The organism is Kribbella sp. NPDC051952 (assembly GCF_040680855.1).
Classification (GTDB): Bacteria; Actinomycetota; Actinomycetes; order Propionibacteriales; family Kribbellaceae; genus Kribbella.
In genome coordinates this window covers 1-112246 of sequence record NZ_JBFAXQ010000007.1, presented here as the reverse complement: position 1 = coordinate 112246, position 112246 = coordinate 1, and the positions used below count along the sequence as shown (strand labels likewise).

At 66.8% G+C, this 112246-nt stretch carries 110 protein-coding genes, 1 tRNA gene and 1 pseudogene (1 of these 112 cut by a window edge); 59 read left to right on the top strand and 53 right to left on the bottom strand.

The features are described 5' to 3' along the window. The 5 genes from AB0L70_RS15625 to AB0L70_RS15605 form a co-directional block, all read left to right on the top strand. On the top strand, positions 1–189 hold the 3' portion of the coding sequence (locus AB0L70_RS15625; RefSeq protein WP_363684330.1) for a trehalose-6-phosphate synthase. Its footprint begins 1209 nt before the window's first position; only the last 189 of its 1398 coding nucleotides appear in the window; its start codon lies beyond the left edge, outside the window; it ends in the stop codon at positions 187–189. Further along, positions 176–1597, top strand: coding sequence for an FGGY family carbohydrate kinase (locus tag AB0L70_RS15620; RefSeq protein ID WP_363684328.1), 1422 nt, complete (start codon positions 176–178; stop codon positions 1595–1597). The genes AB0L70_RS15625 and AB0L70_RS15620 overlap by 14 nt, the downstream gene beginning before the upstream one ends. A 115-nt stretch (positions 1598–1712) precedes the next feature. Further along, the gene (locus AB0L70_RS15615) at positions 1713–3320 is read left to right on the top strand and encodes an alpha/beta fold hydrolase (RefSeq protein WP_363684326.1); all 1608 of its coding nucleotides are present in this window, start codon (positions 1713–1715) and stop codon (positions 3318–3320) included. A gap of 99 nt (positions 3321–3419) precedes the next feature. Further along, positions 3420–3839 (top strand): aspartate 1-decarboxylase, encoded by a 420-nt coding sequence (panD, locus tag AB0L70_RS15610; RefSeq protein WP_363684774.1) that lies wholly within the window; start codon positions 3420–3422, stop codon positions 3837–3839. Positions 3840–3857: 18 nt separating this feature from the next. Then, positions 3858–5294, top strand: coding sequence for an aminopeptidase P family protein (locus AB0L70_RS15605; protein ID WP_363684324.1), 1437 nt, complete (start codon positions 3858–3860; stop codon positions 5292–5294). Positions 5295–5411: 117 nt separating this feature from the next. On the opposite strand, the gene AB0L70_RS15600 is transcribed toward AB0L70_RS15605, so the two are convergent. The 4 genes from AB0L70_RS15600 to AB0L70_RS15585 form a co-directional block, all read right to left on the bottom strand. After that, a complete protein-coding gene (locus AB0L70_RS15600) occupies positions 5412–5975 on the bottom strand; it encodes a DUF1990 domain-containing protein (protein ID WP_363684322.1) in 564 nt (187 codons plus the stop codon). Continuing rightward, positions 5972–6775: a YndJ family protein gene (locus tag AB0L70_RS15595; protein ID WP_363684320.1), complete on the bottom strand. Its 804-nt coding sequence runs from the start codon at positions 6773–6775 to the stop codon at positions 5972–5974. The genes AB0L70_RS15600 and AB0L70_RS15595 overlap by 4 nt, the downstream gene beginning before the upstream one ends. Next, positions 6772–7797, bottom strand: coding sequence for an LCP family protein (locus tag AB0L70_RS15590; RefSeq protein WP_363684318.1), 1026 nt, complete (start codon positions 7795–7797; stop codon positions 6772–6774). The genes AB0L70_RS15595 and AB0L70_RS15590 overlap by 4 nt, the downstream gene beginning before the upstream one ends. An 84-nt stretch (positions 7798–7881) precedes the next feature. Next, positions 7882–8679, bottom strand: coding sequence for an AraC family transcriptional regulator (locus AB0L70_RS15585; RefSeq protein WP_363684316.1), 798 nt, complete (start codon positions 8677–8679; stop codon positions 7882–7884). A 72-nt stretch (positions 8680–8751) separates the two neighbouring features. On the opposite strand from AB0L70_RS15585, the gene AB0L70_RS15580 reads away from it, so the two are divergent. Next, complete coding sequence (locus AB0L70_RS15580; protein ID WP_363684314.1) at positions 8752–9537, top strand: phytanoyl-CoA dioxygenase family protein; 786 nt, start codon at positions 8752–8754, stop codon at positions 9535–9537. 141 nt (positions 9538–9678) lie between these two features. Then, positions 9679–10011, top strand: a complete 333-nt coding sequence (locus AB0L70_RS15575) for an HU family DNA-binding protein (protein ID WP_363684312.1) — start codon at positions 9679–9681, stop codon at positions 10009–10011. 6 nt (positions 10012–10017) lie between these two features. Here the strand turns inward: AB0L70_RS15575 and AB0L70_RS15570 are convergent, their stop codons facing one another. Both AB0L70_RS15570 and AB0L70_RS15565 read right to left on the bottom strand, forming a co-directional pair. After that, on the bottom strand, positions 10018–10191 hold the full coding sequence (locus AB0L70_RS15570) for a hypothetical protein (RefSeq protein WP_363684310.1): 174 nt from the start codon (positions 10189–10191) through the stop codon (positions 10018–10020). 36 nt (positions 10192–10227) lie between these two features. Next, positions 10228–11163: a superoxide dismutase gene (locus tag AB0L70_RS15565; RefSeq protein ID WP_363684308.1), complete on the bottom strand. Its 936-nt coding sequence runs from the start codon at positions 11161–11163 to the stop codon at positions 10228–10230. A gap of 138 nt (positions 11164–11301) precedes the next feature. Here AB0L70_RS15565 and AB0L70_RS15560 point away from each other — a divergent pair, with 138 nt between their 5' ends. The 6 genes from AB0L70_RS15560 (at position 11302) to AB0L70_RS15535 (ending at position 17218) form a co-directional block, all read left to right on the top strand. Beyond that, entirely contained in the window at positions 11302–13257 is a 1956-nt protein-coding gene (locus AB0L70_RS15560; RefSeq protein WP_363684306.1) for a M13-type metalloendopeptidase, read from the top strand. Positions 13258–13351: 94 nt separating this feature from the next. Next, complete coding sequence (locus tag AB0L70_RS15555) at positions 13352–14029, top strand: uracil-DNA glycosylase (protein ID WP_363684304.1); 678 nt, start codon at positions 13352–13354, stop codon at positions 14027–14029. A gap of 32 nt (positions 14030–14061) precedes the next feature. Then, a complete protein-coding gene (locus tag AB0L70_RS15550) occupies positions 14062–14463 on the top strand; it encodes a hypothetical protein (RefSeq protein WP_363684303.1) in 402 nt (133 codons plus the stop codon). A gap of 89 nt (positions 14464–14552) precedes the next feature. Continuing rightward, the gene (locus AB0L70_RS15545) at positions 14553–15260 is read left to right on the top strand and encodes a DUF969 domain-containing protein (RefSeq protein ID WP_363684301.1); all 708 of its coding nucleotides are present in this window, start codon (positions 14553–14555) and stop codon (positions 15258–15260) included. Continuing rightward, complete coding sequence (locus AB0L70_RS15540) at positions 15257–16228, top strand: DUF979 domain-containing protein (protein WP_363684299.1); 972 nt, start codon at positions 15257–15259, stop codon at positions 16226–16228. The genes AB0L70_RS15545 and AB0L70_RS15540 overlap by 4 nt, the downstream gene beginning before the upstream one ends. Positions 16229–16240: 12 nt before the next feature. Further along, entirely contained in the window at positions 16241–17218 is a 978-nt protein-coding gene (locus tag AB0L70_RS15535; RefSeq protein ID WP_363684297.1) for a DUF2891 family protein, read from the top strand. Here the strand turns inward: AB0L70_RS15535 and AB0L70_RS15530 are convergent. After that, entirely contained in the window at positions 17166–18953 is a 1788-nt protein-coding gene (locus AB0L70_RS15530) for an ABC transporter ATP-binding protein (RefSeq protein WP_363684295.1), read from the bottom strand. The two genes, AB0L70_RS15535 and AB0L70_RS15530, sit on opposite strands and share 53 nt — an antisense overlap. Next, positions 18950–20554: an ABC transporter ATP-binding protein gene (locus AB0L70_RS15525; RefSeq protein ID WP_363684293.1), complete on the bottom strand. Its 1605-nt coding sequence runs from the start codon at positions 20552–20554 to the stop codon at positions 18950–18952. Before AB0L70_RS15525 ends, AB0L70_RS15530 begins: the two co-directional genes overlap by 4 nt. Positions 20555–20786: 232 nt before the next feature. Between AB0L70_RS15525 and AB0L70_RS15520 the strand changes: the two genes are divergently transcribed. The 4 genes from AB0L70_RS15520 (at position 20787) to AB0L70_RS15505 (ending at position 24865) form a co-directional block, all read left to right on the top strand. Next, positions 20787–21974: an ROK family transcriptional regulator gene (locus AB0L70_RS15520; protein ID WP_363684291.1), complete on the top strand. Its 1188-nt coding sequence runs from the start codon at positions 20787–20789 to the stop codon at positions 21972–21974. A gap of 9 nt (positions 21975–21983) precedes the next feature. Then, positions 21984–23237, top strand: a complete 1254-nt coding sequence (locus tag AB0L70_RS15515; protein WP_363684289.1) for a 6-phospho-beta-glucosidase — start codon at positions 21984–21986, stop codon at positions 23235–23237. Further along, positions 23228–24232, top strand: a complete 1005-nt coding sequence (locus AB0L70_RS15510; RefSeq protein ID WP_363684287.1) for a BadF/BadG/BcrA/BcrD ATPase family protein — start codon at positions 23228–23230, stop codon at positions 24230–24232. The genes AB0L70_RS15515 and AB0L70_RS15510 overlap by 10 nt, the downstream gene beginning before the upstream one ends. A 105-nt stretch (positions 24233–24337) precedes the next feature. Further along, positions 24338–24865, top strand: a complete 528-nt coding sequence (locus tag AB0L70_RS15505; protein ID WP_363684285.1) for a hypothetical protein — start codon at positions 24338–24340, stop codon at positions 24863–24865. Positions 24866–24919: 54 nt separating this feature from the next. Here the strand turns inward: AB0L70_RS15505 and AB0L70_RS15500 are convergent, their stop codons facing one another. After that, positions 24920–25819, bottom strand: coding sequence for a hypothetical protein (locus AB0L70_RS15500; RefSeq protein ID WP_363684283.1), 900 nt, complete (start codon positions 25817–25819; stop codon positions 24920–24922). A gap of 231 nt (positions 25820–26050) precedes the next feature. Here AB0L70_RS15500 and AB0L70_RS15495 point away from each other — a divergent pair, with 231 nt between their 5' ends. Next, positions 26051–26506, top strand: coding sequence for a GNAT family N-acetyltransferase (locus tag AB0L70_RS15495; RefSeq protein WP_363684281.1), 456 nt, complete (start codon positions 26051–26053; stop codon positions 26504–26506). On the opposite strand, the gene AB0L70_RS15490 is transcribed toward AB0L70_RS15495, so the two are convergent. From AB0L70_RS15490 to AB0L70_RS15480, 3 genes are all read right to left on the bottom strand, one after another. Continuing rightward, positions 26499–27188: a neutral zinc metallopeptidase gene (locus AB0L70_RS15490; protein ID WP_363684280.1), complete on the bottom strand. Its 690-nt coding sequence runs from the start codon at positions 27186–27188 to the stop codon at positions 26499–26501. The genes AB0L70_RS15495 and AB0L70_RS15490 overlap by 8 nt on opposite strands. A 167-nt stretch (positions 27189–27355) precedes the next feature. Further along, entirely contained in the window at positions 27356–28264 is a 909-nt protein-coding gene (locus AB0L70_RS15485; protein WP_363684278.1) for a neutral zinc metallopeptidase, read from the bottom strand. Continuing rightward, positions 28264–28653: a hypothetical protein gene (locus AB0L70_RS15480; RefSeq protein WP_363684276.1), complete on the bottom strand. Its 390-nt coding sequence runs from the start codon at positions 28651–28653 to the stop codon at positions 28264–28266. Before AB0L70_RS15480 ends, AB0L70_RS15485 begins: the two co-directional genes overlap by 1 nt. A gap of 34 nt (positions 28654–28687) precedes the next feature. Between AB0L70_RS15480 and AB0L70_RS15475 the strand changes: the two genes are divergently transcribed. After that, complete coding sequence (locus AB0L70_RS15475) at positions 28688–28867, top strand: hypothetical protein (protein WP_363684274.1); 180 nt, start codon at positions 28688–28690, stop codon at positions 28865–28867. Here the strand turns inward: AB0L70_RS15475 and AB0L70_RS15470 are convergent. Then, positions 28860–30194 carry a neutral zinc metallopeptidase gene (locus tag AB0L70_RS15470; RefSeq protein WP_363684272.1) on the bottom strand — a complete coding sequence of 445 codons (1335 nt, stop codon included), beginning with the start codon at positions 30192–30194 and terminating at the stop codon, positions 28860–28862. The genes AB0L70_RS15475 and AB0L70_RS15470 overlap by 8 nt on opposite strands. An 18-nt stretch (positions 30195–30212) precedes the next feature. Continuing rightward, complete coding sequence (locus tag AB0L70_RS15465) at positions 30213–31451, bottom strand: neutral zinc metallopeptidase (RefSeq protein WP_363684270.1); 1239 nt, start codon at positions 31449–31451, stop codon at positions 30213–30215. 196 nt (positions 31452–31647) lie between these two features. Here AB0L70_RS15465 and AB0L70_RS15460 point away from each other — a divergent pair, with 196 nt between their 5' ends. The 3 genes from AB0L70_RS15460 to AB0L70_RS15450 all read left to right on the top strand — a co-directional run bounded on the left by AB0L70_RS15460 (position 31648) and on the right by AB0L70_RS15450 (position 33702). Next, positions 31648–32415: an SDR family oxidoreductase gene (locus tag AB0L70_RS15460; RefSeq protein ID WP_363684269.1), complete on the top strand. Its 768-nt coding sequence runs from the start codon at positions 31648–31650 to the stop codon at positions 32413–32415. An 84-nt stretch (positions 32416–32499) separates the two neighbouring features. After that, positions 32500–33234 (top strand): methyltransferase domain-containing protein, encoded by a 735-nt coding sequence (locus AB0L70_RS15455; protein ID WP_363684267.1) that lies wholly within the window; start codon positions 32500–32502, stop codon positions 33232–33234. 45 nt (positions 33235–33279) lie between these two features. Next, positions 33280–33702 (top strand): hypothetical protein, encoded by a 423-nt coding sequence (locus AB0L70_RS15450; RefSeq protein WP_363684266.1) that lies wholly within the window; start codon positions 33280–33282, stop codon positions 33700–33702. A 245-nt stretch (positions 33703–33947) separates the two neighbouring features. Here the strand turns inward: AB0L70_RS15450 and AB0L70_RS15445 are convergent, their stop codons facing one another. The 9 genes from AB0L70_RS15445 to AB0L70_RS15405 all read right to left on the bottom strand — a co-directional run bounded on the left by AB0L70_RS15445 (position 33948) and on the right by AB0L70_RS15405 (position 44202). Next, a complete protein-coding gene (locus AB0L70_RS15445; RefSeq protein WP_363684264.1) occupies positions 33948–34442 on the bottom strand; it encodes a class E sortase in 495 nt (164 codons plus the stop codon). Between the two features lie 244 nt (positions 34443–34686). Continuing rightward, positions 34687–35229, bottom strand: coding sequence for a molybdenum cofactor biosysynthesis protein (locus AB0L70_RS15440; RefSeq protein ID WP_363684262.1), 543 nt, complete (start codon positions 35227–35229; stop codon positions 34687–34689). A gap of 18 nt (positions 35230–35247) precedes the next feature. Further along, positions 35248–35964 (bottom strand): aminoglycoside 3'-phosphotransferase, encoded by a 717-nt coding sequence (locus AB0L70_RS15435; RefSeq protein WP_363684772.1) that lies wholly within the window; start codon positions 35962–35964, stop codon positions 35248–35250. Positions 35965–35978: 14 nt separating this feature from the next. Continuing rightward, on the bottom strand, positions 35979–36986 hold the full coding sequence (locus AB0L70_RS15430) for a LacI family DNA-binding transcriptional regulator (protein ID WP_363684260.1): 1008 nt from the start codon (positions 36984–36986) through the stop codon (positions 35979–35981). 28 nt (positions 36987–37014) lie between these two features. Next, positions 37015–37890 carry a carbohydrate ABC transporter permease gene (locus AB0L70_RS15425; protein WP_363684258.1) on the bottom strand — a complete coding sequence of 292 codons (876 nt, stop codon included), beginning with the start codon at positions 37888–37890 and terminating at the stop codon, positions 37015–37017. Beyond that, on the bottom strand, positions 37887–38843 hold the full coding sequence (locus AB0L70_RS15420; protein ID WP_363684256.1) for an ABC transporter permease subunit: 957 nt from the start codon (positions 38841–38843) through the stop codon (positions 37887–37889). Before AB0L70_RS15420 ends, AB0L70_RS15425 begins: the two co-directional genes overlap by 4 nt. Positions 38844–38846: 3 nt before the next feature. Beyond that, entirely contained in the window at positions 38847–40466 is a 1620-nt protein-coding gene (locus tag AB0L70_RS15415; protein ID WP_363684254.1) for a sugar ABC transporter substrate-binding protein, read from the bottom strand. A 166-nt stretch (positions 40467–40632) separates the two neighbouring features. Continuing rightward, on the bottom strand, positions 40633–41490 hold the full coding sequence (locus tag AB0L70_RS15410) for a hypothetical protein (protein ID WP_363684252.1): 858 nt from the start codon (positions 41488–41490) through the stop codon (positions 40633–40635). A gap of 159 nt (positions 41491–41649) precedes the next feature. Further along, entirely contained in the window at positions 41650–44202 is a 2553-nt protein-coding gene (locus tag AB0L70_RS15405) for a tetratricopeptide repeat protein (protein ID WP_363684250.1), read from the bottom strand. A 202-nt stretch (positions 44203–44404) separates the two neighbouring features. On the opposite strand from AB0L70_RS15405, the gene AB0L70_RS15400 reads away from it, so the two are divergent. Together AB0L70_RS15400 and AB0L70_RS15395 are read left to right on the top strand one after the other, a co-directional pair. Next, positions 44405–45127 (top strand): alpha/beta hydrolase, encoded by a 723-nt coding sequence (locus tag AB0L70_RS15400; RefSeq protein WP_363684248.1) that lies wholly within the window; start codon positions 44405–44407, stop codon positions 45125–45127. 59 nt (positions 45128–45186) lie between these two features. Further along, positions 45187–45783, top strand: a complete 597-nt coding sequence (locus AB0L70_RS15395; RefSeq protein WP_363684246.1) for a hypothetical protein — start codon at positions 45187–45189, stop codon at positions 45781–45783. A 16-nt stretch (positions 45784–45799) separates the two neighbouring features. Here AB0L70_RS15395 and AB0L70_RS15390 read toward each other — a convergent pair whose 3' ends face one another. Continuing rightward, entirely contained in the window at positions 45800–46546 is a 747-nt protein-coding gene (locus tag AB0L70_RS15390; protein ID WP_363684244.1) for an AraC family transcriptional regulator, read from the bottom strand. An 86-nt stretch (positions 46547–46632) separates the two neighbouring features. Here AB0L70_RS15390 and AB0L70_RS15385 point away from each other — a divergent pair, with 86 nt between their 5' ends. Beyond that, complete coding sequence (locus AB0L70_RS15385; RefSeq protein ID WP_363684242.1) at positions 46633–47400, top strand: phytanoyl-CoA dioxygenase family protein; 768 nt, start codon at positions 46633–46635, stop codon at positions 47398–47400. Here the strand turns inward: AB0L70_RS15385 and AB0L70_RS15380 are convergent. Further along, entirely contained in the window at positions 47384–48445 is a 1062-nt protein-coding gene (locus AB0L70_RS15380) for a LacI family DNA-binding transcriptional regulator (RefSeq protein WP_363684240.1), read from the bottom strand. The genes AB0L70_RS15385 and AB0L70_RS15380 overlap by 17 nt on opposite strands. A gap of 136 nt (positions 48446–48581) precedes the next feature. On the opposite strand from AB0L70_RS15380, the gene AB0L70_RS15375 reads away from it, so the two are divergent. From AB0L70_RS15375 to AB0L70_RS15350, 6 genes are all read left to right on the top strand, one after another. Beyond that, positions 48582–49886 carry an extracellular solute-binding protein gene (locus tag AB0L70_RS15375; RefSeq protein WP_363684238.1) on the top strand — a complete coding sequence of 435 codons (1305 nt, stop codon included), beginning with the start codon at positions 48582–48584 and terminating at the stop codon, positions 49884–49886. A 27-nt stretch (positions 49887–49913) separates the two neighbouring features. Next, positions 49914–50804: a sugar ABC transporter permease gene (locus tag AB0L70_RS15370; RefSeq protein WP_363684236.1), complete on the top strand. Its 891-nt coding sequence runs from the start codon at positions 49914–49916 to the stop codon at positions 50802–50804. Further along, positions 50804–51691, top strand: coding sequence for a carbohydrate ABC transporter permease (locus AB0L70_RS15365; RefSeq protein WP_363684234.1), 888 nt, complete (start codon positions 50804–50806; stop codon positions 51689–51691). Before AB0L70_RS15370 ends, AB0L70_RS15365 begins: the two co-directional genes overlap by 1 nt. An 80-nt stretch (positions 51692–51771) precedes the next feature. Continuing rightward, positions 51772–52776, top strand: a complete 1005-nt coding sequence (locus tag AB0L70_RS15360; RefSeq protein ID WP_363684232.1) for a zinc-binding dehydrogenase — start codon at positions 51772–51774, stop codon at positions 52774–52776. Further along, the gene (locus tag AB0L70_RS15355; RefSeq protein WP_363684230.1) at positions 52773–53567 is read left to right on the top strand and encodes a sugar phosphate isomerase/epimerase family protein; all 795 of its coding nucleotides are present in this window, start codon (positions 52773–52775) and stop codon (positions 53565–53567) included. The genes AB0L70_RS15360 and AB0L70_RS15355 overlap by 4 nt, the downstream gene beginning before the upstream one ends. A 174-nt stretch (positions 53568–53741) precedes the next feature. After that, positions 53742–56006 carry a hypothetical protein gene (locus AB0L70_RS15350; protein WP_363684228.1) on the top strand — a complete coding sequence of 755 codons (2265 nt, stop codon included), beginning with the start codon at positions 53742–53744 and terminating at the stop codon, positions 56004–56006. 224 nt (positions 56007–56230) lie between these two features. On the opposite strand, the gene AB0L70_RS15345 is transcribed toward AB0L70_RS15350, so the two are convergent. Next, positions 56231–57229, bottom strand: a complete 999-nt coding sequence (locus tag AB0L70_RS15345; protein ID WP_363684226.1) for a hypothetical protein — start codon at positions 57227–57229, stop codon at positions 56231–56233. A 291-nt stretch (positions 57230–57520) separates the two neighbouring features. Here AB0L70_RS15345 and AB0L70_RS15340 point away from each other — a divergent pair, with 291 nt between their 5' ends. The 3 genes from AB0L70_RS15340 to AB0L70_RS15330 all read left to right on the top strand — a co-directional run bounded on the left by AB0L70_RS15340 (position 57521) and on the right by AB0L70_RS15330 (position 61336). Continuing rightward, positions 57521–57952 carry a hypothetical protein gene (locus AB0L70_RS15340; protein WP_363684224.1) on the top strand — a complete coding sequence of 144 codons (432 nt, stop codon included), beginning with the start codon at positions 57521–57523 and terminating at the stop codon, positions 57950–57952. 385 nt (positions 57953–58337) lie between these two features. Beyond that, positions 58338–59825: a restriction endonuclease gene (locus AB0L70_RS15335; protein WP_363684222.1), complete on the top strand. Its 1488-nt coding sequence runs from the start codon at positions 58338–58340 to the stop codon at positions 59823–59825. A 731-nt stretch (positions 59826–60556) separates the two neighbouring features. After that, positions 60557–61336, top strand: a complete 780-nt coding sequence (locus AB0L70_RS15330; protein WP_363684220.1) for a hypothetical protein — start codon at positions 60557–60559, stop codon at positions 61334–61336. Between the two features lie 378 nt (positions 61337–61714). Here the strand turns inward: AB0L70_RS15330 and AB0L70_RS15325 are convergent. After that, positions 61715–61787, bottom strand: a tRNA-Thr gene (locus tag AB0L70_RS15325). 30 nt (positions 61788–61817) lie between these two features. On the opposite strand from AB0L70_RS15325, the gene AB0L70_RS15320 reads away from it, so the two are divergent. Continuing rightward, entirely contained in the window at positions 61818–63014 is a 1197-nt protein-coding gene (locus AB0L70_RS15320) for an MFS transporter (RefSeq protein ID WP_363684218.1), read from the top strand. Here AB0L70_RS15320 and AB0L70_RS15315 read toward each other — a convergent pair. Continuing rightward, the gene (locus tag AB0L70_RS15315; RefSeq protein WP_363684216.1) at positions 62944–64137 is read right to left on the bottom strand and encodes an MFS transporter; all 1194 of its coding nucleotides are present in this window, start codon (positions 64135–64137) and stop codon (positions 62944–62946) included. The genes AB0L70_RS15320 and AB0L70_RS15315 overlap by 71 nt on opposite strands. 59 nt (positions 64138–64196) lie before the next feature. Between AB0L70_RS15315 and AB0L70_RS15310 the strand changes: the two genes are divergently transcribed. Next, complete coding sequence (locus tag AB0L70_RS15310; protein ID WP_363684214.1) at positions 64197–65573, top strand: aminotransferase class V-fold PLP-dependent enzyme; 1377 nt, start codon at positions 64197–64199, stop codon at positions 65571–65573. On the opposite strand, the gene AB0L70_RS15305 is transcribed toward AB0L70_RS15310, so the two are convergent. Beyond that, positions 65563–66018 carry a winged helix-turn-helix domain-containing protein gene (locus AB0L70_RS15305; RefSeq protein WP_363684212.1) on the bottom strand — a complete coding sequence of 152 codons (456 nt, stop codon included), beginning with the start codon at positions 66016–66018 and terminating at the stop codon, positions 65563–65565. The genes AB0L70_RS15310 and AB0L70_RS15305 overlap by 11 nt on opposite strands. A 51-nt stretch (positions 66019–66069) precedes the next feature. Between AB0L70_RS15305 and def the strand changes: the two genes are divergently transcribed. Next, entirely contained in the window at positions 66070–66654 is a 585-nt protein-coding gene (gene def / locus AB0L70_RS15300; protein ID WP_363684210.1) for a peptide deformylase, read from the top strand. Here def and AB0L70_RS15295 read toward each other — a convergent pair. Then, positions 66619–67395 carry an endonuclease/exonuclease/phosphatase family protein gene (locus AB0L70_RS15295; protein ID WP_363684208.1) on the bottom strand — a complete coding sequence of 259 codons (777 nt, stop codon included), beginning with the start codon at positions 67393–67395 and terminating at the stop codon, positions 66619–66621. The genes def and AB0L70_RS15295 overlap by 36 nt on opposite strands. Before the next feature lie 123 nt (positions 67396–67518). Here AB0L70_RS15295 and AB0L70_RS15290 point away from each other — a divergent pair, with 123 nt between their 5' ends. Further along, the gene (locus tag AB0L70_RS15290) at positions 67519–67815 is read left to right on the top strand and encodes a DUF4287 domain-containing protein (RefSeq protein ID WP_363684206.1); all 297 of its coding nucleotides are present in this window, start codon (positions 67519–67521) and stop codon (positions 67813–67815) included. Positions 67816–67855: 40 nt separating this feature from the next. Here AB0L70_RS15290 and AB0L70_RS15285 read toward each other — a convergent pair whose 3' ends face one another. Both AB0L70_RS15285 and AB0L70_RS15280 read right to left on the bottom strand, forming a co-directional pair. Then, the gene (locus AB0L70_RS15285; RefSeq protein ID WP_363684204.1) at positions 67856–68818 is read right to left on the bottom strand and encodes a GNAT family N-acetyltransferase; all 963 of its coding nucleotides are present in this window, start codon (positions 68816–68818) and stop codon (positions 67856–67858) included. Between the two features lie 6 nt (positions 68819–68824). Continuing rightward, complete coding sequence (locus tag AB0L70_RS15280) at positions 68825–69223, bottom strand: hypothetical protein (protein WP_363684202.1); 399 nt, start codon at positions 69221–69223, stop codon at positions 68825–68827. Between the two features lie 312 nt (positions 69224–69535). Between AB0L70_RS15280 and AB0L70_RS15275 the strand changes: the two genes are divergently transcribed. From AB0L70_RS15275 to AB0L70_RS15265, 3 genes are all read left to right on the top strand, one after another. After that, positions 69536–70276, top strand: a complete 741-nt coding sequence (locus AB0L70_RS15275) for an RNA methyltransferase (RefSeq protein WP_363684200.1) — start codon at positions 69536–69538, stop codon at positions 70274–70276. A gap of 99 nt (positions 70277–70375) precedes the next feature. Further along, entirely contained in the window at positions 70376–70900 is a 525-nt protein-coding gene (locus tag AB0L70_RS15270) for a SigE family RNA polymerase sigma factor (RefSeq protein ID WP_363684198.1), read from the top strand. Position 70901: 1 nt separating this feature from the next. After that, positions 70902–71627: a hypothetical protein gene (locus AB0L70_RS15265; RefSeq protein WP_363684196.1), complete on the top strand. Its 726-nt coding sequence runs from the start codon at positions 70902–70904 to the stop codon at positions 71625–71627. Here the strand turns inward: AB0L70_RS15265 and AB0L70_RS15260 are convergent. Then, the gene (locus tag AB0L70_RS15260) at positions 71617–72213 is read right to left on the bottom strand and encodes a hypothetical protein (RefSeq protein ID WP_363684194.1); all 597 of its coding nucleotides are present in this window, start codon (positions 72211–72213) and stop codon (positions 71617–71619) included. The two genes, AB0L70_RS15265 and AB0L70_RS15260, sit on opposite strands and share 11 nt — an antisense overlap. 26 nt (positions 72214–72239) lie before the next feature. Continuing rightward, on the bottom strand, positions 72240–73130 hold the full coding sequence (locus tag AB0L70_RS15255) for a GIY-YIG nuclease family protein (protein WP_363684192.1): 891 nt from the start codon (positions 73128–73130) through the stop codon (positions 72240–72242). A 183-nt stretch (positions 73131–73313) separates the two neighbouring features. On the opposite strand from AB0L70_RS15255, the gene AB0L70_RS15250 reads away from it, so the two are divergent. The 3 genes from AB0L70_RS15250 (at position 73314) to AB0L70_RS15240 (ending at position 79418) form a co-directional block, all read left to right on the top strand. Beyond that, on the top strand, positions 73314–76349 hold the full coding sequence (locus AB0L70_RS15250; protein WP_363684190.1) for a ricin-type beta-trefoil lectin domain protein: 3036 nt from the start codon (positions 73314–73316) through the stop codon (positions 76347–76349). A gap of 307 nt (positions 76350–76656) precedes the next feature. Further along, positions 76657–77763 carry a serine hydrolase domain-containing protein gene (locus AB0L70_RS15245; RefSeq protein WP_363684188.1) on the top strand — a complete coding sequence of 369 codons (1107 nt, stop codon included), beginning with the start codon at positions 76657–76659 and terminating at the stop codon, positions 77761–77763. Positions 77764–78116: 353 nt separating this feature from the next. Continuing rightward, the gene (locus AB0L70_RS15240; RefSeq protein WP_363684186.1) at positions 78117–79418 is read left to right on the top strand and encodes an esterase-like activity of phytase family protein; all 1302 of its coding nucleotides are present in this window, start codon (positions 78117–78119) and stop codon (positions 79416–79418) included. A gap of 1 nt (position 79419) precedes the next feature. Here the strand turns inward: AB0L70_RS15240 and AB0L70_RS15235 are convergent, their stop codons facing one another. Further along, positions 79420–80055, bottom strand: coding sequence for a TetR/AcrR family transcriptional regulator C-terminal domain-containing protein (locus tag AB0L70_RS15235; protein ID WP_363684184.1), 636 nt, complete (start codon positions 80053–80055; stop codon positions 79420–79422). 88 nt (positions 80056–80143) lie between these two features. Here AB0L70_RS15235 and AB0L70_RS15230 point away from each other — a divergent pair, with 88 nt between their 5' ends. After that, positions 80144–81613: an FAD-dependent monooxygenase gene (locus AB0L70_RS15230; RefSeq protein WP_363684182.1), complete on the top strand. Its 1470-nt coding sequence runs from the start codon at positions 80144–80146 to the stop codon at positions 81611–81613. Positions 81614–81668: 55 nt separating this feature from the next. Beyond that, the gene (locus AB0L70_RS15225; protein ID WP_363684180.1) at positions 81669–82040 is read left to right on the top strand and encodes a nuclear transport factor 2 family protein; all 372 of its coding nucleotides are present in this window, start codon (positions 81669–81671) and stop codon (positions 82038–82040) included. 3 nt (positions 82041–82043) lie between these two features. Here the strand turns inward: AB0L70_RS15225 and AB0L70_RS15220 are convergent, their stop codons facing one another. Further along, a complete protein-coding gene (locus tag AB0L70_RS15220) occupies positions 82044–82976 on the bottom strand; it encodes an NAD(P)-dependent oxidoreductase (protein ID WP_363684178.1) in 933 nt (310 codons plus the stop codon). A gap of 158 nt (positions 82977–83134) precedes the next feature. Between AB0L70_RS15220 and AB0L70_RS15215 the strand changes: the two genes are divergently transcribed. Both AB0L70_RS15215 and AB0L70_RS15210 read left to right on the top strand, forming a co-directional pair. Further along, a complete protein-coding gene (locus tag AB0L70_RS15215; RefSeq protein ID WP_363684176.1) occupies positions 83135–84475 on the top strand; it encodes an FAD-binding oxidoreductase in 1341 nt (446 codons plus the stop codon). Next, positions 84472–85284 carry an SDR family NAD(P)-dependent oxidoreductase gene (locus tag AB0L70_RS15210; protein ID WP_363684174.1) on the top strand — a complete coding sequence of 271 codons (813 nt, stop codon included), beginning with the start codon at positions 84472–84474 and terminating at the stop codon, positions 85282–85284. The genes AB0L70_RS15215 and AB0L70_RS15210 overlap by 4 nt, the downstream gene beginning before the upstream one ends. On the opposite strand, the gene AB0L70_RS15205 is transcribed toward AB0L70_RS15210, so the two are convergent. Then, positions 85281–86123 carry an EamA family transporter gene (locus AB0L70_RS15205; RefSeq protein ID WP_363684172.1) on the bottom strand — a complete coding sequence of 281 codons (843 nt, stop codon included), beginning with the start codon at positions 86121–86123 and terminating at the stop codon, positions 85281–85283. The genes AB0L70_RS15210 and AB0L70_RS15205 overlap by 4 nt on opposite strands. 192 nt (positions 86124–86315) lie before the next feature. On the opposite strand from AB0L70_RS15205, the gene AB0L70_RS15200 reads away from it, so the two are divergent. Next, positions 86316–87080: an endonuclease/exonuclease/phosphatase family protein gene (locus tag AB0L70_RS15200; protein ID WP_363684170.1), complete on the top strand. Its 765-nt coding sequence runs from the start codon at positions 86316–86318 to the stop codon at positions 87078–87080. Here the strand turns inward: AB0L70_RS15200 and AB0L70_RS15195 are convergent. The 3 genes from AB0L70_RS15195 to AB0L70_RS15185 form a co-directional block, all read right to left on the bottom strand. Then, the gene (locus tag AB0L70_RS15195) at positions 87077–87613 is read right to left on the bottom strand and encodes a histidine phosphatase family protein (protein ID WP_363684168.1); all 537 of its coding nucleotides are present in this window, start codon (positions 87611–87613) and stop codon (positions 87077–87079) included. The genes AB0L70_RS15200 and AB0L70_RS15195 overlap by 4 nt on opposite strands. 177 nt (positions 87614–87790) lie before the next feature. After that, the gene (locus AB0L70_RS15190; protein ID WP_363684166.1) at positions 87791–88258 is read right to left on the bottom strand and encodes a GNAT family N-acetyltransferase; all 468 of its coding nucleotides are present in this window, start codon (positions 88256–88258) and stop codon (positions 87791–87793) included. Continuing rightward, a complete protein-coding gene (locus AB0L70_RS15185) occupies positions 88248–89627 on the bottom strand; it encodes an MFS transporter (protein WP_363684164.1) in 1380 nt (459 codons plus the stop codon). Before AB0L70_RS15185 ends, AB0L70_RS15190 begins: the two co-directional genes overlap by 11 nt. 119 nt (positions 89628–89746) lie before the next feature. Here AB0L70_RS15185 and AB0L70_RS15180 point away from each other — a divergent pair, with 119 nt between their 5' ends. Continuing rightward, positions 89747–90394 carry a TetR/AcrR family transcriptional regulator gene (locus AB0L70_RS15180; protein ID WP_363684162.1) on the top strand — a complete coding sequence of 216 codons (648 nt, stop codon included), beginning with the start codon at positions 89747–89749 and terminating at the stop codon, positions 90392–90394. Positions 90395–90472: 78 nt separating this feature from the next. Here AB0L70_RS15180 and AB0L70_RS15175 read toward each other — a convergent pair whose 3' ends face one another. From AB0L70_RS15175 to AB0L70_RS15155, 5 genes are all read right to left on the bottom strand, one after another. Beyond that, positions 90473–90835, bottom strand: coding sequence for a cupin domain-containing protein (locus tag AB0L70_RS15175; protein WP_363684160.1), 363 nt, complete (start codon positions 90833–90835; stop codon positions 90473–90475). 47 nt (positions 90836–90882) lie between these two features. Next, positions 90883–92016 (bottom strand): MFS transporter, encoded by a 1134-nt coding sequence (locus AB0L70_RS15170; protein ID WP_363684158.1) that lies wholly within the window; start codon positions 92014–92016, stop codon positions 90883–90885. A 20-nt stretch (positions 92017–92036) separates the two neighbouring features. Beyond that, positions 92037–92249: a hypothetical protein gene (locus AB0L70_RS15165; protein ID WP_363684156.1), complete on the bottom strand. Its 213-nt coding sequence runs from the start codon at positions 92247–92249 to the stop codon at positions 92037–92039. Positions 92250–92258: 9 nt separating this feature from the next. Next, a complete protein-coding gene (locus AB0L70_RS15160) occupies positions 92259–92903 on the bottom strand; it encodes an HD domain-containing protein (protein ID WP_363684154.1) in 645 nt (214 codons plus the stop codon). Between the two features lie 80 nt (positions 92904–92983). Then, positions 92984–93469 carry a gamma carbonic anhydrase family protein gene (locus AB0L70_RS15155; RefSeq protein WP_363684152.1) on the bottom strand — a complete coding sequence of 162 codons (486 nt, stop codon included), beginning with the start codon at positions 93467–93469 and terminating at the stop codon, positions 92984–92986. A 248-nt stretch (positions 93470–93717) separates the two neighbouring features. Between AB0L70_RS15155 and AB0L70_RS15150 the strand changes: the two genes are divergently transcribed. Together AB0L70_RS15150 and AB0L70_RS15145 are read left to right on the top strand one after the other, a co-directional pair. After that, positions 93718–94146, top strand: a complete 429-nt coding sequence (locus tag AB0L70_RS15150; protein ID WP_363684150.1) for an EVE domain-containing protein — start codon at positions 93718–93720, stop codon at positions 94144–94146. Between the two features lie 87 nt (positions 94147–94233). Then, positions 94234–95544: an MFS transporter gene (locus tag AB0L70_RS15145; protein ID WP_363684148.1), complete on the top strand. Its 1311-nt coding sequence runs from the start codon at positions 94234–94236 to the stop codon at positions 95542–95544. Here AB0L70_RS15145 and AB0L70_RS15140 read toward each other — a convergent pair. Next, positions 95507–96103 carry a TetR/AcrR family transcriptional regulator gene (locus AB0L70_RS15140; protein WP_363684146.1) on the bottom strand — a complete coding sequence of 199 codons (597 nt, stop codon included), beginning with the start codon at positions 96101–96103 and terminating at the stop codon, positions 95507–95509. The two genes, AB0L70_RS15145 and AB0L70_RS15140, sit on opposite strands and share 38 nt — an antisense overlap. A 107-nt stretch (positions 96104–96210) precedes the next feature. Here AB0L70_RS15140 and AB0L70_RS15135 point away from each other — a divergent pair, with 107 nt between their 5' ends. After that, positions 96211–96822, top strand: coding sequence for a VC0807 family protein (locus AB0L70_RS15135; protein WP_363684144.1), 612 nt, complete (start codon positions 96211–96213; stop codon positions 96820–96822). Positions 96823–96846: 24 nt separating this feature from the next. Here the strand turns inward: AB0L70_RS15135 and AB0L70_RS15130 are convergent, their stop codons facing one another. Beyond that, positions 96847–97149, bottom strand: coding sequence for a hypothetical protein (locus AB0L70_RS15130; protein ID WP_363684142.1), 303 nt, complete (start codon positions 97147–97149; stop codon positions 96847–96849). Between the two features lie 186 nt (positions 97150–97335). Between AB0L70_RS15130 and AB0L70_RS15125 the strand changes: the two genes are divergently transcribed. Further along, a complete protein-coding gene (locus tag AB0L70_RS15125; RefSeq protein WP_363684140.1) occupies positions 97336–97608 on the top strand; it encodes a hypothetical protein in 273 nt (90 codons plus the stop codon). A 41-nt stretch (positions 97609–97649) separates the two neighbouring features. Then, positions 97650–98939: a crosslink repair DNA glycosylase YcaQ family protein gene (locus AB0L70_RS15120; RefSeq protein ID WP_363684138.1), complete on the top strand. Its 1290-nt coding sequence runs from the start codon at positions 97650–97652 to the stop codon at positions 98937–98939. Here the strand turns inward: AB0L70_RS15120 and AB0L70_RS15115 are convergent. Genes AB0L70_RS15115 through AB0L70_RS15100 form a run of 4 tightly spaced genes read right to left on the bottom strand, consistent with a single transcriptional unit; the run spans position 98936 to position 105283 of the window. After that, positions 98936–100177, bottom strand: a complete 1242-nt coding sequence (locus AB0L70_RS15115; protein WP_363684136.1) for an MFS transporter — start codon at positions 100175–100177, stop codon at positions 98936–98938. The genes AB0L70_RS15120 and AB0L70_RS15115 overlap by 4 nt on opposite strands. Beyond that, the gene (locus AB0L70_RS15110; RefSeq protein WP_363684134.1) at positions 100174–101538 is read right to left on the bottom strand and encodes a GH1 family beta-glucosidase; all 1365 of its coding nucleotides are present in this window, start codon (positions 101536–101538) and stop codon (positions 100174–100176) included. The genes AB0L70_RS15115 and AB0L70_RS15110 overlap by 4 nt, the downstream gene beginning before the upstream one ends. Beyond that, positions 101528–102121, bottom strand: a complete 594-nt coding sequence (locus AB0L70_RS15105) for a heavy metal-binding domain-containing protein (RefSeq protein ID WP_363684132.1) — start codon at positions 102119–102121, stop codon at positions 101528–101530. The genes AB0L70_RS15110 and AB0L70_RS15105 overlap by 11 nt, the downstream gene beginning before the upstream one ends. Positions 102122–102136: 15 nt before the next feature. Next, the gene (locus AB0L70_RS15100; RefSeq protein WP_363684130.1) at positions 102137–105283 is read right to left on the bottom strand and encodes a penicillin acylase family protein; all 3147 of its coding nucleotides are present in this window, start codon (positions 105281–105283) and stop codon (positions 102137–102139) included. 210 nt (positions 105284–105493) lie between these two features. Here AB0L70_RS15100 and AB0L70_RS15095 point away from each other — a divergent pair, with 210 nt between their 5' ends. Further along, complete coding sequence (locus tag AB0L70_RS15095) at positions 105494–106492, top strand: aminotransferase class V-fold PLP-dependent enzyme (protein WP_363684128.1); 999 nt, start codon at positions 105494–105496, stop codon at positions 106490–106492. A 52-nt stretch (positions 106493–106544) separates the two neighbouring features. Here the strand turns inward: AB0L70_RS15095 and AB0L70_RS15090 are convergent, their stop codons facing one another. Further along, on the bottom strand, positions 106545–108512 hold the full coding sequence (locus tag AB0L70_RS15090) for a DEAD/DEAH box helicase (protein ID WP_363684126.1): 1968 nt from the start codon (positions 108510–108512) through the stop codon (positions 106545–106547). Between the two features lie 452 nt (positions 108513–108964). Between AB0L70_RS15090 and soxR the strand changes: the two genes are divergently transcribed. Continuing rightward, positions 108965–109489 (top strand): redox-sensitive transcriptional activator SoxR, encoded by a 525-nt coding sequence (gene soxR, locus AB0L70_RS15085; RefSeq protein WP_363684124.1) that lies wholly within the window; start codon positions 108965–108967, stop codon positions 109487–109489. 171 nt (positions 109490–109660) lie between these two features. Continuing rightward, positions 109661–110347: a snapalysin gene (snpA, locus tag AB0L70_RS15080; protein WP_363684122.1), complete on the top strand. Its 687-nt coding sequence runs from the start codon at positions 109661–109663 to the stop codon at positions 110345–110347. A 62-nt stretch (positions 110348–110409) separates the two neighbouring features. Here snpA and AB0L70_RS15075 read toward each other — a convergent pair whose 3' ends face one another. Beyond that, on the bottom strand, positions 110410–111429 hold the full coding sequence (locus AB0L70_RS15075) for a LacI family DNA-binding transcriptional regulator (protein ID WP_363684120.1): 1020 nt from the start codon (positions 111427–111429) through the stop codon (positions 110410–110412). A 224-nt stretch (positions 111430–111653) separates the two neighbouring features. On the opposite strand from AB0L70_RS15075, the pseudogene AB0L70_RS15070 reads away from it, so the two are divergent. Then, positions 111654–112151, top strand: a pseudogene (locus tag AB0L70_RS15070) (ATP-binding cassette domain-containing protein); the annotation flags it as partial. Positions 112152–112246 lie beyond the last annotated feature (95 nt).

The window sequence follows — 112246 nt, the reverse complement described above, 5'->3', positions numbered from 1 at the left end:
GAGTTCCGGCAGGCGTTCCTGGTGAACCCGCACGACATCAACGGGATGAAGGACACGATCGTCGACGCGATGAACACCGACGACCGTCAGCTCGGTCGCCGGATGAAGGCGATGCGCAAGCACCTCGCCGCGCACGACGTGAACGTGTGGGCGCGGTCGTTCCTCAAGGCACTGCATGACGAAGACTGATGTGCTCGCCCTGGACCTTGGCACGTCCTCGGCGCGCGCACTGGTGTTGTCCGCGGACGACGCCGCCCCCGTCGCCGGCGCCTTGGCCCGGCACAAGATCTCGCCGACCTACGGCAGTGCCGGATCGGCGACACTCGACCTGCACGAGTACGTCGAGGGCCTGCTCGGCTGCCTGGACGAGCTCCAGCAGAACGGTCACCTGGAGAACATCAGCGCGATCGTCCTTTCGTCCCAGTGGCACTCGATCGTTGCCCTAGACAACAAGGGCGACGCACAGACGCCGGTGATCACCTGGGCGGACACGCGGTCGGTCGACCTCGACCTGGGATCGTCGTTCGACGAACACGCCTTCCACGCCCGGACCGGCGCCTGGTTGCACCGGCTCTACTGGACCCGCCGGATCCCGTGGCTGATGTCGGCCGGTAATCCAGCCGGGTTCGCCGGACTGCCCGACCTCGTGCTCGAGCGACTCACCGGCGAGCGCGCCACCTCGGTGTCGATCGCCTCCGGGACCGGGACCCTCGACCTGGCCAGTGGTGAGTACGACGACGAGGCGCTGGAGATCGCCGGAGTCAAAGCCAGTCAGCTGCCGTCTATCGTCCCGACCGGGTGGACCGGGACGTTGTCCGCCGAGTACGGACGCCGCTGGCCCGGGCTGGTCGGCGTACCCGTCCATCCGCCGACGGGCGACGGAGCTGCGTCGAACGTCGGGACCGGCGGGTACGACTCCGGGACCGCAGCGGTGACGGTCGGGACGTCGGCCGCCGTACGGGTGGTGCACCCGATCGACGATGCACCGGAGCTGCCGTGGGAGCTGTGGCGCTACCGGGTCGACGACCAGCGGGCCGTGACCGGGATGGCATTCTCGGCCGCGGGCAACCTGCACGCGTGGCTGACCGGCGTACTGCGGCTGGACTCCGACGAACCGTCCGGCGTACCGATCGGGGACTCGCGGGTGATCGCGATCCCGTTCATGGCCGGGACGCGGCCGCCGGCGACCGTACCGAGCGGGTCCGGGGTGTACTTCGGTCTCTCCTTCGACGACACCGCCTCCGACCTCCTTGCCGCCTCCCTGCAAGGCGCATCCCTGGAGATCGACCGCGGGCTGCGCATGCTCGACGGGCTCTTCGGGCGGCAGTTGGAGGTGGTCCTGGGCGGCGGCGGAATCGATGCCTCCACCTGGTGGCGCCGCTGCCTCACCGCAACCTTCGCCCGACCGACCACGGTCTGCGCCGAAGCCGAGGTAGGCGCCCGCGGCGCAGCGGCCGTAGCCCTCGGCCTCTCCCCTTCACCAGGCGGCGAACACCTCACCCCGATCGACGAGGAGGCGAAGCGTGTCGCAGCCATGCGCCCCCGCTACGAGGCCCTCCGCGAGCTCGCTGTCCAGGCGTCGACCATGACGTCGTAGCCACCCGCTGAGGTTGCATCCGAAGCGACTATTCGAGGAAATTCGAAGGCCGGGTCAAAGACCGGTTCCGGAGGCCAGACTGCGGGCTGACGCCCACCTCTGGAGGATCTCGCCGATGACCTCTCGTCTCGCTCTCACCGCGATCGCCGTGACGGCTCTGGCCGCTCCCGCGGTCCCGGCTGCCGCCGCTCCCGCCACGACTCCAGCCACGACTCCAGCCACTGTGACGGCCACAGTGAGTGCCGCATCGTCACTCGCCTTCGGCGCCTGTCCGGCCGATATCGCCGGGTCGTACCCGGAGCTCACCTGCGCGACGCTGAAAGTGCCGCTGGACTATGCCCACCCGGTCGGCCGGTCCGTCTCGCTGCTGATCACCAAGCGTGCCGCCAACAACCCCGCCAAGCGCCTCGGTTCGCTACTGGTCAACCCAGGTGGCCCCGGCGGCGGTGGCGCGAGCTACGCCGGCAGCCTCACCAAGGCCGACGCCAACGGCGTACGACGGCTCGACCCCGCCGTCCTGGATTCGTACGACGTGATCGGGTTCGACCCGCGCGGGGTCTCGCACAGCGCGCCGATCAGCTGCGTGGATCCGGCGTACTTCGCGCCACCGCAGCCCGACCCCGACAACCCCGCCAACCGGGCCACCTTGTGGAAGAGCTGGAGCGGGTACGCCGACGGCTGCGCGGCCAAGTCCGGCTCGGTACTGCCGTTCCTCGGCACGACGAACGTGGCCCGCGACATGGACACCATCCGCGCGGCGCTCGGCGACCCGAAGCTGAACTACCTCGGCTTCTCCTACGGCACCTACCTCGGCGCGGTCTACGGGCAGCTGTTCCCGCAGAAGGTCGGGCGGATGATCCTGGACGGCAACATCGACCCGACCCCGCAGGACATGTGGTACCAGGCCGGCCTGACCCAGTCGGCAGCTTTGCAGAAACGGCTCGAGAGCTACTTCGGCTGGGTCGCGCAGTACGACTCGGTCTACCACCTGGGCAGCACGGTCGCGCAGGTCCGGGCTGCATGGAACAAGACACTCACCGACTTCCGCACTACGCCGCACGGTGTGGTCGGCGGCAGTGAGCTGCTCGGCACGGCGTACGCCGTGATGTTCTCCGAGACCTACTGGATCCCGTTCGCCGAGGCGATCAGCGCGTACGCCGTTGCTGGTGACGACACCGAACTTGTCGATTTCTCCACGCCGGACACGAGTGCAGGCACCGAGCACGCCAACGCGATCTTCAACGCTGTGATCTGCGTGGACTCGACCTGGTCGCGGGACCGGGCGACGTACGAGCGCGACGCCGCACGGGTCGCGCAGGTCTCGCAGTTCGCCTGGTACAACATCTGGACGAGCGGCAGCCCGTGCCAGAACTGGCCGATCAGCAGCCCTGGCCGGGTGAAGATCACCGGGGCGGGACTGCCCGGGGTCCTGATGTTCAACACGATCGGCGACCCGGCCACGCCGTACGAAGGCGCCTTGAAGATGCATCAGTCCCTGCCCACCTCGGTGCTGGTGACCGAGAAGGACTCCGGCAAGCACTGCGTCTTCGCGAACCCGCAGGCCGCGGCCAACCCGGCGGCCAACGCCATCGGTACCAAGTACCTGCTGACGGGCGAACTGCCTGCCGGTGACACGACCGTGCCGGGGCACGCGCTGCCGGTCCCGACGAAGACCGTCAAGGTCGCGGCTCTGCCCCTCGCTCAGACACGCGCCGCCGAATAGCCCCCAGGTCAGCCCCGCCGAGCCGTTCGGCGGGGCTGACCCACGGCAGGGTGACGGTTGCCACTGACACTGCCGGGCCGGACCTGGATGATGACCGCCATGTGGCGTGAGTTGATGAAGTCCAAGGTGCACCGGGCGACGGTGACGCAGGCCGATCTCGACTATGTGGGGTCGTGCACGCTCGACGCCGACCTGATGGACGCGGCCGATCTGCTGGCCGGCGAGAAGGTGGACATCGTCGACATCACGAACGGGAACCGGTTGTCGACGTACCTGATCGAAGGGCCGCGGGGATCCGGGGTGGTCGGGATCAACGGGGCCGCGGCGCACCTCATTCACCCTGGCGATCTGGTCATCCTGATCGCCTATGGGATGTTCGACACCGTTGAGGCGAAGGGCTTCGTTCCGAGCGTAGTCTTCGTGGACGAGCAGAATGCGATCACCCGCATCGGCTCGGACCCCGCCGAAGCGCTGCCGGACTCCGGCACGCTCCGCGGTGACCAACTGCACACGCGCTGAGACGAGGACTGGTCGAGGATGACGGACACGACCGAGAGCAGCACGCCGAAGACGGCCTCTCACGACAACGAGCCGAACCCGAAACTGCGGGCGTTCATGAACTCGGGGTGGGCCGACTCCGAGCGACAGGACGTGACGCTGAGCGATGTCGGGGTGTGGGCGGCGAAGCGGCGGGATGCCCTGTCGCAGGCGTTCCCCGGCGAGCGGCTGGTGATCCCGGCCGGCACCTACAAGGTCCGCTCGAACGACACCGACTACGTCTTCCGGCCGCACACCGACTACGTCTGGCTGGCCGGCGACCAGACCTCCGACGCGGTCCTCGTGCTCGAGCCGAACGGCACCAGCGGCCACGACTCGGTCCTCTACTTCCGCCCTCGCTCCGATCGCAGCGAGGGCGAGGAGTTCTGGCGCGACCGGATGTACGGCGAACTCTGGGCCGGTCGGCGTCCGTCGCTGACGGAGACGTCCAAGGAGTTCGGCATCGAGACGCGGCACGTCGACCAACTCGCCGACGCGCTGAAGGGCGACGTACCGACCCGGGTACGGCGCGACGAGGACGAGTCGATCGCCTCCCTGCTGAGCGGCGCTCGCACCGATGACCTGAAGGACAACGAGCTGGCCAGCACGCTGTCCGAGCTGCGCCTGGTCAAGGACGCGTTCGAGCTCGAGCAGCTCCGGGACGCGGTCGCGATCACCCACCGCGGCTTCTCCGATGTCCTCGCCGAGATGGACCAGGTCCGCAAGTACGGCGAGCGCTGGATCGAGGGCACGTTCTGGCGCCGGGCCCGGGCCGAGGGGAACGACGTCGGCTACAGCTCGATCGCCGCGGCCGGACCGCACGCGACCACGCTGCACTGGATCGAGAACGACGGCCCGGTCGTCGACGGCACGCTGATGCTGCTCGACATGGGCGTGGAGAACCGCCGGCTCTACACCGCCGACATCACTCGCACGCTGCCGGTGAGCGGCGAGTTCACCCCGCGCCAGCGCGACCTGTACCAGCTCGTCCTGGACGCGCAGAACGCCGGGATCGCCGCGCTCAAGCCTGGCGTGACGTTCCGGGCCGGGCACGACGCCGCGATGGAGGTCATCGTCCACGGCCTCGACGCGATGGAGCTGCTCCCGGTCACCGCCGAGGAGGCGCTCGACCCGGAGAGCATGCTCTACCAGCGCTACACCCTGCACGGCGTCAGCCACATGCTCGGCCTCGACGTCCACGACTGTGCGGCCGCCCGCGCCGAGATGTACCGCAAGGGCCCGCTTGAGACCGGCTACATCCTCACCGTCGAGCCCGGCCTCTACTTCCAGTCCGACGACCTCACCGTCCCCGAGGACCTCCGCGGCATCGGCATCCGGATCGAAGACGACATCCTGATCACCGACACCGGCGCCGAGAACCTCTCCGAAGCCATGCCCCGCACCGTAGACGCCATCCAGAACTGGATGGCCTCCTAAATCCAGCGTTTGCCCCCGGGTTGTCGCCCGCCGTTCGCGTGTCGCCCAACCCGGGGCCCTGTCACACCCTGTACAAAGGTGGCGGCCCCGCAAAGGTATGAGCTTGCGGGGCCTTTGCTATGTGGTTGCGAGGTGTTGCAGGGCTTTTGCGTAGCGGCGGGCGGTGTAGTGCTGGGCTTTGCGGCTGGCGGGTCCGCCGAGGCGGGTGTACCAGGTGGCGGCGCGGCTGTAGGCGAGGACGGTGAAGTAGATGCCGTCGGGCTCGCGGGAGACCACGAAGGACTCCTCACCGGCGGCCGGGTGACCTTCGAGGGTGCCGTACGCGAAGCCGATCCGGTCCGGCTCGTCGACGGTCCAGACGACGCGGCACGGGACCGGTAGGCCCAGAGAGCCCAGTGGCGACAGCGTGCGGAGGCGGCCGATCAGCACGCCGGCGCCGAGGCGGCCAAGCGTGTTGGTGCCGATCGCCGGGGGCGTGTCGGTCGCGGTCATCGGCAAGCCGGCAGCCCGGTGCATGCGCCAGTTCAGCAGCGCCTGACCGGCCCGGGCGAACACCTCACTCCCGGCGCCGATCCGGGTCCGGTACTCGAGTCGGTGGTAGCCCGGCGGCGTCTCGTCGTACCGGGTCGAGCCGATCGCGTCGTACCCGAACCGCAGCCCGGACAGATCCTCCAGCTTCATCGAACCCCTTCCAACAGTCGCCTCCAGGCCAGTACCCCGCACAACGCAAACCCCACCGCATTGGCCACCCCGTGCGTCCCCACCATCCACCCCAACGGCAGGTACGGCGTGTCCACGACATGCCCCAACGCCCAACTGAGCGCCAACAGCATCGTCACCACCAGCACCGACGCCGAGACCACCAGAAGAACCGCAGTGGTCCGGTCTGCCTGTTGTGACCGGCGCCAGAGGTTCCACCCGACCAGCCACATCCCTGCGGTCAGCACGGCGGCACCCGCCAGCTCAACAGGGTCACCGAGGAAGAAGCCGAGCAGTACGACGCCTGTGCCCAGCGGAACGCTGATCGCGGCCGCAGTGGTCACCGGAGTCGGCACGTCACCCACCAGGTAGGCGATCAGCGCAGCCGAGAAGCCGGCGAAGTGGAAGTGGGCGACGGTCAGCGAGAGGACCGTGAGGCTGAAGCCGAACAGTTCGTACGACGACCGCTCGGCAACCAGAGCGAGTCCGGCGATGGCCGGCGTACCGAGCGCGGTGTAGAGCGCGATCTCCCGCGGCCGGATCGTCTTGTGCCGCAGGAAGTGACGGGCCGCCAAGGTGATCAGGACCAGGGTGCCGACGAAGTAGACCGACGCCAACGTGATCGACACCGCACCACGCGGCAGCCAGAGCGACACCACGCCGGGCACAGCGAACGCGAACCACCAGCGGGTGCTGGTGGTTCGCGTTGGCAGCAGGGTGAGCCCGAGCGGTACGACGACCAGCATCCCCAGGCTGACCACCGCATGGACGAGGTGGATCAACTGCTCTTCAGACCGCTGGTGTTGTCCGCCCTGAGAGCGTCGAAGATCGCCTTCGCCTTCTTGGTGTCCCACTTCACCGCGACACCCCGGCCGCGACTCAGCTGGTAGCTGTCATCGGCGATCGGGACGGTCAGGGTGACGCCACTGCTGCCGGAGACCGCTCGCATCCCCCGGGCGAACCCGATGAAGTCGAACAGGCTCATCTCCTTGTCCACGGTCAGCGCGTCGACGCCCTTGGTGGCGACGTTGTAGTAGCGGATCGGGTTCAGGAACGTCGACGGCGAACTGGCCTTCTTCGCCACCGCGCCGACCATCGCGCGCTGCCGCTCCACCCGGCCGAAGTCGTTGTTGCCGTCGGCGTGCCGGGACCGCACGTACCCGAGCGCGTTCACGCCGTCGAGGTCCTGGCAGCCGGCCGGCAGGTCGATGTGCGCATCCTTGTCCTTCATTGCCTTGGGCAAGCACATGTTGATCCCGCCGATACTGTCGATGACCGAGGCGAAACCGCCGAAGCCGACCTCGACGTAGTGGTCGATCCGCAGGCCGGTGTTGTTCTCGATGGTCTGGATCAGCAGCGCCGGGCCCTTGTTGAAGGCGGCGTTGATCTTCTGCTTGCCCTCGGTGCCCGGGATGTCCACAGCACTGTCCCGCGGGATGCTGAGCAGCACCGTCGGGCCGGACGACGGCACGTGCATGATCATGATCGAGTCGGTCCGGGCCGGGCCCTTGTCCGAGCCGGTGTGCAACCGCGCCTTCTCGGCCCGGCTGAGGTCTTCACGAGCATCCGAGCCGACCATCAGGTACGTCGTACCCGAGGTCTCGGCCGGCCGTTGACCGGTCGGCATCGCCTCGATCTTGTCGATCCGGCTCCACGCGTACAGCGGGACCACGATCAGCATGAGGATGAACAGCAGGACGATCAGTCCGACAATCCTCAGGAACCAGTTCCGCCGCTTCTTGGGGCGGCGGACCGGCGGTCGCCGGGTGCCGGCCCGCGGGTCGATGGGCTGCGCTTCACTCATACCCACGACCGTATCGGTGACCGGTGCCTGTGCACGTCACCCCAGTGAATGGTTTTACACGTCGGAAAGTAGATACCGCCTCCTTCAGAAGGAGGAAATCGGGCCCGAGACCGAACCAAACCGCCCGAACGCGCGCGGCGAAACCCCAACCCGGGCAGTAAACAAGCGGGTGAAGTAGGCCGGATCGTCGTACCCGACCCGCCGGGCGACCGCTGCGACGGACAGGTCCTCCTCGGCCAGCAGACTCTTTGCAGTGTTGAGTCTTGTGGTCAAGACCAGTTCCTGCGGCGTCGAGCCGGTCGTACGGCGCACTGCCTCGCGCAACTCCTTCACCGTCAGCCCCAGCTCCGCCGCGTACTCCTGCACGCTCAGCGGAGTACACGCGAGCTCTGCCAGCTGCGCGGCCACGCTGTCCGGTTGGGAGGGCGCTGCCTGCGCGATGAGGTCGTACAGCGCAGCAACGGTCTGTACGGCGTTGCGCGTCGTACAGACCCGTAAGAGCCGAGCGAAAGCGCGATCCACCGGCCGTGGGTCGGCGTATCGCTGGACTGGTCGGTTGAGGTCGAGATGGCCCAGTGTGGTGAGCGCTGTGGTGGCGGGTCCGCTGAACAGCGTCCAGTACTGACGCCAGCGGGTAGTGGGGCGATAGCCGTGCAGAACGCCGGGGTAGAGCCATAGCATGGCCGGCGCTCGCACTTCGTGTAGTTGGCGATCTGGCCCGTGCAGTAGGTGGCCGCGGCCCTCCTTGAGCCAGACCAGGGCGTGGCATCCGAGCGCTCGCTCCGGCGCCGGACCGCTCTCCTGCTCACCGGCTCCCAGGCAGAAGAGTCCAAGTTCTCGCTCGGCCGCACCAGGGGTCAGGTAGATCGACCAGTTCGCCATGGTGACAAGAGTCCAATAAGTCGATCCCGCGTGTCCATTCCGCCGGCCACACTCGCCGGTTGGAATGGGAGGGTGCTTACCTCCAACGGATACGTGCTGGACGAACGGCGGCTCGGGGAGCTCATCCCTGTGCCTGCCGCTGAGCGTGAGGATCGGACTCGGCTGCGCGCTCGGCTACAGCGGGACGGGTACCTGTTCCTGACCGGCTTGCTGGATCCCGTGACGGTCCAGGGCTTCCGCGAGTACTACTTCGGGCTCACCGGCTCCGCTACCGACAGAGCGTCGTACCGGCAGGTGCTTTTCGGCCGGATCGTGCCGGGAGCGGAGTACGCCGCGTTCTGCACACAGCCGGCCCTCAAGGGGTGGTTCGAGTGGTTCCTCGGTGGGGATCCGTTCCTGCACAGGCGGAAGATCATCCGCCAGACCGCACCGGGCGAGAACGGCATCGGTACGGCGACGCAAGCGCACTACGACCTGCTGTACCTCAGAGGCGGCAGTGATCAGGTGCTGTCGGCCTGGATCCCACTCGGGGACTGTCCGGTCAGCCGAGGCGGTCTGACCTACCTGGACCGCAGCCACCACCGGGTGCTCGCGGAGGAGGCGGCAGGACGGCTCAAACGGCCGGCCGCGTCTCTGACCGCGGACCTGCCCGGACTGGCCGAGGAGTACGACGCCAACTGGCTGGTCACCGACTACGCGGCCGGGGATGTGGTCATCCACACCGCCCACACGATCCACGCGGCCCTCGACAACGTGTCGACCGAGATGCGGCTCTCGACCGACATCCGGTACCAGCGTGCGGACGACGCCATCGACGCGCGCTGGCAGTCGGACTGGCACGATCAGGACGGACTCTGATCGACGGTCGTCCGGGCGGCAAAGTTCCCGTCCCGCCGGGGTTGACCGGAATGCGGATGCTTCTCGCTAACGACAATCATTTCGGTTAAGGTGCCGCTCGGAAGGTTTTCGCCGAGTCCGAAACCGAGTCTGAGGAGAGCCGTGAACCGCAACGAGTTGGTCGCCGAGGTGGCGCAGAAGGCGGGCATCCCGCGGAACCAGGCCGAGAAGGTTCTCGACGCCCTGGGCGACGTCGTCACCGAAGCCGTGCACAAGGGCAACAAGGTCTCGCTGACCGGCCTGCTGAGCATCGAGCGGGTGCTGCGCGCACCGCGCACCGGCCGCAACCCGCAGACCGGCGAGCCGCTGTCGATCCCGGCCGGCTACTCCGTCCGCCTGTCCTGCGGCAGCCGGCTGAAGGCCGCCGCACGCGGCGACCTTCGCACGGTTGGCAGCACCGTTGGCAGCACGGTTGGCAGCACCGTCGGCAGCTAGCTCCCGCTAGTACTTGGCCGACTGGAACCGGATGTGGTCGCACTGACCGTCGTTGACGGAGTGCTTCACGATGGACGGTGATTGCGCCGGCTTCGGATCGGCGGCGGCTGCCGAGGTAGTGACGCCGCCGAGCAGGAGAACCGGCAGGCCGAGCACAGCGATGATGCGACGTTTGTTCATTTGTGCCTCCAATCCGAAGGTACGCCCGGAAACCGCTCAGCGCCTCACGGCGGTGACCCAGTACGGCGTGGTGGGTTCCGGCGGCGTGGTGAAGCGAGCGTTCGGCAGGTAGAGCCGGTTCCCGAACGCCGCCGCGGTTGTCGGTACGTCGAAGTCCGTACTGGTGATCGTCCGGACCACAGTGCCCTTGCTGCCCGACTTGTTCAGCGTGATGACCGCGATCTGGTTCAGGCGGTTCTGCACGACGTACAGGGTGCGGCCGATCAGCAGCAGTCCGTCGCCGGCCGTCATCAGCGCGTCGCCGATGTCGACCCGCTGGGTCACACCGGTTTGTGGGTCAACGCGGAACAGGAAGCCGGTCGCCGACTGCACGATGATCAGTCCGCGGCCGTCGGGGGTGAGCGAGATGCCGTTCGCGTTGTTGACGCCTGCGACGTGCTGGTAGTCACCGCTCAACGGGAGTGTCTGGGCGGTCGCGGGCAGGCTGCCGTGGCGGCCGAACGGGACCTTGTAGAGCACCGGCTGCTGCGAGTCGGTGAAGTAGGCCGCGTCCTTGCCGAGGATCACGTCGTTGACGAACGTCGGAGGCGAGGTGGTGAAGGTGTAGCTCTTCAGGACCTCGCCGGTGCGGGTGTCGATCACCCGGCCGTTGCCACCACCCGCACCGGCGACGAACAGCCGGCCGTAGCGGTCGATCTTCATGCCGAGCGAGCCGGTGCCCGGCCCTGGGCTGATCACCTTGCCGCGGCCCGACTTCAGGTCGGCGGCGTAGATGTCTCCGGTCGCGCGGGAGCCGAAGTACGCCGTACCTCGGGCGATCGCGATGCCCTCCGGCTGGAAGCCGTTCGGGAGCTCGATCCGGGTGGGGAACTTGGTCGTTGCCGGTGCGGCGGTTGCCGTTGTACTCACCAGGCCCAGCATCAGTGCGGGCACGCTGACCAGCGTGGCGAGCCGGCGGACGAGGTGTGACATGGGCGGGTCCTCCTGATCCGTGGTCGTTGACTCGGGTCTTGTCCAGGAGAACGGGACAGCCCTGTGGATAGTTCAAAACGGCGCCCGGCGACCGGGTATGTTCGCTGACAGCAACTCGACACGGGACAAGGGGCAGGGATGACAGCAGGAATCGACACTTCAAGTCTGTCCGCGACGGTGCGGCCGCAGGACGACCTGTACCGGTACGCGAACGGGCCGTGGCTGGCCGAGCACGAGATTCCGGCGGACAAGTCCATCCACGGCGCGTTCCACGAACTACGGGACGGCGCCGAGCAGGACAGCCGCGCGATCGTCGAGAAAGCCGTCGCCGCCGGGCACCCCGAGGGCTCCGAGCCACGCAAGATCGCCGATCTGTACAGCAGCTTCATGGACGAGGAGACGATCGAGCGTCTCGGCGTCGAGCCGATCGCCGACCAGTTGGCCCTGGTCGGAGGGATCACGGACGTCTCCGGCCTGGTCTCCGCGCTCGGTCAGCTCGAACTGCAGGGTGTCCCCGGTGTCTTCCACTACTGGGTCGACGCCGACGCGAAGAAGTCCGACGAGAACATCGTCTACCTGATGCAGGGCGGCCTGAGCCTGCCCGACGAGTCCTACTACCGCGAGGACAGCTTCGCCGACGTGCGGACGGCGTACGTCGCCCACGTCACGCGGATGCTCGAGCTGGCCGGCCTGCCGGATCCGGCCGGTGCCGCGGAGCGGATCATGGAGCTGGAGACTCGGGTCGCCGGCGCGCACTGGGACCGGGTGAAGAGCCGCGACGTCCAGCAGACCTACAACAAGCAGGACCGGGCCGGGCTGGAAGGGCTGACTCCGGGCCTGGATTGGACCGTCTGGCTGGAGGGTGCCGGCGTACCGGCGAGTGCGTTCGAGCAGGTCGTCGTCCGCGAGCCCGACTTCCTCACCGCGGCCGCGACCGCGTTCCAAGAGGTGGAGCTGGACCGGTGGAAGGAGTGGCTGAGCTGGCGGGTCGTGCACAGTGCTGCGCCGCTGCTGAGCCGGGCTTTCGTCGACGAGAACTTCAGCTTCTACGGCAAGACGCTGACCGGTGCGCCCGAGCTGCGCGAGCGGTGGAAGCGCGCGGTCGGGACGGTCGAGTCGGCGCTGGGCGAGGCGCTCGGCAAGCTGTACGTCGCCGAGCACTTCCCGCCCGCCGCCAAGGCCCGGATGGTCGATCTGGTGAACAACCTGGTCGAGGCCTACCGGCAGCGGATCGACGCGCTGGACTGGATGGGACCGGACACCCGGCAGCGGGCGCTCGAGAAGCTCGGCACCTTCGTGCCGAAGATCGGGTACCCGGACGAGTGGCGGGACTACGACGCGCTCGAGATCGACCCGACCGACCTGTTCGGCAACGTTCGCCGCTCCGTCGCGGTCGAGACGGCGCGGGACCTGGCCAAGCTGGGGCAGCCGGTCGACCGCAACGAGTGGAAGATGACGCCGCAGACGGTCAACGCGTACTACAACCCGCGGATGAACGAGATCGTCTTCCCCGCCGGCATCCTGCAGCCGCCGTTCTTCGACCTGGATGTCGACGACGCGGTCAACTATGGCGCCATCGGTGCCGTGATCGGGCATGAGATCGGCCACGGGTTCGACGACCAGGGCTCGCGGTACGACGGCGACGGCAACCTGAAGGACTGGTGGACCGACGAGGACCGGACAGCCTTCGAGCAGCGCACCGACAAGCTCGTCGCGCAGTACGACGCGCTCTCGCCGGCCGAGGTCCCGGATCAGCACGTGAACGGCAAGCTCACCCTCGGCGAGAACATCGGCGACCTGGGCGGCCTGTCGATCGCGTACGTCGCCTACCAGTTGGCCCTCGACGGCGCCGAGGCTCCGGTGATCGACGGCCTGACCGGTAGCGAGCGCTTCTTCATCGCCTGGGCCCGCGCCTGGTCCACCAAGACGCGCCCCGAGGAGGCCGCCCGCCGCCTGGCGATCGACCCGCACTCCCCGCCCGAGTTCCGCTGCTCCGCAGTGGCCAAGAACATCGACGCCTTCCACCAAACCTTCAACACCACCGACAAAGACGGCATGTGGCTCGCCCCGGAGGACCGCGTCCGGATCTGGTGAATCAGCTGAGTACGACGTACCTCCGCAGCCCGCGGAGGTGCGTCGTACGAGCCCCGGGTGCGCGGGTCGGCGGGGTGCTGCGAAACTGTGGCGGGTGAGCCCGAAGACGTTGACGGATCTGGTTGCCCAGGACTGGGCGGAAGCGCTGGCACCGGTCGAGGACACGGTGTCGAAGATGGGTGAGTTCCTGCGTGCGGAGATCGCGGCGGGGCGGGCTTATCTGCCGGCGGGTGAGAACGTGTTGCGGGCGTTCAGGAGTCCGCTCGAGCAAGTGAAGGTGCTCGTGGTCGGCCAGGATCCGTACCCGACACCGGGGCACCCGGTCGGGCTGAGCTTCTCGGTGGCGCCGGATGTCCGGCCGATCCCGCGGAGCCTGGCCAACATCTACCGCGAGCTGATGGCGGACGTCGGCGTACCCGCTCCTTCGAACGGCGACCTGACGCCGTGGGCCGAGCAGGGCGTGCTCATGCTGAACAGAGTCCTCACCGTGCAGCCCGGCAAGTCCGGAGCACACCGCGGCAAGGGCTGGGAGACCGTCACCGAGCAGGCGATCCACGCACTCGTGAACCGCGGCGGCCCACTGGTCGCGATCCTCTGGGGCCGCGACGCCCAGACCCTCAAGCCCATGCTCGGAAGTACGCCGTACGTCGAGAGCGCGCACCCGAGTCCGATGTCCGCGGACCGCGGCTTCTTCGGCTCCCGCCCGTTCAGCCGCGTCAACGCGCTCCTGGTCGAGCAAGGCGCAACCCCCGTCGATTGGCGCCTCCCCTAGTGTCCTGAGTCGACTAGGGCACTCTGAGGTGCATGACCCGATTCACGATCGATGCACCCACTCTTCTGCACCTGGTGGACGGTGACCTGACCGTCGATCCGGCCCACCAACTCGTCGCCCCCAGCTCGATCCGGTCGGAGGCCCTCGAGCGGATGCTGAGTGACGTCCGCGCCGGCAATCGGACCGAGAAGGACGCCCGCCAGAGGCACACCCAGATGACCGAGCTGAAGATCCGCGTGCTCGGGGACCGGATGTCGCGGTGGACCGCCTGGAAGATCGCCCGCGAAATGGACTGGGACACCCTCCGGGACGCCGAGTACCTGGCCGTCACCAAACTCCAGGCCGACGCGCTCGTCAGCGTCGACCCGGAGCTCGTCGCCAAGGCCGACGGCGTCGTACCCACTGCTCCCCTGGAGGATCTCCTTCAGGCGTGAAGGGAAATTTGTTCGAATGATCCATTGCAGGATCGTTCAACAATCTCCTATGGTGGCCGGAATATCGCATACCGTCCCCGGGAGGAACCATGTGGGTTCTGCTCGCCATCGCGGTGGTCGTCGTCGGGTTCGCACTCCGGCTGAACTCGATGCTGGTCGTCACCGCGGCCGGAATCGTGGCCGGCCTGATCGGCGGCCTGTCACCGGTCAAGATCCTGAACGCCTTCGGTGACGGCTTCGCGGGGAGCCGCTCCGTCACCGTCTTCATCGTCACGCTGCCCGTGATCGGGCTGATCGAGCGCTACGGCCTGCAGCATCAGGCCCGCAAGCTGATCGGGAAGCTGAAGGTCGTCACCACCGGCCGCCTGCTGGCCATCTACCTGCTGATCCGCCAAGGTACGGCGGCTCTCGGCCTGACCAGCATCGGTGGTCCGGCCCAGGCGGTCCGGCCGCTGATCCATCCGATGGCCGCCGGCGCCGCGGAGCGCAAGTACGGCAAGCTGCCGGAGAAACTGCAGGAGAAGATCAAGGGCTTCGCCGCCAGCGCCGACACGGTCGGGCTGTTCTTCGGTGAAGACATCTTCGTCGCGATCGGCTCGATCCTGCTGATCACCGGCTTCGTCGACACGACGTACGGCCTGCACCTCGAGGCGATCGACATCGCCGTCTGGGCCATCCCGACCGGTATCTGCGCGCTGCTCATCCACGGCGCCCGGCTGCTGCTGCTCGATCGCCAACTCGACAAGCTGGCCGAGCAGGCCGAGGCCGGCAGCGACAGCGAGGAGGTGGCCCGATGATCAAGGTCGAGTGGTTCTACTGGCTCTGCGGCGCCTTCTTCCTGCTGATCGCGCTGCAGGTGATCAACGACCGCAGCAACCCGAAGCGGATCGGCAGCGCCGCGTTCTGGGGCATCCTTGGCCTCTCGTTCGGCTACGGCACCTACGTGGTGAACAAGCAGGCGCCGTCCTGGCTGCTCGGTATCGCGGTGATCGGCCTGGCCGTCCTGGCCGGCGCCGGCTTCCCCGGGCGGGGCAAGGAGAACACCACGAGCCCCGAGGAGCGCGCGCGCTTCGCGGACCGGTTCGGCAACAAGCTCTTCCTGCCCGCACTGGTGATCCCGGTCGTGGCCGCGATCTTCGGCGCGTGGCTCGCCAAGGTGAAGCTCGGCGACGGGAAGCTCCTGCTCCAGTCCGGCTCGGCGACCATCATCGGTCTCGGCGTCGCATCTCTGCTCGCACTGGCTGTCGGGATGGCACTCCTCAAACCCCGCTCACCGGCGGTCCCGTTGCACGAAGGACGGCGACTGCTCGAGCACATCGGCTGGACGGCGATCCTGCCGCAGATGCTGGCCACGCTCGGCCTGCTGTTCAACGCGTCCGGCGTCGGCAAGGCCGTCGGCCGGGTCACCGATCATCTGATCCCGAAGGGGTCGCTGATCGCCGCGGTCGCGCTGTACTGCATCGGCATGGCGGTCTTCACGATCATCATGGGCAACGCGTTCGCCGCGTTCCCGGTGATGACGGCCGCGGTCGGCTGGCCGCTGCTGGTGCAGCAGTTCGACGGTACGCCGGCGGTCGTGTTCGCGATCGGCATGCTGGCCGGCTTCTGCGGCACCCTCTGTACGCCGATGGCCGCGAACTTCAACCTGGTCCCAGCAGCACTCCTGGAGATGAAGGACCAGTACGGACCGATCAAGGCCCAGATCCCGACCGCGATCCCGCTGCTGGGCTGCAACATCGCCCTGATGTACGTCTTCGCCTTCTAATCGAGGAGATTCATGAAGTACGCCGCTGCCTGGGCCGATATCGCGTGCAAGGTACTCGAGACGACGTACCCCTATGGGGCCTCGCACGCGTCGCACGATGCGAACGACGTGGACGTGACGCCGGATCGCCTGCATCCGACGTTCCACGGTTCGTACGACTGGCACTCCAGCGCGCACATGCAGTGGTCCCTGGTCCGGTTGCTCACCCTGGCACCGGACCAGGTCGGGCCTCGTCCGGCGGAGGTCCTCGACGGACGCCTGACCCCGGAGGCGATCGCGACGGAGGCGGCGTACCTGCGGGAGCGTCCGTCGTACGAGCGCCCGTACGGCTGGGCCTGGGCGGCGATGCTCGTCGCCGCCGCACCTAAGTTGCCCGAGGCAAAGAACTGGGCGGATGCGCTCCAACCGCTCGGCGACGTCATCGCCGACCTCGTCCTCGAGTGGCTGCCCCGCCAGGCCTACCCGGTCCGCCACGGCGTCCACCTCAACAGCGCCTTCGCCCTCGCACTCCTCAGCGAGGCGTACGACGACCTCGGCCGGCCGGACGTGGTCGACGCGATCAAGCGTCGCGCGATCGAGTGGTACGGCGACGACACGGGCTACGACACCCGGTTCGAACCGTCCGGCACCGATTTCCTGTCACCGGCCTTGTCGGAGGCGGAGCTGATGCGTCGCGTGCTCCCGGCCGACGAGTTCGCGACCTGGCTGACCGCGTTCCTGCCTGGCCTGGGCACCGACAACCACCAGCACCTGCTGGAGGTTCCCATCACCGACGACTCCGGCGACGGCCAGCTCGCCCACCTCTCCGGGCTGGCGCTCTCACGAGCCTGGCAGCTCCGCACGATCGCTCCAGCCCTGCCCGACGTCGCGGAGACGCTCAAAGCCGGTGCCGACCGTCAGGTTGACGCCGTACTGCCGACTGTGACCGACGGAGACTTCATGTCGACACATTGGCTGGTGTCGTTCGCCCTCCTGGCTGATCAGGCGTAGCCATCCCGGACCAGCTCCGCCAGAGCTGCGCATAACGCCCACCGGTCGCCAGCAACGACTCGTGCGTCCCCGACTCGACCACCCGCCCGTGGTCGAGTACGACGATCCGATCCGCCTGCTGTGCCTGCGTCAACCGGTGCGCGACGACCAGCGTCGTACGTCCCTCGGTCGCAGCGATGCTGGCCCGCTCCAGCTCACGTGCACCCGCACTGCCGGCCTCGGCGGTCGCCTCATCCAGTACGGCGATCGGCGGGTCGGCGAGCACCAGTCGAGCGAAAGCGACCTGCTGTGACTGCGCACCGGTCAGCTGATGACCGTTCTCCCCGACTACAGTCGCCGGGCCGTCCGGCAGCGCACGTACCCAGGCCAGCGCACCTACCCGCTCCAACGCACTCTCCACCTCCGCATCGGACGCGTCGGGCCGAGCCAGTCGTACGTCGTCCGCGAGCGGCCCGGAGAACACGTGGACCTCCTGACTCAGCAGAGCGACCTGCGCCCGGGTCCGGTCCTCACCGAGCGCACTGACATCCACTCCGCCCAGCCTGACCACACCACCGGTCGGAGCGAGCACACCGGCCGCGATCGCAGCCAGCGTGGTCTTTCCAGCCCCACTGGCGCCGACCAACGCAACCCGCTCGCCCGGCTCGAACCGCAGCGACACCCTAGTCAGCACCTCGGGACCGTCGTACGAATGACTGATCTCCTCCAGCTCCAGAGCGGAGTCCGCCGGACCGGGACCCGCAGCCGGCTCGGCGATCGGCTCGATCTCCAGTACGCCGGCCAACCGGGCAAGCCCCGCACCAGCGGTCTGGATCTGGTCGAACTCCATCAGTACGACGTTGACCGGGTTGAACAACCGGTGGAAGTACAACGCGGCGGCCGTCACCGCACCGACGCTCACCGAGTCCGCGCGGACCAGGAAGAAGCCGGTCACCAGGATCGAGGTCAGCCCGAGGAACTCGGCGTGGTTGATCCGCATCGAGAAGAAGCTGAACAGCTTGAACACGTGGATCGAGATGTCCCGCGCCCGGCCCGAGGTGACACTGATCTTCTCCAACTGCCGGTCTTCCAACCGGTAGGCCCGAACCGTCGCACTACCTCGCAGCGACGCGATGATCGCCTCGGACCGCTCGCCCAGTGCCACCCGCTCCTCGCGGTAGTAAGGCGCCGAACGCCGCAAGTACCACCGCAAGGCCGCTATATGTATCGGCAACGCGAGCAGCCCGGCCAGACCGAGCCGCCAGTCCAGCGCGAACATGCCGGCCACAGTCAGCAGGATGGTCAGCATCGCGCCGAGCACAGCCGGCCCGACCTCGGTCAGCGCAGCAGCGACCGAAGCGACGTCGTCACCCACTCGGGAGAGCAGGTCGCCCATCCGCACCTTCTCCAGCACCGGGGCCGGCAACTGCAGCACCCGGTCGAGCACCTTCTCCCGGATCCGCGCCAGCACGGTCTCACCGACGCGCGCGACCAGCGTCACCCCAAGAGCAGTCAGTACGCCGGACAGCACCGCAGCCAGCCCGATGAACAGCACGACCTTGACGACGGCCGAGTTGTCCGCACCGCCCGCGACGTCGTCCACGAGCACTCCGAGCGCCCACGGAGCGACCAGACCGGCCGCACTCGCGCCAGTGATGACCACGGCGGCGACCACCGACAACAGCGGCTGCCGGCGGATCTCTTGCCACAACACGGCCCACGTCGCGCGCGGACCGGCGATCGGTAGCAGGTTCATCGCAGTACCGCCTCCTGGTACACGGAGTCGGACTCGGCCAGCTCGGCGTGGATGCCCTCGGCAACCACCGACCCGTCCGCGATGACGACCACCCGGTCCATCTTGCCGAGCAACGCCGGGCTGCTGGTCAGGACGAGAGTCGTGAGCCCGGCACGCTCCTCGGCCAGTCCCTCCGCCAACAACTCCTCCGTCACCGCGTCAACCGCCGTACTCGGATCGTGCAGCACGAGCACCGGTGGCGCAGCGAGCAGCGCGCGGGCCAGACCGAGCCGTTGACGTTGCCCACCGGACAGGGACTGACCGCGGTCCGCCAACGGACGGTCGAGCTCTTCGATCAGGTCTGCCGCGCCTGCCGAGGTCATTACCCGGTCCAGCGATGGCGAGTCGACGAGCAGGTTGCTCCGCAGCGTCCCCTCGAACAAGTCCGTCTCGTGCCGCTCCAGCAGGACAGTTCGTCGTACGACGTCAATGTCGAGCTCGTCCATCGGCGTACCGCCAACCCGCAGTACTCCGGTGTGCTCGGGCGCGCGACCGGACACCACAGTCAGCAACGCGTCGGCGTCCCGCGGGTCGTAGCAGAGCACACCGACCGACTCATCCGGCCGAAGTGTCAGATCCACTGCGGACAGGGACTTGTAGGACACCCCGTCCAGCTCCAGCAGCGGCTTCGAGGGGTCCAGGGTTGTATCGGTGCCGCTGGCAATGAGTGGCGGAGCAGACAGCACAGCGGCCAATCGCTTGGCGGATGCGCGGGAGGTGGCGAAGATCTGGCTCGCGTACCCGAGTGTTCCGACCGGCTCCGCGACGAACTGCGCCAACCCGACCACGGTGATCAGTTCGCCGATCGTGATCCGCCCGTTCAACGCGAACCAGCCGGAGACGCCGGCCACAGCAGCAAGCAGCAGGCCACTCAGTGCGGTCGTCACACCGTCCTGCAGCCCAGCCGTCGAGGCCGCGCGCAGTGTTGCCCGCAGTGTGGTCTGGCTGGACCGCCGATACCGCGCCGCCGCGTTGTGCTGCGCCCCGATCCCCCGCAACGTCCGCAGTCCGCCAACCAGGTCAGTCGCCAGCGCGGTCGTCTGCGCAACCGCCTCCTGCTGGCTTGAGGTACGACGCGTCAGCAGCGGCGACAACGCCTGAATCCCCAACACCAGCAGCGGTACGCCGATCAGCACCCCAAGCCCGAGTGGTACGTCGACCAGCAGCAGCGACACCGAGGACACGATCAGGGCCGTGCATGCAGCACACCCGATCGAAACGCCCCGCATCACCAGTGCGGTCCGTTCTGCGTCGGAGGTTGCGATCGACAACAGCTCGCCGGACCGCAGCCCAGTGCGCTGACCGCGTGGCTCCAGCACCCGCTGTGCGACCTCGAGCCGGAGCAGGTGCGTCTCGTACTCGATCGCCCGCACCACCTGCCGCGCACCGGTCTTCCAAGCGTTCGACAGGACGGCGAACAGCACGATCATCATCAGCACACACCACAACAGCGGCTGCACCTTGCCCGTGGCCACAGCCCGGTCCACGAAGATGCCGATCGCCACCGGCACCGCCGCCTCGGTCGCCTGGTGCAGCGAGAGCACCAGCACCCCCGCGATCATCCGGCCCCGATGCCGTCGGACCGCCCGCCTCAACAGTTCCCCAGGTGACATAGTTAGGTGAGCCTAACTCACCTGGCAGCACCAGACCGGGGCGGTGGGGCGGGGAAGGTATCAGCATTGACACTCCGGTCAGTCCGCCGTACGGTCACGCGTTAATAGTAAACTTTCCTAACAGTTCATCGGCTCAGCGAGCCGAGCCCACGGATCGGGCGGCGGAAGGCAGGGTTAGCGGATGGCAACGACCCCCGGAACGCCGCGCCTGCTCCGCGCGATGAACGACCGCGCAGCCCTGGACCTGCTGCTCAGCAACGGCCCGCTCTCCCGGACGACGCTCGGCAACCTGACCGGTCTGTCGAAGCCGACCGCATCCCAGCTGCTCGCCCGGCTCGAGGCGGCCCACCTGGTCCGCCCGAGCGGCACGACTGCGGGCAGGCCGGGCCCGAACGCGCAGCTGTACGAGATCAACGGCGGCATCGCGTACGTCGCCGGCCTCGACGTCACGCCGGCCCGGATCCGCTCGGCCGTCGCGGACCTGACCGGCAAGGTGGTCGGCACGTACGAGCTGCCAACCCCGGGCCGCAGCGCCAAGGGCACGGTGGACCGGGTGCTCAAGGCGATCGAAGGAGCGACCGGCGAAGCGGGCCTGAACCTGGACCGGCTGCACCGTGTCTCGATCGGCACCCCGGGTGGTTTCGACCCGACCACCGGCCGGCTGCGGTACGCGACCCACCTTCCCGGCTGGCACGCCCCGCATCTGCTCGACGAGCTGGCCGCGGCGATCGGCGTACCCCTCGAGGTCGAGAACGACGTCAACCTGGCCGCGATCGCGGAGCAGCGGGTCGGTCATGCCCAGGACAGCGACAACTTCGTGCTGCTGTGGGGTGAGGAGGGCATCGGCGCCGCGATCGTGATCAACGGGACGCTGCTGCGTGGCGCGACCGGCGGTGCCGGCGAGGTCGCCTTCCTGCCCCTGCCCGGTACGCCGCTGGTCCGCAATGTCGGCCGGAACAACGCCGGCGGCTTCCAGGAGCTCGCCGGTGGCGAACCCGTGTTGCAGTTGGCCCGCGAGCACGGTCTGAAGGCCCGGACACCGGAGGCTGCGATCGCGGCCGCACTGCAGACCGAGGGCGCGGGTGACGCGGTGCTGACCGAGTTCGCGCATCGGCTGGCCGTCGGCCTGGCCGCGATTGTCGCAGTGATCGACCCCGAGCTGATCGTCCTGGCCGGCGGTGTGATCACCGCCGGCGGCGAGCGGCTGCTCGGTCTCGTCCAGGACGAGCTTGCCGATCTCGCCGTACCCAGGCCGCGGTTGCTGATGACGGCGCTCGGCACCGACCCGGTGCTCGCCGGTGCACTGCAGTCCGCCCTGAGCACCACCCGCGACGAAGTCTTCGACACCGCCGGACCACCCATCACCTAGGAGCACACGGTGAAACTCACAGTCGTTGGTGGCGGATCCACCTACACCCCTGAACTCGTGGATGGCTTCGCCCGACTGCGCGACACCTTGCCGGTCTCCGAGCTGGTCCTTGTCGATCCAGCAGCTGACCGGCTCGAGCTGGTCGGTGGTTTAGCTCGTCGCATCTTCGCGAAACAAGGGCATCCGGCGCGGGTGATCACCACCTCAGATGTCGACGCGGGCATCGACGGTGCGGACGCCGTACTGCTGCAACTGCGGGTAGGTGGGCAGGCCGCGCGCAACGAGGACGAGACGTGGCCACTGGAGTGCGGTTGTGTCGGCCAGGAGACGACCGGCGCGGGTGGGCTCGCCAAGGCACTGCGGACCGTGCCTGTGGTGCTGGACATTGCGGAGCGAGTACGGCGTACCAATCCGGACGCGTGGATCATCGACTTCACCAACCCGGTGGGCATTGTGACGCGGGCGCTGCTCTCGCACGGGCACAAGGCTGTGGGGCTGTGCAACGTGGCCATCGGGTTCCAGCGGCGGTTCGCGGCTTGGTTGGGCGTGACGCCACAGGAGGTGTCGCTGGACCACGTCGGACTCAATCACCTGACCTGGGAACGCGCAGTCCGGGTCAACGGCGAGGACATGTTGCCGAAGCTGCTCGCCGAGCATCTGGCTGAGCTGTCCGACGATCTGCACATCCCGGCCGACGTCGTGCAGCAGCTTGGCGTCGTACCGTCGTACTACTTGCGCTACTACTACGCACACGACGAGGTGGTGCAGGAGCTGCTGACCAAGCCCTCCCGGGCCGCGGAGGTCGCAGCGCTCGAGAAGCAGCTGCTGGAGATGTACGCCGATCCCCTGCTCGACGAGAAGCCCGCACTGCTGGAGCAACGCGGCGGGGCGTACTACTCCGAGGCGGCCGTGGCACTCGCGTCGTCACTACTGAAGAACACCGGCGACATCCAAGTGGTGAACACAGTCAACAACGGCACGTTCCCCTTCCTGCCCGATGATGCTGTCATTGAGGTGCCGGCGACAGTCGGCGCCGAGGGTGCGACGCCCGAGCCGGTGTCCGCACTGGAGACCTTGTACGCCGGTCTGGTCAGTCACGTGACGGCGTACGAGGACCTGGCTCTGGAGGCTGCGGTGAAGGGTGGATCGGAGCGGGTGTTCGAGGCCCTGCTGGCGCATCCGCTGGTCGGGCAGATCTCCCTCGCGCGGCAGCTGACCGACAAGCTGCTGGCGCACAACCGGGCGTATCTGCCATGGGCGTGACGGTTCCCGGCGGCGTACTCGCCTTCGATGCGGGGAACAGCAAGACGGACGTCGCCCTGGTGGCCGCGGACGGGACAGTGCTCGGCATGGCCCGCGGCGGTGGGTTCGAACCGCAAGTCGTTGGCGCCGACGCTGCTATCGCCGGCCTCGAGCCGCTGGTCGCGGCAGCTGCTGCGGAGGCCGGCCTGGCGCTGGGAGCCGGGCCGTTGGTACAGCAGATCTCCGCGTGCCTGGCGAATGCGGACATGCCGATCGAGGAAGAGCGGCTAGCCGCTGCGTTCGAAGCACGCGGGTGGGCGGAGTCGGTGTACGTCACCAATGACACGTTTGCGCTGCTGCGTTCAGGTGTGGACGAGCCGCGTGGTGTCGCGGTGGTGTGTGGGGCGGGAATCAACTGCTCGGGACTGCTGCCGGACGGGCGGACGGCCCGGTTCACGGCGCTGGGCAAGCTGACCGGCGATTGGGGTGGTGGCGCGCAGTTGGCCGAGGAGGCGTTCTATTCGGCATCCCGCGCCGAGGACGGCCGTGGTCCCGCAACCGCGTTGCTGACTGCGATTCCGGCGTACTTCGGTCTGCCGTCACTGACCGCGGTGATCGAGGCGTTCCACTTCGGCGAGCTCCCGGCCGACCGTCAACTCGAGGCCGGGCCGGTGTTGTTCCAGGTCGCGGCGGCCGGTGATGCCGTTGCCCTCGGCGTCATTCAGCAGCAGGCCGAGGAGATCGTCGCGATGGCGCTCAGTGCGTTGCGGCGGCTCGAGTTGCTGGACGAGCCGGTGACGGTCGTACTGGGTGGTGGCGTCCTCACGGCCGGTCATTCGGTGCTGGTCGATCGCGTCGTACAACTGCTGGCGTCTGCCGCCCCGAAGGCGGTGCCGCGGGTGGTCGACGTACCGCCGGTGGTCGGGGCCGCCCTGCTCGGCCTCGACCACACGGCCGCAGACCCCGCGGCCCAGGCCCAACTGCGTTCCGCTTTCGCCCCAACCCCGGCCGGCTGAGGAGGTCGGCAGGCTGAAGCCGGGTGGCCCGGTCCAGACCCCGTGCTGGACCGGGTCATCCTTTGTCCTTGCTCTGCGGCTTTGGTGTCGTGTAATCATGATTACATGAGTACACAGACTGAGCAGGAGAAGGTGCGCGGCTGGCTGACCGGCCGGCTGCCGGGTGACTGGTTCGAGGGCGAGCCGGAACTGACCATCGACCGGGACGAGATCCTGATCGTCGGCCGGATCGGTGCGCCGGAGCAGGCCGACGACGTGAGCGCGGCCGAGCGGTCCGCCGCCGAGGAGGGCCGGGTCAAGCAGTACCGCGAGGACACCCGCGAGCGCCGGATCGAGATCGCCCGCGAGCTCGAGCACGCCACCCGCCGCAAGGTCGCCTGGGGCGTCCGGTGCGGCGAGACCACGACGATCTTCACGTCCCTGTCCGCGCCGGTGATGACGCGTCTTCGCCAGCCCGAGCGCAAGGTCCTCGACACCCTCGTCGACGCCGGCGTGGCCCGCTCCCGCAGCGATGCCCTCGGCTGGTGCGTCAAGCTCGTCGCCCAGCACAGCGAGTCCTGGCTGTCCGACCTGCGCGAGGCCATGACCAAGGTCGAGGACGTCCGCCGGGCCGGCCCCGACACCCAGCAGTAGACAGGCGACGGGCGGCACCCGTTGTGGATGCCGCCCGCCTGGGATTGCTACCGACTACTGGCCGCCCTGCCAGTTGCCGTTCTGCGGCGGCGTGCCGTTGGACCAGCTGCCGTTCTGCGGAGCGGCGTGGGTCGCGTGGTGCGGCTGCTGCTCATAGCCCGGCTGCGACTCGTAACCACCTTGCTGCGGGGCTTCGTGACCGCCCTGCTGCGGCGCCTCGTATCCACCCTGGCCTTCGTATCCACCCTGGCTCGGGTAGGTCGCCGTACCGTTCGAACCCATCGAAGCGGCCGGCTTGTTGATGTTGTCGCGGCTGAACAGGTTCGTGAGCGCCTTTCCGGCCATCTCGCGGCCCCCGAGGCCGAAAGCGAGGCCGAGTGCGAGCGCGCCGCCCGCCAGCACGATCAGCAGGGTGTTGCCGGTCAGCTGGACGGCGATCCCGAGCTGGGTCAGCGCGGCGAAGGCGGCGTACACGAGGACCGCGTACTTGCCGACCTTGGCGAGCGTCTCGTTACCGGTCGCGCCCCGGATGATCGCGGCCAGGAAGTTCGCGAACAGCGCCGCCAGGCAGATGATCACGATCGCGGCGAAGATCCGCGGGATGTAACCGAGCATGTCGCTCATGAAGTTCGAGATCTCCGGGACCCCGAGTGCCGAGGCGAACATCGTGAAGCTGATCAGGAACACGAACCAGAACACGACCTTGCCGAGCATCGCTGAAGCGGTCAGCCCCGTGCCGGACCGCTGCAGCACACCGGAGACGCCGGCTCGTTCCATCCACTGGTCGAACCCAACCCGGCCGAGCAGCTTGCCGACCAGCTTCCCGAGCACCTTGGCGACGAAGTAGCCGACCACCAGGATGACGAGGCCACCGAGCAGGTTGGGTATGAACGACAACAACTTGCTGAAGGCATCTTCGAACGGCTGGGTGAAGTCGATCGCTAACGCGGACATGGGTCTTCCTTCCGACTGGCCCGCATCCGCTGCCGCGCACACCGCACACGACCCCGGCACGGGCGGATGCAGTGGTGCCAGTATTACCCGTACCCGTGGTTGCACAGGGCAAACAGTCGTCACCGGCGTGTAACTCTCGGAAAGGTCATTGCATAAGGCAATTACCGTTCGACGGCTACGGTCGTTACCCCCGAACGCTGAACCGTTTCAGGCGTTTGAGATCCTGCTGTCATGACCGACCTGGTGATCCGCCGCGCCACCGCCGCCGATGTCGCCCCGATCGTCGCGATGATCGCCGACGACCAACTCGGCGCCACCCGCGAGTCCCTCGACGACCTCACGCCGTACCTGCGGGCGTTCGAGCTCATCGACGCCGACCCGAACCAGCTCTTGGTAGTTGCTGAACGCAACGATGAGGTGATCGGCACGCTCCAGCTGACGATCATCCCCGGCCTGTCCCGCCGCGGCTCGTCCCGTGGCCTGATCGAAGCCGTCCGCGTCGCCGCCCCGGCCCGCGGCTCCGGCCTCGGTACGACGCTGATCGAATGGGCGATCGAGGAATCCCGCACCCGCGGCTGCACGCTGGTCCAACTCACCTCGGACAAGTCCCGCACCGACGCCCACCGCTTCTACGACCGCCTCGGCTTCACCAACTCCCACGAGGGCTTCAAACTCAAACTCAACTGACCTCGCCCGCCGAAGCCGCCCAGGTGCCACAACCGCCGGGACCTTTGGTGAACCCTTGCCGCAACCAGCGATCGAAGTTGACCATGTCCTTCTCGGAACGGTCATAGCCAATGTGCCCGTAGTGCGCAAGCCGTTCACCGCGGATGCGAAGGGTCCTCCGATTGGCGCCGAAGAAGGCCGTGGCGAAGCAATGCGCCTGCATTTCGCTCCGATTCTGGTCCACTTGCCGCGCGGCATCGTTGGCAGCAGCGCTGTAGCGGTCGTCGTAGCTGTCCGAGATACCGGTCAGGAACTGGACGTGGTGGCCGTACTCGTGCGCGATCAGGTATTGCACCGATGCCCCGATGCCCTCCTGGGACGCCCCGGGGACCGCGTAGGACGGCCAGTTGAAATAGATCCCCAGGTCGGTATCGCAGTAGAAGGCACCAACGTCCTCGTCCATCACTCCGCACACCGATTCGGTGCCGGTCGGGGCCGGGTGCACCGCGGCCGGCGGCCGGAACTCGAACCCGGCGCGTTCGATCACCGGCGCCCACGCCTTGTTCAAACACTGCGTGAAGGCGGTCGCATACCGAACCATCGCCTTCCCGGTGGCCAGCCGAGCAGTAGGCAACGAACACCCATCAGCCGCCACCCTCCCGGCGTCGTACAGCGGGTTGTACAGCAGGTGCCGATCAATCACCTGTGCACTGACCCCGATCGGAGTCTTCACCGGAACCGGCGACTGGGTCCGTGTCGCGGTTGGCGTGGGCGTGGGATCACTTGCGGCGGGTGTCGTGGGTCCCCCACAAGCTCCACCGAGCAACACGACCAGTACGCCGATCAGCGGCCAGCCAACCTTCTTCGACCTCAACTGACCCAGCCGGGCGCGGCGGTGAAGGTGTTGCACGAAGACGGATCCGCGGACCGGAAGCCCCGGTGGTTCCAGTAGCTGTAGCTCGTGCGGGAGCCGTGATCGCGGGGACCCGTCGGGGCGTTGTCGTCGCCGGTCGTGGTGACGATCTGCTCCCATTCGTTGAGCCTCCAGTTCGTGAACGCCAGGGCGTTCCGGTGGGCGGCGACAAAGGCTGCGCCGAGGCAACTCGCCTGTAACTCCAACCGGCGCTCGTGTTCCAGCTGCGCCCACGACGGCGTGTCCAGGTCGTAGTTGTCCATGATCCCGGTCAGCAGCTGCAGGTGATGGCCGTACTCGTGGGCGAGGTCGGTCTGTAGTTGCACGGTCCGCCAACTCGCAGCATTCTCCACGCAGTAGCTGTCCCAGTCGATGCAGATCGTCTCGAATTCCGAGTTGTAGAACGCCGTACTCGGCGGTTCGGTACACACTCCGGTGTCATTGGCAACGATCTTCGCGGGCCTGAAGGCGGACCCGGAGCGGGTGATCAGCGGCGCCCAGGCCCGGTTCATGCAAGCCACGAGAGCCTTCCCGTAGCTCGTCAACGCCGCATCGCTCTTGGCAACGTCCGCCGGCAACGCACACGCCGCCGCCCGAACCTTGCCAACGCCATACAGCTTGTTCCGCACCAGCACCGGATCCTTGATCACCGGAGCCCGCCGCGTCGGCGACGGCGTCGCAGGCCGAGGCTTCTTCGTAGCCGGCGGCGCCGGCGCAACCGTCGCAGTAACCACCGGCTTGGAGATCGACCGCGGCGTAGACACAGAGCTCGGTCGCTCCCGCGCCGGACGAGCCCCAGAACAACCCCCACCGACCAGAGCGATCAGTACGACGACAACCACAAAGCCGATGCTGTCGCGACGCATCAGCTGACTCGTTTACTCGGGGCGGTGAAGGTGTTACAGACGGACGGGTTTGTGGTGTTGAAGGCTTGGATGGTCCAGTACGCGTGGTTCTTGCGCGAGCCGTGGTCGCGGACTTTGCCGTACTCGTCGCCGACGTGGTGAACGATATCCTGCCAGATCGCCAGCCGCGCCCCGGTCAGACGGAAGGCGCGCTTGTTGGCGCCCAGGAACGCGGCGCCGAGGCAGCTCGCCTGCAACTCCTTGCGACGCTGGATCTCAAGTTGCCCACTCACGGTCCGGCCTTGTGGGAGATACCCCTTGCTGGTCAGGTCCGGGCGCGGCAACGCACACCGCACCGGCGGCACCTTCCCGGCGGCGTACAACTTGTTCTTCACCACCTGCGCCCCCATGTCGATCGACCCCGGATCGAAGGGTGTCGTCTTGGTGGGAGCAGGCGAAGGCGTTGGTGACGAAGGTGGGGACGGGGTTGGACCGGCTGCAGACGTAGTCACCGAGGACGCCACCGCCGCCGGCCGCACCCCCTGCCCACAACCAGCCAAAACCCCAACCAGTACGACGACAACCGCGATCCCCACGGTCTTCGTCGTACGCACGGTCAACTGACCTTGGTAGCGGAGGCTGTGAAGGTGTTGCAGGAGGCGGGGCTGGTGGACTGGAAGGCTGGGCCGGCCCAGAGCCACTGGCTCTTCTTGGAGCCGTGGTCGCGGATCTTCTTCGGGTTGTAGTCATCCCCCGAGTGCTGGGTTTCCCATTCCCACTTGTCCAGCTTCGCGCCGGACAGGCCGAGTGCCTGCTTGTTCGCGCCCAGGAACGCGGCGCCGAAACAGGTCGCCTGGAGCTCCCGGCGGCGGGACCACTCCAGCTTCATCGAGTTCGACTTCGTCCATCCCTGCCGCGACCACGAGGCGGTGATCATCTCTGTCATCTGCTGCACGTGGTGCCCGTACTCGTGCGCGAAGGTGTCGATCATCCACACTCGCGCGCCGAGCGGATCGTCCTTGTACCACTCGAGGTCGCTCTTCCAGCTGATGTTGATGCTTTCGGTGTCGCTGCAGTAGTACGCCACGTCGGACTCACCGGTGCAGGTGTCCGGCGACGCCCCCTGGTTGGACTGCAGCACCACCTTCGGCGGCCGGAAGGTGTATCCCGCCTTCGTCACCAGCGGCTCCCAGGCCTTGTTCAGGCACGGCAACAGAGCGCGGTAGTAGGTGAGGATCGCGGACTGCGAGTTCGGCTTGATCGACGGTTCGGTGCAGTGGACAGCAGGCAGCTTGCCGACCGTGTAGATCTTGTTCTGCTGGAGGCGGACCGTGTCCGGGACGCCCTGCTTCGTGATGGTGACGGTCGGGTCCGGCGGGACCGGGAGGGGGGCCTCGGACTTTTTGATCGATGGGCGGGACATGGGGTTGTCTACGGGGTTGCCGTAGGAGTCGATGAGTTTGAAGCCGGCGATGGTGGCGCCGGTGAGGATGATGAGGACCAGGGCGGAGAGGCCGGCGATGACCGCGCGGGAGTAGTGCCGTGGCGGCTTGACCGGTGGCGCATCGGTGGTGAACTGGGCGCCGGTCCGGGACGGATTCGAGTGCCAGCCGACCGGCCGCGATCCACCGGTACGACGGGTGCCGGTCAGCGGTGTCAGTGGGGCGCCGGCCAACGGGGCCGCAGGCGGACCGCTGTACTCGCCGGTGGCGTTGGGATCGGTCGGCAGCGGCCGCGCGACGCGCCGTAGGCCCGGATCCGGCCCGGAGATGTCGCGAGCCTTGCCGAGGCCGACGGCCTGCTTGCGGCTCCCGGTGAGCGGGCGGGCCGCGGCCGCGTCGCTGTCGGTCAGCACGTCGCCGGTGCCGCCCGGCAGGAAGTGCCCGGGTTCCGGCCGCGTACCACCGCCGCCGTCTGCGCCGGCACTGTCCGAGGGGTTGTCCTCAGGCATCGGTCGTCCTCTTCTCCGTCAACTGACCTTGGCGGGTGCCGCCACGAAAGTGTTGCAGGTGGCCGGATCGAGGCTGCTGAAGCCCTGGTTCATCCACGACGTGAGGCTCTTCGAGGAGCCGTGGTCCTTGACCTTGTCCTCCGCGTACTCGTCACCGCCGTGCTGGATCTGCGCGGTCCACTGCTTCAGCAGCTCACCCCGCAGCGGGAAGCTGCTCCTGGCCGCACCGAAGAAGACGGCCGAGAAACAGTTCGCCTGCAACGCCGCCCGCCGGTCCTGTTCCAGCTCGCCGGCCTTGTTGGCCGCTGTGTCGCGCAGGTTGTCGGAGGCCTCGAAGATCCCGGTCAGGTTCTGCAGATGAGCGCCGTACACGAACCCCAGCGACTGCGCCATGTCGATGCGGGCCGCGGCCTTGTTCTTCGGGTACTGGTCCATCAGGTCCTGCCAAGGCATGGTGACGCTGCCGCCCTGTTCGTCCTGGCAGTACGACGCCGCCTTCTTCTGGAAGCCGCACGCGGTCTCGTCGCCCTCGTCGAAGATGATCAGCCGCGGCGACCGGAACTCGAACCCGGCCTTCTCGACCAGCGGCTTCCACGCGTTGTCCATGCACGCGATCAGGGCCTGGTAGTACGACTGGACGTTCTCCCGCGAGGTCGGCTTGTACGCCGGTTCGACGCACTTGACCGTGGAGAGCTTGCCGGCCGAGTAGAACGGGTTCTTCCCGACCACGTCGGCGTCCGGGGTCGGCTTGCCGGCCGCCTTGGTGGGCGTGTCCTCACCGTTGCGGACAGACGGCGTACCCATCGGGTTGGCAAAGATGTCGCCGGACGACGAGAGCACCTTCGCGGCGAACGCGACGCCGCCACCGAGGACGACGAGCGCCCCGACGACGATCAGGGCGACCAGCGCCTTCGACCGCTTCTTGGGGATGAACGGGATCGGCTCCGGATGGAAGACAGCCCGGTACGCCGCGGCCGCCGGGTCGTCGGGTGGCGGCGGACCGAGGCGCGAGCCGGACAGGCCGGCACGCTTCGAGTCGATCCGGGAGCCCGCCAGCTGTGGTGGCGTGACCGGCGCTTCGCCGCCCAACCGCGGCGTCGGCGCAGCCAGCGGCGCGGAGCCGCCCTCCCCGGTGTACCTCGGCATCGGTGCCTGCTGCGGCGTGACCGCGGCCGGTCCCTTGTCCTGCGTGGCGCCCTGCTCACCCTCCCCACCTGGCAGAAAATGGCCAGGCTTGGGTGCTGGCGTGTCCGCCATGATTCCCCGCTTCTCCCCAGTACCGGACTCCGCCGGTCCCACCCACTGACTATCGGGATGCCCCCTATCCCGAACCAACGGGATGCTAAGCCTTCCGGCACCCCCACCGGAACCGGTTTGCAGCTATTGACATCGTTTCGCTACCCGCTCCCGGCGGGAAGTCACTCCGAGTAACCCCGATTCAGAGGAGTCGCGCATGAACGTCCTGGACAGCTTTGCCCTTAAGGGCAAGCGAGCCCTGATCACCGGCGGGAACCGGGGCCTCGGCCGCGCGTTCGCCCTGGCCCTCGCCGAGGCGGGCGCCGACGTCGCGATCGCCGGCCGCGACACCGACCGGAACGCCACCGTTGTCACCGAGATCGAGGCCCGCGGCCGACGGGGTCTCGCGGTCCAGGCCGACATCACCGATCCGGACGCCGTACGTCGTCTGGTCGCCGACGTCACCACCGAGCTGGGCGGGATCGACATCCTGGTGAACAATGCCGGAATCGCGATCCACCGGCCGTCACTCGACGTACCGCCGGAGGAGTGGCAGCAGGTGCTCGACCTCAACCTGACCGCGCTGTGGAACTGCAGTACGGCGGTCGCCCGCGGGATGATCGACTCCGGCGGCGGGGTGATCGTCAACGTCGGCAGCATGTCTGCGCAGATCGTGAACCGACCGCAGTGGCAGGCGTCGTACAACGCCTCCAAGGCCGCCGTACATCACCTCACCCGCAGCCTTGCCGCCGAGTGGGCGCCGCACAACATCCGCGTCAACGCGATTGCTCCCGGCTATGTGAAAACGGATATGGCACCTGTCGACGAGCCGCAGTTCCAGCAGCACTGGATCCTCGACGCTCCCCAGCAGCGCTACGCCACCCCGGAGGAGATCGCACCCTCGGTCCTCTATCTGGCAAGCCCGGCCTCCAGCTTCACCACTGGCTCGGTGCTGCTGGTCGATGGCGGCTACTCGGTCTACTAAGCGGATCATCGGGTCGAGATCGGTCCTGCCTCAACCGCGGAAAATGCCGCGCGCAGGTGGTTTTCGCGTGGCTAGGGTGTCTTGATGGAGCTGAAGCGCGACGGATATCCGCGGTCCAACGGGTACGACGCCGACTGGGTGCTGGCCGGCGACATGGGGCCGCATCCCCTGTGGTTGTTGGAGGATCTCGCGCAGGACCTCGAGCTGCGGCCGGGGATGCGGGTGCTGGACCTGGGGTCGGGCAAGGGAACCACGTCGGCGTTCCTGGCCAAGGAGTACGGCGTACAGGTGTGGGCGGCGGACCTGTGGATCGATCCGACGGAGGCCACTTCGCACATCGCGGCGCAGGGTGCCGACGGCGTGGTGACCGTGAAGGCGGAGGCGCATACGTTGCCGTTCGCCCGCGAGTTCTTCGACGCGATCGTGTGCATCGATGCCTACGAGTACTTCGGGACCGCGGACAACTACCTCTCCTACATCACCGGGTTTCTCAAGCTAGGTGGGCAGTTCGGCGTCGCCACGCCCGCGCTGCGCAAGGAGGTCCGCGACCTCGGGTCCATCCCCGACCACATCAAGAAGGTGGTCGGTTGGGAGGCGCTGGCCTGGCACACCGCGGACTGGTGGCGGTTCCAGTGGGAGATCACCGAGCTCGTCGACGTCACCGCGGCGCGGTTGCAGGAGTCCGGCTGGGAGGACTGGCTGATGTGGTCGCGGGCCGTCTCCGAGTACGCCGGGACCCGCGACGGCTCGCTCGACATGCTCGAGGCCGACCAGGGCGAGTACCTGACCTTCGCGATGCTCGCTGCGCGTAAGCGCTGAGACCCGCCTGTCGCCCGCGGGCCTGGCGTAGGGGATGCTGGGGACATGAGCTGGGCTGTTTACGCGGTGCGAGGGCCAGGAGGCGTACGCCGCCTCGACGACATGCCGGACGACTACCAGCCCCCATCGGTCGGTTCGACGGCCGACGTGGTGGCCGTGGTCCGCGAGGTGGTACCGGACGTGGACACGAGCAAGCCGTCCTGGCTGGCGTTGCGAAGTCCGGAGTACGACGTCGAGATGACGATCGGCAAGGGCGTCGAGGTCCGTGACATCACGTTCTACCTGAACGACGGCCCGCGCTCGATCCCCGTCGTAATGGAGATCAGCCGCCGGCTCGGCGTCACGCCGTACGACACCGAGTCCGGCAACTTCCTCACCGAGGAGTCCCGCCCACCGGTCCCCCCACCGATGGAGCCCGACGAAATCAAAATGAACAAACCCAAGTGGTGGAAACTCGGCCGCAAGTAGTTCCGGCCCTCCAGAGCTGGCGCCACTCGATTCCGTGGGATGGCGCTGTGTCGATCCCGGTTGCCTGGGTTTGTGACTGGGGTGTGGACCTGTGACACTCACTAACCCGGCCGCCGGGTCGTCGCGGGGCTAGTTCTGAGCGTGCGCGGCCGGCTTGGTCCGTACTTGGTGAGTGGCACAGATCCGGCCCCCCGAACTCTCCCCGAGCCGCCCTGGGGTGAGACCCGGCGCGTGCGGCGGGCGGGTTACGCGCGGCGGGTTGCGACTAGCGTGGCTATTTTGTTGATTCGGTGTTCTGGGTTGCCCAGGTCGTCGTGCCAGAAGTTGCCGGCGGCGTGGTCTTCCGGGGTGGCGCAGGTGGAGATGGTGAGCATGGGCTTGGTCGGGCGTACGCCGGGCTGCCCGGGGACGGCTGCGTTCTGTTGGGCCTTCTCGGCCGGTTTGCGGAACGAGATCGTCATCGTCCGACCGATCACGTAGTCGTAGACCGTCCCACCGGCCGTGAACAGCACGTGGTCACCGTTCACCAACCCAGGCACCCGCTCGAGCGGCCGACCGTGGCTCACCCGGTGCCCGGTGATGATGAAGTTCCCGATCTCCCCCGGCCCCACTCCACCGGCCGGACCCCGCGGACTAGCCGCAACGCCGCGGTTCTGGATCACAGTCCCCGGCCGATCGTCCGCCGTACCCGGGTAAGCCACCACCCGCAATCCCCGCACCCCGATCGCCGGAATAGACATCGTCACGACCCCGGAAACTGTCGGCTTGCGGGTCGGAGTCGGGGTCTTGGATGGACTGGTGGGCGACGTGGACGGGCTGCTTGGCGGTGCGGAGGTTTTTGTAGGCGTGGGTGTGGGTGACGCGCCGCCGGTGGGCGCCGTGTCACTGCACCCAACCAACCCAGCCGCCACCACGCACAGCCCCGCCACCAGCCTCACCCCTCCGACGGTATGCCGCCGGAGCGAAAACCGCCCGAAAATCGGGTCAATCCAGCAACGCGAGAGTGGCCGGTCCCACCCGAAGGGTGCCGGAAGTCAGCGGGGTAGAACGGATCCCGCCATGCCGGCGGAGTGCCTGATGGGCGCCAGGAGCCAGGACCACGTTCATCCAGGCGCAGGGGCTCGCAGCCCGCTTGGCCTGGAACGTGATCGGCCCACTGCCGGTATCGAGCGTGAACCGACGCCCCGGCACGCGAACGCCCGCAGAAGTGCGATGAGCGGCGAGCGTGTCGATCGGGAAGCCACGAAGTACGACGTTCCGCCGCATCAGCAGCGGATCAGGCACCGCCGGCAACTCCAGATCGCGAGCCAATTGATCCAAAGACGCCGCATCCACGAACGTGACGGCGGCGTTCCGGTGGACCGTCTGCCCGAAGTACCGATCCCCCACGATCCCCAGCTCGGCCTTGATCTCGATCTCCGCCCGCCCGACAGGCTCAGGATCCGGCCGCGGCCCGTCATCCGGCCGCCCATCGAAGGCGTGCACCCGCGAGACCACCAGCCCGACAACCTCGACCGGAATGCCCATCGAACCAGGGTACGGCGATCATCCCCAAGTCAGCGGATCCAGCAGCCGGAAGAACTCCAACCGCCGACGATCCAGGTCCACGAGACCATAACCCTCGAAGAGCGGCGCCGGGTCAGCCGACCACTCGTCGTGCATCTGGATCACCGTCAACGCGAGATCCGAGTACCGATCCGCAACCCCAAGCCGCCCAAGATCGATCAGACCGGTCACGTCCAAAGTCTCCGGATCGAAGAACACGTTCGGCAAACAAGCATCCCCGTGACACACCACGGGCTCCAGCACGCTCTCCACATAGGGGCGCTCAGCAACTACCCGGGCCAGCAACTCCGAAGGGTCCAGCAACCGCCACTCGTCGGTCAGAAAGGCCGGGTTCACCGCACCCCGCCGTACGACGTCCTCCGCCTGCGCGATCACCGACGCCAGCGGCCGCTCGAACGGGCATTCCGGCAACGAATGCAGGTCCTTCAGCGCCCGCCCCAGTCGATCGGCCGCAACCGTACGAGAGGCGGGCGGGAGCGCATCCCCAGGCACACCAGGCACCGCGCTCGTCATCAGACAAGCACCGTCCGCCGACTCCACCCAGTCGATTACGGTCGCCCCAGGAAACCCCGTACTGGCGAGCCACTCCGCCCGATCCCGCTCCTCGCGCAGCGCGACCGCATCGCCAACACCACAGCGTTTCGCGAACACGTCCCCGCGCCGGAACACCGACATACCGGACTCCCCGCCCGTCACCGGTTCCCAGCCTTTCAACCAGCGACCACCTTCGACGAGTCGCGGACGAGGAGCTGCCACGGGAAGTCGAAGATCTCCCCCGGCGCGCCCTCACGATCGGTCAACCGGCTGACGATGATCTGCGCCAGCTCCTCGTTGAAACCGACCGGTCCGACGGTCGACAACGACGGATCCAGGTGCTCGCCCTCAGGTGTGTTCCCGACACCGACCACAGCCAGATCCCGGGGTACGTCGATCCGCAGCCGGTGGGCCGCCCGGACAGCGGCGATCGCTGCGAAGTCCGTCGTACAGTAGATCGCGGTTGGGCGATCGGGCTTGCTCAGCAACGTCATCGCGGCCCGGTACGCGCCTTCGGGGTGGCGTTCGAAGACCTCGATGTCCTCGTCCCGGATCGTCTTGCCGGCGGCGCGGACCGTGTTCAGATACGCGTCGAACCGAGCGAACCCGGTGGTCCGCGAGGTGAGCGCGCCGACCCGGTCGTGGTGCTCGAGCAGGTGCTCGACGGCGAGGTGGCATCGCGGCTCGGCCCCGGACCGGATCACGTCGAACCCCCGCGGCTCGAGTGTCTCGCTGAACGCCACGATCTGCACGCCCTGTGCGGCAAAGGCTTCGAGCTCGGCGATCTGAGCCGGATCCGTACTGACGCTGTCGATGAAGATCACGTCTGGCGTCCGATTGGACAGCACCGTCCGCCAGTCGCCGTCGGCAACGATCAGCGCGGTCTTCCCGAGCGGGCTGACCGCGTCGCTCACCGTCTCCGCGACCGCCTGCGACCACGGATCGGCGAGCACGCTCAACGACAGCAGGACCAGATCGGACTTGCCGGTCCGGATTGCGCGCGCGGCATCGTTGCGGCGGTACCCCAGCCGCGACGCCGCTTCCCGGACCCGGTCCGCGGTGGAGTCCTTGATGGTGTGGCTGCGATGCCGCCCCGACAACACGTACGACACGGTCGCAACCGAGACGCCCGCCTCCTTGGCGACCATCCTCAGCGTGGGACGGTCCTGCGTCTGCCCGGTCATAGTGAGATTCTCTCAGATCAGGTAGCGCCTAGCCCTTGACCGCTCCGGTGATGACACCCTTGGTGAAGTGTCGTTGCAAGAATGGGTACACCAGGGCGATCGGGACGAGGGCGACCACCACGACGGCCATCTGCAGGGACTGAGGTTGTGGTAGCGGTTCCACCCCGAGTTGGTCCGCCGACAACGACTTGCCCTGCAGGACGTACGTCCGGAGGATCACCTGGACCGGCCACTTCGACGTGTCGTTCAGGTACAGCAGCGCGTTGAAGAACGCATTCCAGAACCCAACGGCGTAGAAAAGACCGACCACCGCGATCACAGCCTTGGACAACGGCATCACGATCCGCCGCAGGATGGTGAAGTCGCTCGCGCCGTCGATCCGCGCGCTCTCCAGCAACTCGCCCGGCACGTTCATGAAGAAGGTGCGCAGGACAACGAAGTTGAACGCACCCAGCGCGCCCGGCAGGATCAGCGACCACAGACTGTCGAGCAGGCCGAGCTGCTTCACCACCAGGAACATCGGGATGATCCCCGGTGCGAACAGCAGCGTGAACAGCACCATCAACAACACCGGCCGCCCGAACAGCACCGGCCGCGAGGTGGCATAGGCCAACCCGATCGTGACCGCCAGCGCGATCGCCGTACCGACGAGCGTCACGAACACGCTGACCAGGATCGCCCGGCCCATCAACCCGCCGCTGAACAACGTCTGGTACGCCTTCACGGTCGGATGCGACGGCCACAACACATACCCACCCGCGTCGATGATGTCGCGATCGCTGGCCAGCGACGTCGAGATCACCACCAGGATCGGTACGACGATCACGAGCGCGAAGCCGCCGAGTACCAATGCCTTGATCGCCTGATAGCCAGGAGAAGGACGTTCTTTCCAGATAGGTCTCATGCGCCACGCCTTTGGAAGATCCCCGGCTCACCGAGCCGATGTGCCAACGAGTTCGCACCCCACAACAGCAACGCCCCGACCACGCCCTTGGCCAAGCCGGCCGCAGCCCCGCTACTCCAGTCGCCACCGACCACACCCGCGTAGTACGTGAAGGTGTCGAGTACTTCGGCCGCCCCGGGCCCGACCGAGTCCCGCTGCAGGATGAACTGCTCGAAGCCGACGCTCAGGATGTCGCCGATCCGCAGGATCAGCAGCAACACGATGACCGTCCGCAGCGAGGGCAACGTGATGTGCCAGAGCCGCCGCCAACGACCGGCACCGTCCGCCGCAGCCGCTTCGTACAGCGAGACATCCACCGTCGTCAGCGCGGCCAGGAAGATGATCATCGCCCAGCCGGCGTCCTTCCAGACCAGCTGCGCGACCACGAGCAGCGGGAACGTGTCCGGGTTCGTCATGAACGGGATCGGATCCAGCCCGGCCTGCCGGAGCAGGTTGTTGATGAACCCGGCACCGCCGAGCGACTGCTGGAACAGCGTGACCACCAGCACCCAGGACAGGAAGTGCGGCAGGTACGCGATGGTCTGGAACCACCGCCGGATCCGGTTGCTGACCAGCGAATCGACGATCAGCGCCAGCCCGATCGGCACCGGGAAGAACAGCAGCAGCTGTACGGCGGCCAGCAGCAACGTGTTCCGCAACGCGTCCCAGAAGTCCGGGTTGTCGTACAGGTTGACGAAGTTCTGCAGGCCGTTCCACTCGCTGTGCATGATGCCGAGATAGGGCTGGAAGTCCTGGAACGCGACCACGTTGCCCAGCACCGGCAGGTAGAAGAACACCAGCAGGAACACGACGCCCGGGATCATCAGCAGCACCATCTGCCAGTCCCGGCGCCATTTCACCGCAAACGGCAGGCCTGCCTTGACCTGCGCCCTCGACGACGCTCGCTTCAGCATCGCTCAGGACACCGGCACGCCGGCGGGCAGCACGGCCGCGAACTCGTCCCGCATCTTGTCACCGCCGCCGGACTTCCAGCGCTTGAGGGCCGCGTCGTACGCGTCCATCTTCTGCCGGCCGGTGACGATGTCGACGATCGTGTCCCGGAAGGCCGCGGTCAGCTTCGGACCGAGCTTGCTCGACGTGTCGGAGTACGTGCCCGCGGTCGGGTTGCGCATCGCGTACTGCAGCAGCTTCTGCTCGGTGGCGTAGATCTTGCGAGTGTCGTCCGGGTACGCCGGGTTGAAGATCACGCTCTCCGGTGCGTTCATGATCTGCAGCGCGCTGACCAGGCCCGGCGCCTGTTGCGTACCGGCCTTGGTGAGCACCGGGTTCTTCTGCCCGTCGAGCTGGTACTGCTGCCCCTCGACGCCGAAGTTCTTGATCAGGTACTCCTTGGTGCCGAACGGCGCCGACAGGTAGTCCATCAGTGCAAGGAGCTCGCGGATCCGGCCCTCGTCGGTCTTCTTGAACGGCGTGAATCCGACCGTGCCGTAGCCCATGTCGTAGACCGGCTTCGCCTTGCCGTCATGGCCGAACGGGATCATCGTCTCGACGAACAGCGTCGGGTCGAGCGCACGGAAGTCGGAGGTGGCCCGCGGACCGACCGTGACCTGCGCGGCGATCTGACCGTTCACGGTCTTCGGCGTCGCGTCGGCCAGGTTGAGGTCCGGGTAGAACACCTTGGCCGCCCAGAGCTTGGCGGCGTACTCGACGGCGGCCTTGTAGTTGTCCGTCTCGTACAGGTAGGTGAGCGAGCGGTCCTGGTTCACCCGCCAGCCGTTCGGGGCACCGAACCATTCGCCGAACATGTGCAGCATGTTGATGATGGCCGGCTCGAGCGCGTAGTTGGTGCCGTTGGTCAGCTCCTTGCACTTGGCAAAGAACTCGTCGGCGGTCGAGCACTGCAGGCCGCCGACCTTCTGCCAGGTCTTCGGGTTGCCCATCATCACCTGGCCGAACGGCGTGGACGGGATCGGAGCGCCCCAGATCTTGCCGTTCACCACCGCGGTCCGCCACGAGGCCGGCTTCAGCGCGGCCAGGTTCGGATACTCCAGTACGGCGTCGCCGGACAGGTACTTGGTCAGGTCCTGGAACTTGGCCTCGAGCATCGGGCCGATGTTCGGGATGCCCTGGTTCGGCGGCAGCCACATCAGGTCCGGCAGCGAGTCGCTGGCCAGCAGCGTCGCGAACTTCTCCGGGTAGCCCGGGTCGGTGCCGATGGTCAGCTTCAGCTCCGCACCGAGGGCGGAGTTCAGCGACTGCCACATCGGGTTGCTGCCCATCGGCGGCGGGGGCGTCGCGAACGTTTCGGTCAGCGCGGTCACCGCGTTCTTCAGCGGCGGCTGCTTCACGCTGGCGATCGCGTCCGAAGGGAATTTGAAGAACCCGGGCTCCAGCCCCGATTCCGCTCCCGCCAGGTCCGGCCGCAAACCTTCGAAGGGCTTGTACGTCGGCAACGTCAGGTCACTCGACGCCTTCGCGCCACCGTTCGCCGTACCACCGTCACCGCAGGCCGCCAGCGTGGGCCCGGCGAGCACCGCGGCACCGGTCACCTGCAGGAATCGCCGCCGATTGATCATAGCTGCTCCAAGTCATGAACAAGTGCTCACTAACACTCACTTAAACGTTAACCCGGACCGTAAACCCGTCCCGCCCCTCGATGCAAGGCATGGACGTGAAAAACCGGCGGCCGCGGGCTCCCAGGGAACCCGCGGCCGCCGGCCGGTTGACTACTTCAGTACGTCGTCAGCACCGCACGACCAGGCTGGTCAGCGCCGTGCAGTTGCGGATCGCCTTGTCGTTCGCCGCGACCGGGTCAGCCGGCGAACTCGCGGTCCGGGTAGCCGTGGCCTGGAACAGGCCGAGCGTCAGCAGCGTGGCATCGCCCACGAACGTCTTCGTCGTAGTTGCGCCACTCGCCAGCGATGCGACATCACAGTTCATGGTGCGGCTCGTCCCCACCCGCACACAGTTCCCACCTGCGACAGGCACCAGCCGCGACGGGACAGTTCCAACCACGCGTACGTCGGTCGCGTCGGTCGGGCCGTTGTTCTTGATCGTGACCGTGTAGGTGACCCGCGAGATGACGCCGGGCCGCACTGTCGCGCCCAGCGTGACCGCGACATCGGTCGCCTGCGGCGCCGCGGTGATGTCGAGAGTCGGACCGTCGAACGTCTCGAACGCGTAGTTCTCACCGATGAACTGGTGCTGCAGCGTGATCGTCTGCGTCGCCGCGTCCGCCTTCACGCGGAAGGTGAAGACCACCGTCGCCGACCCACCAGGTGCGATCTCGCCGACACCACCCCGGACGCTGCCGCCCAACGTGTCACACGCGAACGCCCCCGGGCACGACACCAGGTCCACCAGACCCGGCAGCGAGGTCTCCTTGGCGTACAAGCCGGCCTTGCCACCGGTGATCGCGAAATCGCGGTCGTTGTAGACGGTCTGCGTCACCGTGAAGGTTTCGCCGGCCGTGACGGTTGTCGTACCGACCTCGATCGTGCTGGTCGGTGGCACCGCGTTGGCGGCCAGGCCCACCGCGACTACCGTCGCGCCGGCAATCCCCGTTGCCAGCGCAGCACGAAGTAACTTCCAGGCATGCATAGCAAGCCCCCCATTTTCCCCTTTTGATCCCCAGTTCTGCCCCCACAGACCGCCGACGGCGGTGAAAAGCAGTATGGATGGACTCCCCGCCCCGCACAACCGCCCGACCGGTCATTTGTGTCGCATCACCGCGAATCGGAGCTATCCTGGCGCGTTCGGCTACTCCGGCAGGTCCAGTCGCCCGAGGAGATCTTCGACCCGGACGGCGCGGCCGGCCAAGCGGTGCTTCTCCCACTCGCCACGGGTCATCGAGTCGCCCACCAGGGCGAGCGCTTCCTCGAGTTCGTCCGCCAGGTAGTAGCTGGGCAGGTCGAGACGCTCACCCATCGCCTCCTCCGCCCCGAACAACTGGGCTGCGCTGACGGGATCGCCCCGGCGAAGCAGGATGTTCATCAGCGTGTTCGAGAACGCCATCGTGAGGCCCGGGCTGCCGAGTGCGAGCACGGTCGGGACCAGTTCACGGCCCAGTTCACTGGCCTCGTCGACCCGGCCGGCCAGCGCCAGCAGGTAGGCGAGGTTCTGTCCCTGGACGGCGACTTCGTGCGCGTCACCGAGCGATTCGGTGATCGCGAGTGCCTCGCGGAGCAACTCCTCGGCCCGATCCAGCCGGCCGAGTTCCTCCTCGACACCGCCGAGGTGGCCGAGGACCCGGGCCAGCCGCCAGTCGTCATCGAGGAACCGGTGGCGCTCCACGGCCTCGGTCAGGGTCCGCTCCGCCGTCTCGAGGTCGCCCTGCCGGCCTTGGACCGAACCGAGCACAGTCATCCCGAACGCAATCGCAGCTGGATCGCCCAACTCCCGGCCCATCTCGAGACTGCGGGTCGCGACTTCCTCGGCCCGGTCCGTTTCGCCCTGTATGAGCAGGACATTGGCCAAGCCACGCAGACATGCGGCCAGGTCCGGCGAGGACGTGGATCCGGCCGTAGCCACGACGTACTCGTGCCAGCGGCGGCTCTCCGCGATATACCCGCCGAGCACCCAGACCCAGCCGAGGGCCGAACAGAGGCGGAGCCCGGTCGGCAGGTCGTGCTCGACGGCCCAGCCGAGGGCGGCGCGGAAGTTGTCCAGGTCGGTCTCGGCACGTTCGAGCAATGGATCGTTGGTGTGGCTTTTCAGGACCTCGAGGTGTTCGGCCAGCTCCGCGTAGTACGACGCATGATTGCCATGGACAACATTTACCTCGTTGGTGGCCGCCAGCTCGTCACCGGCGTACTGCTGGATGGTCTGCAAGAGCTGGATCCGCGTACCTTCAGGCGTTGCGGCGAGCGCGATCAGGTTCGCGTCGTGGAGCTCGGCCACGGCATCGAGCGGATCTGTGCCGGTGGCAACGGCTTCGACAGCGGCCAGATCGGCGCCACCGGAGAAAACCGCCAGCCGGCGGAACGTACGCCGGTGTTCGTCGCTCAGCAGGTGGTACGACCAGGCGATGGTCTCGCGCAACGTGCGTTGCCGCTGCGGCGTCACCTTGCTCGCCGACGCGAGATCGAGCGCGGAGTCGACCCGGGCCAGTAGTTCCTTGACACTGAGCACCCGGATCCGGGACGCGCAGAGCTCGATCGCGAGCGGCAGGCCGTCGAGCCGACGGCAGAGGGCAACGACCTCGGCCACGTTCTCCGGGCCGAGGACGAACCCGGGCTGCACCGCGCGGGCGCGCTCGACGAACAGTTGCACGGCCGCGGACTGCTCGGCCTGGCCGTCGTCGTCCGGCAGTCCGAGCGGCATGACCGGGTGCCGGTATTCGCCGACCAGGCCGAGCCCGCGTCGCGAGGTCACGACGATCTTCACGTGCGCGGCGCCTTCGAGGATCTCGGCAACGACCTTGTCCGCGTCCGGGATCTGCTCGAGGTTGTCGAGGACAAGCAGCAAAGTGCGGGAGGCCAGGTACGCCGTGATCCGCCGACGCTCCCGCGGTGGCATGTCGAGGACCTCGGCGATCGACGACCACATCACCTCCTCGGACGTCACGGACGCGAGCGGGACGAAGTACACCCCGCCCGGGAAGCTGGTGGTCACCTGGCCGGCCACCTCGATCGCGAGCCGCGTCTTGCCCGAGCCGCCAGGGCCGGTGAGGGTGATCAGGCGGACGTCGTTGATGAGTTCGGTGATTCGGCTCAGGTCGGGGCCTCGGCCGAGAAGTTGGGTGGCCGGCACCGGCAGGCTGGTCGCCGTACCGAGGGTTCTGGGTGGCGGGAAGTCGGCTTGCAGGCCGTCGACCTCGAGTTGGAAGAGGCGTTCGGGTTCGGGGATGTCCTTCAGGTGATGCGTGCCGAGGTCGCGGACGGTGACGCCATCGGGCAGGTAGGTGAGGTCCTTTGTCACCGCGGAGAGGACGACTTGGCCGCCATGCGCCGCGCCCGCGATCCGGGCCGCCAGGTGGACGTCCATCCCCCAGTAGTCGTTGTCGTAGACACCCGGCGTACCGGTGTGGATACCCATCCGCACCCGGATCCGCTCGCCACCGGGCCAGCAATGATCGTCGAGCCCACGCTGCCCCTGGACCGCAGCCGCGACCGCGTCATCGGCGGTGGGGAACACGACGAAGAAGCTGTCGCCCTCGGTCCCCTGTTCGGCTCCGCCGTGCGCCGTCCACGCCGCGCGCAGGATCCGCCGGTGACCGTCCAGCGCATCCAGATACCGGTCCCCGAGCCGCCGCAGCAACACCGTCGAGCCCTCGATATCCGAGAACAGCATCGACACCATTCCCCCACCCATACCGTCAGTCTCAGCTGTGAGGTGGGCCGCCGTAAATAACTTGGCGGTCCGCCGATCCGGATGGCACGATGCTCGGGTCCGTGACACCACGCGAGGAGGTGAGCCCCATGAACCCAAGGGTGCTCTCGTCCCCGGTCATGGTTGGGCGACTGACGTAACTGTCGCCGAGAGCGCCAAGACTCCTTCTGAAAAGGCGACTCTCATGCAATTCAGCGCAGAAACCTCAGCGAACGGCGTCATCGAGCGCGAGTTCTCCGTCGGCGACGTACCCGGTGTCCTCTGGTCACCGACGTCCGGCTCCGCACCTCTGATCCTGATGGGTCACCCCGGCGGGCTGCACAAGAAAACGCCGGCACTTGTTGCCCGCGCCCACCACTTCGTGTCCAACGGCTTCGCCGTCGCGTCGATCGACTCCCCCGGCCACGGCGACCGCCCGCGGTCGGAGCAGGACGAGGCTTGGGTCGCGTCCATGCTGGCCGCTCGTGCGGCCGGACAGTCGATCGTGCCGATCGTCACCGAGTACAACATGTCGTTGTCGGAACGCGCCGTACCCGAATGGCAGGCGACCATCGACGCCCTCGAGAAGCTCCCGGACGTCGGTCCGATCGGCTACTGCGGCATGACCCTGGCCACCGCGATCGGCATCCCGCTCACGGCCGTCGACTCCCGCATCACGGCTGCGGTCTTCGGCGGCGTGCTCGTGTACGACGCGTTGTTCGAAGCGGCCCGCCAGGTCACCGTCCCGCTCCAGTTCATCCTCCCGCTGCACGACGACGAACTGCCCCGAGACCCCGGCCTGGCCCTCTTCGAAGCCTTCGCCTCTCCCGCGAAGACCCTGCACGCCACCCCCGGAAACCACTTCAAGGTCCCCTGGTCCGAAACCGAGGACTCGACCCACTTCTTCATCCGACACCTCAACCTTTGACCGGTTCGGTGAGTCTGAGTTAGTACGCCGTCAAGGTGGCGGCTCAAGGGGGTACGGAGATGAAGCGACTCGGAATTCTGGCCGGCGCGGCGAGTGGTGTTGCCGCGATGGGGCTGGTGATTGGTGGCGCGTTGCCGAGTAACGCGGCGCCACTGAAGACGGTTGCCGCTAGCAACACCCAGTCGGTGACCTACGTGAAGCGGTACTTCAATCATTCCAACCTGGGCTATCAGGCGACCGCCGTACTCCCGAAGACCTGGCGCCTCGTCGTCCTCGGCCAGGACCAGGCCCGGTTCACCGACCCCACCGCCAACCGGATGATCCGGTTCGACACCACCTACAACTACAAGATCAGCACCGCGACCGCCCTCAAGAACAAGATCGCCGCCCTGAAGGGGACCCGCGGCCTTCACATCGTCGGTACGTCGACGGTCACGATGCGCTCCACCACCGGCCAGGGCCCGCTGACCGCCAGCACCCTGGTCTACACCTACAAGAGCGGCAACACGACCCGGTGGGTAGCCACCCGCTACGTGGGTCTTTGGGGCACCAAGTCGGCGCTCACCGAGATCTCCACCGCCGGCGCACTCTCCGACAGCAAGCTCCTCGGCGCCGTCATCAACAACGCGACGGTCTCGCTGACGCTTGCAGGCTGATTAGCCAACCGGCTCCTCAATCCGTGGTGCGCAAAGCACCCGGTGGGGAGCCGGTTGCGGCTTTCACATGGCGGCTGAGGTGGCTGACCGAGTCGTACCCGGTCAGCTCGGCTATCGCCTGCAGCGGGAGGGTGGAGTTGCGGATATAGCCCAGCGCATGCCGCAGTTTGATGCTTTGCAAGACTGCGCGCGGGCTCGTCCCCCGCAACCGTGCGAACAGCGCCCGCAGGCCGGACGGCGAGATCCCCAGCTCGGCCGCAACCTCACCGATCCGAACCCCCGCAGCGAACCGATCCTCGAAGATTCGCTCAGCCTGCGCGACCAACTGCTCGCCTGCGGTCACCGGCGCTGCCGACGCCGTACGACGAAGCAGCAGATCCAACTCACCCAGCAGCAACGCCGTGAGCCGGTCGCTGTCATCACCGGGCTGCGCACTCTCCCGGACGATCGCGTCGAACACCCGCCCGAGACTGCGCTCCCCGTCGTCGAAACACACCCGCGGCCAAGGCCAACCGGTCGCGGCATCGACTTGCAGGAAGCGATTGGCGTACCCGGTCCGGCTGCGCTCGGCATGCCACGTCCGCGGCGGCGTGAGCAGGACGGTCCCCGGCGTAGCGGCGTACGTCTCATCTCCGACCGGGCACGTGATCCGCCCGCGCACGTAGTAGACCAGCTCCCACGATGTGTGCGCATGCGACGGGAAGTCCTTGCCCGGCCCAGCCGTGTGTACGCCGGCGCCGAGCAGTCGAGGCGATTCGTGCATAAGTCCTGTCGCCTCCTGCATTGTTCTCAAGGCACGGTGGCTCGATGCTGGCATCGATTCGTGCATCTGTGAAGGAGTCTCTCGATATGGACATGGCGACCGCACTTCGCGACCTCGGCGTCACCGACGACGTACTGACGCAGGCCGAGAAGGACCAGCTCGACCGCGACGGATTCCTCCCGCTCGAGGGAATCCTGACCCTGGAAGAGGTGTCCAGCCTCAACAAACGACTCGCAGAACTCACCGCCGCCGAAGGCGACCGGGCCGGCCTCGAGGTCCACCAGGAGCAAGGCACCGACCGCCTGGCCGACCTGGTCAACAAGGACCCGAGGTTCGAGGTCTGCTTCAGCCACCCACGCGTCCTGGCCGCGATGAATCACGTACTCGGCGAGTTCAAGCTCTCGTCCCTCAACAGCCGCGCCGCCCACCCCGGCAAGGGTCACCAGGCCCTGCATGCCGACTCCGGCCACCCGGTCACCCCCGGCGCTTACGAAGTCTGCAACTCGATCTGGCTCCTGGACGACTTCACTCCGGAGAATGGCGCCACCCGAGTAGTCCCCGGATCCCACCGCCGCGGCACCCTCCCCGCCGACGAAATGTCCGATCCGGCCGACGCCCATCCCGACCAGATTCAACTCGAAGGCAAGGCCGGTACGGTCGTCATCTTCAACAGCCACCTCTGGCACGGCGGCACCGAGAACCGCACCACCAACCCCCGGCGAGCGCTCCACTCCTATTTCGCCCAGCGCCACCTGCCCCAGCAACTCGACCAGCAGACCTACATCCGAGTTGCCACCTACAACCGCCTGACGCCCGCCCAGCGCTTCGTCCTCGACGTCACCGGGACGGACTGATCGGCCGGCTCGATTCGCGGATGACCAGTTGGTGCGGGACGGTGTAGATGCGGGCCGGGTCGCGATTGCCGTCGATCCTGCTGATCAGGGCCTCGAACGTCTTGTCCGCCAGGAGATCGAGGTCGGTGGCGACACTGCTGAGGCTCGGGGACAGATAGCGGCCGTCGATGATGTTGTCCCAGCCGATCACCGCCACGTCGTCGGGGACCCGGACCTGATGCTCGATCAGGGTCCGGATCGCCCCGATGGCGAGCAGATCGCTGGCGCAGACCAGGGCGTCGATCTCGTCGATCCGGGGCAGCAGCCGCTCGGCCATCGCCGTACCGGCCTCCCGGCTGTAGCGGTCACAGCGAAGCAACCACTCGTCGCGACTCTCGAGACCCAGCTCCTTCACCGCGGCGCAGAAACCCTGGAATCGCAACTGCCCGACGCTCGACGGCCGATTCGGATTGCCCCCGACGTACGCGATCCGTTGCCGTCCGCTCTCGGCCAGATGCCGTACGACGTCCCGCGCCGACTGCTCGTTGTCGATCGCGACGTAGTCCGCCGTACCTTCGCTGAGGTGTTCGCCGAGCAGCACCATCGGGGTGAACCGGCTCAGCTCCGTCACCCGCTGGGGATCCACGGCCAGCGGGCTGTAGATGACTCCGTCGATGCTGTGACCGGGATACCCACCCGCGGCGCGGAGTTCGTGGTCGTCGCTGCGGCCGGTCTCGTCGGTGAAGACGGCGTACCCATGCCGTTCGCCGGCCATGATCAGGGCGTGTGCCAACGCACCCAAGTACGGTTCGTCGATCCGTGGAACGGCCAGGGCGACGATGTTGCTGCGACCACTCTGCAACTGCCGGCCGACCAAGGACGGGGTGTAGCCGAGCTCGGCGATGGCGGCCTTGACCCGGGCCCGGGTCTCGTCCTTCACGTAGCGCCGCTCGTGGACCACGTTGGTGACGGTCTTCAGCGACACTCCGGCCAGTTCCGCGACGTCCTTCAGCCGGGCGGGACGCGTCGGGCGGCTGTCCGCACCGGCGTCAACCTCAGGCGCCATCGTTCTCCCTTCGCAACCCAACAACCGTAGGACGACATCTTGACAGAGGCCATGACCGCGGTCAGCATCGTTCTAACGTTAGAACTTCTAACGTTAGAACTGTAACCGACGCAGTGCCCTGACAAGGGAGTAGCTCGTGAAGAGGAACGCATTCGTCGCCTCGGTCGTGCTGACCACCGGAGCGCTGCTCGCCACCGCGGCGTGCACCGGCGGCGCCCCGGGCACCGGATCCGGGGACGTCAAGCAGGACAGCAACACCCAGCAGGAGATCCGCTACATGATCGGGCAGCCGGAGGATCCGGCCGACCTCGAGCTGATCAAATCCGACCTGAAGACCTTCGAGTCGAAGAACCCGGGCATCACGGTCAAGCTCGACGTGATCCCGAGCGAGAACGTCCGGACCGTGTTGCAGACCCAACTGCGCTCTGGTGAGGGTCCGGACGTCTTCGGGTACGACACCGGACCGGGCTTCGCCGGCGCCCTGGCCAAGGCCGGGCTGGTCTACGACCTGACCAAGGCGTACGCCGACAAGAAGTGGCCGATCTACGACTTCGCCAAGAAGCGGGTCACCTTCGACGGCAAGCTCGTCGGCGTACCGAGCCAGATCGAGGAGGTCGGCCTCTTCTACAACAAGACCCTGTTCGCGAAGTACGGGATCGCGCAGCCGACGAACCTCACCGAACTGACCGCGGCGGCCGAGAAGATCAAGCAGAACAACATCCTCCCGATCGCCGTCAGTGACAAGGAAGGCTGGCAGGGCGGCCACCTGCTCAGCATGTCGCTGTCCAGCGCCGTCGGTTCGAAGGGCATGGACGACCTGCTCAACGGCCGTACGTCGTGGAACAGTCAGCCGGTCACGGACGCATTGGCAGTCTGGAAGCAGTGGAACGACAAGGGTCTGCTGACTCCGTCGCCCACCGCGGTGAGCTACGACAACGCGAACGCGCTGTTCTACTCCGGCAAGGCCGCGATGACCCCGACCGGCAGCTGGCTGGCCCTCGACATCGAGCGGAACGCGAAGTTCGACGTCGGCTTCATCCCGTTCCCGGCGCAGGACGGCCCGGGCATCTTCAGTGGTGGTCTGGGGTCAGGCACCTTCGTCTCCGCGTCGACCAAGAAGGCGGACGCGTCGATCAAGTTCCTCGACTACCAGCTCACCGCCGACCACGGTCGCTGGGCCGCGGAGAAGCTGCAGGACATTCCGGCGTACCCGATCGACACGACCGGCATGAAGGCGTCGCCCTTGTTCAAGCAGGTGCTGGACGACTCCGCGAAGATTGCCGACGGCACCGGTGACTTCGGCTACAACATCGACGTCCTGACCACCGACGTCTTCAACAACGCCATGTGGAAGGGAATCCAGGGCATCCTGAGTGGCCAGGCCGAGCCCGCGAAGGTGGCCGGCCAGCTGCAGACGGCGTACGAGAAGTCGGCGAAGTAGATGGGGGCCGCCAGCAACGTTCCTGCGGTGACCCGCCGGGCGCAAGCGCGACTGGGCATCCTGCTCGCGCTTCCGGTGGCCATCATCACGGCAGTGTTCTTCGTGTTCCCGATGCTCAACGCCCTGTACTACTCGGTCGTCGACTTCGACGGTCTCGACCCGACTCCGCCGTTCGTCGGGCTGAGCAACTTCACCGAGATGTTCACCGACTCCGCGACGTGGCATGCCCTGGGCAACAATGCGATCTGGATCCTGATCGGTACGGCGGCTCCGATGATCATCGGACTGTTGACCGCCGTACTGATCTGGTCCGGTCGCCGGGGCTCATCGGCGTACCGGCTGTTGTTCTTCCTGCCCTTCATGCTGCCTGGCGTTGCCATCGGCATCGTTTGGGGCTGGATCTACGACCCCGTCAACGGCTGGATCAACCGGGTGCTCGACGCGGTCGGGCTCGACTCCTTGAGCCGCGGCTGGCTCGGGGATCCGAACACCGCCATCTTCGCCGTACTGGCGACTGCGATCTGGGCGACGTGTGGATTCGTCACGATGATCATCCTGTCCGCGCTGCGCAACGTCGACGTGGAACTCGTCGACGCCGCGCGGATCGATGGCGCGAACGCGCTCCGACGGCTGTGGCACATCCTGTTGCCGCAGATCATGCCGGTGTTCCTGATGGTGCTGACCCTCACGCTCGTCGGCGGGTTCAGCGTGTTCGACATCATCTTCATCATGACCGGCGGTGGGCCGGCGGACGCTACTGAGGTGCTCGGGACCTACGCGTACTCGAGTGCGTTCCAGCTCAACCGGATCAGTTACGGCACCGTGCTGGCGCTGCTGATCACTGTGCTGGCGGTGCCGTTCACGGTGATGCTGAACCGGCTTCAGCGCCGGCTTTCGCTCCAAGGGCTGGGGGCCTGATGACCGATCTGTCCGTCACCGTCGCTCGCCGCACCTCACAGGTCGAGGCCCAGCAGCCCGACTTGCGCCGGTCTGCGGGGCACGCCGTCCGGCACCTGGTCCTCGTGGTGATGGCTGTGCTGACGTTGTTCCCCGTACTGCTGATCGTCTCCACGGCACTGAAGACGCCTTCGGATGTCCGCAGCGATCCGTTCGGACTGTTCTCCTCGTTCTCGTTCGAGAACATCTGGTCCGCGTGGACGGATGGGCGGTTCAGCGGCTACCTGCTGGACAGCCTGTTGCTGACCGTGCCCAGCACGGTCGTGGTGATCGTGATCTCCACCATGGCCGGATACGCGTTCGCGCGGTTGCCTTTCCCGGGACGGACGGCGATCTTCTACGTCGTCGTACTCGGGCTGCTGGTGCCCTTCTTCACCTACATGATTCCGCTGTACTTCCAGCTCCGCTCGATGGGGCTGCTGGACACCCTGGTCGGGGCCAATCTGGTGATGATCTCGACCAACCTGTCGTTCGGAACGTTCTTCATGCGGGCGTTCTTCTCCGATCTGCCCGAGGAACTCGAGCAGGCGGCGCGGATCGACGGCGCCTCGGAGACCCGGATCTTCGCGCAGGTGATGACGCCGCTGGTGAGCTCGGGTGCGGCCGCGCTGGCGGTCTTCACGTTCCTGAACAACTGGAACAACTTCCTGATCCCGCTGCTCTACCTGCCCAGCGGGAAGTACCGGCCGCTCACGGCCGGGCTCTACAACTTCACCGGCGGCCGCTCGATGGACATCGGACCGCTTGCCGCCGGCACCTTGATCACGATCATCCCGGTGATCGCGATCTTCGTCGTACTGCAACGGCAAGTCACGCAAGGGTTCATGTCCGGCGCCGTCAAGGGCTGATCCGCACTTCTGCCTTTCGAATTCGAAGGAGAGCTATGCCATCTCTGGTCAGATTCAACTCACCTCGTGTCGCTGAGGTCGTGGCTGACGTCGAGCACACTCCGGCGCCGGACGAGGTCCTGATCCGCACGCTGTACTCCGGGATTTCCGCGGGCACCGAACTGACGGCGTACCGCGGCAGCAATCCCTATATGAACAAGCGCTGGGACGACGAGTCCCGACTCTTCGTCGACGGCGACACCTCGATCAGCTATCCCGTTGATGGGTGGGGGTATGAGGAGGTCGGCGAGATCGCTTTAGTGGGTAGTGAGGCGGTTGGTGTGCAGGTCGGCGATGTGGTCTGGGGTACCTGGGGGCACCGCAGTCACACTTTGAAGAAGGCCTCGTGGGCCTCGCAGCGGATCCTGGACCCCGCTGTCGATCCGCGGGTCGGCATCTTCAGCCAGATCGGTGCGATCGCGCTGAACCTGGTGCTCGACGCCGACATCCACATCGGGGAGACGGTGGCAGTCTTCGGCCTCGGCGTACCCGGTCAGTTGGCGGCCCAGCTCGCCCGGCTGAACGGCGGCCGAGTGATTGCCGTCGACAACCTCCCGGCTCGCCGTCAACTGGCACTGGATCTCGGCGCCGACATCGCGCTCGACCCCGCCGACGGTGGGGTTGCCGAGCGGATCCGCGATCTCACCGATGGCCGCGGCGCCGATGTCTGTTTGGAGGTGTCGGGCAACTATCGCGCCTTGCACGAGGCCGTACGCGCGGTCGCGTACAGCTCACGGGTCTGCGTCGCCGGCTTCATGCAAGGCGATGGAGTCGGGCTGCGGCTGGGCGAGGAGTTTCACCACAATCGCGTGGCTTTGGTCTGCTCGCAGATCTCCGGTGTCGCGCCGGCCACGCAGCACCGCTGGAACTACGACCGGCTGGCTCGCACGGCGATCCAGTTGGCGGGTGCGAAGAGGCTGCACGTCACCGAGTTGATCACCCACACTGTCCCGATGTCTGAAGCCGCGGAGGCCTTCAAGATGCTCGACGAACGTCCCGAAGAAGCCCTGCAGGTCGTGCTCAGCTTCGAGGGGGAAGGCGCATGACCTTCCGACTTGCAGCTGCCGAGATGACTCTGCCCGGGGACACGCTGGAGGAGAAGTTCACCTTCGTCCGCAAGGTGGGCTTCGACGGTATCGAGCTGTCTGCCCGCGGCGACGGCATCTTCGGCACCCGTGTCGACGAACTACGCCGCGCGCGCGATGCCGGCGTACAGATGCCGACGGCCGTCGTCCACATGGACCACTTCATCGGCGACTTCGACGCCGACCGCCGACGAGACGCGATCGAGCAACTCAAGATCTTCCTGACCACCATCGCGGCCGCCGGCGGCACCGGCATCGTCTCCCCCCACGCCTTCGGCCTCTTCTCCCGCCGGTTGCCTCCCTTTGTGCCACCGCGATCGGTCGAAGACTCCCGCGCCGCACTGGTCGAGGCCCTCCGAGAGGTAGGCGAACACGCTGAGTCGGTAGGCACCCACGTCTACCTAGAACCCCTGAACCGCTTCGAAGACTTCGTAATCAACCAACTCGCCGACGCCGTCTCGGTCGTCGACGAAGTCAACTCCCCCGGCATCATGATCACCGCCGACACCTTCCACATGTCCATAGAAGAAGCCAACGTAGCCGACTCAATCCGCGCCGCCGCCGCCCGAATCGGCCACGTCCAACTAGGCGACACCAACCGCCTAGAACCAGGAGCCGGCCACTACAACTGGCCCGAAACCTTGGACGCCTTGGAGTCCATCGGCTACCAAGGCTGGCTAGCCATGGAATGCGGCCTAAGCACCTCCGTAGACGAAGTCCTCCCCAAGGTCGCCGAGCTGCTCTCCCGCTGAGGGTTGGACTGGAGGCGGGCGCACCATCAGCGATGATGGTGCGCCACGCCTACCTAGGGACAGTCCTTGCCGCTCAGCTCTCGCCGCCGGTCCGTGATCGACTCCCTCATCGCCGCATCCCACCGCCGTACAACGCTAGACACCGGCCGCCTCGACGCCACGTCCCTACGAACCGTGCTCGTCGACCGAGCCTCGGACCTGGGCCAGTTCGGCCTGCGGATCAGCGACGCCCACATCACCGGCCAACTCGACCTGAGCGCCTGCCAGGTCGACGTCCCGATCCACTTCGAGAACTGCGACTTCACCGAGCCGATTCTGTTGGAGGGCGCCGACCTCCATTCCCTCTTCGTCGTCGGCACGCCCGATGGATCGTCGTCAACGGTGCCCGGCATCCTCGGCAACGGCGTACGCATCCGCCGAGACCTCGTCCTGTCCCACACCCTGATCACCGGCGCGCACCAAACCGTTTCCTCCATCCGCAGCACATCCGCGGTGTGGTTGACCGAAGGCGAGATCGGCGGTCGCCTGATCGCCGTCGGCACAACCATCGACACCACCGGCGACCGCGCGATCCAAGCGGACCGGTGCAGGGTCACCGGTGAGATCCGGCTCATCCACGGTTTCCGCGCCAACGCCGAGATCAGACTCATCGGCGCCCAACTAGGTGGATCCTTGGACCTGGCCGGCTGCCAACTGGTACCACGCAACGGACGAGCCATGGACCTGGCCGAGGCCACCATCGGAGGCGGCCTCTTCATCAACGACGGCCCGCACCATGACCCACTGATCGAAGGTCGCCTGGAGCTTGGACGCGCGTCGATCAACGGCCGCCTCCTCATCCAGCGAGCAACCTTGAAGGCCCCCGCAGCCGGCGTCGGCCGCCACCACTACAACGCCAAGGATCCCGCCCAACGACTCGCAATCGTCGCCCAGGGAGCCACCATCGCCGGCGAACTGATCATCGACGAGCACACGACGGTCGAAGGCGGCACCACCCTCGCAGGCGCAACCATCGACGGCGGCATCGTCCTCGACGGCACCACCATCCACAACGGGTACGACGTCGCCCTGGACCTCACCCACGCGCGTATCGGCGCGATGCTCTCGGCAACGAACGCCGACATCGAGGGAACCGTTGATCTCGACGGAGCTGAGATAGCAGGTCCACTCGATCTGCGGACGGCACAACTCAGCAAGCCCGTTGCCCGGTACTGCCTGACCGCCGTGCGTGCCGTCGTACACGGCGATGTCCTGCTGAGAGACGCGAAGATTGGCGGCACCTACCCAGCGGCGACTCCGGGCGAGAGCGGCGGCCTCGGCTTCAGGGGCGCAGAACTTCGCGGCATGCTCGACGCCGAGGGAGCCCGGGTCACCAGCCCCGGCTACGCCGCACTCAATCTCCACCACACCCAAATCACGGGCAACCTGCGCCTGTGCAATGGCTTCCATGCGGTTGGATCCGTGCTGCTGAACCGGGCCACGATCGAAGGCCGGCTGCGATGCGACGACGGCCGCTTCGAATGGCGCAGCCGAGAGGCCAGCGATCCCCGACCGGGTGAGCTTCGCGAACGCGCAGCCGCCTTCGAATGCATCTCAGCCAACATCCGCGGCGGCGTCGGACTCGGCTGGACGATCGTCGAGGGCGTAGTCGACTTCACCGACACCCACACGTCATTCCTCGCTGACCGACCGGAACAGGACTGGCCCGCCCGCCGCAGCTACCTGACCGGCTTCAGCTACGAACGCTATTCGGCAATATCTCTGCAAGACGCGGGCGAATGGAACTGGAAAGCCCGAGCCCGATGGCTCCGCAACTGCGACCCAGCCCCTACTGGCAGCCCAGGTACTGCCGAGCCAGGTGACCCAGGTCCTTGGGAGCAAGCCGCCCGAACCCTCAAAAGCCACGGTGACCCGTCCGGCTCCCAAAAGTTACTCATGGAATACCTACGCACAAAGCGGAACCGCCGAGCCGGCCGCTTCCGCTACCGCGCGGTCCGCGTCCTGGACAGAATCTTCAACGACTGGTTCCGAGGCTACGGCTACCAACCCCTCCGAGCCCTGATCCCCCTAGCAGTCCTGGTCATCGCGATCGCGGCCCCTCTACTCCCCGCCACCTCCAACCAAGCCATGCGCACCGCCGACCCCTCCGGCGTCGTCTACACCCCCCAAGGCCCCTTAGCCCTCGTGGAGGCCGGCCACAACCCACCTGACCCCTGTGGCAAAGGAAAGGTCCGCTGCTTCAACCCCTGGCTCTACGCCATAGACACAGTCATCCCAGTAGTAGACCTAAACCAACGCTCCACCTGGTCCCCCACCACAGACACCACCACCGGCCAGTTCCTCCAAGCCGCCACCAACACAGCCACCCTCCTAGGCTGGGCCCTCTCCAGCCTCCTAGTCCTAGGCCTAGCCCAATCCACAACCCGCCCCCAGGACTAACCCACATCGAACAGGGCACCAATCGCACGGCTGCGGAGATCGATCATCTCCACCATCACAGACCAGAACTAAGGCGGAGCGGTACAGGTGGTCTGGGCGGCAGTCAGACTGCGCTTCCGCTCGCAACGACAGCGCACTTTCGCAAGGCAGGTGGAGTACAGCGTGCGTCGCCTTAGAGGCTGACCGCCCGAGTCGAACGGCTACGTACGCAGCAATCGAGCACCTCAAGTGATAGGTGTGAAATCGCCAAGTATGGAGACCTCATAGATCTTCACTGGTGCTACGTCGCGCACGTGCTTCGTCAGCAGATCACGGACCTTCAGCATCTGGTCGTGCTTTGCCTTGCTGGCACCCGCCTGGAGGACGACCACCGGAATCACGGTCATTGGCTCGGTCAAGTTGACTGTGAACCCTGGTGAGTGCCCCAATTCCTGACGCTGGTGAAGCATGCCCTCGATGATCTGCCTTGGTGTGACGCCGTCGGTTGCCGTGGTTGGGTCGGTGTCGATCCAATGCTGCAGAACGCGGGCATACATCGTGGCTTGCGCCGGCACCCATGCGATGGTGGCCGCGCCAAGTGGTTTGACCTCGATGGCGAGCAGCCTGCCGCTTGAGTCGAGTGCGAGGAGATCACACTCGGTTCCGAACTTCTTAGGTCCAGCAGGCACGTTGACGAGGGTGGCTGCCGCCCGGGTGCTGGCGAGCAGCGGCTGCATGCACTCGGTGAGCACCGCCTGCTTGTACGCGTTGTCCTTGAAGGAGGGAGTGACCTCGCGGTCGAGGATCGCCCAGTCGTCGGTGGTCTTCTTGCTGATGACGGCTTGGACAGCGCCTTCGGCCATCGCGTGCGCACGAACGGCAGGCGGGATAACGCGCTCGAGATAGCGCTCGATCTCAAGCCACTCGGTTCGAACCTCGGCGAGATCCATAGGCTCCCGCCACGCAGATTTGAAGCCGTATCGAGCATTGTGCGACCAAGTCGGATGAACCTTGAACTTCAACTTTTCCTGGACTTGGTGCACATCGAGCACCGAAGTGAGGCCGGCATAGAGCGACGCCCACTGGGCCCGCGTCTTCGGGTTCTTGCGCATTTGCAAGTCGAGCGGCAGCGCTGCCTGCTGGGCGATCACTCGCAGGCGACTCAGCACATTGTCGTTCCGGAACAGTGAGAGGAACGACTCACTGACCCGACGGTCGTAACGAATAGCGAACGGCGTGGCCATCGATCCTCCCAACAATTGAGGGCGCGACCTGGCCAGCCCGGACTGACCGATGGTGCACATACGTGGCCCGAGTTCACAACGAGGAGTCTGATCGCACAAGGGGTCGCAGCTCACTGACGCCAATCTGACGAGGCAACTCCGGCACCAGTTCATTGAGCGCCTTTACGCCTCCGCGAACACGGTCAGACAACGGGTGATCGATCGTAGCCTTCGTGTCTGATGAGGACTTCTTATCCCGGCAGCGTTACCGAGTCGACGCTGCCGATCGATCATTCGGAGCACACTTGTCATGTGGACAGAGACGACCTGACAGTCCGGCTGTGGGAAGCAACCAGCTCTCGGCGGGCCGACCGCCGATCCTACGAGTGGAAGGTGACACTCGGTTTATGGGCAGGTCTCCTGGCTGTCGCGAAGCTCGCGCTCGACAGCACGGCTCTGCCTTTGGTTGCTCAGCGTTGGGCCGTCGTCGTGGTTGCCTGCCTGCTTCTCGTGATTGTTGCAGTGGGGCATTGGCTGTACGAGTTCAAGTTCGTCGTGCCTGCGAATGCCCACGATCTCGAGGAGGCTCTAACGCTTGAGGGATCCCTGCGTGAGACCGCTCATCTCCCATCGGCCGAAGCGGACGAGAGGACGTGGCGCCGAGCGCCTGCCTTGTTTCAGGTGGGTGTTACTGTCCTTCTTACGGTGGTAGCCGCCGGCTCGATCATTATCGGGAGCCGGTAAGGCTGCCTTGCCTGAATTCACTAAGCGCGGGCAATGCCTCGCCGGTGGCCAGCTCGCGTCGGGACGCTTTCGCGTGGTCGACGGGTCGTTGCCGCTCACTCTGGCAGTAAATATTTCGGTGCCTCCAAAGCCCGCATCGCTCGGGTCCTGACAGCACCTCTACCCAGTTCACGAGTACTAACGGGTATGGGAACATGTCGCGGTGAGCTGAGTCGCCGCACGTTATGGTCGAGGACGGCCGTGCGGCACATGATGGGCTGCGCAAGGCGGGGCAGCACGGCTCATCACAGGGGTGCTTCTATCCCTGCGCATACAGCAGGCCTTTCTCGACGAGTAGATTGCAGACGCTTACGGCTTCTGTCCTGGACTTGAGGAGGGCCCCTAGGTGGCTGTTTGGGTGGTTCGCGCCGGCGAGGATCTGATCTCGTTGCCGGTGTTCGAGAAAGAGGCCGTTGTCGGGATCGGCTGGCACGAGTTGTCAGAGTCGCCGGTCGGGCTGACCCGAACCCAACTAGCGACGCTGATGGCCGACACCTACGCGGATGCGTCGCCCGGCAGATTGAACAACTACGTCGGCCAAGTGTGGAACTTCATCAACACTATGGCCCTCGGCGACTTGGTGATCGTTCCGCTGGAACGCTCAAGAATGTTCCGTGTAGGACAGGTGGTAGGCAAGGCGCAGTCGCGCGTCAACTTGGCAACGCTCTGCGCGGTCCGCGACGTCGAATGGCTCCACGATTCGGTCACGTCCACGTCCTTTGCCGAGGACTTCCGCAATGCTCTCGGGGCAATTATGACCGTGTTTCGTCCGCGGCCTATTGCAGCCGAGCGGCGACTAAGAGAGGTCTTGGAGTCCGGCCACGACCCCGGCCCCGACAGTGGCGGTGAGGACCGTTCAGGCGCCTGGGTGTTCCAAGCCAATCCCAAGCGCTACGACCTCCTCACGTCGATAGAGCACGGCAGGGAAGAGACCTGGGCAGTTAACCAACACCGCCAGAGTGTCCAGCCGGGCGATCGGGTGTGGTTTCGACTAACGGGGCAGCACGCAGGCGTCTACGCAGTTGGACGGGTCACCTCGCTGCCCCGTGAAGAGTCGAGCGCGTTCGGAGACTGGATCGTTGACGTCGACATCGAATCCAAGATCGAGCCACCCTTGCTTCGGCCAGAGTCCGACGCCGACCTCCTTCTCAGCTCGGTCACCGCGTTGAGCGGGTTGATGGGAACAAACCTCTCTCTGACTGCCGAAGTTGACGCTCGACTCGAAGAACTGACAGCGATCCGTCTCATACCTGTTGTCGGAGTCGACCCCGAGGCTCGACTGCTCGAACGCAAGATCAACCTGGACATCGTCCGCCTCACCGAACAGGTCGAGCGTGACCTCTTGCACGAACTGCAATCCCTGAGCCCCCTCGAGTTCGAGGAGATCTGCGCTGTCTATCTACAGGTCCTCGGTTGTGACGATGCCTTGGTCGTCGGCGCTGCTACTGCCGGCACGCTCGGCGATGGAGGCATTGACGTTATCGGAACACTCGATCGTCCCGGACTTCCTGCCATCCGACTGTCAGTGCAGGCGAAACGCGTTAGTGGTGGTGTGGGCCCCAGCGTCGTCACGCAATTGCGGGGAAGCCTCGGCCCGGGCGCGTATGGGATGGTGATCACCACAGGCCACTTCACCAAGTCCGCGCAAGAGGAGGCCAGCCGACCGGACAGACCGCCGGTTCGCCTCGTCGACGGACCAGAGCTCGCCACCGTCCTGGCCACCAACGGAATCGGCGTCAAGTCCAGCACAATCGCCCTCCCGCGCCTGGACATCGCGAGCCTCCGCGGACAGCTCAGTCCGGGGGACGCCGATCCACCCACATCGAGCTTGTGAGACGTTAACTGTGGCGCCGGATGCACAGATCTGCGCTGGCCAGCATCTCGTCACCGCCGAGGACCTACATGACCCGACTCGGATGTGAGAACGCGAGAGCGGGTCGTGGCAGATATGGAACGAATCGTCGACGACCGTGGAGCAGGGTGGTGCTTGCGGATCGCCTGAACGGCAACTCTCGCACCCGGCCATCATGGGTGACCACCCCTTCCGCCGCGTCGAAGATCAGACGTCCAGACAAACCTGAATCGGTCCTGCGAGCGGCGGCGACCTCGCCGAGTGTCTACTCATCGCGATCGGTCCCCAACACACCCGGGCGTTCTCCATCAAAGATGCCGAGGACACCCACCAGGGGTGTATTAGTCGATACCTATGAGCGCACCAGGCTCCCCTTCTAACTGACGAGCGGTCTGAGTGTCTTCCTGGAATTTGGCGCACCGGTTGGTCGGCACCGTGACACACGCTGGTCGTGTCTCCGCCTCTGCGCTGCCCTTGTGAGTGCTTGACCATCCGCCACCCAGGCGTAGTAATCCGTCACCGCTTCAGTTGTCGGGCATCGCCCTCGATACACCTCCGATCCGCCTCACGTCCGAGTCAGTCAGCACGGGTTCACACGCCGATGTCAGTCAGTCTCGGGTCTCATTTCATATAGGGTGCCGAGGTTGTGCGAGCCAGTCATCTGGCCTGATCGACGGAACGAGGCGTCGATAACGCTCCGGGGAGGTATTGAAATGCGGTTCGGAATTGGCGGCGGTGTCGGGCCGGTCGGCGGTGGGGTCAGCGTAAAGGGCTCCGAACTCGGCGGCGGCTGCGGTTGCTTCGTGGTGGCGCTCGTAGCAGCACTGTCGTTGGTCTGGCCGTACAGTCTCGGCGCCTGGCTGGCAGTGAAGGCAGGTGCGGGAAATCCGTCGACCGCTAGGGGAGTCACTGGTTGGGTCTTTGAGGGCATCTGGCTCGTGACATTGGCTGTGTTCGCGATCAGCTGGACCATCCGTCGCCGCGCTAGAGTTAGGTCCCAGCGTCGGGAAGCCATTGTTGACGCATTGGATCAGTTCAAGCGACTTCTCGAAGACATTCAGCAACACCCATCCGGACGCACGACAGCCGCTTTGCCCGCCGGAGAGAGAATTTTGGCGGAATTCTCCGATGTAAAGTTGATTGAACCTCGAGTTAGGGAGCGTGGCGGTCCGAAGGTTCCGACGGTAGTGGATGAAGGTGATCTGCGGATCACATCGCGCGCCGTCCGATACCGGAGCCACGTAAGAACGGCTGAGTGGCGCATCGACAAGCTGATCGAGATAGGCCGGTCGGAGTACGTGGTACTTCCGGTATCCAATCGAAAAACCGTCAGTGGCGTGCTGGCGCCGGACCACCTCGGGCCTGCCGTGATTGCATCGATCGAGTGGGCCAGACAACTTAGCCTTGGCGCAAATAGTCTGTCCGGGATCCTACGCGAGCTACAACAGGCAGTTCAGGCCATGGAGCAGCAAATCAACAACAGACCGGACTAGTGTTCAATGCCCAGCCGCACCGACTCGGCTTCGCCGACGACGCCCATGCCTCTACCGCACGCTTCCGTGGCGCGAGCCCGGAGGTCCTTCGTGCGCGGTCATTGTTTGCCGAGGGCGTCGGCAGCAGGAGATCGGTAATGCGCGGCAGCGCATGGCGCGTGCGACAGCCTGCAGGAGGTCGGTGGGTGGATGCGACGGTGGCAGGCTCGACGAGGGAGAGGCTGCTGAAACACGCGTGGGGTAACTCAGTCGTTGGGACGCCAGCTGGCCCGCCGAGGGCGCCAGCCTGGGAGGGCGGTGTGCGACGCCGCCGGAGGCGGCCGAAAGGCTGTCGCCGCGGAGCGGTGTCGTTTTCGGTTGTCGCTCGAGCGGAAAGAGAGCCGGTGAGGGGACTCGAACCCCTAACCCCCGCTTTACAAGAGCGGTGCGCTGCCAGTTGCGCCACACCGGCTGGTGTTGTGCCGGTCCATACTAAGGGATCGTGTGGGGTACGCCGGGGTTCCGGGGGTTGTGGGTTGCTCGGTCGGTGTCTTTTTTGGGGGACTCGATCGGGCTGGTTGCGCTGCTCTTGTACGTCGAGGGCGCCACGGGGGCCGCACTCGCGGTGGCACTGCTGCTGCTGGCGGGCGACTTCACGCCGGGGCTGTTCGGGGCGTTCGCAGGCGCGATCGGGGACCGGTTCGACCTGAAGAAGGTCATGGTCACCTGTGACGTGTTGCAGGGAGCCATGGTGGTGGTGATGGCGGTCACCCTGCCACCGCTGCCGATCCTGCTGGTGTTGGTCGCCGTACGGAGTTTGCTGGCTCAGGTGTTTCAGGCGAGCTCACGGAGCGCGGTGCCGGCGCTGGTCAAGGATGCGGATCTGGAGCGGGCCAACTCCGCGATCGGGGCGGGGACGAACGGGCTGGAGGCGATCGGGCCGGTGGTGGCGGCCGGGTTGTTCCTGATTACCGATGTTCGCGGGATTCTGCTGATCGACGCGGTGACGTTCTTCGCCTCGGCGGCCATCCTGAGCCGGCTGCCGAAGATGCCGAGGCCCCAACCATCCGGCCTGAGCCTGATCAAGGATGCGCGGGAGGGGCTCGGGTACATCTGGCGGACGAAGGCGATCCGGGTGATCGGGCTGGGGTTCTTCGGGGTGGTCGCGTGTAGCGGGGTCGACGACGTCGCGATGGTGTTCCTCGGCAAGGACGAGCTCCACGGCAGCGACTCGGCCGCCGCGATCCTGTACGCCGGAGTCGGCATCGGACTCGTGGTCGGGTTCACACTGCTGTCGAGGTACGCAACAAGATTCCGGATGCCCGTCCTCATGCTGATCGGGTTCGCGGTCGGCAGCGCCGGCAACCTCTTCACCGGACTGGCCTGGGCGATCTGGGCTGCCCTCGCGCTGCAGATCATCCGCGGTCTCGGCATCGCGGGTATCGACGTGGGGATCAACACCCACCTGCAGCGCGTCGTGCCGCCGCATCTCCTGGGCCGCGTCTTCGGCAACCTGTACGGCGCGATCGGCCTGGCAGCCGGAATTTCGTACGTGTTCGGCGGACTGTTGCTTCAGCACACCAATGCGCGCGTGACGTTCGTTGCCGCAGGCATCGGTGGGCTCGTGGTCACGGCTGCGACTGCGCTCGCAGTTCGGCGATCGGCTGCCGAAGAGCCCGAGCCCCAGGCACAGCAATAACGGCGATCACGGCCATCACCAGAAAGGCCGCCAACGGGTGGTCGACGAGCAGGCCGACCACGACGGCAACCACGAGACCGCCGAGGTTCCCGGCCATCCAGATCAGACCGGCGGCGGTGCCGTCGGCTTCTCCGGTACGGCGTTCCACGAGCTCGAGGACGATCGGGAGAGCGGGGAGGAGAAGCAGCCCGATCAGCGTGATTGCAACGAACCCCGTCACGACGCCCGGCGCCAGGGCGAGCAAGACGCAGGCAGCCGCGGTCGACGCCAGACTGACCACGAGCAACGAAGATTCGGCTCGTCGTCGTACGACGAGGATCGGGATGATCGCGCTGCCGAGTACGCCGGCGATCACGTTGACGAGCAGGATCACACTCGCGGTTCCACCAGACACCCCGGCGGGCTCCAACAACGCCTGGGCAAAGGTGCTCATGGCAACGAAGACGCCGAACGGGAAGATGGCGAGAAAGCAGAGCCGGCGGATCAGCGAGTCACTCCATGCGACCTTCAGGGCACTGCGATCCGGACGCAACGGCGGCACCTCAAAAGAGCCCTGATTGCGCAAGGCAATGATCAGGACGAGAGCCGCGAGTACGCAGAACCCAGCAGTCACCCACAGCATCGTCGGCAACGACTCAGATGTGGTGAAGACAGCGGACAGGAGGAACGCGATCACCATCCCGGCAAAGATGCTGGCGGTACCCACCGCGATACCGGTCGGACGGTCGCGAGCCGGCAGGTAGCGGCCGGTGATGCCGGTGACGGCGTTCAGCACCAGCGGTTGGGCGATCGAGGCAACGATCTGACCGGCGAGCAACCAGCCGAAATCGTCCCCGACCAGCCGTAGCAACGCGCCCAAAGCAGTCAACACAGCCCCGGCGATCAGCCCGGCCCGGAACCAGCGATCCAGGATCAGACCGCACGGGATCGCGAGTACGACGTACAGCAGCGGGAAGACCTGGGCCAACCAGCCGATCGCGCTCTCGGAGACGCCGTACCGGTCCGCCGCGACCGTGGTGACGCCGGCGAAGTTGAGCCAGACGAGCTGGGTCGCCGCCCCGACGAGGGAATAACCGACGATCGCCGTCCAGCGACTCCCGGTCACCGGGCCCGTCATCCGCATGGGCGAACTGTAATGCCGTCACACGCCGTATCACACGCACCGAGCGTAGAAAGGTAACCATGGTGGATTGGGAAGGACCGCTCACGGAAGCGTTCGAGCGGGCGACGACATACCTGAACGGGCTCCCCGAGCGCCCGGTTGGACCGCGCGCGACCGCTGCCGAGCTCCGCGAGGCCCTCGGTGGCGCGCTGCCCATCAACCCGACCAACCCTCGTGACGTGGTCGCGCACCTCGCGAAGGGCGTCGAGGACGGGCTGTTGCCGAGCGGCAGCGGGCGATTCTTCGGGTTCGTGTTCGGCGGCGCCACGCCCGCGGCACTCGCCGCGGACATGCTCGCCACGGTCTGGGATCAGAACGCGGGCCTGTACGCCGCCTCCCCGGCAGCAGCCGTGGTCGAGGAAGTCGCGGCTGACTGGCTGGTCGAGCTGTTCGGCCTGCCGTCGCAGACGTCGGTGGGGTTCGTCACGGGCGCTCAGATGGCGAACTTCACTGCGCTGGCGGCGGCTCGGCATGAGGTATTGCGCAGGGTCGGCTGGGACGTGGAGCGGGACGGTCTGATCGGTGCGCCGCCGATTCGTGTACTCGCGGGAGCCGAGCGGCACGACACGATCGACCGGGCGCTGCGGTTCCTCGGTCTCGGTACGAGCTGCATCGTCCCGATCGCCGTCGACGACCAAGGCCGGATGCGGGCCGACGCCCTGACCGAAGCACTGAACAAGGACAACCAAGGACCGACCATCGTCTGCGCCCAAGCGGGCAACGTGAATACCGGCGCCTTCGACCCGATTGGCGAGATCTGCGACCTCGCCCACGCGGCCGGCGCCTGGGTTCACGTCGACGGCGCCTTCGGCCTCTGGGCGACCGTGAGCCCGACGCTGAAGCCGCTGACAGCCGGCATCGACGGGGCCGACTCGTGGGCGACGGACGCGCACAAGTGGCTGAACGTCCCGTACGACTCCGGCCTCGTCCTCTGCGCCCACCCCGAGCCCCACCGCGCCGCCATGTCGATCAAAGCGGCGTACCTGATCCACGACGAGAACGGCGAGCGCGATGCGCTCGACTTCAACCCCGAGTTCTCCCGGCGGGCGCGCGGATTCGCCGTGTACGCCGGAATTCGTGCGCTCGGGCGCTCCGGGATCACCGAGATCGTGGACCGTTGTTGCGCGATGGCCCGCCGATTCGCGGACACCCTGGCCGCGAACGACGTCGAGGTGCTGAACGACGTCGTACTGAATCAGGTGCTCGTCCGCTTCGGCGACGACGCTCACACGCGGCAGGTGGTCACTCAAGTCCAGCATGAGGGGACGTGCTGGATGTCGGGCACCACCTGGCAGGGCAAGGCCGCCATGCGCATCTCGGTGAGCAACTGGACGACCAACGAGTCCGACATCGACCGCTCAGCCGCCGCCGTCCTACGGTGCACAACTACCGCATAGGAAAGGCCCGAATGATCACCGCGGTGTCCGTGGCATCGGGCGCCGGAGTGAACGAGCGGATCACCTGGTTGAGCCGAGCCCGCAGGTCCACGAGCTGCCCCTCGCTCAGCGCAACCACCTCGCTGAACGCGAAGTCCTCCACGGTGTCCGACGCCTTCCGCGTCTCCAGCCAACTCGCGTAAGCGACGTCCTCCAGCTCCCGATTGAGCGTCGAGTCCACCCGCGCCGACACCCGCCGCCATGGCTTGACACGACCGACGGACGGCGCCGGCTCGATCAGCCCGAGCGCCTCGAGTCGCCGCAGGTGGAACGAGCACGCCCCACTGCTCTCCCCCAACTCACCCGCCGCGATCGTCGAGGTCGTCGTACCGTCCCGATCGATCAACCCGAGCAGCGCATCCCGCAGCGGGTGCCCGAACACGGTCGTACGACGTCCTGACTTCACGACACCAGGCTACTTTGCAAAGCCAGCGCTTTGCAAAGTAGGCTCATCAACATGGCTAGTCGTGGCACACCGCGCCGGATCACGGAGTACGGCGAGGAGATCCTGCATCGGCCGTGTCAGCCGGTCACCGAGTTCGGCGCCGACCGGTGGGCGGCCCTGCTCGACGACATGTTCGCGACGCTCTGGGTCGCGAACGGCTGCGGTCTGGCCGCGAACCAGGTCGACGTCGACGCACAACTCTTCGTCTACGACCTGACCGACGAAGACGGCATCCGCCACGTCGGCCACGCGTTCAACCCGACGATCACCACCGCCGCGGCCTTCTTCGGCGACCAGGACGGATCCGAGGGCTGCCTCTCCGTCCCCGGCGCGTACGCCCCGCTCGCCCGCCCGGCGCGAGTCACGCTCCACGCCCAAGACCTGGACGGTCGCCACTTCACGGTCGACGCCAGCGACTACCTCGCCCGCTGCCTTGTCCACGAGACCCAGCACCTCCAGGGCCAGGTGTACGTCGACCACCTGACTCCCGCCGCCCGCGATCAAGCACTGGCCACCTCCGCCCGCGAACGCGCCACCGTCATGAAGCGGCGTGCAGCGAGATCAGCGGTCGTGCCAGCGGAGATCGCAGACCACTGACCGGTGGTCAGAGGGATACGTGCCGTCCACGGGCTCGCCTGCCAACATCGCGGATTCGACGTTGACCAACTGGTCCTCGTGGCCGGGCCGGAAGAAGATGTGGTCGATGCGCTGATCAACCAACTCGGGGCCGGCCTCCAAGGGCGCCGACGGGTGGGTGGACGGCAGGGTGACCGCGTCCGACGCACCACCACCTGCGGGCCATGCGTCGATCAACAGGTCGCGCAAGGGCCTGAGCACGGCGCTATCGGCCGCAGCGTTGAGATCTCCGACAGCCAGCGAGGGACACGGCCCGTCGGTCGCCGGATCGGTGGCAAGGTCCGCGAGTAGCGCTGCTTGGGCCTGGCGGTCGTCGCTGTAGGTGGTCGCGTGTTCGAGGCAGGCCACCTGGATCGGCAGCGGGCCGGCGGGATGCGCGACGGCGGCACTGAGGATCACCGGATCCCATGCGCGGTGACGGGCCGGCATGACCACGGCCTCCTGACGAAGGATCGGCCACCGGCTGAGCAAAGCCACACCGAGCTCGACCTCAAGATCAGGCGAGACCGGGTACGACGGGGACGCGAAGGCGGCGTGGAATCCGAGAGACTTGGCCAGCTCGTCGGCCTGCGTCGTACCGTCGGCGCCCCAGACCTCCTGCAGCGCGACCACATCGGGCGTGAACCGTTCGATGGTCGCGAGGATCCCCGGCTGCCGCTCGCGCCAGCGGGGGCCGAACCGCCACCAGATGTTCCATGTCATCACCCGGACTTGATGATCCACGCCCTGTCGGTGCCCGTCGCGATATTCCTCAAACGGCCGTGTCGATTTCGGCCCCGGTCGCTCGACGCTGTGGTGTAAGGCAACCAACCAGGAGGTCGAGAGATGTCGTTCCAGGCGTATTTGGACAAGGTTGAGGAGAAGACCGGCCTGACTCCGCGGGAGCTGGTCGAGCTGGGCAAGGCGAAGGGGTACGACGCCGCCGACGTGAAGTCGAGCGTGATCTGTGACTGGCTGAAGGCGGACTACGACCTCGGCCGCGGCCACGCGATGTCGATCGTCCACGTGCTCAAGAACGGGCCGCAGATCAGTGACAAGCACGTCGGCACCAACGGCACCCACAGCGACCCGAGCAACCTGCTCTGGCTCGACGGCAAGGCCACCAACCCGCTCAACGCGTAGAGGCAGAGGTATGCAACGCGTAGAGGGGAAGGCGGACTCCTCAACGCGTTGCCGGGATTGTGCGTCGCCAGCCTTCGAGGACCAGGGTGGGGCGCATGCCGACGGACAGGTAGAGGTGCAGCGCCGGGGTCGGGTTGTTGGTGTCGACATGGAGGATCGTGCCGGCCCGACCCGCCGCTGCGTCGAGGGCGAAGGTGTCGCGGAGCAGGTACGTCGCCAGACCTCGCCCACGAGCAGCCTCGATCACGCCGAGCCCGCCGACATGGCCGCAATTCTCGGTCGCGAGATCCCGATCGCTGCAGTCGCGAAACGCGACGACCTTCCCGTCGATTTCGAGCAGAGTGAACTGGTCCCACGAGAAATCGGGATGCGACTCGCGAACCTTGAGCCATTCCTCGTGCGGGCGAGCGGTAAATCCGAATTGCCCGGTAAAACACTCGATGATGACATCGTGAGCGAGTTGCCGGGTCAGGTCGTCGTACGCACCGCGCCGTACGACGACACCAGCGGGCACCTCGGGGGTAGCGACTGGTCCGGTGTGATCGATTCGCATCCGGTTGAACGTCGTACCGGTTGAGAAGTCATGCTCGGACAACAGCGCACGTAGTGGCTCGTCGGCGCGGTAGACGTAGGTGTCGACAGTGGCGTGGGCGTGTCCACCTTCGCGTCGCATCTCCTCGGCGCGCTGCATGGACCGGTCGAACAGCCAGCCGGCAACCACCAGGTCTTGTGACACCACCTCGATCTCGATCTCCTCGAGACTGGCTTTGCCGAAGGTTGTCGCGTAGCCGACCGGCACGTCCTCCCGGTCGACTACCAGCCAGCCGTCGGTCTGGGGCTCGAAGGCGGGGTCAGCGATGCCTTCGGTGATGTCGGTCAGGGTGCAGTCTGCGAACCCGATCACAGCGGTGTTGTACGCCGAGATCAGGCCGAAGATTGCTCCGGAATCGGCAAGCACAGGAGGTCGGACCGTGTACTCGGTCGGCAGTACGGCGGTAGTCATCGTGCCTCACCACCGATGGGCGATGTCGACGACGACACGGCTGCCGGAGCCCGGGCCGTCGAGAGTGAACACGCGGAACGGCAGCCGGGCCCGGACGCCGATCCCTATCCAGGCTTCGGTTTCCCTGCTACCGACGTACTCGATCTGGCGCAGGGTCCGGTATCCGGTGACGTTCGGGATGTCGGAGTCCTCTGGCTGGTAAGCCCAGTGCCCGTCGTCGTCGAACTCGCGGGCGCCGAGCATGATCTCCAGCTTCGCGCCCCCGCGGAGCGGGACGACATGGCCGGCGCCGGGGCGGAAGATATTCGAAACGTAGCGCGCGGTGTAGGTGGTGGGTCCGCCCGTGAGGTCGAAGACGACGCGGTCGAAACAGGCGTGCCGACCGGCGCGCATCGAGGCCAGCATGGAGTTGCTCACCTTATTGTTTGCCTCCGGCAAGGAACCCCAGGCGGTCTGGCAGCCGGTGGCGGCCGAGGCGGATGCAGGTACGGCGACAACTGGAGCTGCCGCCACTGCGAGTACAGCGATTGCGGTTCGGAAAAACTTCATTATTGGTCCCCCCTTTGAGACACCTGTTCGATGCATCGCGAGAGGTCGAAGTTGACATTTTGCCGAGGCAATCTTTAGGTGCCCGGAATTCGACACCGCGTGACCGCATTCAATTGCTTGATCCCGGCTGTTTCCGGACCGGGACAGCGTTCGGCGTACCGTAGGCGGGTGGAATCGAGGAAGTCGCCGCGGGACAAGTGGATCACTGTGTACGGGCGCAAGCCGGTACTCGAGGCGTTGCACGACCCGGCGTTGTCGGTGGCGAAGGTGGTGCTGGCCGACAACGCGACCGGGTCGTCGATGCAGGAGATCCTGCGCGCGGCGGAGAAGTTCGGTACGCCGGTCGAGCGGGCCACCGCCAGTCGGGTGAAGTGGCTGGCCGGGAACGGCAAGCACGACCAGGGTGTGGTCGCGGACGTCAATGCGCCGCGGATGACGCCGCTGGAGGAGTTCGTCCGCGAGCGTGGCAAGCGGCCGACGAACGTGTTCCTGCTCGACGGCGTCACCAACCCGGGCAACGTCGGCATGATCCTGCGCACCGCGACCGGCGCCGGGTTCGACGGCGTGATCCTCCCCCGCGCCGGTACGCCGCACGTCGGGCCGCTCGTGATCAAGGCGTCGGCCGGGATCGCGTTCCAGGCGCCGATCGTGAACACCTCGACCGCGAAGACGGCGGTCGACCTGCTCCGGACCGCCGGGTACCACGTGTACGGGCTCTCGGCCCGCTCCAACGACTCCCTGTTCAAGGCCGACCTCGCGCCGCGGGCGGTCTACGTCCTCGGCGGCGAGACCAACGGCATCACCGTCTCCACCGACTCCGACCTGCAGATCCCCCTGCACGCCGGGGTCGAATCACTCAACGTCGCCGTCGCCGCGGCCGTCGTAGCCTTCGAGGTCACGAACCGCTGAGCCAACCGCTGGGCCGGCCACTGGGCCAACCGCCGACTCCCGTGCAACCGATCCCGCCGCCGACGCGTTAATAGGCCAGCGCGAAGGGGGAGGTGGGCCGTGAAGAGTGAGACGGAGAGCGACTACGTCGATTTCGTGACCCATCACGCGAACGGGATGTTCCGTACGTCGTACCTGTTGTGCGGCGACCGGAGACGGGCCGAGGATGCGACGCAGGAGGCGCTGCTCCGGCTGTACCGGATCTGGCCGAAGCTGCAACGCAAGGACAGCATCGTCGCGTACGCGCGCAAGGTCGTGGTCTCCACCACCCTCGACGGGCTCCGCCGCCGATCCAGTACGGAGCTTGTCGGCGGCGACACGTACTTCACGGCGGAGGCCGACCCGACCGATCACGTCAGCCGGCTCGAACGCCGCCTGATCATCACCGAGGCCCTCGCCGGACTCCCCGAGCGGCAGCGGGCTTGCGTCGTACTGCGGTATTTCGATGAGCTCTCGGTCGACGAAACGGCCGAGGTGCTCGGTTGCCGTCCGGGCACGGTGAAGAGCCAGACACTGCGTGCACTGGAGAAACTCCGCCTCCATCCCGCCCTCGCCGATCTCGATCTCGCCGGACTGGGAGGCTGACATGACTGAGCAGCTCAAAGAGTTGATGACCGACGCGGCCGACGACCTGGCGCCGTACTCCCCCGACCTGGACGCCTTGCTGCGCGACGGTCGCCGGCAGGTCCGCAATCGCCGGCTGCTGACCTCCATCTCGACCGCCGCGGCGGTGCTCGCGATCACCTGCGCGACGACCTTCGCCGTGAACACCTGGCACCGGTCAACGCCACAGCCGGCGGCCGAGGTCCCGACTGCGCCTGCGAGCCTGCCCGACGTCGGGCCGGGTGGCAGCACCGAATACTGCACAACCCCGGATGGACAGGTCGCCGCCCCGTGGAGCTGGCCGGTCGTCGTCTACAGCCAGGACACCTTCGGCATGTCGATCGTGCATCGGTCGCCTGCCGATCCCAAGGTCATCGCGTACTGCACGTCCGAGTGGGGCAACGGCGCCCAGCTGTCCGTCGTACCAGGAGGCGCGCTCAACGGACTCGTGCTGCGCAAGAGCGCCGCGGTCGGCCGCGGCGCGCTGCCCGGGTCGAGTGTGACGACCGTGTTCGGGACCGTGCCGGCCGCGAGGCCGCCGAAGGTCATCGTGGAGACCAGCGACGGTCACCTGAGCTTTGCGAAGGTCAAGGACGGTCAGTTCGTCTATCGCCACGTCGAGCACAGTCCCTGGCCGGGGCCGAACCCGAAGGTGATCGTCAGGTTCCAGTACCCGGGCCAACCGGCGTACGTCGTCGCTAGCCGGTGATCTTCGCGGCCAGGGCTTCCACGTCAGCGCGCGTGTAGTTGCCGGAGATCTGGATCTGGCCCGCCGTGATCGGCTCATTGACGGTCGGCGCGATCGCCACCTCGTCGCCGACGACGATCGCCAGCTGGTTGGCCGGCGGCTGCTTCTTGGCCAGGTCGGTGGTGAGCTGACTGAAGAGCCGTTTGCCTTCGTCGTCGAGCGTCAGCCGCACGTACCAGTACGGCGGCGTCCCCTTGCTGTCCATGTCGGCTTTGACCTCGGACACGTGGCTGCCGTCGAGCTCCACCTTCCCCACGGTGTAGCGCATGCCCTTGGTGTCGCAGAACGTGCCGGCCGGTGCCGGTGACGGACAGGTGCCGGTGGTCGCCGTGAGTACGCGCCGGAACTGGACCGCCTCCGGATTCGACGGCTTGGTGGCAACCGCGTCCGGCTTCTTGTCGTCATCGCGCCGCAGGATCACGACCGCGCCGACGACCGCCACTGCGACCAGCACAAGCACGAGTACGCCGAGCAGCACCACCGGACCGCGCTTCTGCTTCTGCGGACCCGACGGTGGTTGGTACTGCGGAAACGGAGGCTGTGCCATGACACCGATCCTATTGACCAACCAAGTCAGGCGAGCAGACGCGCCGCGAGTTCAGCGTTGCGTTGGGCAAACAACTGCCACAACGGCGGTGTCGCGGCGACCCGCGCCCGGGCCGTCGCCTCCGACGTCGCTCGCTGCGTCCAGGTGCACATCCGCCCTGCCCGGACCTGAAAATGCACGAGTACGCCGTCCGCCCACCCGTACACGTCCGCGTCCCGAGGGTCGAGCCAGGCGACCTTCTGCTCGGCGACGATCCACTCGAGCGCGGCGAGCTCGTCCTGCACCTTCGCCGCGAACTCGAACCGGAGTTCGCCGGCCGCCCGGTCCCGGCGCCGTACCAACTCGTCCCGCAGCGCGGTGACGGCGTCCGGATCGCGTTCTAGTACGGCGATCGCCGTACGGGTCAGCGTGTCACGGTCGCCCGGCCCGATCCCGAACAGCTGGCCGAACTCGCGCGCCGACGCATCACCCTCGACCGTGTATTGCAAGGGCAGCACGCGATGTAGACCCGAGATCGCCTGCCGGATCCGCAGCCCGCCGAGGTACGGGCCGAAGTGGGCAGCGGTCCCCGTCACCAGGTGCTCGAACCGCAGGCCTGGCTTGGATCCGTTGTCCAGCCGGATGTAGCCGACCACCTCCGCGCCGCCCTCGGTCCGGTTCCACCGGGGCTTGGAGTGCTCGAGCAGATTCCGTTCCAGGAAAGCGGCCTCGTGCTCGGAGTCGCACCAAACCCCTTCTACGCGGGCGATCCGCCGTACCATCCGGGCCAGCCGCGGACGGTCGCCGAGGTGGGTCCAGTACGACTGCACGCGCCGGCGCAGATTGCGGGCTCGGCCGATATACAAAACCTTCCCCGCCTCGTCCCGGAATCGGTACACGCCGGGGCCCAGTGGCAGCCGTCGTACCTGCGCCTTCATAGGCCCAGTGTGCACGCAGAGCAAGGGCGAACTGACACCGCGTCGACCATTCGGTTGAGTGTTTGAAACGAATGCGAAACGGGGGTTGCGCGGACGTTCACGGCATGGTCATGCTGACGAGCACTTCGAGTACTCGCAGGGGATGTGAGGCCGAGTACCGAAGTTGTGGCCGTGGGGGGCTTCATGAGGTTTTCCGCCAAGTGGATGCGTTGTGTCCTGTCCGCGTTGTGCGTGCTGCTACTGACACCGCTCGTGGCGCTCGAGCCTGCCCAGGCTGTTGTCACGCCGGGTGGGGTTACACCGAGTGGCTTCAGCGAACAGACCGTGTTCAGTGGGCTGACCACGCCCACCAACGTGGCGTTCTCGCCGGACGGCCGGGTGTTCGTCGCCGAGAAGAGCGGCCTGATCAAGGTGTTCGACTCCTTCGACGATCCGACGCCTGCTGTGTACGCCGATCTTCGCACCGAGGTCTACAACTACTGGGATCGTGGCCTCCTCGGTCTCACTCTGAACCCCAACTTCCCTGCGGATCCACGCATTTACGTGCTGTACACGCACGACGGCCTCATCGGCGCACCGACGCCGAAGTGGGGAACTCCCAACACCACGGACGATCCCTGCCCCTCGCCGCCCGGTCCGACCAGCGACGGCTGCCAGGCCAGCGCGCGTGTCTCCGTCATCAACGGGAACGGCGCCGAACAGGTGCTTGTCGAGGACTGGTGCCAGGTCTTCCCGAGTCACTCGGTCGGCTCGATCGAGTTCGGACCGGACGGGATGTTGTACGCCGGTGTGGGTGACGGCGGCAGCTTCAATTACATCGACTACGGGCAGGACGGCTATCCCGCCGAAGACGGGACGCCCGACAACCCTTGTGGCGATGGGCCTGCTCCGGTTGGTGCGACGCTGACACCGCCGACTGCCGAAGGCGGGTCGCTGCGGGCCCAGGACGTTCGTACGCCTGGCGATCCGACCGGTCTGGACGGTTCGATCATCCGCATCGACCCCGACACCGGCCTGGCCGCGCCGGGCAACCCGGCGCTGAGCAGCTCCGACCTGAACACGCGCCGGATAGTCGCGCACGGTCTGCGCAATCCGATGCGGTTCGACTTCCGGCCGGGAACGAACGAGCTCTGGATCGGCGATGTCGGCTGGCAGGTCTACGAGGAGATCGACCGAGTCGTCAATCCGACCGCGGCCGTCACGAACTTCGGTTGGCCCTGCTACGAAGGCCCGAGCCGACAGCCCGGATGGGACTCCACCAACGTCAACATCTGCGAGAACCTGTACGCCGCCGGTCCGTCGGCCGTGGCATCGCCGTACTGGTCCTACAAGCACACCGACCACGTCGTCGCGAACGAGACCTGCCCCGCCGGCGGCTCCGCGCTGTCCGGAATGTCCTTCTACGAAGGCGGAAACTACCCGGCCGAGTACGACGGTGCCCTCTTCTTCTCCGACTACAGCCGCCAGTGCGTGTGGGCGATGCTGCCGGGAAGCGACGGTCTGCCGGATCCGGCCAAGACTGTGCAGTTCGCCTCGGGCTACGGAACGACCCGGCTACTGACCGGGCCGGGCGGCGACCTGTTCGCGGTCGACTATGACAACGGCCGGATCCTGCGGTACGTGTACGACGCGACGAACAACCCGCCGACCGCGGTAATCCACGCCGACCCGGCCAGCGGTCCGACTCCCTTGGCCGTGACGTTCAACGGGACCGCGTCCAACGACGCCGACGGCGATCCGCTGACGTATGCGTGGGATCTCGACGGGGACGGTGTGTACGACGACTCCACCGCGGCGACTGTGCAGCACATGTACACCTCCAGCGGCTCGGTGACTGCGCGGTTGAAAGTGTCGGACGGTCATATGACCGGGGCGACTACGACGCAGATCAATGTCGCGAATACGGCACCGACTGCGTTGATCACAGCGCCGGGTCCGGCGAAGAAGTGGAAGGTCGGCGACACGATCAGCTTCTCGGGCTCGGCGACCGATCCGGAGCAGGGGACGTTGCCCGGGTCGGCGCTGTCGTGGGCGCTGATCATGCATCACTGTCCGAGCGACTGTCATTCGCACACGATCACCACGCTGACTGGTGCGAGTGGGACGTTCACTGCGCCTGATCATGAGTATCCGTCGTACCTTGAGCTTCGGTTGACCGCTACGGATTCCAGTGGGCTGACGGATGTGAAAAGTGTGCGGCTGGATCCGACCACCGTTGGGCTCACGTTCGCTACGCAACCGGCCGGGTTCCAGCTGACGTATTTCGCGAAGACGGTGAAGACTCCGTCGACCGGTACGGCGATTGTTGGGTCGAGTGGATCGGTGTCTGCAGAGCAGGTGCAGGCTTCGGCGAACCAGCTGTATCGGTTTGCGTCCTGGTCGGATGGTGGGGCTCGGGCCCACAATTTTGTTGCGCCGGGGGCGCCGGCTGGTTATACGGCGACGTACGTACCTAAGCGGAACCTTGCGCGGGGGCGGCCTGCGGTGGCGTCGAGCGTGTACCTGGCTGGGCGGGAGGCATCCAAGGCCGTTGATGGGTCTATGGCGACTGCGTGGTCCAGCGCGCGTCGGGATCCGCAGTGGTTCCAGGTGGATCTTGGGTCGGTGCAGGTGGTCAACCGGGTGCTGCTGAACTGGTTGTCCACGGCGTACGGGAAGGCTTATCAGATCCAGGTCTCGGGGAGCGGGCGGACGTGGAAGACGGTTTCGTCTACTGCTGCTGGGGATGGTGGGACCGACGTACTGACGTTCACTCCGAACTTCGCGCGGTATGTGCGGATCAACGCGACTGCTCGGGGTGTGGCGGGGAGTTACTACTCGCTGTGGGAGTTCGGGGTCTTCCAGGACACGGGGGCGGTGACTGGGATTGCTGGGAAGTGCGTTGATGTCTACCAGGCGGCCAGTGCTGATGGGACGCCGACGACGCTGTACACGTGCAAGGGTGCGACCAATCAGCAGTGGACGTCTCCGGATGACGGGACGGTGCGGTCGTTGGGTAAGTGCCTGGATGCACGGGGCACGGTGATCAAGACGGCGGCCGTGTTGTGGACGTGCGACGGGAGCGCTGGGCAGAAGTGGTTGCCACGAGCGGACGGGACGTTGCTGAACGCCCGCTCTGGGTTGTGCCTGGACGCGTCGGGCGGTCTGAGCGCCAACGGCACCAAGCTAATCCTCTACACCTGCAACAACGGCCCCAACCAAAAGTGGGTCCTGCCCTAAAAGGACGCCGCACCAGACACCGTGCTCCGTGAGGTGAAGGGTGGAGACGAGCACTCGGAGCGGCGACAGATCTTTGCGCCCACCGTGATCACGAGCGGGGTGCGCGGCGGACCAACTGTGGTTAGCGGGACAAGGACGCCGCACCGGGGAGCGCACCCGACAACTGACGACAGCTGGGCAATTGATCGGCGAGTGAGCAGAGCCAGGAACTGTTCGACGTCGGCCAGGTGGAGCCCGCGGCGTGTTGTGTAGGTGGGGTTGGGTAATTCGGTCGTGGGGGGTGTGGGTTGGGAACTACGCTCGGCGCATGAACAACGGCTGGGTGGATGAGGGATTTGGCGGGGTTGCCGATGTGTTTGCGGAGAACTTCTCGGTGTTCCCGGAGTTGGGTGCGGCGGTGACTGTGTTCGTCGACGATCGGAAGGTTGTCGAGTTGTGGGATGGTGAGGCTGCTCCCGGGCGGGAGTGGGAGAGTTCAACCGTCGTACCGGTTTTCTCTTGTGCTAAAGGGCTTGTGAGTCTGGTTGTGCAGTTGCTGGTGCAGGACGGTCTCCTGGATCTGGACGCGCCGATCGGGTCGTACTGGCCGGAGTTTGTTGCTGAGGGCAAAGACGCGATCACTTCGCGGATGGTGTTGGGGCATCGGGCCGGGATTCCGGTGCTCGACAAGACGTTGTCGTTCGAGGAGATCGCGGCGTGGACGCCGGTGATCTCGGCGATCGAGGAACAGAAACCGCTGTGGGAACCGGGTACGTCGTACGAGTATCACGGGCATGTGTTCGGCTTCGTCCTGGGCGAGGTGATCCGGCGGATCACTGGGCAGTTGCCGGGGGCATACTTCCGTTCGCGCGTCGGCGATCCGTTGGAGTTGCGGGCGTGGATCGGGCTACCTTCCGATGAGGTCGGCTCGTTGGCTCGGCTGGTTGAGGCCGAGGGGCGACCGGCGATGCCGGGTCCCGAGCACCTGCTGACGCGGATCGTGACGATGAACGGCGCGCTGGTGTTCCCGGGTCTCGACGTACCGCATGGTTGGAACGATCCGGAGTTGCTCGGGATCGAGCTGCCTGGGGCTGGGGCGGTTGCTTCGGCGACCGGGTTGGCTGGGGTTTATGCGGCGGCCCTGCGGATGCTGTCCACGGAGACCATCGGCGACATGGTGCGGGAAGTGTCGGCCGGCCAGGGGTTCCTCGGGTTTGATGCGGGCGCTCGGTGGGGATCCGGCGTACTGCTGGACTCGGGATTCCGGCCGATGCTGGGCACACGGAGCTTCGGGAACGACGGAGCCGGCGGGCAGTTCGCGTTCGGGGACGACGAGCACGGCGTCGCCTTCGCGTACGTCGCCAACCGCATGGTCGGCCACGGCGACGCACGAGCAACCCGCCTCGTAACCGCCGTACGCGACAGCCTCAACTGACCTGCAAGCGGGCCCACCTCGCCGAAGCCGGCTGACGGCTGACGGCTGACGGCTGACGGCTGACGGCTGACGGCTGACGGCGCAGGTGACCGCCTCCCCAGGTGAAGATCGCTCGAAGGGATATCCCCTGCTCTTATCCCTTCTCCCGTCGTGTGCAAGGGGGAGAAGGGACAAGACCAAGGGATATCCCTCCGTACGGCGGCGGACTCGGGCGCCACCCGCCAGCCGGAGGAGCAGGCGGTGGGGGTCACCGGCGTACGGAACTGCTTGGGCTCGCGTTCATCGAGGTGACAGGTGGCGTTCACCCCCTCCGGCGAATGTCGCGGTGACAACCGGTGGAGGGGAGCTCGTTCATGTCTCGTAGCAAGTGGTTGGTGGCTGCAGCTGTGGTTGCGTTACTTGGGGGCGTGGCTGCGCCGGCGCAAGCTGGACACCCGGATGGCCCCCGGGTTGTCGGTACGGCGACCTTGCCGGACATCTCGTTGGCCAAGTTCTCGAACGGGTTGCTGCCGCGATCCGTTGCCAACGATCGTGGCGTTGACCTCGGTGGGATCGGCAGCGACATCTACCCGGCCGAGCGGACGGGTGAGTTCTGGACCGTCACCGATCGCGGTCCCAACGGGCAGATCAAGATCGACGGCGTGAACCGTCGCACGTTCCCCGTCCCCGGCTTCGACCCGGCGATCGTCAAGATCAAGGTGGACGGCAAGAAGCTGAAGGTGCTCCAGGCGATCCCGATCACCACCCGCCACGGCAAGCCGGTGACCGGCCTGTCCAACCAGGCGAGTCGCGACGAGATTCCCTACACGTACGACGCCTCCACGCAGCTGCCCCTGAACCCGAACGGCCTCGACACCGAAGGCATCGTCCGCGCCCACGACGGCACGTTCTGGCTGGTTGATGAGTACAGCCCGTCGCTGGTGCATGTGTCGAGCCGCGGGAAGGTCCTGGCTCGGTACGTACCCAAGGGGCTGTCGCTGACCGGTGCGGACTACCCGGTGATCGAGGCGCTGCCGTCGATCTTCCTTACCCGCAAGGGCAACCGCGGCTTCGAGGGGCTGGCCCAGCTACCGGGCGGCGACTTGGTCCTGGCGCTGCAGAGCCCGTTGCTCAACCCGAGCAAGAAGATCGGCGAGGCGTCACTGAACACCCGCCTGCTCCGCTTCTCACCGCGCCGCGGCAAGGTCTCCGCCGAGTACGCCTACCAGTTCGACCCGGTCGGCGTCGTCGACCCGGGTGAGGACGACGTGACCGAGCTCAAGATCTCCTCGGTTGTTGCTGCTGGCCCCGAAACGCTCCTGGTCCAGGAACGCACGGACAACGCGGCACGGTTGCAGCGCGTCGTACTGCGTGCTTCCGACAACATTCTCGGGACGAAATGGGACGCTGCGGCAACCACTCCGTCGTACGAATCGTTGGCCGACCCGACGGCTTCCGGCGTACCGGTGCTGCGGAAGAAGCTCTTCATCAACTTCAACAAGGTTGCCGGCGCACCCAAGAAGATGGAGGGTGTCGCACTCCTCCCCCACGACACGCTTGCCGTCATCAACGACAACGACTTCGGCATGACGGACGGCCCAGCAGCCTTCGATGCCGACGGCAACCTCGTCGACAGCAACATCGAAACCACCTTGGTGACCATCCGCCTGCGGTGAATCAGCGAAGGTAGTGCGCTTGAAGGCCTGCAAGGATCACTTGCAGGCCTTCTTCGAATCCCCTGTCCGAGCGGGAGTCGAAGAGGTGCGGGGCGGCCTCGGCGGCCAGCGGGAACCGCTCGGTGTCGAAGGCCAGTTCGTCGGTTTCGTAGGGGTTGTCGTCGGTGTAGGCGGTGCCCGTGCGCGCCTGTTCCTCGATGGTGAAGCCGATGACGTAGTGGTACAGCGCGGGGAAGCCGCGGGCGGCGTCGCGGACCGAGAAGCCGGCGTCGACCATGGTCGACAGGGTCAGCTCGATGGATCTGGGCAGCTCGGATTCGGACACATAGGTACCGGCGAAGACCCGGGCGCCATCGCGGTACGACAGCATCATCTGGCGCATGCTGCGCACCCGCTCGGCGATCCAGTCCGTCCAGTCGGCGCCCTTCCGCGGCCCTTCGAGGCTGTCGTTGAGCTCGTGGAACATGATCGCGGCCATCGCGTCGAGCAGTTCCTGCTTGTTCTTCAAATGCCAGTACAGCGCCGCCACCTGGACGCCGAGCTCCTTCGCGAGCAGGCGCATGGTCAGCCCGTCGAGGCCGACCTCGTTCAGCAGGCCGAGGGCGGTCCGCGCGATCACGTCGCGATTGAGCTTCATCCGGTCTCCTTGAGCATCGTCCTTGACAGCTTAACATCGTTCAGGTCATCCTGAACATCGTTCATTGAACGTTGTTAAGGAGAATCTGATGAAAAGCACAAGTGTTCTGATTGCCGGCGCCGGCCCGACCGGCCTGATGCTGGCGTGTGAGCTCCGGCTGGCCGGTGTCGACGTACGCGTCCTCGACCGTCTCGACGAGCGCGGCGACGAATCGCGGGCCGGTGGTATGCACCCGCGCAGCCTCGAAGTACTCGATCAGCGCGGCATGCTCGCGCCGTTCCAGGCCCAGGGTCGCCCGATGCAGGCCGGGCATTTCTCCGGCATCCCGCTGGACTTCAGCCAGTTCGCTACCCGGTTCCCATACACGCTGGCGCTCCTCCAGGCGAGGGTCGAGCGACTGCTCGAGGCGCACCTGGTCGAGTTGGGCGGACACGTGCAGTGGTCGTCGGAGATCACCGGGATCGAGCAGGACGATGACGGCATCGTCGTACGCATCAATGGTTCTCAGGAGCTGCGCGCCGACTACCTGGTCGGCTGCGACGGCGGCCGCAGCACGGTACGCAAGCTCACCGGCATCGACTTTCCCGGTACGCAGGCAACCCTCACCGCGCTGCTCGGCGACGTCGAACTGAGCGAGCCGCCGGCCGGGACGATCTTCCAGCAGCGGACCGGGCAGGGCGACTTCTCGGTGTTTTCCTTCGAGCCGGGCTGGTACCGGGTGATGGTCCAGGACTACGGCCAGATCCTCGATCGGCAGGCGACGGTCACCCTCGAGGACGTGCGTACGGCGATGATCCGCGTGGCCGGAACCGACTTCGGCATGCACAGCCCGCGCTGGGTCTCCCACTTCGGCGACGCGGCCCGACTCGCTGATAGATACCGCAGCGGTCGGGTCCTGCTCGCCGGGGACGCCGCGCACATTCACTTCCCGGCCGGCGGGCAGGGCATGAACACCGGGCTGCAGGACGCCGTCAACCTGGGTTGGAAACTCGCACTCGTCGTCAGCGGTCACGCGCCGGAAACCCTTTTGGATACTTACGAATCCGAACGCCGACCGGTCGCCGATCGCGTACTGCGCAACACGCGAGCGCAGGCCTTGCTCGGTCGCCCGGGTCCGCACGCGGACGCCCTCCGCGAGTCGGTCACCGCGTTGATCGAGACCGAGGCCGGCAACGCGACCCTTGGCACGATGATCGCCGCGCTCGATCTCAAGTACCCGATCGGCGACGAGCACCCGCTCCTCGGCCGGCGCGTACCCGACCTCGACCTGAAGACCGCCGACGGCACTGTCCGCCTCTACGAACTCCTACATCGCGGCCGCCCGATCCTCCTCGACTTCAACGGCACCCTCAGCTCAGCCCTCGAAGGCTGGACCGACCGCGTCGACCACATCGAGGCAATCAACCCCACCGACCGCTGGTCAATCCCAGCAGTAGGCGACATGCCCGCCTCCGCAGCCCTCCTGATCCGCCCCGACGGCCACGTAGCCTGGCTCCCCGACTCCAACACCGACCTACCCACCGCACTAACCACCTGGTTCGGCCCGCCGCAGCCGTGAAGTCGCGTCGGAGGCGTGCCCTGTCTTCGACCTACGCTCGAGGCAGGGAGGCCAGATGAGGGTTGAGGATGAGGTGCGGGCTGTTGCCGCGGCCTGGGATGGGGTGTTGGTGGGAAACGATGCCGAGCAGGTTGGCAGGTACATGACTGAGGACTGGGTGTACGTCGGACCGTCCGGTGCGGCGACCAAGTCCGACATTGTCGGGTCGATCGCGTCCGGTCAGCTCGCACATCACACCATGAAGGCCGTCAGCCCAGCTCGGGTCGCCCGCGTCGGCGACACCGTCGTACTGACGGCACGCAAGACCAGCACAGGCACCTGGGACGGTACGCCGTACGCCGCGGACGAATGGATCACGCAGGTCTACGTCCGCGTCGACGGCGACTGGCGCTGCGCGTTCAGCCAGAAGACTGACGCGGCAGGGTGACGCTCAGGCCAGCTCAGCCTTGAAGCCCTCCCGCCACGACGGATATTGCAGCTCCCACCCGAGCTCCCGCTTGGCCCGCGCGTTCGAGAAACCACGCCCCTCAGTCATCACCGTCACCGCGACGACACCAGCCAACGGCCTCGCCAGCCAGACAGGCACCCGCATCGGCCGCTTCGCCCCAGCCGCCGCAGCGAGGTAGGGCAGCCACTCGGACGCCGGCGCCGGCTCGTCGTCGCCGATCGCGAACACGCCTTGAGCCTGCTGCTCCACCGCCAGGACAGTCGCACTCGCCGCATCAACCAGATGCACCCACGAGCACCGCCCAGCACCGCTCCCAACCACCGGGAACTGCCGCTTGCGCACAGGCTCGACCAGGTCGTCCATCGCGCCCGGCCCGTAGAACCATCCGTACCGCAGCACCGCCCCACCGGCCTTGACGACCGCATCCTCGACGTGACGGATCGCAGCCATCCCAGGCTCAGCCGGCGTACCTGTCATCGGGTCAATCGGATCCGCCTCCGCCTTCACCCAACCACCCGTCCGCAGACCGTTCCAAGCGCCATAGCTCTGCGCAACAAAGTTCGTCACGCCGGCCGCGGCCGCAGCGGCGAGCAGATGGTCGGTCCCCTCGGTCCGCAGCCGATTGGTCCCGGCGAACCACCGATCCATGTGCTTCATATCGGCCTTGCCCGCGTGCCCGACCGCGATCGCGGTCATCTGATGCACGATCGCCTCCGGCTCCGCCTTGGCCACCGCCGCCTCGACCGAACCCGCGTCGAGACCGTCCATGACGACCGCCTCGGCGCCCAGCTTCTCCAGCAGGCCCAGCTTGGCCGAACTTGTCGTGGTCGCCGTCACCTGATGTCCACGCGCCACCAACTGCGGCACCAACTGCCGACCGAGAGCCCCGCTCCCACCAGCCACAAACACTCGCATATCCATCACCTTCCGCTATCAGCGTCACCCTCCAGACACGCCGCGCCACGATCGTGTGACATCGGTCGGTATGGCGCAGATCACGGCGCCCCGGTTGTCACAAGAATCCCGCGGCCGGCATCTCGTGTTCGTTCACCGTGACAACACGAAGGAAGATCATGAGTTCAGCGCTTGAAACCCTCCGCCACGACTTCGGCGGCGACATCATCGAGCCGGGCGATGCGGCGTACGAAGCAGCCAGCCGCACGGTGCTGGTCGGCGGCACTCCGGCCCAGGTACTGCGTCCCACGAATCTCCACGACGTGCAAGCAGCGGTCAGATTCGCTGCCGCCGCAGGGATTCCGCTGGCCGTACGCGGCGGCGGCCACAGCTTCGCCGGCCTCGGTACGAACGACGACGGCGTGGTGATCGACCTCAGTCTGCTCGCCGACATTCAGATTGTTGACAAAGAACAGCACCTCGTCCGGATCGGCGGCGGTGCCACCTGGGGTCAGGTCGCGACCGCGCTCGCCCCGCACGGCCTCGCGATCTCGTCCGGCGACACCAAGAGCGTCGGTGTCGGCGGGCTGACGCTGAGCGGCGGCATCGGGTGGAAGGTCCGCAAGTACGGTCTGGCACTGGACCAACTGGTCGCCGCCGAGGTGGTGCTTGCTGACGGCAACGTCGTACGCGCGTCTGCCGACGAGAACCCGGAGCTGTTCTGGGCGATTCGCGGTGGCGGCGGCAACGTGGGGATCGTGACCGCGTTCGAGTTCGCGGCCCACCAGACGCGCGACGTGTACTTCGGCAAGATCGCGTTCCCGGCGACGGAGGCGTCCGCCGTACTGCAGGGCTGGGCGGACTACGTACGCACGGCGCCCGAAGAGCTCACCACGATCGCCAACTTCGCGAACCCGTTCGCCGGTGGACCTAACGCGCCGATCGAGATCCACCTCACGTTCGACGGCGACGACGCCGAACTGGCCGCCGCGGCGATCGACCCGATCCGTGCGCTCGGGACCGTGATCGCCGACGATGTCGCTCTGCAGCCTTATGCGGTGACGCTCGTGGACGGCATGATCCCACCGCCCGGCATTCAGCTCGTCACGCGAAGTGCCTTTGTCGACAAGGAATCCGTGGCCGAGGTGATTCGCATCCTCGCCGAGGTCGGCACTTCGGAGGGCACACCGATCATGGCCGTACGCAGCGTCGGTGGTGCCGTTGCACGGGTCGCCGACGACGCGACGGCGTACGCGCATCGTCAAGCGGAGTTGATGTTCGCGACCACCATCATCGGTCCGCCGCCGGCGATCGAGGCGGCTCGCCCCGGTCTGGATGCGGTCTGGGCGAGGCTCGCGCCGCACGTCAACGGTGCGTACTCCAACTTCCTCGCCACCGCGACGGATGAGGACGTCGCGGCGGTCTACCCGATGCCGACGTACGAGCGGCTTGCTGCGATCAAGCGCCAGTACGACCCGAGCAACCTCTTCGTCGGCAACCACAACGTGAGGCCGGCATGAGCAAGGTCTGGTTCATCACCGGTTCGTCGCGCGGCCTCGGTCGGAGTTTCGTCGAGGCCGCGCTGGCCGCGGGTGACAGGGTCGCCGCGACGGCGCGAAACCCCTCGGACGTTGAGGACCTGGTGGGGCAGTACGGCGACGCCGTACTGCCACTTGCGTTGGACGTGAGCGACAAGGCGGCGGTCTTCGGTTCTGTGCAGCAGGCAGCCGCGTACTTCGGTCGCCTCGACGTCATCGTGAACAACGCGGGATACGGGCTGTCCGGGGCTGTCGAGGAGTTGGAGGAGCAGCAGCTGCGAGACCAGCTGGAGACCAACTTCTTCGGACCCTTGTGGGTGGTCCAGGCGGCAATACCGATCCTGCGCGAGCAGGGCGGCGGGCGGATCATCCAGATCTCGTCGGTCGCCGGGCTCACCGGACTCCCACTCGGCGGTGCGTACTGCGCCTCCAAGTGGGCCCTCGAAGGCCTGAGCGAATCCCTGGCCCAGGAGGTCGCCCCCTTCGGCATCAAGGTCACCGTGGTCGCCCCCGGCGGCTACGCCACCCCCGGCGCATCCGGCGCCGCCCACGCACCCGGCGATCCCTTGTACGACGACCTCCGCGAAGCCTTCGCCGCCTACGCCAAGACCCTCGACTACGGCAACCCGGCCGCCGCAGCCCAAGCCCTCCTCAAACTAGCCACCACCGAAGACCCACCCCTACGCCTCTTCTTCGGCGCCCAAGGCTTGCCCATAATCCAACAGGCCTACGAGGACCGCCTGAAGACTTGGTCCACCTGGCAACCCCTAGCCGAAGAGGCCCACGGCTAAGCGGGTTCGTGGTGGAGGGCGACGGCCGTGACGATGGTGGTTACTGCGGCTAGTTCGGGGAGGGTGGGGAATTGGTGTAGGACCAGGGCGCCGATCAAGGTTGCGGTGGCGGGGAGTAGGGCGAGCATGAGGGCGAAGGTGGAGCGTTTGAGGCGGGCCATCGCTAGTTGGTCGGCGACGTACGGGATGACTGAGGAGCAGATCCCGACGCCTACGGCCGCGGCCAGCAGCGTCGGGTTGGTGAAGGCTGGCTTTGCTTGTAGAACTCCGACTGGTAGGGCGATCACGGTGGCGATGCCCATCGCGAGGGCGAGGCCGTCGATGCGGCGGAGCTCGTCGACTCGCGAGACGCGGTGGCCCAGTACGACGTACGCCGCGAACAGGAGCGCGTTGAGCGCCGTACAGATCAGCCCGATCCGGTCATGGGACAGGCGGACGTCGGTGAGGATGTAGACGCCGACGACCGCGAGGACGAGTGCGAGCAGGTTGCGGAGGCTGCGTACGGCGATCGCGGCCAGCACGATGATCGGCGCGAACTCGGTCGCAGCGACCGTGCCGAGCGGGACCCGGTCGATCGCCAGGTAGAAGCTGCAGTTCATCACCGCGAGTACGACGCCCCACCCGACCAGCAGCCGGCGGGTCGACGAGTCGAGCGAGCGCCATGCCCGGAACGGTCGCCGCCAGAGCCAGAAGATCGTGCCCGCGGCGGCGATACGCAGCCACGCCACTCCGAGCGGATCGATCCGGGCGAACAGCAGCACCGCGAAGGCCGGTCCCAGATAGTGAAAGATCGCGCTGACGACGAAATAGGCCTGCGGCGGAACGACATTCCTTCGCACCCACACCACGGTAGGGATCAGCATGCCGTGCGACCATGGCGTTCCGTCAAGCCGCGACCGCGACCTTCCTTTGGAGTGGCGATCAATCCGCCCGTGCGTTTACCGAGCCGAAGGTGACCCTGTTGGGTGGAGATACTTCGGCGCATGCGTCGTTCATTGATTTGGGTTGCTCTTGCTGGTTGTGTGTTGCTGGTGACGTCTCCGCTGACTGCGCAAGCGCGCGTACAGGCTCGCGTGGTCAAGACGCTGACGTTCAACATCCACCACGCGGCCGGGGTCGACGGGAAGCTTGATCTCGAGCGGGTCGCCAAGACGATCGAGACGTCGGGCGCCACAGTGGTTGGTCTACAAGAGGTCGACCGCTTCTTCGATGCCCGCAGCAACTGGGTAGACCAACCGGCATGGCTGGCGGCGCGGTTGAAGATGAACTACGTGTTCGCCGCCAACCTCGATTGGGATCCGCTGGAGCCGGGGCAGCCGCGCCGGCAGTACGGGACGCTCGTGTTGTCGAAGTACCCGATCGTCGACTCGCGGAACACGCTGCTGCCGAAGTACCCGGACCGTGAGCAGCGCGGGCTGCTCGAGGCCCTGATCGACGTCGACGGTACGCCGTTGCGCTTTGCGGACACGCACTTGACCACCGGCAACGACGGCGAGCGGCTCGAACAGGTCAACGCCATCGTCGCGCTGCTGAAGGACGCGCCGGAGCCGACCATGGTCGTCGGCGACATGAACGCGATCCCGACGTCGACCGAGATCAAGACCCTCACGACCCACTGGACCGACACCTGGCCCCAGAAGGGCCTCGGCCTAGGCCTGACCAGCCCGGTCCCGCTCCCCCTCCGCCGCATCGACTACATCCTCCACACCCCACAACTAACCCCCACCGCCGCCTCAGTCCCCCCAAGCCTCGCCTCCGACCACCTCCCAGTAGCCGCCACCCTCAACCTCGGCTAAAGCACCTCGAACACCCGGACGCCACAGAAGTCCGTACGAACGTGCCCGGTGAGTGCTCGAATCACGCCGCTGTGACAGACGGCGATGAACGGTTCGGTGTGTCCGGCCGCCTGCCTTTGCAGTGCGGCGAGCGCGCGACGTCGTACGGAGGAATTGGGCTCCCAGAGACGCGTCTCTCCGGGAGGCCATTCACCTCCACACTCCTCGAAGTCGTTGCTGAGGGCTTGCACATCAGCAAGCCCTCGCCACGACAACGATGAATCCGGCAACCATTCCCGAAGATCAAACTCAACCGCCGTCAACGGCAGCTGTGTCTCGGCAGCGATCAAGCTAGCCGTCTGCAACGCCCGAGTCATCGGCGACGCCACAATCCGCACCGCTCCGGCGTTCCGAAGCTCCCGCCCAACACCCTTAGCCTGCTCAATCCCAGCCTCAGTCAACGAGGCCAGGTCCCGCACGGCACCCCGCCACCCCTCAGCGTCAATCTGACGACCATCAGGTTCACCATGACGAACGAGGTAGATACGCGGCATGAGCGCATTGATACCCCACAACCGGGAGTCGTGAACCGCTCCTAGCCAGACAGTCGATCGGCTAGCTGCATCACCCGGCTCCTACCTGTCCACAGCACCTGGCGCCGACACCACCATCCATGACTGCGATCTGCGCACACCGCCGAAGGCGGTCGATGGGCTGTCGCCGGGAGCGGGTTAGTTGGTTAGGTGGGGTTCGTAGGCTTTGGGGGACCAGGTGGCGGCGGTTTTGGTTACCAGGTTGGCGCCCAGGCGGGCGTAGAAGCGGTAGCCGGCTTCGTTTTCCAGGCGTAGGCCCCACGTGATGATCAGGCGATCCGGGAGCGCGAGACGGGCCAACCCGAGCATCAGCTCTCGGCCGACGCCGGCGTCGCGGAAGGGTTCGCGGACATACAGGTCGTCGAGGGCCAGTTGGTCGCCGCCGACCCAGAGGTACGGGCGGCGGAGCGACGACACATAGCCCGCGACCTCCCCGTCCACGGACGCGATCAGGACGATCACATCGTCTCGGCTCAGGAAGTCTTGCCAGTGCGCGACCGTCGCCGTCACATAGGCACGCTGCCCCTGGTACGCCGCCAACTCACCCAGCATCGTCAACACAGTCTCAGCATCGGCCGCACCAGCGCGCCGGATCTCAGTGGGCATGAACCGCTCCTGTCGAAGACTTGAAAGCAGGTACGACGACAACTGCCAGCGCGGCCGCGACAGCCGCAGTGATCGCCGCAAACGTGAATCCACGCGTGAACCCAGTGCTCACGGTCCCGGACAGACTCGCCGCCGCAACACTGGACACCACCGCGACCCCCAACGATGCACCGAACTCATGGAACGTACTGAGCAGCCCAGAAGCAAGCCCGGCCTCCCGATAATCGATCTGCGCAAACGTCGTGGTCGACGCAGCAACGAACGCAGCCCCGATCCCGATGGTCCCAACCGTCGTACCCGTGACGATCGCGATAGCCCCGTCCCAGATCGCCGGCACAGCCATCCCGACAGCCGCGATCAAGAACCCGACCAGAGCGACAAGACGAGCACCGACGTGACCCACCAGCCGACCCGCAACCTGCGCCCCGATGATCGCCGCGATCGCGACCGGGAGGAACAACAGTCCGGTGCGGAGAGCGCCGTACTGCTGGAAGTGTTGCAGGTAGAACGAACCGAGGAAGAAGATCGCGATCATCAGCGCGGTCGCGACCAGGATCAGAAAGGTGCCTGCGGCAACCGGTCGCCGGGTCAGGATCCGCAGGTCCATCAGCGGCGAGCGGACGGTCCGTTGCACCCAGGCAAACACGCCATACAGTACGACGGCACCCGCCAGCGTCCCGAGCGTTGCCAAGGACAACCATCCGCGATCTCCGGCGTTGATCAACGCGTAGATCGCCGTACCCGTGCCGGCCGTGACCAGCAACGCACCCGGCACGTCGATCCGCCCGTCCCGCGTGGCCGGTAGGTCGACCGGCAACATCCGCCACAGGACCGCGAACACGACCAGCCCGATCGGCACGTTCACGTAGAACACCCATTGCCAGCCAGGTCCCGCGGTCAGCAGACCACCGAGCAGTACGCCGATGGCCGAGCCGCCACCGCCCATCGCGGACCAGATGCCGAGCGCCTTGTTCCGCTCTTCACCGTCGAAGGTCTTCGTCACCACCGACAACGCCGCCGGTGACAGCAGCGCGGCACCGATGCCTTGGGCAACACGGCCGCCGAGGAGTAGTTCGGGACCGTTGGCCAGGCCGGTCGCGAGCGAGGCGAGCGTGAACACGATCAGGCCGGTCAGTACGACGCGGCGCGAACCGAAGAGGTCCGCGGCGCGACCGCCGAGCAGCATCAGGCCGCCGAACATCAGGGTGTACGCACTCACCACCCAGGTCAGGGTCTCGCGCCGGAGCCCGAGATCGGTCTCGATGTGCGGCAGCGCGATCGCCACCACGGTCACATCCAGGATCAGCATGAACTGCGCGACGGCGAGCAGCCCGAGCAGTCGCCACCGCCGCGGGTCAGGTTCTTCCATGGCTTCCTCACAGAGTCTAAGTCGAACACCGTTGTTCGGGTTATTTCAGGTACAGTAACTCGAACAACGGTGTTCGACAAGAGGAATTCGTACAGCGGTGTTCGAGATAGGGAGGGTGGATGCCAGCCACCACCAAGCCGACGACCACGCCCACGAGCACGCCGAAGTCCAAGACGGCCCCCAAAGCAGCCGCCAAACGCGCGGACGCGCAGCGCAACATCGTGGCGATCCTGGAGGCGGCGACCGAGTGCCTGACCCTCGATCCGGCCGCGAGTACGAGCGAGATCGCGAAGGCGGCCGGGGTCGGGCGAGTCACGCTGTACGGGCATTTTCCGTCTCGGGCTGAGCTGATCGACGCGGTGTTCGTGCACGCGATCGAGGGCGGTGAAGGCGCGCTCGGGCAGGTCGATCTGACCGGTGATCCTCGGGATGCGCTGGCTCGGCTGATCGAGTCCAGCTGGCATTTGGTCGACCGGTACAGCTCACTCCTGATCGCCGCGCAGGACTCGCTGCCGCCCGGCCGGGTGCGCGAGCTACACGCCGACCCGATGGCACGGGTAGAGCGGTTGCTCGAGCGCGGCCGCAAGGAGGGCGTGTTCCGGACGGATCTGCCCACGTCGTGGCTGGTCAGCGCGATGCACAACGTGATGCACGGCGCCGCCGGCGAGATCCACGGCGGCCGCCTCACCCCCGACAACGCCGCCGGCTACATCACCCTGACCCTGATCGCCGCCTTCACCCCACCCGGCAAGCCCGTCCCCAGCTGAAAGCTGTACACCTGCCCGACGGGATCACGTGGACTCCGCCGGACGCACCGGGCCTGATTGCCTACGGCGCTGGGCTGACTACTCCAGCCAGATGGTTTCGAAGGTCGGGTTGGCGTGGATGTGAACAGCTTCGTAGCCGCCCGGGCCGGTGCGGAACTTGTGCGGCGTGTCCGCCGGGACGACCAGGATCTGGCCGGCCTTGCCGACGATCTCCTCGGTGTCCACGGTGAACGTCGCCGAACCACGCCGGATGATGAAAGTCTCGGCGTACGGATGCTTGTGCAGCCGCGGCCCGACGCCTTCCTGCGTGGTGGACTCGAGGATCAGCGAGACACCGGCGCCGCCGGGGAGCTCGGTGTAGTTCTCGGTCCAGTCCTCGCCGTCGTCCCGCCCGTCGGCGCGGCTGATCACCGCGGCGCCGCTCTTCGCGATCTCGCTCATGAAGGCCTCCCTCAATCTGCTCCAAACTAGCCTCGCAGAGGGTCCTTTCAAACATCTTTCGGTCGCTCGCCGATCCGCCCGGCCACCGGTGCGAGGACAGCGACGACGACAGCCAGTACGGCGACGCCGCCCAGCGCGGCCGGCAGCGACCAGACGGACGAGGCCGCGCCGACGGCGGCCGGGCCGAGCAGGAAGCCGAGATACGCGATCGTGGTCACGGTGGAGATCGCGCCCGCTCGCTGTGCCGGCCCGGCCCAGGCCCCGGCCATCCCGATGATCGTGGGCGCGCAGACCGACGTACCGAGGCCGGCGGCGGCGATGCCGATCAATGCAAGCCAAACGTTGCCGGCCGTGGCGGCGCCGAGCGAACCCAATGCGGCGAGGAGCGCTCCGGAGACCAGCAGGTGGACCGGCTTCAGTCGCGTGAGCAGCGCGTTGCCGGCGATCCGGCCGGTGGCTGCTGCCGCTGCGAAGACTGCGGGCGCGCTCGACGCCAGCCCGGGCGCAGCGTGCAGGGACGTGTCGAGATGTACGGCGCTCCAGCTCTGCCAGGCGTTCTCCACCAGGTAGGCGAGCGCGCAGAGTCCTCCGAAGACGAGCAGGACCGGCTCGAGCCGGCGCTTCGCCGTCGGCTCGCTGTTCGCGAACCCGCTGCGCTTGGAGCCGGGAGCGAGGACGAACGCGGCGAGGGCAACGATCAGTACGCCGACTCCGCCGAGGACCGGTAGCGCGCCCACACCGGCGGCGCGGAGTCCCGCCGTACTGAGGCTGGCGACGACGACCGCGATGGAAAAGAGGCCGTGGGCAAGGTTCATCAGCGGGCGGCCGGATTCGGCTTCTGTGTGGGATCCGGTTGCGTTGATGGCGACGTCGGTTGCGCCGGAGGTTGCCCCGAGCAAGAAAAGCGCGGCGCTCAGGGTGACGGCGGAGTTTGCAAGCGCGGGCAGTACGCCGGACAGCCCGAACAGGCCCACAACGATCGGCAGGACGATGCCGCCGTACCGGTCGATCAGGTAGCCGGTGAATCGCATCGAGACCAGCGCGCCGAGGCCGATCATCAGGAGGGCGATCCCGAGTTCGCCGTCGTCTACGCCCGACTCGGTGCGGACCGCGGGCAGGATCGCGCCCCACGCGCCCCAGAACAATCCGAACGCACCGAACCCCACAACTGTCCTGAGCACCCGCCGAACCCTATGTGGTGTCAGGTCCGCCGACTGTTGGCCCTCAAAGCTCCGACAACGACGACGGCGATCACGAGCAGCGCGACACCACACCATCCGAGCACCGGTCGGTCGTTCGCGAGACCGATGATCGCCATCGCGAGACCGCCGACGAAGAGTGCGGCGGCAGCCAGCACCGGAAGCACAACGGCCAGGACCATGACCCACGCGGGTGCCAATCCACGCCTCATCATGCGACCACTTTAAGTCGCGCTGCGGTCCAAGGGGTTGTGGTTGAGGGGTAGGCGCATGCCTAGCCGCCAGAGGATGGCAGCGCGGGAGTTGGGGCGCTCGCTGGCTTCGCGACGCATCGCGGTGGCGAAGCAGGTCGGGAAATCGGTCCGTGGATATCTGGTGACGACCTCGCGGATCGTCTGGCGCGGGAGATCGACGGCTCGAGTACCCGCGACGTCGAGATGCGCGCCCGCATGCAGCAGGCCGGCCTCGGGTTGGGCGCTCGATCGGATGTCCATGTGGAGCGCGATCGCTTCGGCGACGGTCTCGGCGTACGACGAATCTGCGCCGAGCGAGACGAGTGTCGTACGGGCGACGTCGGCACCGTGGACCGCGAAGCATCCGGCCGACGCGTCCGGGCGGAAGCGGTCGGTTAGTGCGATGTCGTGCATAAGAGCGGAGATGTAGAGGAGCTCCGAGTCAGCTAGGATGCCGTCGCGGGCGGCGAACAGTTCACCCCACAACCACGTGCGGAGGCAGTGGCCGAGCAAGGGATCGCTGTACGACGAGGTGGCCAGCTCGAGCACGTCACGGGCGAGGGCGGTGTCCGGCGGCTCGCGATCCGTCAACAGCCCCGACGCCCGTGGACCGTCCGTCAAGCGAGCCCGAATCATCCCGGGCAACCCAGTCAACTGAGCGACGACAGCCTGCCGAGCGAAGGTGAGCTTCGCTGGAAAGTCGAGCTCCCCCGGCCTCATCCGACCTGTTCGACTGTGGCGGCGTGGCGTTGGGCCAGGTGGTGGTAGACGGCGGCGTTGTGGTCGACGAAGAGTTTTGCGGTTCCTTCCAGCGGGACGATCTTCTTCGCCGGGCTACCCATGGCGACCGACTCCGGCGGAATCACCGCGCCCGGAGTGACGGTCGACCCAGCCGCGACCAGCGCCCGCTTCCCGACGACCGCGCCGTCGAGCACGATCGCGCCGTTCCCGACCAGCGCCTGCTCACCGATCGTGCAGTCGTGGACGAGGCACTGGTGCCCGACGGTTGCGTTCGGCCCGATCTCACAACCGTTGCTGCCGACATGGATCACGGTGTTGTCCTGGATGTTGGCACCGGCCCGGATCGTGATCGTGCCCAGGTCAGCTCGGATGACCGCCCCGTACCAGATCGACACCCCCGCCTCGACGACCACGTCCCCCACCAACGTCGCCGTAGGCGCAACCCAAGCCTCCGGATGCACCGAAGGACTCTTCCCCTCAAACGAAAACAACGGCATACGCCAAACCCTATGTGGACCTGTGGCACTCACCAACCCAGCCATCAGGTCGTCGCGGGTCCAGGCCTGAGCGTGCACGGGCGGACCGGCCCCTGGTTGGTGAGTGCCACAGATCCGGCCCCCCGAATCACTCCAAGGTGAGTCGACCGGCTAGTTCCGGCCGCGTCAAATAGGACAGATGGTGTCGTATATAGGCGGCGAAACTGATCATCATGGAGATTCGGCGGGCGTGGTTGGGTGTTGTTTCGGCTGAGCATGCGCAGCGCGGGGTTGAGGGTGGGTTCATCCAGCTCAACCACGGCAAGCGGCCGGGGGTGGCTCGGCTTCGGGAAGGGGATGAGTTCGCGATCTACTCGCCGACCGATCGGTATCGGGAGAAGACGCCGCTGCGGGCGTTCACCGCGCTCGGGATCGTTGCGGACGCCGAGCCGTACCTGGCCGAGCCGATGGACATGGGTACGCACGGCACCGTCCGGCCGTGGCGTCGCCGGGTCGAGTTCTTCCCGGTCGATCCGGTCCCGGTGCGAGACCTCGACCTGCTGCTGACCCAGGCGCCGAACTGGGGATACCAGCTCCGCCGCGGCCTGGTCTCACTCCCCGTCGAGGACTTCGAGACCCTGCGGACCGCGATGGTCGGGTAAAGCCTGAAAGTTCTTTCGTCGAAGGTGTCAATTCCGGTCGGGTGCGCTCGACATACAGGTAGACACTCCGAGGAAAGGGCGATCCCCATGAGCACCACAGCAACCTTCCGGCGGCTGTTGGCGAACACGCTGGTGGCCAACGTGACGACCACGTTCCTGAGCTTCGCGTTCGCGTTCTGGGTGTACCTGGTGACCCGGTCGGTGCTCGCCGCGTCCGTCGTCTCCGGCTTCTCGATGCTGATCGGCGCGTTCTCCGGGACCATCTTCGGCGCGATCGTCGACGCGCGCCGCAAGAAGACCGCGATGGTGCTCTCGAGCTCGATCACCGGCGTCACGTTCACCCTGGCCGGCGGCCTGTACGCCGTCGCCGGCAATCAGCTGACGGACTGGCACGGACCGCTGTTCTGGGTCTTCGCCGGCCTGATCCTCCTCGGCAGTACGGCGGGCCAGCTCCGCAGCATCGCATTGTCGACAACCGTCACCCTGCTGGTCCCCGCCGACCGCCGCGACAAGGCAAACGGCCTGGTCGGCACGGTCAACGGCGTCGCTCACCTGCTCACCAGCGTCCTGAGCGGCCTCTCGGTCGGCCTACTCGGCATGGGCGGCACCGTCGGAATCGCAGTCGTCCTGACCGCCGTCGTACTCGTCCATCTCGTGGTAGCGATCCACATCGAGGAGCCCCGGCCCACGGGCGGTCACCAGCGCGTCCGGATCGATGTACGTGGTGCCTGGCAGACGATGCGCGCCGTACCCGGGCTGCTTCCGCTGGTTCTGTTCAGCACGTTCAACAACCTGATCATGGGTGTGTTCATGGCGCTCATGGACCCGTACGGCCTGAACCTGTTCTCGGTCGAGTCGTGGGGCCTGGTGCTCGGCATCACCAGCATCGGCTTCATCGCCGGCGGCGCACTGATCGCGCGGTTCGGACTGGGCCGGCAGCCGCTGCGGGTCCTGCTCATCGCGAACGTCGCGATCGCCCTGGTCGGGATGGGTACGGCGGTCCGCGAATGGCAGTCGCTGTTGGTACTGGGGATGTTCGGGTTCTTCCTGGTGATCCCGATCGCGGAGGCGGCCGAGCAGACGATCCTGCAGCGACTGGTCCCGTTCGAGAAGCAGGGCAGGGTGTTCGGGTTCGCGCAGAGCATCGAGACGGCGTCGACGCCGATCGCCGCGTTCGCGATCGGTCCGGCCGCGCAGTTCCTGCTCATCCCCTACATGGAGTCGACGTCGGGCCGTGCCAGCTTCGGGTGGCTGCTCGGCGACGGACAGGCCCGCGGGATCGCGCTGGCCTTCGTCGTGGCGAGTCTGGTCATGCTGATCGTCGTACTGCTGGCCTTCCTGAGCACGGCGTACCGGCGGCTCAGCCTGGGGTACGACGCGGTGCCTGTCCCCGCGTAGTCAGCGGCAGGAAGACCTCGTCGACAATCTCCGCCAGCACGCTGCTGGGGATCGCGTTCGCGCCGTTGAGTGCGTACTCGTTGCGGAGCAGGTCGACGGCGACCGTGGCCACCCGGGGTGTCACCACCTCGGGGGCGACCTCGCCCCGGCTCACCGCACGAGCCATGACGGTCAGCCAGCCCGAGACGCCGGCGCGGGAGATCTGGTCGCGGATCTCGCGCAGTCGCTCGGGATCGGACTGGATGTCGGCGAGGATCTCGCGGAGCGCTCGTCCGATCGGGGTGGACATGCGGTCGTTGGCCCGGGTGAGCAGGGCGAGTGCGTCGCCGCGGAGTGAGCCGGTGTCGGGAGCCTGCTCGGCGCCGGTCGGGAGCTGTGCTCGGTAGGCGGCGATGCAGAGGGCGGCCCGACTCGGCCAACGGCGGTAGATGACGTTCTTCGCCGTTCCTGCCCGGGCGGCGACGCTGTCCATGGTGAGGCGGCGGTACCCGACCTCGATCAGCTCCTCGACCGCCGCCTGCAGGATGGCCTCCTCCAGCGCGGCACCTCGTCGTCGCATCGCCCTACCTTCCATGAGAGATACCCCGAGTATCCCATGACATTCGACCTAATTCCGCTGTGATGACTCTTTTAAGCTACTACCAGTATCTTAACCAAGGAGAGATCATGCAGAAGAAGCATCTGGCCGGACTGCTATGGGATGTCGGTCTGCCGGCCGTCGCCTACTACGGCGGCCGCGCACTCGGGTACGACGTACTCCCGGCCCTGGCCGCAGGTGCGGTCGCCGCCCTGCTCCGGGTCGCGTTCGTGGCCGTCGTACGTCGGCGGCTGAACGGCATTGGCCTGATCATCGGCGCCACGTTCGCCCTGCTGCTCGTGGTGTCGCTGTTCACCGGCGACCCCCGCGTCCTGCTGGCGCGCGAGTCGGTCCTGTCCGGCGCAGGCGGTCTGTTGCTCGTCGGGTCCTGCCTCATCGGCAAGCCGCTGATCTACACGGCGGCCCGGAAACTCAACGCGGGCAAGGCCGAGCTCCTTGCCCAATGGGACGAGCTCTGGCGGACCCAGCCACAGTTCCGTCGGCGCTTCACGACGCTCAGCGCGGTGATGGGCGGCATCCTGCTCGCGGATGCGATCGTGCGCGTCGTTCTCATCTGTCTACTGCCGGTCGACACGATGGCCAATCTGTCTCCGGCGCTGCACTTCGGCGCCCTCGCGCTAGTGGCCGGCTACGGCCTCTGGCACCGCAAGCACGCGATGGAGCGAGCCAATGCGCGGTAAGGGCATCAACTACGACACCGGGGCTCAGCTGATCGGGCGCAACACCCGGGGCGCGTTCGACTCGGCGACGGCCCGGCGGGAGTTGGAGGTGATCGCGGGCGAGCTGCACTGCAACGCCGTACGCATCACCGGCAGCGATCCGGAGCGGTTGACGATCGCCGCCGAGCACGCGGTGGACCTGGGCCTCGAGGTGTGGTTCGCGCCGTTCCTCTGCGATCTCAGCGGTGCGGAGATGCTGCCGTTGTTCGCGGACTGCGCCGCCCGGGCCGAGAAGCTCCGCGCATCGGGAGCCGAGGTCGTGCTGGTGACCGGGGCTGAGCTGGGCATCTTTGCGCGCGGGTTCCTGCCGGGTGCGGATCTCTTCGAGCGGACTGCGGTGTTGCCCGAGCTGCACAGCGCCGTACCTCCACTGCTGAACGCCTACCTGGGTGAGGTTGTGGAGGTCGTACGCCGGTCACGGAATTCGGCTGCTGCGCCTTCCGGGGTGCGTCGGCGCTCGGCGCGCGCGGGTGGATGGTCGTCGACCGCACCACCTGGATGCTGGACGGCGACTACGAACGCGACGAGGAAGAGCAGGCCACCTACTTCCGCGAACTCATCCAGGTCTTCGAGGAGGAGTGCGTCGACACCGCGTTCTGGTTCACGTACGCCGGTTACAACTTCCCGCATCGACCGGAGCCACGGGCCGACCTGGACCTGGCGTCGTACGGCGTCATCCGCCTCAACCCGGACGACACCTGGGAGCGGAAGTCCGTGTTCCACGCAATCAGCACGACGTACCTCTAGTCGAGGGCCACATCAGGGCATTGTCACGCTAGGTTCGGATTATGGCTGTGGTTGGCGATGAGGTTTCGGTGGACGTTGCGCGGCGGATTGCGTTGAATGCGCAGGGGTTCGGGACCGCGCGGCCGAGTGGGCGTGCCGACGTACGACGGATGCGGAAGGCGATCGCGGCAGCTGGTGTGCTGCAGGTGGATTCGGTGAATGTGTTGTGCCGGTCGCACTATCTGCCGGTGTTCGCTCGGGCCGGGGTCTACGCGCGTACGACGCTCGACCGGATGAGCTGGGGTGATGGGCGGGAGCTGTTCGAGTACTTCTGGGGACATAAGGCGGCACTGCTCCCGTTGAGTTACTACCCGTTGCTGCGCTGGCGGATGCGGGCGGCGGAACGGCAGGTGTGGGACGAGAAGTTGAACCCGGAGGTGACCGCGCCGTGGTCGGTCGTCATGGGGATGCAGCGGCTGACCGCCGAGCGGCCCGGGTACGTCGATCAGGTCCTCGCCCTGGTCACCGAGCGCGGTCCGGTCACGGCCAGTGAGGCCAGTCCAGACGGCGTACGACGGAAGCGGTCCGACCCGGATCCGGATCCGAGCACCGGGCGGATGTGGAACTGGCAAGACGCGAAGATCGCCGTCGAGTACTTGTTCTGCGCAGGGCAGGTGACGATCGCGGGCCGGCGGAACTTTGAGCGGGTGTACGACCTGACCGAGCGAGTCCTGCCGGCCGACGTACTCTCCGCACCTGAGCTACCCGCCGATGAGGCCCGGCGCGAGCTGGTCCGGATCGCGGCGCGCAGACTGGGCGTCGCCAGCCTCCGCGAACTGTGCCGCGCCGGGCAGGGCTACTTTCCGTTGCCCACAGCAACCGCTCGCCAGGTGGTCGCCGAACTGGTCGAGGCCGGCGACCTCATCCCCGTGCGGGTCGAAGGCATCTCCCAGCAGAGCTACCGCTGGCACGAGGCAACCGACCACCCGATCAACGCCCGCGCGCTCCTCTCCCCCTTCGACCCCTTGATCTGGGATCGCGACCGCACCCACCACCTCTTCGACTTCTTCTACCGCATCAGCATCTACACCCCCGTAGCCCAACGCAGCCATGGCTACTACGTCCTACCGTTCCTCCTCGGCGACCGTCTGGTAGCCCGAGTAGACCTGAAATCCAACCGCCAAACCAGCACCCTCGAAGTCCCCACCCTCACCCAAGAACCCAACACCCCCGAGCCCACGGAAGCGTTGGCGACCGAACTCCAGTCCATGGCAACGTGGCTAGACCTCAAACACATCCGGGTAACCGCGACAAGCAAGGCCGGACGCGCCCTCGCCCGGTCGGTGGGTTAGGCGACGGACTTGATCTGTCGGACGAGGACTGCTGCTGTGGCTGTGATGAAGGTGGCCAGGAGGTACAGGACTGGGTAGCCGCCCAGGTGTTTGACGATGGGGGCGGCCAGCGCGGGAGCCAGGACCTGGGGAAGGGAATTGGCGATGTTGATGACACCCAGGTCTTTGGCGCGGTCGTGGGCGCTGGGAAGCACCTGGGTGAGCAGGGCGAAGTCGACCGAGAGGTATACGCCGAAGCCGGCGCCGAGGATGATCGCCCCGAGGATCGCGCCCGGCCAGGTCGGCCAGACGGCGAGGACAACCCCGGCGACCGCCATCACCAGGCCGGAGCCGGTGACGAAGATCTTGCGCCGGCCGACCGAGTCCGACCACTTCCCGCAGCCGATCGCGGTGACGAGCACGCACGCGCTGTAGATCGCAGTCAGGATCAGTACGCCGGTGTCCGCATCGGCCAGCCCGACCTCATCCTGCAAGTAATAGAAGAGGTACAGCGTCCCCAACGCGTTCCCCACGTTGAACAGGAACCGCGTCAACCACGCCCACCCGAAGTCCGGATACCGCCGCGGACTGATCCAGAACCCCCGCAGAAACTGCGGAACCACCAACCGCGGCCGCTCCACCAGTCGCGTGTCCCCGCTCCGCCACAAATACGGTACGACGGACAACACCAGGAAGACCGCACAAGCGACGTACCCGAGTCCGATCCCACCCACTGACGTCGCCAAGGCCGTCCCGACCAGCGCACCCAGCACCTGCGAGATCGCGACCCACCCACCGACTACCCCACGCTGTGAAACGGGCACCCGGTCGGGCACGACCGCGGTAATTGCCGCCAGCAATGCGTTCCCGAACAATTGCATCAGGCACCAACCGAGCACCATCAACCCGACCGCGGAAGCGCCCGACAGGATCAGCAATCCGCCGGCACCACCGAGCGCCCCGATCAGCACCCACGGCACCCGGCGTCCACGCCGCGACATGGTCCGGTCCGAGATCGCCCCGAACGCGGGGTTCGCGACCACCGACACCGCGGCCCCGATCCCGGTCACCAATCCGAACACGAACTCCTTGTTGCCCGGAGCAACCGCCTCGGACTGCTTCGCGAGCAGCACCTGGATCGGCCCGAGCCACGCCGCGAACACCCCCACGTTCGCGAGTACGACGGCAGCCGTCCACCGCGCCCGCACCGGCACCGTCGGTTCCGCGAAAGCCGGCACCACCCCCGGCTCCGGAATCATGCCCGGCTCTGCGCAATCAGGTCACGGAACCAGTGGTAGGACGCTTTCGGCGTCCGCTCCAACGTCTCGAAGTCCACGTGCACCAACCCGAACCGCTGCGAATACCCCGCAGCCCACTCGAAGTTGTCCAGCAACGACCACTGGAAATACCCGCGTACGTCGATCCCGTCGTCGATCGCCGCCCGCAGCGACCGCAGGTACCCGTCCAGGTAATCGATCCGCCGCTGATCCGAGACCACCCCGTCGACCGGCTCGTCGTTGACCGAGCACCCATTCTCGGTGATGTAAATCGGCGGCAGCCGATCGCCGTACCGCTCCTTGAACGTCCGCAGGATCTCGCCGAACGCGTCGGGCACCACTGGCCAACCGAAGTCCGTGGTCGGGTACCCGGTCAACGTCCGTAGCTCGAACGGCAGCCCCGGTGGCAACTGCACGCCGTCGGTCGCCGCGGTATCGGCCTGACCGGTCGCGACACCGACTGACATCGGCGAGTAGTGATTGATCCCGAAGAAGTCGAGCGGCGTCGAGATCACCGCCAGATCCTCCTCGACCGGCCCCGGCATCGCCGCCTCGAACCCCGCCGGGTACTTCCCCAACAGGATCGGATCGGCGAACAGCCAGTTGATCAGGTTGTCGTAGAGACCGGCCGCTTCCTTGTCCTCGACACTGTCGCTCGCCGGCCAGGTCGGCGCGTGATTGGAAGCGATGCCGATGGAGGCCGCACCAGCTGCCCGCAGAGCCTGTACGGCGCGACCGTGGGCGAGCAGCTGATGATGCGCGACCGGCAGGGCATCGAACAGCAGCTGCTTGCCCGGAGCGTGCGCACCAAGGGAGTAGCCCATCAGAGTCAGGACGACCGGCTCGTTGATCGTGATCCACAGCGGCACCCGGTCAGCGAAGCGGGCGCCGAGCAGCGCCGCGTAGTCGGCGAAGCGATCGGCAAGGGAGCGTGACAGCCAACCCCCGGCATCTTCCAGCGGTTGCGGGGTGTCCCAGTGGAACAGCGTCGGCGCCGGCTGGATGCCGGCGCCTAGCAGCGTGTCGATCAGCCGGTCGTAGAAGTCGAGCCCGGCCGCGTTCCCCGGACCCTCGCCCGACGGCTGGATCCGCGACCACGAGAACGAGAACCGGTAGGTGTCGATCCCGAGCTCACGCATCAGCGCGACGTCCTCGGCGTACCGGTGGTAGTGGTCGCAGGCGATCGCGCCGGTGTCGCCGTTCAGGATCCGGCCAGGCTCGGCGCAGAACGTGTCCCAGGTGGAGGGACCGCGGCCGCCTTCGGCCACGGCCCCTTCGATCTGGTACGCCGACGTCGAGACCCCCCACCGGAATCCGGGCGGAAACCTGAGCTCAGCTGTCATTCGCATCATCCTCATCAGGCGTACTGTCCTGGACCCGCGGCGGCTCGACCTTGTGCACGACCACGGCAGTGCCGTACGCCGCGACCTCACTCATCGTCTGCGCGATCTCGTTGCAGTCGAACCGCATCGCGAGGATCGCGTTGGCGCCCATCTGCTGCGCCATCTGGCACATCCGCATCACCGCGACGTGCCGCGACTCGGCCAGCATCTGGGTGTACTCCGGCACCTCGCCACCGCCGAGCGAGCGGAAGCTCGCGGTGAAGTTCGACCCGAAGTCACGGCTCCGCACGGTCAGCCCGAAGACCTCACCGAACACCTTGTCCGCGACGTACCCGGGCAGGTCGTTCATCGTCGACACGAGCACCGGGTACGGCGAACCCTGCGGAGCGACATGCGGTGCGCTCTGCTGGGCCGGCTGATAGTTGCCGGGAGCCTGCCCGTACCCGGGCTGCTGGCCGTACCCCTGCTGCGGCGGCGGGCCCTGCTGGTACCCCGGCTGCTGGTAGCCCGGCGGCGGACCCTGCTGGTAGCCCTGCTGCGGCGGGTACGGCTGGTTCGGGTTCGGAGGAAAGTTCTGCGTCATACCCTCATCCTGGCATCACCATCTGAACACCTGCAGCTCATACAGCGAATACCCGTACGACGTCGCCCGCTGGGTCCCTGTCACCCGGACATAACGCGCCGGCGTCGCGGCGAAGCGGACCAGGTCCTCCCCGCCGTTCCCGGTCGTCGTCGCGTAGACCTGCTGCCAGTTGGTCCCGTCCCGCGACACCTCCACCCGGTACGACTTCCCGTACGCCGCCTCCCACCGGAGCACCACCCGCCGTACGGTCTGTTCGTTGCCGAGATCAACCTTCAGCCACTGCGGATCCGACCAGTCACTCGCCCACCGCGTGGTGAGCGATCCGTCAACGGCGTTCGCGGGCGGCGAGTTGAATAACCCGCGCTCGTAGCTGCTCGCGGTGGCCGTCTTCCCGGCGGCGACATTGCTGACGTCGTCACCACGCCGCGCCGGGAACTCGACCACCTGCTGGTACGTCGGCCGGTTGACCCAGGCCATCCGGTCCTGGGTGATCCCGCCCATCGGCTGGTGCACGATCTGATCCGCACAGAACTGGTCGCCGGCCGCACAGCCGTCCGTCGCCGGGTACGTCGTGGTCGCGGGTACCTTGGTTGCCGCCAGCAAAGAGTCCGTGAGGACCGAGCGGCACCCCGCCAGCGACCCCGCCCCGCAGAACGTGACCGGCTGGGGCGCCTGGACCGGATCACCGAGCACCTTGCGCAGGTCGCGCTGGACGAAACCCCACCAGCCGCTCTGGAACGACGACCCCTGCGCACTCGGCCGCTCGTCGATCTTCAGGTTCGCGACCATCGCGGCGTACAGATCGGGCCCGAGGTCCTTGAACTCGGCCGGGACCAGCAGCGGCCACCAGGCGTCGAGGATCCGGATCGCGTCGGCGTTGTCGTAGATCTTGGACGATGCGTTGGGCGACTTGCGGTGACTGCCCGCCTGCTGCCAGGCCGTGAGCTTGGCGACTGCGTCCGCGACGGCCGGATCTGTGATCGGTGCCGACTTCAACACACGAAGCAAATAAGGCAGGACCTGATCGGCGCGGAGATCGACCGTGGCAGCGTCCTCCATGGCCTCGACCAACTTCCCACGCGTGAACTTCTGCCCGCCGTTGATGACCGACTTGATCCGGTCGTCGAGCGGCTGACTGCGGTAAACCGAGTTGTATCCCCACTGTCCGTCCGACGCGGAGAACCCGGGTGCCTGCTTGTTGTTCCAGCTGGTCAGATAGTCCTGGTTGACCACCTGCGGATGCTGCGCGGGCGGGGTGTAGCTGGCCCGGTTCGTGTCCGGGTTCCAGCCCTGCCACTCGTACGAGCTCCAGGTCGGCAGGTTCGAGTCGGCGCCGGCGGCCCGGACCGGGTTGTCGCCGGAGTTGAAGTACGCGATCGATGACTTGTCCGTGTAGAACCAGTTGAACGTGTAGCCGATGTTCGCGGCCGCCTGCTGGAAGTCCGCGGCCGAGTGGATCTTGTCCGGGTCGTTCAACTGCATGAACCCGAGCGCCGAGCCGGCCTCGTTGCCGTACGTCGACCTGTCCTTCGTGAACACCACCGGACGCCCGCCGACGGTGCCGCGATGCGTGACGATCCCGTACTTGGTGCGCAGAGCAACCAACGTGTACGACCCGGCCGGCTCCGACGAACCGAGGCTCGAGTACCACTCGTTGTGCCGCTCGAGCCGCTCGATCGGGACGCATTGCCCACGGAACTCGTAGTACTGCGAGTTCTTCGTCGGCGTCCCGCCACCCGGCTCACACAGCGGTACGGCGAAGGTGTCGGTGATGTCCTGCCCGGCGGAGGTCGCGCTCCACGAGTAGTCGGGGCCGCGGCCGATCAGCGTGTAGAAGTTGAGGCCAGCGAACGCGATCCCGCGGGAGCTGACCCCCGGACCTTGTAGCTCCTGACGCATGAGCAACTGCGGTGCGAAGTAGCCGGTCTGCGGGCCGTAGACCGCGACCGGATTGCCGCTCTCGGTGTGCGCACCCGAGACGAGCAGCGCGTTCGACATCCCCTTCTCACCGAAGCCCTTGGGGAAGACACCACCGTTGAAGATGCCCCGAAGTGACTCCGCACCCTTCGGCGCCGACTTCACAGCAACCTTGGCCGTCTGGTCGATCACCTCGGGCTCGGCCGTCACCGAACCACGGTCTGGCATCGCGCGGCCGGCCGGGTTCGGATCGGTTGTGCCGTACGGGAAGGTCGCGCCGTTGTGCACCGTCGTACTGGCTTCCGGGTCGTTCTGCGAGCGGAACGACTCCCAGACCTTGGTGCCCTGGGCAACGCCGTACTTCGCCTGCGCCTCGAGCAACGCCAACGCCGACGTGACTTCCTGGCCGCCGCCGGTGCCGAAGATGCCCGCGACCACGGCCGCGGTGGCGACGACGTCGGTCACCTTCCACGGCTGGGTCGGCCAGCTGAGGCCGAGCGCCACGTACTCACCGGGGTACGCGATGCCGACGGTGTTGATGTAGTTGTTGACCCCATCCACGAAGGCCTGGATGTCCTGCTGCATCTTCAGCCCGTCGGCGCCGTACAGGTCGTCGGCGTCGTCGAACTGGCGCTGCAGGTCGGCCTCCGTGTACGGCGCGGTCCGCCAGAACTCCTGCTCGAACTCACGGTTGGCAGCGGCACCACCCGCGAACGGGGTCAGCTGCCCGCGACCGAGATGCCGGAACACGTCCATCACGAACAGCCGGTCCTGGGCTCCGGCGTACCCGGAACCGAACATCACACCCTGTCGCGTGGTGCCGGTGATGTGCGGGATGCCGCGGGATTTGTCGCGCACGATCGTGACGTCGGAACGCGGGTGGATCGTGCTCGCGACATCGCCCGGTTTCACCCCGAACGAGGAGTCGTCGAAGTACGGCGCGAGGCCGTCGTCGGTGATGCCTTGGGAGTTCCAGACCAGGTCCTGGTACGGCTTGACCGTGTCGCTGAAGTGGGCCGGTCTGATCCCCAACGCCTTGAAAGCAAGGAGATCCGTGAACGTCGCGTTGCCGTTCTGCCCGGGCGGGAGGATGTCCCGGCACTGGCCGACGCAATAATCGGTCGGCGCGGCAACAGTCGCTTGCGGCGCTGCCTGGGTGGGCGTCGGCAGAGCAGCCAGTACGGCGATGACGGCAGCCGCGGCGATCGTCGTACGAAGGCGGGTTCGGAGTGCGGGGCGGGGCACGGAAACCTCCCTTGATCGGGGTAAAAATGAGAATGACTCACCAGTAGCTTCGGGTCAAGAGTTCGAATTGGTCCAGGTACTGTCCAAGCACTGACAGTGACCACTATGGTGTCCAGCACCATGAGCATCCATGATCGATATCGGTTGAGTGTGGTGATCAACGCCAGGGGCACTTTCACTCCGCTGGGGGTGGGGCGGAGCTCCTTCGGGGTGGCTGAGGCTGTCGCACAGGCGTTACCTGAATTCTTCGTGATGGACGAGCTCGGCGACCGTGCCAGCGAGGCCATCGCACAGATGACCGGCGCACAGGCGGGCGCGGTCGTGCACTGCACCGCGGCCGGCCTCACCCTCGCCGTCGCGGCCACCATGACCGGCGCCGACCCGCGCCGGATCGCGGCGTTGCCGGACGCAACGGACATGCACCACCGGGTGGTGCTGCCGGCCAGTCACGTGATCGACTTCGGGCACTCCAACCTGCAGGGAATCCGCCTGGCCGGTGCGCACGTGGATCTGGCCGGCGACGAAACCCGTTGCAGCATTGCCGATCTGGAGGAGGAGCTCGACGGCCCGGACGTCTGTTGCCTGATGCTCGTATCGTCCCGGCTGACCAAGGGCGAGCCGATCGACCTGGTCGCCGCGATCCGGGCCGCGCATCGTCGCGGCGTACCGGCGATCATCGACGGCGCCGCGCAGTTCCCGCGGATCGCGGACCTGCTGACGACCGGCGCGGACCTGGTGCTGGCCAGCGGGCAGAAGTACCTCGGCTCTCCGACCGCCGGGCTCGTCGCCGGCAGCTGGCCGCTGGTTCAGGCCGTGCGTGCCCAGGAGAAGGGCATCGGGCGGGTGATGAAGCCGACCAAAGAGGCCATCATCGGCGTGATCGCGGCGCTCGAGGAGTGGCAGGCCTTCGACCGGATGAAGTGGGAGGCCGACGAGCTCGCGAAGGTCGTTGCCTTCGCCGCAGCAGCCGAACGCATCCCCGAGGTCTCGGCCGAGGTGGTCCGGGATCCGACCGGCCTGCAAGTGTCGCGCGTACTGCTGAAGGTCAAGGACGCCAAGCGGGTCGCGACCGAGCTCGAAGCCGGTACGCCGCCGATCTACGTGATGACCGAGCGGGTCGCGGACGACGAACTGATGCTCGAGCTGATCCCACTCGGCGGTGAGGAGATCGACGCGATCCTCGCCAGACTCTGGTCCGTGCTGACATAGCAAAGGCCCGATTTCCCTTGAACCACAGGGAAATCGGGCCTTTCCAGCTAACTCAGTGCTGGTACGACTTTCCGTCGGTACGACGGGGACCGCTAGTGCGACGCGGTCCGCTGCCACCACGGCTGTCGTGACCGCGACCCGGACGGCTGTTGCCGAACCGCTTGTTGCCGCCGCCCTTGTTGAAGCGGGGCTTCGGGGCCGGCAACTTCACCGGGTACCCGGACGGCTTGGTGCCGCCGGTCAGCTCGGTCATCAGGCCGTCGCCCGGACGAACCCGCACCGGCTCCGCCTCGACACCGGCCGACTCCGCCATCCGCATCATCCCGCGCCGCTGGTGCGGCAGGAGAAGGGTGACGACCGCGCCCTTGCCACCGGCTCGCGCCGTACGACCGGCACGGTGCAGGTAGTCCTTGTGCTCGGCCGGCGGGTCCGCCTGGACGACCAGGCCGACGTCGTCGACATGGATGCCGCGGGCAGCGACATCCGTTGCCACGAGCACCGGCACCGAACCGTCCTTGAACTGGTCCAGGGTCCGGTTGCGGGCGCCCTGGGTCAGGCCGCCGTGCAGGGCCGCGGCCATGACGCCACGGTCACGCAACTGGGTGGCGACACGGTCGGCGCCCAGCTTGGTCCGGACGAACACGATGGTCCGGCCGTCGCGGCTGGCCAGCTCGGCAGTCAGCGACTGCTTGTGGGCCGGCTCGATCACCAGCAGGTGGTGCTCCATCGTGCTGACCGAGGCCTGGCCGGACTCGGTCGAGTGCTGCACCGGGTCCTTCAGGTAGGTCTTCACGATCTTGTCGACGTCGTTGTCCAGCGTCGCCGAGAACAGCAGCCGCTGTCCCCCCGCCGGGGTCATGTCGAGCAGCGTGGTGACGGCCGGCATGAAGCCCATGTCGCACATGTGGTCGGCCTCGTCGAGAACCGCGATCTCCACGGCACCGAGGTCGGCCGCACCCTGCTCGCACAGGTCGATCAGCCGGCCGGGGGTGGCGATCAGCAGGTCGACGCCACGGCGCAGCGACTCGATCTGCTTCGGGTACGGCAGGCCGCCGGCGATCAGCTTGAGCGACACGTTCATCACGTGCGCCAGCGGCTCGAGCGCGTCGTGCACCTGCATCGCGAGCTCACGGGTCGGGACGAGCACGACGCCACGCGGACGACGGGACTCGGTGTGGCCACCGGCCAGCCGCATCAGCGTCGGGAGACCGAAGCCGAGGGTCTTGCCGGAGCCGGTCTGACCGCGGCCGAGCACGTCCTTGCCGGCCAGCGCGTCCGGGATGGTCGCGGCCTGGATCGGGAACGGGCTGGTGATCCCGTCCCGCGCCATCCGCTGCACGAGCCGCGGCGCGATGCCGAGCGCGGCGAACTGGTTGTCGTCAGCAACGGTCCCGAGGTCCACGACCGGCTGCTCTTCCCGCCGGGCGTCCTGGGAGGCACGCCGTACGAACGGCTTCTCCTCCCGCTTGTACGACGGCCGCTCCTCCCGCTGCTGGTACGACGGACGCTCGTCCCGCTGCTGGTACGACGGACGCTCACTGCGCTGCTGGTACGACGGCTTGTCGTCCCGCTTTTGGTACGACGGCTTGTCGTCGCGCTTCTGGTACGACGGGCGCTCGCTGCGCTCGAACCGCGGACGCTCGTCCCGGCTGAACTGCGGCCGGTCGTCACGACGGAACTGCGGCCGGTCGCCACGGTCGTCCCGACGGTCGGGCCGGTCGTTGCGGTTGTTGTACTGCGGGCGGTCGGAACGGCCGGACTGGTTCGCGCGCTCGGCGCGGTAGCCCTTGACCGGACGCTCGGTCCGGGAGCCGCGGTCGGAGTACTGGGTGGGTCCGCCACGGCGCTCACCGCGGGCAACGTCGTTCCGTACTTCACCGGTCGGCTCGGTCCGGGTGGCCTCCGCGGCCATCCGCTCACCGAACGACTCGTTCTGGAACTTCTTGTGCCGCGGCTTCTTGATCCGCCCGTCGGCCTGCTCGCCGCCGGAGTCGGGGTGGTCCTGGTGGTGCTGGGTCACGAATCTCTCTCTCAACGTCACGGACGATTAGCCGGATCGCAGCCGCACGGGAGCGCCGGTCATCGTTGTGACCGGGCAAAACGTGCTGAGCAGGAGACGGGCATCGACCTGCGGGTGCTATCGCGTTGCACCCATGTCGCCGGGTAACTTCAGCCGGATGCTGAAACCGACGGGTCGGAGCGCCTGGGAAAAACTCTGGTGACGCGACGCGCGCACCGACTGGAAAAGTATACCCGACCCACGCCGCACTCCTGACCACGCGACGCAGCAACCGTCTGCACCAGACCACCTGTGCCACTGGTGCGCGGACCTCCGGCACTCAACAACCTCACCCAAGCGGCCTGCCCCGCGCTCAGCGTGCCGCCGCCGCGCGGGTTGACGAGTGCCGGCGGTCCGCCTTCCATCAGTTCAAGTGCCCTTGAGTGTTTGGGGTGCGGTCCTAAGGTGGCGGTATGGGAGAGGAGAACGTCCCCAGTAAGGAGCATTGGCTCTCGATCGGGGAGATCGCACATCGGTCCGGAGTAGCGGCATCGGCGTTGCGGTTCTACGAGGACCAGGGTCTGATCGCGTCCCGGCGGACGGCCGGCAACCAGCGGCAGTACCAGCGCAGCACGCTCCGGCGGATCGCGTTCGTACAGGCGGCACAACGGGTGGGTCTCGCCCTCGCGGAGATCAAGGGCGCGCTCGATTCGTTGCCCGAGGACCGAACGCCGACGCGCGCCGACTGGAGCCGGTTGTCGAAGTCATGGCGAAGCCGTCTCGACGAGCGCATCTCCGAGCTCGAGCGACTTCGCGACGACCTCGACGGCTGCATCGGCTGCGGCTGCCTCAGCCTCCAGCGCTGCAACCTCTACAACAAGTCCGACCGCCTGGCCGAACGAGGCCCCGGCGCCCACCTACTGAACGTAGGAATCCCGGCGAATCCTGACCCTCGCGTGCTCCGCAGACAGGGCGGGGCAGCTGCATTCGAGGGCTGAGCATAACTGCGGAGTTATGTCGTGGCATAGGACGGGCGGGCTGCGCCGCGGGTTATCCCGAGGGTTTTCTGCGATGTGGTGCGGAATTCCGTGAGTGTTGGCACGATCCCGAAGTAGCGAACGGTAATTCGCCGGTCGCTATCCGCCACTGATCCGGAGTGAGGCCCTCCCATGTCGCATCGCCGTATCCTGACTTCGCTCGCGGGGCTTGCCGCCGCAGCACTGGCCGTCCCCGCGTTCGCCGCAGCGTCCCCCATCGCCCAGGCACCGGCCACCAACTCATCCGTCTCGACTGCCGCCACGCGTGCCGCCTACACCGGCTCGCCGCAGGACGAGGCCGCCACCAAGGCGTTCTACGACGCCGTGATGAAGTCCGCCCGGGCCAAGCAGGCCAAGGCCCCGAAGTCCGGCCAGAAGCTCGCCGCCGTCACGGTCACGTACGCCGTCGACGCGCCGTCGTTCGCGTCCCAGATCAGCTCGAGCACCTCGATCTGGAACTCGTCGGTCGGCAACGTCCACCTCGTCGAGGGCAGCAACTACGACTTCTACTACACCGAGGGCAACGACCCGCGCGGCTCGTACGCGTCCACCGACGGTCACGGCAGCGGGTACGTCTTCCTCGACTACGCCCAGGCGCAGCAGTACGACCCGACCCGGATCACCGCCCACGAGACCGGCCACGTGCTCGGCCTGCCCGACCACTACAGCGGCCCGTGCTCGGAACTGATGTCCGGCGGTGGCCCCGGCCCGTCCTGCACCAACCCCTACCCGGACGCGACCGAGCGCTCCACGGTCAACTCCCTCTGGGCCAACGGCCTGACCACCCTCCCCAACGCCGCCTTCCACACCTCCAAGTAGTAGGCGCCCGATTCTTCGGCCCGGGGTGTCCGGCAGGGGCCACCCCGGGCCGAAGGCTGTACTCAGCGGGTTGGGCCAGTGGAGGAGCGGACTACTAGTTCGGGGCGGAAGAGGAATTCTGTGTGGGGGGTTGTGTGTCCGCGGACTTCTTCCAGGAGGGACTGGACGGCTGCCAACGCCATCGACTGGACCGGCTGGCGGATTGTGGTCATTGGTGGGTCGGTGAACTCCATCATCGGGGCGTCGTCGTAGCCGACGACCGAGATGTCGCCGGGGACCGAGAAACCGCGTTGACGGGCAGCCCGGATCACCCCGAGCGCCATCATGTCCGAGCCGCAGATGACCGCGCTCACGCCGGCGTCGAGCAACCGCTGGGCCGCTGCGACCCCGCCCTCGACGCCGAACATGCTCAGCGAGATCAGCGGCTCCAGGTCCTCGTCGGACAATCCGAGCTGCGCCTTCATCGAAGTGCGGTAGCCGGCCAGCTTCCGCTGTACGACGATGAACCGTTCCGGACCGGAGGCGAACCCGATCCGGCGGTGGCCGAGGGCAACCAAGTGTGAGACCGCGAGCTCCATCGCGGCGTACTCGTCCGACGACACGAACGGCGCCTCCACTCCGGGCAGCCAGCCGTTCACGAACACCACCGGCAGCCGGCGCTCCACCAGCGCCTCGTAGCGGGCGTGGTCCGCGCCGGTGTCGGCATGCAGGCCGGAGACGAAGATGATCCCGGAGACGCCGCGCTCCAGCAGCAGCTCGACGTACTCCTCCTCCGTCGCACCGGACGGGGACTGCGTGCACAGCACCGGGGTGAAGCCGCGCTGCGACAGCGCCGACTCGATCACCTGGGCGAACGCCGGGAAGATCGGGTTGATCAGCTCCGGCATCACCAACCCGATCAGGCCCGCCGATCGGCGCCGCAACCGCGTCGGCCGTTCGAACCCGAGTACGTCGAGAGCCGTCAGGACGGACTGTTTGGTCTCCTCCGCCACCCCGGGCTTACCGTTCAGTACTCGCGAGACCGTCGCCTCACTGACCCCCGCCTTGGCCGCGATGTCCGCCAGCCGCGCTCTACTGCTCACGCGGGGCACTGTACCCACCGGCGATTGACCTTGCAGCAAGATCCTGCAAGAACTTGCAGACTGAGACTGCGCACACATGTCCACAACGTGAACACAATGGACACGTCACACGCCGTTCACCTTGTCAGGACGAGCCACCCAGGCGAGGATAGGCCCACCCCCGCCCGGGGGCCTTTACTCGGATCGTCCGGCACGTTCCTGCCGGTGAAGGGATGTACATCGTCATGGCTACTGTGTCCTTCAAATCAGCAACCCGGATCTACCCGGGTGGCGACACCCCCGCCGTCGACAAGCTCAACCTCGAGATCGAAGACGGCGAGTTCATGGTTCTCGTCGGCCCGTCGGGTTGCGGCAAGTCCACCTCGCTGCGGATGCTCGCCGGCCTCGAAGAGGTCAACGAGGGTTCGATCTACATCGGCGACCGCGACGTCACGCACCGTCCGCCGAAAGAGCGGGACATCGCGATGGTGTTCCAGAACTACGCTCTCTACCCGCACATGTCGGTCGCCGACAACATGGGCTTCGCGCTGAAGATGCAGGGCGTGTCCAAGGAAGACCGCGCCAAGCGCGTGATGGAGGCCGCCAAGCTGCTCGGCCTGGAGGAGTACCTGGAGCGCAAGCCGAAGGCTCTTTCCGGTGGTCAGCGTCAGCGTGTCGCCATGGGTCGCGCGATCGTGCGTAACCCGCAGGTCTTCCTGATGGACGAGCCGCTGTCCAACCTCGCGCCTATCACCACGACGCGTACGTCACCGTGATCGAGTACCTCAAGGAGCTGAACGACGCCAAGCTGATCATGCCCGGCTCGAACAACTTCGGT

Excerpts from the sequence above, each read along its gene's own strand:
- AB0L70_RS15620 (WP_363684328.1), top strand. The coding sequence starts at position 176 with ATGACGAAGACTGATGTGCTCGCCCTGGACCTTGGCACGTCCTCGGCG.
- AB0L70_RS15615 (WP_363684326.1), top strand. The coding sequence starts at position 1,713 with ATGACCTCTCGTCTCGCTCTCACCGCGATCGCCGTGACGGCTCTGGCC.
- panD (WP_363684774.1), top strand. The coding sequence starts at position 3,420 with ATGTGGCGTGAGTTGATGAAGTCCAAGGTGCACCGGGCGACGGTGACG.
- AB0L70_RS15605 (WP_363684324.1), top strand. The coding sequence starts at position 3,858 with ATGACGGACACGACCGAGAGCAGCACGCCGAAGACGGCCTCTCACGAC.
- AB0L70_RS15600 (WP_363684322.1), bottom strand. The coding sequence starts at position 5,975 with ATGAAGCTGGAGGATCTGTCCGGGCTGCGGTTCGGGTACGACGCGATC.
- AB0L70_RS15590 (WP_363684318.1), bottom strand. The coding sequence starts at position 7,797 with ATGAGTGAAGCGCAGCCCATCGACCCGCGGGCCGGCACCCGGCGACCG.
- AB0L70_RS15585 (WP_363684316.1), bottom strand. The coding sequence starts at position 8,679 with ATGGCGAACTGGTCGATCTACCTGACCCCTGGTGCGGCCGAGCGAGAA.
- AB0L70_RS15570 (WP_363684310.1), bottom strand. The coding sequence starts at position 10,191 with ATGAACAAACGTCGCATCATCGCTGTGCTCGGCCTGCCGGTTCTCCTG.
- AB0L70_RS15565 (WP_363684308.1), bottom strand. The coding sequence starts at position 11,163 with ATGTCACACCTCGTCCGCCGGCTCGCCACGCTGGTCAGCGTGCCCGCA.
- AB0L70_RS15560 (WP_363684306.1), top strand. The coding sequence starts at position 11,302 with ATGACAGCAGGAATCGACACTTCAAGTCTGTCCGCGACGGTGCGGCCG.
- AB0L70_RS15550 (WP_363684303.1), top strand. The coding sequence starts at position 14,062 with ATGACCCGATTCACGATCGATGCACCCACTCTTCTGCACCTGGTGGAC.
- AB0L70_RS15545 (WP_363684301.1), top strand. The coding sequence starts at position 14,553 with ATGTGGGTTCTGCTCGCCATCGCGGTGGTCGTCGTCGGGTTCGCACTC.
- AB0L70_RS15540 (WP_363684299.1), top strand. The coding sequence starts at position 15,257 with ATGATCAAGGTCGAGTGGTTCTACTGGCTCTGCGGCGCCTTCTTCCTG.
- AB0L70_RS15535 (WP_363684297.1), top strand. The coding sequence starts at position 16,241 with ATGAAGTACGCCGCTGCCTGGGCCGATATCGCGTGCAAGGTACTCGAG.
- AB0L70_RS15530 (WP_363684295.1), bottom strand. The coding sequence starts at position 18,953 with ATGAACCTGCTACCGATCGCCGGTCCGCGCGCGACGTGGGCCGTGTTG.
- AB0L70_RS15525 (WP_363684293.1), bottom strand. The coding sequence starts at position 20,554 with ATGATCGCGGGGGTGCTGGTGCTCTCGCTGCACCAGGCGACCGAGGCG.
- AB0L70_RS15520 (WP_363684291.1), top strand. The coding sequence starts at position 20,787 with ATGGCAACGACCCCCGGAACGCCGCGCCTGCTCCGCGCGATGAACGAC.
- AB0L70_RS15510 (WP_363684287.1), top strand. The coding sequence starts at position 23,228 with ATGGGCGTGACGGTTCCCGGCGGCGTACTCGCCTTCGATGCGGGGAAC.
- AB0L70_RS15505 (WP_363684285.1), top strand. The coding sequence starts at position 24,338 with ATGAGTACACAGACTGAGCAGGAGAAGGTGCGCGGCTGGCTGACCGGC.
- AB0L70_RS15500 (WP_363684283.1), bottom strand. The coding sequence starts at position 25,819 with ATGTCCGCGTTAGCGATCGACTTCACCCAGCCGTTCGAAGATGCCTTC.
- AB0L70_RS15495 (WP_363684281.1), top strand. The coding sequence starts at position 26,051 with ATGACCGACCTGGTGATCCGCCGCGCCACCGCCGCCGATGTCGCCCCG.
- AB0L70_RS15485 (WP_363684278.1), bottom strand. The coding sequence starts at position 28,264 with ATGCGTCGCGACAGCATCGGCTTTGTGGTTGTCGTCGTACTGATCGCT.
- AB0L70_RS15480 (WP_363684276.1), bottom strand. The coding sequence starts at position 28,653 with ATGGGGGCGCAGGTGGTGAAGAACAAGTTGTACGCCGCCGGGAAGGTG.
- AB0L70_RS15470 (WP_363684272.1), bottom strand. The coding sequence starts at position 30,194 with ATGCCTGAGGACAACCCCTCGGACAGTGCCGGCGCAGACGGCGGCGGT.
- AB0L70_RS15465 (WP_363684270.1), bottom strand. The coding sequence starts at position 31,451 with ATGGCGGACACGCCAGCACCCAAGCCTGGCCATTTTCTGCCAGGTGGG.
- AB0L70_RS15460 (WP_363684269.1), top strand. The coding sequence starts at position 31,648 with ATGAACGTCCTGGACAGCTTTGCCCTTAAGGGCAAGCGAGCCCTGATC.
- AB0L70_RS15455 (WP_363684267.1), top strand. The coding sequence starts at position 32,500 with ATGGAGCTGAAGCGCGACGGATATCCGCGGTCCAACGGGTACGACGCC.
- AB0L70_RS15450 (WP_363684266.1), top strand. The coding sequence starts at position 33,280 with ATGAGCTGGGCTGTTTACGCGGTGCGAGGGCCAGGAGGCGTACGCCGC.
- AB0L70_RS15445 (WP_363684264.1), bottom strand. The coding sequence starts at position 34,442 with ATGTCTATTCCGGCGATCGGGGTGCGGGGATTGCGGGTGGTGGCTTAC.
- AB0L70_RS15440 (WP_363684262.1), bottom strand. The coding sequence starts at position 35,229 with ATGGGCATTCCGGTCGAGGTTGTCGGGCTGGTGGTCTCGCGGGTGCAC.
- AB0L70_RS15430 (WP_363684260.1), bottom strand. The coding sequence starts at position 36,986 with ATGACCGGGCAGACGCAGGACCGTCCCACGCTGAGGATGGTCGCCAAG.
- AB0L70_RS15425 (WP_363684258.1), bottom strand. The coding sequence starts at position 37,890 with ATGAGACCTATCTGGAAAGAACGTCCTTCTCCTGGCTATCAGGCGATC.
- AB0L70_RS15420 (WP_363684256.1), bottom strand. The coding sequence starts at position 38,843 with ATGCTGAAGCGAGCGTCGTCGAGGGCGCAGGTCAAGGCAGGCCTGCCG.
- AB0L70_RS15415 (WP_363684254.1), bottom strand. The coding sequence starts at position 40,466 with ATGATCAATCGGCGGCGATTCCTGCAGGTGACCGGTGCCGCGGTGCTC.
- AB0L70_RS15410 (WP_363684252.1), bottom strand. The coding sequence starts at position 41,490 with ATGCATGCCTGGAAGTTACTTCGTGCTGCGCTGGCAACGGGGATTGCC.
- AB0L70_RS15405 (WP_363684250.1), bottom strand. The coding sequence starts at position 44,202 with ATGGGTGGGGGAATGGTGTCGATGCTGTTCTCGGATATCGAGGGCTCG.
- AB0L70_RS15400 (WP_363684248.1), top strand. The coding sequence starts at position 44,405 with ATGCAATTCAGCGCAGAAACCTCAGCGAACGGCGTCATCGAGCGCGAG.
- AB0L70_RS15395 (WP_363684246.1), top strand. The coding sequence starts at position 45,187 with ATGAAGCGACTCGGAATTCTGGCCGGCGCGGCGAGTGGTGTTGCCGCG.
- AB0L70_RS15390 (WP_363684244.1), bottom strand. The coding sequence starts at position 46,546 with ATGCACGAATCGCCTCGACTGCTCGGCGCCGGCGTACACACGGCTGGG.
- AB0L70_RS15385 (WP_363684242.1), top strand. The coding sequence starts at position 46,633 with ATGGACATGGCGACCGCACTTCGCGACCTCGGCGTCACCGACGACGTA.
- AB0L70_RS15380 (WP_363684240.1), bottom strand. The coding sequence starts at position 48,445 with ATGGCGCCTGAGGTTGACGCCGGTGCGGACAGCCGCCCGACGCGTCCC.
- AB0L70_RS15365 (WP_363684234.1), top strand. The coding sequence starts at position 50,804 with ATGACCGATCTGTCCGTCACCGTCGCTCGCCGCACCTCACAGGTCGAG.
- AB0L70_RS15355 (WP_363684230.1), top strand. The coding sequence starts at position 52,773 with ATGACCTTCCGACTTGCAGCTGCCGAGATGACTCTGCCCGGGGACACG.
- AB0L70_RS15345 (WP_363684226.1), bottom strand. The coding sequence starts at position 57,229 with ATGGCCACGCCGTTCGCTATTCGTTACGACCGTCGGGTCAGTGAGTCG.
- AB0L70_RS15330 (WP_363684220.1), top strand. The coding sequence starts at position 60,557 with ATGCGGTTCGGAATTGGCGGCGGTGTCGGGCCGGTCGGCGGTGGGGTC.
- AB0L70_RS15315 (WP_363684216.1), bottom strand. The coding sequence starts at position 64,137 with ATGCGGATGACGGGCCCGGTGACCGGGAGTCGCTGGACGGCGATCGTC.
- AB0L70_RS15310 (WP_363684214.1), top strand. The coding sequence starts at position 64,197 with ATGGTGGATTGGGAAGGACCGCTCACGGAAGCGTTCGAGCGGGCGACG.
- def (WP_363684210.1), top strand. The coding sequence starts at position 66,070 with ATGGCTAGTCGTGGCACACCGCGCCGGATCACGGAGTACGGCGAGGAG.
- AB0L70_RS15295 (WP_363684208.1), bottom strand. The coding sequence starts at position 67,395 with ATGACATGGAACATCTGGTGGCGGTTCGGCCCCCGCTGGCGCGAGCGG.
- AB0L70_RS15290 (WP_363684206.1), top strand. The coding sequence starts at position 67,519 with ATGTCGTTCCAGGCGTATTTGGACAAGGTTGAGGAGAAGACCGGCCTG.
- AB0L70_RS15285 (WP_363684204.1), bottom strand. The coding sequence starts at position 68,818 with ATGACTACCGCCGTACTGCCGACCGAGTACACGGTCCGACCTCCTGTG.
- AB0L70_RS15280 (WP_363684202.1), bottom strand. The coding sequence starts at position 69,223 with ATGCTGGCCTCGATGCGCGCCGGTCGGCACGCCTGTTTCGACCGCGTC.
- AB0L70_RS15265 (WP_363684196.1), top strand. The coding sequence starts at position 70,902 with ATGACTGAGCAGCTCAAAGAGTTGATGACCGACGCGGCCGACGACCTG.
- AB0L70_RS15260 (WP_363684194.1), bottom strand. The coding sequence starts at position 72,213 with ATGGCACAGCCTCCGTTTCCGCAGTACCAACCACCGTCGGGTCCGCAG.
- AB0L70_RS15255 (WP_363684192.1), bottom strand. The coding sequence starts at position 73,130 with ATGAAGGCGCAGGTACGACGGCTGCCACTGGGCCCCGGCGTGTACCGA.
- AB0L70_RS15250 (WP_363684190.1), top strand. The coding sequence starts at position 73,314 with ATGAGGTTTTCCGCCAAGTGGATGCGTTGTGTCCTGTCCGCGTTGTGC.
- AB0L70_RS15245 (WP_363684188.1), top strand. The coding sequence starts at position 76,657 with ATGAACAACGGCTGGGTGGATGAGGGATTTGGCGGGGTTGCCGATGTG.
- AB0L70_RS15240 (WP_363684186.1), top strand. The coding sequence starts at position 78,117 with ATGTCTCGTAGCAAGTGGTTGGTGGCTGCAGCTGTGGTTGCGTTACTT.
- AB0L70_RS15235 (WP_363684184.1), bottom strand. The coding sequence starts at position 80,055 with ATGAAGCTCAATCGCGACGTGATCGCGCGGACCGCCCTCGGCCTGCTG.
- AB0L70_RS15230 (WP_363684182.1), top strand. The coding sequence starts at position 80,144 with ATGAAAAGCACAAGTGTTCTGATTGCCGGCGCCGGCCCGACCGGCCTG.
- AB0L70_RS15225 (WP_363684180.1), top strand. The coding sequence starts at position 81,669 with ATGAGGGTTGAGGATGAGGTGCGGGCTGTTGCCGCGGCCTGGGATGGG.
- AB0L70_RS15220 (WP_363684178.1), bottom strand. The coding sequence starts at position 82,976 with ATGCGAGTGTTTGTGGCTGGTGGGAGCGGGGCTCTCGGTCGGCAGTTG.
- AB0L70_RS15215 (WP_363684176.1), top strand. The coding sequence starts at position 83,135 with ATGAGTTCAGCGCTTGAAACCCTCCGCCACGACTTCGGCGGCGACATC.
- AB0L70_RS15210 (WP_363684174.1), top strand. The coding sequence starts at position 84,472 with ATGAGCAAGGTCTGGTTCATCACCGGTTCGTCGCGCGGCCTCGGTCGG.
- AB0L70_RS15195 (WP_363684168.1), bottom strand. The coding sequence starts at position 87,613 with ATGCCGCGTATCTACCTCGTTCGTCATGGTGAACCTGATGGTCGTCAG.
- AB0L70_RS15190 (WP_363684166.1), bottom strand. The coding sequence starts at position 88,258 with ATGCCCACTGAGATCCGGCGCGCTGGTGCGGCCGATGCTGAGACTGTG.
- AB0L70_RS15185 (WP_363684164.1), bottom strand. The coding sequence starts at position 89,627 with ATGGAAGAACCTGACCCGCGGCGGTGGCGACTGCTCGGGCTGCTCGCC.
- AB0L70_RS15180 (WP_363684162.1), top strand. The coding sequence starts at position 89,747 with ATGCCAGCCACCACCAAGCCGACGACCACGCCCACGAGCACGCCGAAG.
- AB0L70_RS15175 (WP_363684160.1), bottom strand. The coding sequence starts at position 90,835 with ATGAGCGAGATCGCGAAGAGCGGCGCCGCGGTGATCAGCCGCGCCGAC.
- AB0L70_RS15165 (WP_363684156.1), bottom strand. The coding sequence starts at position 92,249 with ATGATGAGGCGTGGATTGGCACCCGCGTGGGTCATGGTCCTGGCCGTT.
- AB0L70_RS15160 (WP_363684154.1), bottom strand. The coding sequence starts at position 92,903 with ATGATTCGGGCTCGCTTGACGGACGGTCCACGGGCGTCGGGGCTGTTG.
- AB0L70_RS15150 (WP_363684150.1), top strand. The coding sequence starts at position 93,718 with ATGGAGATTCGGCGGGCGTGGTTGGGTGTTGTTTCGGCTGAGCATGCG.
- AB0L70_RS15145 (WP_363684148.1), top strand. The coding sequence starts at position 94,234 with ATGAGCACCACAGCAACCTTCCGGCGGCTGTTGGCGAACACGCTGGTG.
- AB0L70_RS15140 (WP_363684146.1), bottom strand. The coding sequence starts at position 96,103 with ATGCGACGACGAGGTGCCGCGCTGGAGGAGGCCATCCTGCAGGCGGCG.
- AB0L70_RS15135 (WP_363684144.1), top strand. The coding sequence starts at position 96,211 with ATGCAGAAGAAGCATCTGGCCGGACTGCTATGGGATGTCGGTCTGCCG.
- AB0L70_RS15130 (WP_363684142.1), bottom strand. The coding sequence starts at position 97,149 with ATGCCCAGCTCAGCCCCGGTCACCAGCACGACCTCGGCTCCCGATGCG.
- AB0L70_RS15125 (WP_363684140.1), top strand. The coding sequence starts at position 97,336 with ATGGTCGTCGACCGCACCACCTGGATGCTGGACGGCGACTACGAACGC.
- AB0L70_RS15120 (WP_363684138.1), top strand. The coding sequence starts at position 97,650 with ATGGCTGTGGTTGGCGATGAGGTTTCGGTGGACGTTGCGCGGCGGATT.
- AB0L70_RS15115 (WP_363684136.1), bottom strand. The coding sequence starts at position 100,177 with ATGATTCCGGAGCCGGGGGTGGTGCCGGCTTTCGCGGAACCGACGGTG.
- AB0L70_RS15110 (WP_363684134.1), bottom strand. The coding sequence starts at position 101,538 with ATGACAGCTGAGCTCAGGTTTCCGCCCGGATTCCGGTGGGGGGTCTCG.
- AB0L70_RS15105 (WP_363684132.1), bottom strand. The coding sequence starts at position 102,121 with ATGACGCAGAACTTTCCTCCGAACCCGAACCAGCCGTACCCGCCGCAG.
- soxR (WP_363684124.1), top strand. The coding sequence starts at position 108,965 with ATGGGAGAGGAGAACGTCCCCAGTAAGGAGCATTGGCTCTCGATCGGG.
- snpA (WP_363684122.1), top strand. The coding sequence starts at position 109,661 with ATGTCGCATCGCCGTATCCTGACTTCGCTCGCGGGGCTTGCCGCCGCA.